This window comes from Paraburkholderia sp. SIMBA_054, assembly GCF_046534875.1.
GTDB lineage: Bacteria > Pseudomonadota > Gammaproteobacteria > Burkholderiales > Burkholderiaceae > Paraburkholderia > Paraburkholderia hospita.
In genome coordinates this window covers 1-99,770 of the sequence record NZ_JAWRXV010000039.1, presented here as the reverse complement: position 1 = coordinate 99,770, position 99,770 = coordinate 1, and the positions used below count along the sequence as shown (strand labels likewise).

The 99,770-nt window shown below is 59.3% G+C and carries 87 protein-coding genes, 1 tRNA gene and 1 pseudogene; 68 read left to right on the top strand and 21 right to left on the bottom strand.

What is annotated here, in order from left to right:
* The 3 genes from SB822_RS36280 to groL all read left to right on the top strand — a co-directional run.
* Positions 1-498, top strand: a 498-nt coding sequence (locus tag SB822_RS36280; RefSeq protein ID WP_410856823.1) for an RNA-guided endonuclease InsQ/TnpB family protein, incomplete at its 5' end; no start/stop codon positions are given.
* Positions 499-1,303: 805 nt separating this feature from the next.
* Positions 1,304-1,594: a co-chaperone GroES gene (locus tag SB822_RS36275; RefSeq protein ID WP_007589096.1), complete on the top strand. Its 291-nt coding sequence runs from the start codon at positions 1,304-1,306 to the stop codon at positions 1,592-1,594.
* Between the two features lie 43 nt (positions 1,595-1,637).
* Positions 1,638-3,278, top strand: a complete 1,641-nt coding sequence (groL, locus tag SB822_RS36270) for a chaperonin GroEL (protein ID WP_410856822.1) — start codon at positions 1,638-1,640, stop codon at positions 3,276-3,278.
* Between the two features lie 133 nt (positions 3,279-3,411).
* Here groL and cysC read toward each other — a convergent pair whose 3' ends face one another.
* Positions 3,412-4,011 (bottom strand): adenylyl-sulfate kinase, encoded by a 600-nt coding sequence (gene cysC, locus SB822_RS36265; RefSeq protein WP_410856827.1) that lies wholly within the window; start codon positions 4,009-4,011, stop codon positions 3,412-3,414.
* A gap of 363 nt (positions 4,012-4,374) precedes the next feature.
* Complete coding sequence (locus SB822_RS36260) at positions 4,375-5,235, bottom strand: hydroxymethylpyrimidine/phosphomethylpyrimidine kinase (RefSeq protein ID WP_007589089.1); 861 nt, start codon at positions 5,233-5,235, stop codon at positions 4,375-4,377.
* Positions 5,236-5,496: 261 nt separating this feature from the next.
* Between SB822_RS36260 and SB822_RS36255 the strand changes: the two genes are divergently transcribed.
* From SB822_RS36255 to SB822_RS36220, 8 genes are all read left to right on the top strand, one after another.
* Positions 5,497-5,667, top strand: coding sequence for a rubredoxin (locus SB822_RS36255; RefSeq protein ID WP_004186709.1), 171 nt, complete (start codon positions 5,497-5,499; stop codon positions 5,665-5,667).
* Between the two features lie 370 nt (positions 5,668-6,037).
* On the top strand, positions 6,038-7,450 hold the full coding sequence (locus SB822_RS36250; RefSeq protein WP_410856821.1) for a hypothetical protein: 1,413 nt from the start codon (positions 6,038-6,040) through the stop codon (positions 7,448-7,450).
* Between the two features lie 246 nt (positions 7,451-7,696).
* The gene (locus tag SB822_RS36245) at positions 7,697-8,272 is read left to right on the top strand and encodes a YqgE/AlgH family protein (RefSeq protein ID WP_410856820.1); all 576 of its coding nucleotides are present in this window, start codon (positions 7,697-7,699) and stop codon (positions 8,270-8,272) included.
* A complete protein-coding gene (ruvX, locus tag SB822_RS36240; RefSeq protein ID WP_410856819.1) occupies positions 8,269-8,703 on the top strand; it encodes a Holliday junction resolvase RuvX in 435 nt (144 codons plus the stop codon). The genes SB822_RS36245 and ruvX overlap by 4 nt, the downstream gene beginning before the upstream one ends.
* The gene (gene pyrR, locus SB822_RS36235; protein ID WP_410856818.1) at positions 8,690-9,202 is read left to right on the top strand and encodes a bifunctional pyr operon transcriptional regulator/uracil phosphoribosyltransferase PyrR; all 513 of its coding nucleotides are present in this window, start codon (positions 8,690-8,692) and stop codon (positions 9,200-9,202) included. The genes ruvX and pyrR overlap by 14 nt, the downstream gene beginning before the upstream one ends.
* A gap of 83 nt (positions 9,203-9,285) precedes the next feature.
* Positions 9,286-10,326 carry an aspartate carbamoyltransferase catalytic subunit gene (locus SB822_RS36230; protein WP_042307408.1) on the top strand — a complete coding sequence of 347 codons (1,041 nt, stop codon included), beginning with the start codon at positions 9,286-9,288 and terminating at the stop codon, positions 10,324-10,326.
* 55 nt (positions 10,327-10,381) lie between these two features.
* Positions 10,382-11,659, top strand: a complete 1,278-nt coding sequence (locus SB822_RS36225) for a dihydroorotase (protein ID WP_410856817.1) — start codon at positions 10,382-10,384, stop codon at positions 11,657-11,659.
* Between the two features lie 49 nt (positions 11,660-11,708).
* A complete protein-coding gene (locus SB822_RS36220; RefSeq protein ID WP_410856816.1) occupies positions 11,709-12,566 on the top strand; it encodes a lysophospholipid acyltransferase family protein in 858 nt (285 codons plus the stop codon).
* Between the two features lie 28 nt (positions 12,567-12,594).
* Here the strand turns inward: SB822_RS36220 and SB822_RS36215 are convergent, their stop codons facing one another.
* On the bottom strand, positions 12,595-13,440 hold the full coding sequence (locus SB822_RS36215; RefSeq protein WP_410856815.1) for a symmetrical bis(5'-nucleosyl)-tetraphosphatase: 846 nt from the start codon (positions 13,438-13,440) through the stop codon (positions 12,595-12,597).
* A 347-nt stretch (positions 13,441-13,787) separates the two neighbouring features.
* On the opposite strand from SB822_RS36215, the gene SB822_RS36210 reads away from it, so the two are divergent.
* The 24 genes from SB822_RS36210 (at position 13,788) to SB822_RS36095 (ending at position 38,855) form a co-directional block, all read left to right on the top strand.
* Positions 13,788-14,690: an NAD-dependent epimerase/dehydratase family protein gene (locus SB822_RS36210; RefSeq protein WP_410856814.1), complete on the top strand. Its 903-nt coding sequence runs from the start codon at positions 13,788-13,790 to the stop codon at positions 14,688-14,690.
* A gap of 191 nt (positions 14,691-14,881) precedes the next feature.
* The gene (gene rfbB, locus SB822_RS36205; RefSeq protein WP_410856813.1) at positions 14,882-15,943 is read left to right on the top strand and encodes a dTDP-glucose 4,6-dehydratase; all 1,062 of its coding nucleotides are present in this window, start codon (positions 14,882-14,884) and stop codon (positions 15,941-15,943) included.
* Between the two features lie 10 nt (positions 15,944-15,953).
* Positions 15,954-16,847 carry a glucose-1-phosphate thymidylyltransferase RfbA gene (gene rfbA / locus SB822_RS36200; RefSeq protein WP_410856812.1) on the top strand — a complete coding sequence of 298 codons (894 nt, stop codon included), beginning with the start codon at positions 15,954-15,956 and terminating at the stop codon, positions 16,845-16,847.
* Positions 16,832-17,383, top strand: coding sequence for a dTDP-4-dehydrorhamnose 3,5-epimerase (rfbC, locus tag SB822_RS36195; RefSeq protein ID WP_410856811.1), 552 nt, complete (start codon positions 16,832-16,834; stop codon positions 17,381-17,383). Before rfbA ends, rfbC begins: the two co-directional genes overlap by 16 nt.
* The gene (gene rfbD / locus SB822_RS36190; protein ID WP_410856810.1) at positions 17,380-18,273 is read left to right on the top strand and encodes a dTDP-4-dehydrorhamnose reductase; all 894 of its coding nucleotides are present in this window, start codon (positions 17,380-17,382) and stop codon (positions 18,271-18,273) included. The genes rfbC and rfbD overlap by 4 nt, the downstream gene beginning before the upstream one ends.
* 19 nt (positions 18,274-18,292) lie before the next feature.
* Positions 18,293-19,129, top strand: coding sequence for an ABC transporter permease (locus tag SB822_RS36185; RefSeq protein WP_410856809.1), 837 nt, complete (start codon positions 18,293-18,295; stop codon positions 19,127-19,129).
* A complete protein-coding gene (locus SB822_RS36180) occupies positions 19,119-20,501 on the top strand; it encodes an ABC transporter ATP-binding protein (protein ID WP_410856808.1) in 1,383 nt (460 codons plus the stop codon). Before SB822_RS36185 ends, SB822_RS36180 begins: the two co-directional genes overlap by 11 nt.
* Positions 20,501-23,764 (top strand): methyltransferase domain-containing protein, encoded by a 3,264-nt coding sequence (locus SB822_RS36175; RefSeq protein WP_410856807.1) that lies wholly within the window; start codon positions 20,501-20,503, stop codon positions 23,762-23,764. Before SB822_RS36180 ends, SB822_RS36175 begins: the two co-directional genes overlap by 1 nt.
* Positions 23,757-24,803, top strand: a complete 1,047-nt coding sequence (locus tag SB822_RS36170; RefSeq protein WP_410856806.1) for a dehydrogenase — start codon at positions 23,757-23,759, stop codon at positions 24,801-24,803. Before SB822_RS36175 ends, SB822_RS36170 begins: the two co-directional genes overlap by 8 nt.
* Positions 24,800-25,381: an SIS domain-containing protein gene (locus tag SB822_RS36165; protein WP_410856805.1), complete on the top strand. Its 582-nt coding sequence runs from the start codon at positions 24,800-24,802 to the stop codon at positions 25,379-25,381. Before SB822_RS36170 ends, SB822_RS36165 begins: the two co-directional genes overlap by 4 nt.
* Entirely contained in the window at positions 25,378-26,082 is a 705-nt protein-coding gene (locus tag SB822_RS36160) for a nucleotidyltransferase family protein (protein ID WP_410856804.1), read from the top strand. Before SB822_RS36165 ends, SB822_RS36160 begins: the two co-directional genes overlap by 4 nt.
* Before the next feature lie 2 nt (positions 26,083-26,084).
* A complete protein-coding gene (gene gmhB / locus SB822_RS36155; RefSeq protein WP_410856803.1) occupies positions 26,085-26,636 on the top strand; it encodes a D-glycero-beta-D-manno-heptose 1,7-bisphosphate 7-phosphatase in 552 nt (183 codons plus the stop codon).
* 66 nt (positions 26,637-26,702) lie between these two features.
* Positions 26,703-27,386 (top strand): class I SAM-dependent methyltransferase, encoded by a 684-nt coding sequence (locus SB822_RS36150; protein ID WP_410856802.1) that lies wholly within the window; start codon positions 26,703-26,705, stop codon positions 27,384-27,386.
* Positions 27,387-27,884: 498 nt separating this feature from the next.
* Positions 27,885-28,658 carry a glucose-1-phosphate cytidylyltransferase gene (rfbF, locus tag SB822_RS36145; protein WP_410856801.1) on the top strand — a complete coding sequence of 258 codons (774 nt, stop codon included), beginning with the start codon at positions 27,885-27,887 and terminating at the stop codon, positions 28,656-28,658.
* Positions 28,655-29,722, top strand: coding sequence for a CDP-glucose 4,6-dehydratase (gene rfbG / locus SB822_RS36140; protein WP_410856826.1), 1,068 nt, complete (start codon positions 28,655-28,657; stop codon positions 29,720-29,722). Before rfbF ends, rfbG begins: the two co-directional genes overlap by 4 nt.
* 12 nt (positions 29,723-29,734) lie before the next feature.
* Complete coding sequence (gene rfbH / locus SB822_RS36135) at positions 29,735-31,048, top strand: lipopolysaccharide biosynthesis protein RfbH (RefSeq protein WP_410856800.1); 1,314 nt, start codon at positions 29,735-29,737, stop codon at positions 31,046-31,048.
* A gap of 8 nt (positions 31,049-31,056) precedes the next feature.
* Positions 31,057-32,103 carry an NAD-dependent epimerase/dehydratase family protein gene (locus SB822_RS36130; RefSeq protein ID WP_410856799.1) on the top strand — a complete coding sequence of 349 codons (1,047 nt, stop codon included), beginning with the start codon at positions 31,057-31,059 and terminating at the stop codon, positions 32,101-32,103.
* On the top strand, positions 32,100-32,906 hold the full coding sequence (locus tag SB822_RS36125) for a transketolase (protein WP_410856798.1): 807 nt from the start codon (positions 32,100-32,102) through the stop codon (positions 32,904-32,906). The genes SB822_RS36130 and SB822_RS36125 overlap by 4 nt, the downstream gene beginning before the upstream one ends.
* Positions 32,903-33,820 carry a transketolase family protein gene (locus tag SB822_RS36120; RefSeq protein ID WP_410856797.1) on the top strand — a complete coding sequence of 306 codons (918 nt, stop codon included), beginning with the start codon at positions 32,903-32,905 and terminating at the stop codon, positions 33,818-33,820. Before SB822_RS36125 ends, SB822_RS36120 begins: the two co-directional genes overlap by 4 nt.
* Positions 33,807-34,262, top strand: coding sequence for a GtrA family protein (locus SB822_RS36115; protein WP_244144583.1), 456 nt, complete (start codon positions 33,807-33,809; stop codon positions 34,260-34,262). The genes SB822_RS36120 and SB822_RS36115 overlap by 14 nt, the downstream gene beginning before the upstream one ends.
* Positions 34,259-35,248, top strand: a complete 990-nt coding sequence (locus tag SB822_RS36110) for a glycosyltransferase family 2 protein (protein WP_410856796.1) — start codon at positions 34,259-34,261, stop codon at positions 35,246-35,248. Before SB822_RS36115 ends, SB822_RS36110 begins: the two co-directional genes overlap by 4 nt.
* Before the next feature lie 158 nt (positions 35,249-35,406).
* Positions 35,407-37,245, top strand: a complete 1,839-nt coding sequence (locus tag SB822_RS36105; RefSeq protein WP_410856795.1) for a tetratricopeptide repeat protein — start codon at positions 35,407-35,409, stop codon at positions 37,243-37,245.
* 45 nt (positions 37,246-37,290) lie between these two features.
* A complete protein-coding gene (locus SB822_RS36100) occupies positions 37,291-37,950 on the top strand; it encodes a hypothetical protein (protein WP_410856794.1) in 660 nt (219 codons plus the stop codon).
* Positions 37,951-37,952: 2 nt separating this feature from the next.
* Positions 37,953-38,855, top strand: coding sequence for a hypothetical protein (locus SB822_RS36095; protein WP_410856793.1), 903 nt, complete (start codon positions 37,953-37,955; stop codon positions 38,853-38,855).
* Positions 38,856-39,217: 362 nt separating this feature from the next.
* Here the strand turns inward: SB822_RS36095 and SB822_RS36090 are convergent, their stop codons facing one another.
* The 3 genes from SB822_RS36090 to SB822_RS36080 all read right to left on the bottom strand — a co-directional run bounded on the left by SB822_RS36090 (position 39,218) and on the right by SB822_RS36080 (position 42,614).
* Positions 39,218-40,147, bottom strand: a complete 930-nt coding sequence (locus SB822_RS36090; RefSeq protein ID WP_410856792.1) for a glycosyltransferase — start codon at positions 40,145-40,147, stop codon at positions 39,218-39,220.
* Between the two features lie 318 nt (positions 40,148-40,465).
* Positions 40,466-41,530, bottom strand: a complete 1,065-nt coding sequence (locus SB822_RS36085) for a methyltransferase domain-containing protein (protein ID WP_410856791.1) — start codon at positions 41,528-41,530, stop codon at positions 40,466-40,468.
* Positions 41,531-41,729: 199 nt separating this feature from the next.
* A complete protein-coding gene (locus SB822_RS36080; RefSeq protein ID WP_410856790.1) occupies positions 41,730-42,614 on the bottom strand; it encodes a sulfotransferase family 2 domain-containing protein in 885 nt (294 codons plus the stop codon).
* 568 nt (positions 42,615-43,182) lie between these two features.
* Between SB822_RS36080 and SB822_RS36075 the strand changes: the two genes are divergently transcribed.
* From SB822_RS36075 to SB822_RS36045, 7 genes are all read left to right on the top strand, one after another.
* Positions 43,183-44,592 carry a hypothetical protein gene (locus tag SB822_RS36075; protein ID WP_410856789.1) on the top strand — a complete coding sequence of 470 codons (1,410 nt, stop codon included), beginning with the start codon at positions 43,183-43,185 and terminating at the stop codon, positions 44,590-44,592.
* A gap of 163 nt (positions 44,593-44,755) precedes the next feature.
* Positions 44,756-45,601, top strand: a complete 846-nt coding sequence (locus SB822_RS36070; RefSeq protein ID WP_410856788.1) for a glycosyltransferase family 2 protein — start codon at positions 44,756-44,758, stop codon at positions 45,599-45,601.
* Positions 45,598-46,554 carry a UDP-glucose 4-epimerase family protein gene (locus tag SB822_RS36065; RefSeq protein WP_410856787.1) on the top strand — a complete coding sequence of 319 codons (957 nt, stop codon included), beginning with the start codon at positions 45,598-45,600 and terminating at the stop codon, positions 46,552-46,554. The genes SB822_RS36070 and SB822_RS36065 overlap by 4 nt, the downstream gene beginning before the upstream one ends.
* 29 nt (positions 46,555-46,583) lie before the next feature.
* On the top strand, positions 46,584-47,591 hold the full coding sequence (locus tag SB822_RS36060) for an MraY family glycosyltransferase (protein ID WP_410856786.1): 1,008 nt from the start codon (positions 46,584-46,586) through the stop codon (positions 47,589-47,591).
* Positions 47,592-47,596: 5 nt separating this feature from the next.
* Positions 47,597-49,486 (top strand): polysaccharide biosynthesis protein, encoded by a 1,890-nt coding sequence (locus SB822_RS36055; protein ID WP_410856785.1) that lies wholly within the window; start codon positions 47,597-47,599, stop codon positions 49,484-49,486.
* A 221-nt stretch (positions 49,487-49,707) separates the two neighbouring features.
* Positions 49,708-50,097: a GtrA family protein gene (locus SB822_RS36050; protein ID WP_090836338.1), complete on the top strand. Its 390-nt coding sequence runs from the start codon at positions 49,708-49,710 to the stop codon at positions 50,095-50,097.
* Positions 50,094-51,962 carry a hypothetical protein gene (locus SB822_RS36045; RefSeq protein WP_410856784.1) on the top strand — a complete coding sequence of 623 codons (1,869 nt, stop codon included), beginning with the start codon at positions 50,094-50,096 and terminating at the stop codon, positions 51,960-51,962. Before SB822_RS36050 ends, SB822_RS36045 begins: the two co-directional genes overlap by 4 nt.
* A gap of 173 nt (positions 51,963-52,135) precedes the next feature.
* On the opposite strand, the pseudogene SB822_RS36040 reads toward SB822_RS36045, so the two are convergent.
* Positions 52,136-52,570: pseudogene (locus tag SB822_RS36040) on the bottom strand (glycosyl transferase); the annotation flags it as partial.
* A 1,015-nt stretch (positions 52,571-53,585) separates the two neighbouring features.
* On the opposite strand from SB822_RS36040, the gene SB822_RS36035 reads away from it, so the two are divergent.
* On the top strand, positions 53,586-54,227 hold the full coding sequence (locus tag SB822_RS36035; RefSeq protein WP_410856783.1) for a hypothetical protein: 642 nt from the start codon (positions 53,586-53,588) through the stop codon (positions 54,225-54,227).
* Positions 54,228-54,693: 466 nt separating this feature from the next.
* Here SB822_RS36035 and SB822_RS36030 read toward each other — a convergent pair whose 3' ends face one another.
* Positions 54,694-55,635: an IS5 family transposase gene (locus tag SB822_RS36030; protein ID WP_094296768.1), complete on the bottom strand. Its 942-nt coding sequence runs from the start codon at positions 55,633-55,635 to the stop codon at positions 54,694-54,696.
* Between the two features lie 294 nt (positions 55,636-55,929).
* On the opposite strand from SB822_RS36030, the gene SB822_RS36025 reads away from it, so the two are divergent.
* Positions 55,930-56,487 carry a hypothetical protein gene (locus tag SB822_RS36025; protein ID WP_410856782.1) on the top strand — a complete coding sequence of 186 codons (558 nt, stop codon included), beginning with the start codon at positions 55,930-55,932 and terminating at the stop codon, positions 56,485-56,487.
* Positions 56,488-59,095: 2,608 nt separating this feature from the next.
* On the opposite strand, the gene SB822_RS36020 is transcribed toward SB822_RS36025, so the two are convergent.
* Positions 59,096-60,190, bottom strand: coding sequence for an MraY family glycosyltransferase (locus SB822_RS36020; protein WP_090836332.1), 1,095 nt, complete (start codon positions 60,188-60,190; stop codon positions 59,096-59,098).
* A gap of 39 nt (positions 60,191-60,229) precedes the next feature.
* On the opposite strand from SB822_RS36020, the gene SB822_RS36015 reads away from it, so the two are divergent.
* The 3 genes from SB822_RS36015 (at position 60,230) to SB822_RS36005 (ending at position 65,672) form a co-directional block, all read left to right on the top strand.
* The gene (locus SB822_RS36015) at positions 60,230-60,760 is read left to right on the top strand and encodes a hypothetical protein (protein ID WP_410856781.1); all 531 of its coding nucleotides are present in this window, start codon (positions 60,230-60,232) and stop codon (positions 60,758-60,760) included.
* A gap of 155 nt (positions 60,761-60,915) precedes the next feature.
* The gene (locus SB822_RS36010; RefSeq protein WP_410856780.1) at positions 60,916-62,490 is read left to right on the top strand and encodes a methyl-accepting chemotaxis protein; all 1,575 of its coding nucleotides are present in this window, start codon (positions 60,916-60,918) and stop codon (positions 62,488-62,490) included.
* A gap of 1,979 nt (positions 62,491-64,469) precedes the next feature.
* Positions 64,470-65,672 (top strand): glycosyltransferase family 87 protein, encoded by a 1,203-nt coding sequence (locus tag SB822_RS36005; protein ID WP_410856779.1) that lies wholly within the window; start codon positions 64,470-64,472, stop codon positions 65,670-65,672.
* 631 nt (positions 65,673-66,303) lie between these two features.
* Here the strand turns inward: SB822_RS36005 and SB822_RS36000 are convergent.
* The 5 genes from SB822_RS36000 to SB822_RS35980 form a co-directional block, all read right to left on the bottom strand.
* Positions 66,304-67,560 (bottom strand): glycosyltransferase family 87 protein, encoded by a 1,257-nt coding sequence (locus tag SB822_RS36000; RefSeq protein WP_410856778.1) that lies wholly within the window; start codon positions 67,558-67,560, stop codon positions 66,304-66,306.
* Positions 67,561-67,677: 117 nt separating this feature from the next.
* Complete coding sequence (locus SB822_RS35995; RefSeq protein WP_410856777.1) at positions 67,678-68,430, bottom strand: class I SAM-dependent methyltransferase; 753 nt, start codon at positions 68,428-68,430, stop codon at positions 67,678-67,680.
* An 18-nt stretch (positions 68,431-68,448) separates the two neighbouring features.
* Positions 68,449-69,510 (bottom strand): glycosyltransferase, encoded by a 1,062-nt coding sequence (locus SB822_RS35990; protein ID WP_410856776.1) that lies wholly within the window; start codon positions 69,508-69,510, stop codon positions 68,449-68,451.
* Positions 69,511-69,568: 58 nt separating this feature from the next.
* The gene (locus SB822_RS35985) at positions 69,569-70,858 is read right to left on the bottom strand and encodes a glycosyltransferase family 87 protein (protein ID WP_410856775.1); all 1,290 of its coding nucleotides are present in this window, start codon (positions 70,856-70,858) and stop codon (positions 69,569-69,571) included.
* The gene (locus SB822_RS35980; protein WP_410856774.1) at positions 70,855-72,099 is read right to left on the bottom strand and encodes a glycosyltransferase family 87 protein; all 1,245 of its coding nucleotides are present in this window, start codon (positions 72,097-72,099) and stop codon (positions 70,855-70,857) included. Before SB822_RS35980 ends, SB822_RS35985 begins: the two co-directional genes overlap by 4 nt.
* A 1,254-nt stretch (positions 72,100-73,353) precedes the next feature.
* Here SB822_RS35980 and SB822_RS35975 point away from each other — a divergent pair.
* The 16 genes from SB822_RS35975 (at position 73,354) to SB822_RS35900 (ending at position 86,897) form a co-directional block, all read left to right on the top strand.
* A complete protein-coding gene (locus SB822_RS35975) occupies positions 73,354-73,524 on the top strand; it encodes a Flp family type IVb pilin (protein WP_410856773.1) in 171 nt (56 codons plus the stop codon).
* A 48-nt stretch (positions 73,525-73,572) separates the two neighbouring features.
* The gene (locus SB822_RS35970) at positions 73,573-73,743 is read left to right on the top strand and encodes a Flp family type IVb pilin (RefSeq protein WP_410856772.1); all 171 of its coding nucleotides are present in this window, start codon (positions 73,573-73,575) and stop codon (positions 73,741-73,743) included.
* Positions 73,744-73,834: 91 nt separating this feature from the next.
* Entirely contained in the window at positions 73,835-74,020 is a 186-nt protein-coding gene (locus tag SB822_RS35965; RefSeq protein ID WP_410856771.1) for a Flp family type IVb pilin, read from the top strand.
* A 30-nt stretch (positions 74,021-74,050) separates the two neighbouring features.
* Positions 74,051-74,593 carry a prepilin peptidase gene (locus tag SB822_RS35960; RefSeq protein WP_410856770.1) on the top strand — a complete coding sequence of 181 codons (543 nt, stop codon included), beginning with the start codon at positions 74,051-74,053 and terminating at the stop codon, positions 74,591-74,593.
* 77 nt (positions 74,594-74,670) lie between these two features.
* Complete coding sequence (locus SB822_RS35955) at positions 74,671-76,071, top strand: ATP-binding protein (protein WP_410856825.1); 1,401 nt, start codon at positions 74,671-74,673, stop codon at positions 76,069-76,071.
* A gap of 36 nt (positions 76,072-76,107) precedes the next feature.
* Positions 76,108-76,938: a Flp pilus assembly protein CpaB gene (cpaB, locus tag SB822_RS35950; RefSeq protein WP_410856769.1), complete on the top strand. Its 831-nt coding sequence runs from the start codon at positions 76,108-76,110 to the stop codon at positions 76,936-76,938.
* A gap of 103 nt (positions 76,939-77,041) precedes the next feature.
* Positions 77,042-79,030 (top strand): pilus assembly protein N-terminal domain-containing protein, encoded by a 1,989-nt coding sequence (locus tag SB822_RS35945; RefSeq protein ID WP_410856768.1) that lies wholly within the window; start codon positions 77,042-77,044, stop codon positions 79,028-79,030.
* Between the two features lie 22 nt (positions 79,031-79,052).
* Positions 79,053-79,358 carry a hypothetical protein gene (locus SB822_RS35940; RefSeq protein ID WP_410856767.1) on the top strand — a complete coding sequence of 102 codons (306 nt, stop codon included), beginning with the start codon at positions 79,053-79,055 and terminating at the stop codon, positions 79,356-79,358.
* 39 nt (positions 79,359-79,397) lie between these two features.
* Positions 79,398-80,672: a TadE/TadG family type IV pilus assembly protein gene (locus SB822_RS35935; protein WP_410856766.1), complete on the top strand. Its 1,275-nt coding sequence runs from the start codon at positions 79,398-79,400 to the stop codon at positions 80,670-80,672.
* Between the two features lie 11 nt (positions 80,673-80,683).
* Entirely contained in the window at positions 80,684-81,223 is a 540-nt protein-coding gene (locus SB822_RS35930; RefSeq protein ID WP_410856765.1) for a TadE/TadG family type IV pilus assembly protein, read from the top strand.
* Entirely contained in the window at positions 81,220-81,684 is a 465-nt protein-coding gene (locus SB822_RS35925) for a TadE/TadG family type IV pilus assembly protein (protein WP_410856764.1), read from the top strand. Before SB822_RS35930 ends, SB822_RS35925 begins: the two co-directional genes overlap by 4 nt.
* Before the next feature lie 26 nt (positions 81,685-81,710).
* Positions 81,711-82,922 carry a CpaE family protein gene (locus SB822_RS35920; RefSeq protein ID WP_410856763.1) on the top strand — a complete coding sequence of 404 codons (1,212 nt, stop codon included), beginning with the start codon at positions 81,711-81,713 and terminating at the stop codon, positions 82,920-82,922.
* Between the two features lie 20 nt (positions 82,923-82,942).
* Positions 82,943-84,310 (top strand): CpaF family protein, encoded by a 1,368-nt coding sequence (locus SB822_RS35915; RefSeq protein WP_410856762.1) that lies wholly within the window; start codon positions 82,943-82,945, stop codon positions 84,308-84,310.
* Between the two features lie 50 nt (positions 84,311-84,360).
* Positions 84,361-85,338, top strand: a complete 978-nt coding sequence (locus SB822_RS35910) for a type II secretion system F family protein (RefSeq protein WP_410856761.1) — start codon at positions 84,361-84,363, stop codon at positions 85,336-85,338.
* A 47-nt stretch (positions 85,339-85,385) separates the two neighbouring features.
* Positions 85,386-86,351 (top strand): type II secretion system F family protein, encoded by a 966-nt coding sequence (locus SB822_RS35905; RefSeq protein ID WP_410856824.1) that lies wholly within the window; start codon positions 85,386-85,388, stop codon positions 86,349-86,351.
* A gap of 147 nt (positions 86,352-86,498) precedes the next feature.
* Entirely contained in the window at positions 86,499-86,897 is a 399-nt protein-coding gene (locus SB822_RS35900) for a hypothetical protein (protein WP_410856760.1), read from the top strand.
* A 72-nt stretch (positions 86,898-86,969) separates the two neighbouring features.
* Here the strand turns inward: SB822_RS35900 and SB822_RS35895 are convergent, their stop codons facing one another.
* Positions 86,970-87,248 (bottom strand): hypothetical protein, encoded by a 279-nt coding sequence (locus tag SB822_RS35895; protein WP_410856759.1) that lies wholly within the window; start codon positions 87,246-87,248, stop codon positions 86,970-86,972.
* Positions 87,249-88,441: 1,193 nt separating this feature from the next.
* Here SB822_RS35895 and SB822_RS35890 point away from each other — a divergent pair.
* Together SB822_RS35890 and SB822_RS35885 are read left to right on the top strand one after the other, a co-directional pair.
* Positions 88,442-88,795, top strand: coding sequence for a hypothetical protein (locus SB822_RS35890; RefSeq protein WP_410856758.1), 354 nt, complete (start codon positions 88,442-88,444; stop codon positions 88,793-88,795).
* Entirely contained in the window at positions 88,792-88,983 is a 192-nt protein-coding gene (locus tag SB822_RS35885; RefSeq protein ID WP_090839181.1) for a hypothetical protein, read from the top strand. Before SB822_RS35890 ends, SB822_RS35885 begins: the two co-directional genes overlap by 4 nt.
* A gap of 93 nt (positions 88,984-89,076) precedes the next feature.
* On the opposite strand, the gene SB822_RS35880 is transcribed toward SB822_RS35885, so the two are convergent.
* From SB822_RS35880 to SB822_RS35860, 5 genes are all read right to left on the bottom strand, one after another.
* Positions 89,077-90,213, bottom strand: coding sequence for a GNAT family N-acetyltransferase (locus SB822_RS35880; protein ID WP_410856757.1), 1,137 nt, complete (start codon positions 90,211-90,213; stop codon positions 89,077-89,079).
* A 555-nt stretch (positions 90,214-90,768) separates the two neighbouring features.
* Positions 90,769-90,855: transfer RNA gene (locus SB822_RS35875), tRNA-Tyr, on the bottom strand.
* A 290-nt stretch (positions 90,856-91,145) separates the two neighbouring features.
* A complete protein-coding gene (locus SB822_RS35870) occupies positions 91,146-92,378 on the bottom strand; it encodes a glycosyltransferase (protein ID WP_410856756.1) in 1,233 nt (410 codons plus the stop codon).
* 114 nt (positions 92,379-92,492) lie between these two features.
* Positions 92,493-93,674 carry a glycosyltransferase family 4 protein gene (locus tag SB822_RS35865; protein WP_410856755.1) on the bottom strand — a complete coding sequence of 394 codons (1,182 nt, stop codon included), beginning with the start codon at positions 93,672-93,674 and terminating at the stop codon, positions 92,493-92,495.
* A 47-nt stretch (positions 93,675-93,721) separates the two neighbouring features.
* Positions 93,722-94,144: a hypothetical protein gene (locus tag SB822_RS35860; protein ID WP_410856754.1), complete on the bottom strand. Its 423-nt coding sequence runs from the start codon at positions 94,142-94,144 to the stop codon at positions 93,722-93,724.
* Between SB822_RS35860 and SB822_RS35855 the strand changes: the two genes are divergently transcribed.
* Complete coding sequence (locus SB822_RS35855) at positions 94,143-95,045, top strand: ATP-grasp fold amidoligase family protein (RefSeq protein ID WP_410856753.1); 903 nt, start codon at positions 94,143-94,145, stop codon at positions 95,043-95,045. The two genes, SB822_RS35860 and SB822_RS35855, sit on opposite strands and share 2 nt — an antisense overlap.
* Before the next feature lie 581 nt (positions 95,046-95,626).
* On the opposite strand, the gene SB822_RS35850 is transcribed toward SB822_RS35855, so the two are convergent.
* On the bottom strand, positions 95,627-95,956 hold the full coding sequence (locus SB822_RS35850) for a lysozyme (RefSeq protein WP_143055849.1): 330 nt from the start codon (positions 95,954-95,956) through the stop codon (positions 95,627-95,629).
* Between the two features lie 1,679 nt (positions 95,957-97,635).
* Between SB822_RS35850 and SB822_RS35845 the strand changes: the two genes are divergently transcribed.
* Positions 97,636-98,844: a hypothetical protein gene (locus SB822_RS35845; protein WP_103153697.1), complete on the top strand. Its 1,209-nt coding sequence runs from the start codon at positions 97,636-97,638 to the stop codon at positions 98,842-98,844.
* A gap of 402 nt (positions 98,845-99,246) precedes the next feature.
* Entirely contained in the window at positions 99,247-99,597 is a 351-nt protein-coding gene (locus tag SB822_RS35840; protein WP_410856752.1) for a hypothetical protein, read from the top strand.
* Positions 99,598-99,770 lie beyond the last annotated feature (173 nt).

The following is a 99,770-nucleotide window of genomic DNA, read 5'->3' as shown; positions in this document are numbered from 1 at the left end:
GCGAAAGCCAAGCTTGCCCGGCTGCACTTGCGTATCGCAAACGTCCGCAAGGATGCTTTGCACAAGCTGACGACGACACTCGCGACGAACTACTCAACGATCGGCATTGAGGATTTGAACGTGTCGGGAATGCTGCGCAATGGCTCTCTGGCGCGCTCGATCGCCGATGCCGGGTTCTCCGAATTCCGTCGTCAACTGGAATACAAGGCCGCAATGACCGGCGCACAGGTGATCGTGATCGACCGCTTTTATCCGAGCAGCAAGACGTGTTCGGGATGCGGGACGATTCACGAAATCACGCTGCGCGACCGCGTGCTGTCGTGCAGCTGCGGTTTAAAGATGAACCACGACCTGAACGCGGCCATCAACATTCGGCGCCAAGCTCTGGCGTTGCAGTCTGTGGAGAGGAAGGCTCTGGCTGGCGCCTCGGCATCAGTGAAACCGGTCTCGGTGAAGCAGAAAAAGCGAGATGTGCACAGAAATGTGCAGACAGCTTAGAGCGGGCATGTGCAAGGTAGCGGGCAAATTCGAGGTTTCTTGAAGGCAGGCGACCGATGAAGCTCTGCGCTGAAGCGTGGTTTGCCGAACCGGTCGCACGAACGATGTCGTCGAGACGGTCACGAACAAACTGCTCGAGCTCCGGATAGCGTATCGTCAGCTCTCGGCAAAGCGCGTCGGAATCTGCCTCGTGCTGTGGCCCCAGTTTGCACCTCGAGCGGCCACGTGTGAGCTCCCCAGATATCCATCAGGACCCGTACTGTGCGTGTCTCGATGCCGCGATCAAGGCGCTCGATGATCCGATACGCAGTGGGGCGCGTGCGATCGGGGCCGTAGCCAAGGTCCCGACGCGGGTAGTGCGAAACGTTGCGTGGGCAAGAAAATGTCGACAACGGGCCAATGCTCGCGCCGGACGTGGGTGCTATTTGCGTAGCCAGTCCGTTTGCCAGGGATTCCCCTAATGCAACGATTGTCTGAGTTGCCCGACGCACTTGGGCGGTGAGAGGCGGGATTGCGAGCGGGCGAAGGTCAACTCGAAGTCGGCCCGTGATGTAGGTAGGTTGATGTTTTAAAAGGAGATTATTCCGATTCGTCGGAGTTCTGCTGCGGTGCAAGGTTCAAACTTAAGTGAACAAAGTTCAAAGTTAAGCGGATCTCGACTCTTCCAACGTCTCTTCTTGAATTTGTAATCCCTCGTCCATATAATTAGCACTCACCGCACGAGAGTGCTAACAACTCCGCTGGTTGGCGGCGCCAGCCGGCATACCTCAGCGTTCTTCAGTCCCAATCAAGAGAGGATCTATCCATGAACCTTCGTCCTTTGCATGATCGCGTGATCGTCAAGCGTCTGGATCAGGAAACCAAGACCGCGTCGGGCATCGTGATCCCCGAAGCCGCAGCAGAAAAGCCGGATCAAGGCGAAATCCTGGCTGTCGGCCCGGGCAAGCGTGACGACAAGGGCGCCCTGATCGCGCTCGACGTCAAGGTCGGCGATCGCGTCCTGTTCGGCAAGTACGCAGGCCAGACCGTCAAGGTCGACGGCAACGAACTGCTGGTGATGCGCGAAGAAGACATCATGGCCGTTGTCAACAAGTAATCACTTGTCCCGGTTCATTCTCAAGAATTCAAGGAGTTAGAAGATGGCAGCTAAAGACGTCGTGTTCGGCGATTCCGCCCGTGCCAAGATGGTTGAAGGCGTGAACATTCTCGCCAACGCAGTGAAGGTCACGCTGGGTCCCAAGGGCCGTAACGTTGTTCTCGAACGCAGCTTCGGCGGCCCGACGGTCACGAAGGACGGTGTTTCCGTCGCGAAGGAAATCGAGCTGAAGGACAAGCTCCAGAACATGGGCGCGCAAATGGTCAAGGAAGTTGCTTCCAAGACCAGCGACAACGCCGGTGACGGCACGACGACGGCAACGGTTCTGGCCCAGTCGATCGTTCGTGAAGGCATGAAGTACGTCGCATCGGGCATGAACCCGATGGACCTGAAGCGCGGCATCGACAAGGCCGTCGCAGCAGCAATCGAAGAGCTGCGCAAGATCAGCAAGCCCTGCACGACCAACAAGGAAATCGCACAGGTCGGCGCGATCTCGGCGAACAGCGACACGTCGATCGGCGATCGCATCGCTGAAGCGATGGACAAGGTCGGCAAGGAAGGCGTCATCACCGTCGAAGACGGCAAGTCGCTGCAAGACGAGCTGGACGTTGTCGAAGGTATGCAATTCGACCGCGGCTACCTGTCGCCGTACTTCATCAACAACCCGGACAAGCAGGTCGCCGTTCTCGAAAACCCGTTCGTGCTGCTGCATGACAAGAAGGTGTCGAACATCCGTGATCTGCTGCCGATTCTGGAACAGGTCGCGAAGGCTGGCCGTCCGCTGCTGATCATCGCTGAAGACGTCGAAGGCGAAGCACTGGCTACGCTGGTCGTCAATAACATCCGCGGCATCCTGAAGACGGTGGCTGTCAAGGCTCCGGGCTTCGGCGACCGTCGCAAGGCGATGCTGGAAGACATCGCGATCCTGACGGGTGGTCAGGTCATCGCTGAAGAAACCGGCCTGACGCTCGAAAAGGCTACGCTGAACGAACTCGGTCAAGCGAAGCGTATCGAAGTGGGCAAGGAAAACACGACGATCATCGACGGCGCTGGCGAAGCAGCAAGCATCGAAGCGCGCGTGAAGCAGGTTCGCACGCAAATCGAAGAAGCGACGTCGGACTACGACCGTGAAAAGCTGCAAGAGCGCGTGGCCAAGCTGGCTGGCGGTGTTGCAGTGATCAAGGTTGGCGCAGCGACCGAAGTTGAAATGAAGGAAAAGAAGGCACGTGTCGAAGACGCACTGCACGCAACGCGCGCAGCTGTGGAAGAAGGCATCGTGGCTGGCGGCGGCGTCGCGCTGATCCGCGCACGCAGCGCAATCGGTAGCGTGAAGGGTGACAACCCTGATCAGGACGCAGGTATCAAGATCGTTCTGCGCGCAATGGAAGAGCCGCTGCGCCAGATCGTCACGAACGGCGGCGAAGAAGCCAGCGTCGTGGTGGCAGCAGTTGCAGCAGGCACGGGCAACTACGGCTACAACGCAGCAACGGGCGAGTACGGTGACCTGGTGGAAGCCGGTGTTGTCGACCCGACCAAGGTGACGCGTACGGCACTGCAGAACGCAGCTTCCGTTGCTGGCCTGCTGCTGACGACGGACGCAGCTGTCTGCGAACTGCCGAAGGAAGACGCACCGATGGGTGGTGGCATGCCCGGTGGCATGGGCGGCATGGGCATGGACATGTAATTTCCGGGTAACTGGAATGCATGTGAGAGGCGCGCCGTGAGGTGCGCTTCTCATGCCAAAAGAAAAACCCGCAGAAATGCGGGTTTTTCTTTTGGTCCTTCAGTTTTAGCTAGCAGGCATGCATGCGAAGCGTTCAGCGTTGCAGCAGAAAGTGTTGGCGCAAATGATCGAGCACGCGTGACACGCTATCCGCTTCTGTCAGCGTGGTCGTGTCGATGAGCAGTTCGGGATTCGGCGGTGGTTCATAGGGCGCGGACACGCCCGTGAATGAAGTGATGGTTCCCGCCTGGGCCTTCGCATACAGCCCTTTGGGATCACGCTTCGCGCAATCGTTTGCTGAAGCGGACACATAAGTCTCGACAAAACTGTCGGTTCCGATGATGCCGCGGGCCATTGCTCTGTCATCACCCATCGGCGAAATCAGCGCGGCGATTACGATCAGCCCCGCGTCGTTCATCAATTGCGCGACGTGCGCGACCCGGCGGATGTTCTCTCGCCGGTCTTCTTTCGAAAAGCTGAGATCGCTTGTCAGGCCGTGGCGGACGTTGTCGCCGTCGAGCACGTAGCACGCGTGTCCCATCGACATCAGTTCGCGCTCCAGTCGGAACGCGATCGTCGATTTGCCGGCGCCCGACAAGCCCGTGAGCCATACGGTAACGGGCCTGTGCCCGAGCATCAATGCGCGGTCGCGGCCGGTGATGGTGCCGTTCAAGCGTTGTACAAACGGCTGAATGCGCTCGACGGACGGGCGGCCGTCCTGCTCATCACGAGCGGCGCGACCATTTGGCGCGCTGGTTTGGGCGCAGTGGGCACGCGGCTCGGAAGCGACGGCCGCGGCGCTGGGATGAAGTTCGTCCAATTCGGATTGTCCGTATGTTTCCGTCAGGGGCTCGACGGTCTGCCGTTGGGCCGCCTTGGCGACTGGCGTCGAACGAGGCTTCAACAGACAGCGGAAATAATTACAATCCGTAATTGTAGTATCTAAGAAATAGGACTGCTGTAACAGATAATTACTGCTGTAATACGTGATTTGCGAATTAACGCTTGACTGGAACGATTCTCACGGCGCTGCGTAACGTCGCGTGCGCCGCAGGATTTAGTGCCGCGCTTCACCCGGCGACGCGTCCGACCCGCCGCCCAGCGGCACCTCATCATCGCTGCTTCTCGCCCAGAAAAAACGATCCGGAAGATAAGCCCCCATCCCCGGTCGAAACGCAGCCTGCATCGCCTGGAACAGATACTCCTGTGCTTCACGGACCGCCTCGGCCGGTTCCTGGCCGTTAGCCAGCAGCGCGGCAATCGCGGCGCCGAGCGTATCGGTGATGCCCATGATCCGCTGCTGCCCACGGTCCCACATGTCCTGCCGCAACTGGCCGTCTTCGCTGAACAGCGTGTTGACGAGCCGATGCGTGCCCGTTTCCGTCGACAGGATGTATTCGCAACCTTGCGACAGCAGATGTGAGATCGCGGCGTCGAGGCTCGGCGCTTCGGCGTCGCCGTCCGGCTGCGCGAGCGCGAGCAGGGCGGTCGTGTCCGCGACGAGCAGCGTGGTTTGCGGCGCGAGCAGATCGGCGATGGCTTCACGCAGCTCGTCGGCGGCGAGCACATGCTCGTCGTCGAGCGTGAAGTCAGGCGCGAGGATAAGCGGGATGTCGTCGTAATCGGCGACCACTTCGGCGATCGCGCTGACCACTTCCGCGCGCGTGGCGGCGCCGACCTTGAAGGCGGCGATGGGCATATCCTCGAGCAGCATCCTCGCCTGGGTCGCCACGACTTCGGGGTCAAGCCCGGTGACCTCGTCGCAGCTCGCCGAGTCGCGCACCGTGTAGCCGGTCAGCACGGACACGCCGTGGCAACCCATGCTGGCAAGTGTCATCAGGTCGGCTTGCAATCCGGCGCCGCCCGTCGGGTCGGACAGGCCGAAGGTGAGAACGATCGGAGGGGTGTTGCTGGCCATGAAATTTTTGTGGTCGATGAGCGAAATGTTCGTGGGTCACAGCCGGCGCGCGATGCGCCCGAGAGCCCACACAGACGGCTCAATTATGCGGCCTTATACGCGTGCGAGGCATTTTTTCGCATCTGTCCGCGGGTCCGGTCACACATAACGCCGCAAAGTGTCGCGGACGACCGCTCGGACCCCGCATCCGCTAGGCATCGGGGCGGCAACACGGTACCATCATGGCTCCCGTTTCCCCGGACTTTTCGACGCGACTCAAGAATGGAATATAAGAGCTGGATGTGCCTGATCTGCGGCTGGATTTATGACGAAGAAGCTGGTCTGCCAGAGGAAGGAATCGCGCCGGGCACGCGCTGGGAAGATGTTCCCATCAATTGGACCTGTCCCGAGTGCGGCGCGCGCAAGGAAGACTTCGAGATGGTGCAGATCTGATCGATCCACCTTGGCGGTGGCGGCTATCCTTGCCCGCCACGCAAGGTCGATCGATTCGAAATGAATCGATTGCGCGCGCGTTGGAACATCGGCGCGCATGCGCTGTCGCAAGATAACGCGTCACAGAGCTTTGCTCGCGATTTATCACGGTGGTCTGGCAGGTGCTGTTTCGTGAGCATGGCGCTTTCAGTATCGCGAGGTTGCGAACTTGAGCGGTACCGCCGGCGTCATGTCGTAAGCTGAGAAAGCGGCACCGTTTCGGGGCTATGCGGTCGGTGGCCCGGCAATTGCACTACTTTCGCCATAGCGGCAGTTCCGGTGGCGCAGTATCGATGCCGCCTGACCACGCCGGCGTTCCTGCAGCCTGCTCATGACCCTTCGATCCGCATCGCCCGATACGCTCGACGCTTTACCGAATCCCCGCGGCGGCGCCGTCCGTCCCGCGGAGCAGGCCATTGCCGACGCGCTCGACGCGTTCGAGCAGCGGCGCGACATGACTGCGCAACTGCTGATCGCCGGGCGCGCGTTACGCGACGCAGGCTGGCTCGCCGCGCACCGTTTCACCGATGCATTGCTGCTCGTCTCGCCGATGGCTGCAAGCGGTCTCGCCGAAGAGGCGGCTGCGCGCGCTACTTTCGGCGCGGCGTTGCGTGCGTTTCGTGCGGCGCTAGAACGACGCAATCTACGCGAGCTTGGCTGCTCGGGCTCGCTTTTCGCGCATTACTGCGCGCTCAGCACGCATATCGCGCAGCACACGCCTGGCTACAGCATCACGTTCGAAGACATCGCGCTCGCCGGCCGGCCCGTTCCGCCCGTTTCGCTGCGTTCGCAATCGGCTGCGCGCCTGGCGCACCTGCGGGCGCGCTACGAGCAGGCGCTGCTGCCTGTGCTGCGCTCGAAGGGCCATGTCAGCACGAGCGCAGTGGCGGGCGCAGTCAATGCAGCGCTCGACGATCTCGACGCATGTCTCGTCGACCTGTCAGGTCCCGATCCCTACGATTTCTGGCGTCTCGCATTGGCGTGTTCGCGCGCGTTGCGCGCGACCGGCCGTTCTGTCGAAGACGTCGACACGCGGCGCTTCTATGCGCGTTGCAACATGGCGCTCGCCGATGAAGAACTCGGCATTCCGCTTGCGCCGCGCTCGCTGGTGCGCGCGACGCTCGCGCTGTTGTGGCGCGATTACGCGCTATTCGGCGCAGCCGCGGAAGATACCGAGCACGTCGAACTGCTGCGCGACTACGGTCTGACGGTCGACTGGCATATCGCTGGCACGCAGGCATCGGAAGCGCTGTGGGAAGCGGGCGCGCACCAGGCCGAGACGCTGGCGGCGCATGTCGCGATGACGCGCGAACTCGGCGTGCTGACGGTCAATGCCAACGCGTACGAAGACTTTTTGCAAACCGCCGACGCCGCGATCGCTGCGCTCAGGGATTACGCGCGCGCCGCCGACAATCCGCAGAAAGCCGACCCCAGCGCCGCGCTGCAGGCGGGCGATGCGGCATATCGTCTGGGCGCCGCTGCGTCGGCGCTCGGCCTCGGCCAGGTCGCGCTGCTCGCCGATGCATTGGGTCTCGCGTGGCGCCGCCGGGCGCATGCCGGCGTGTCGACACCTGCCGTGCGCGCGCATATCGTGGTCGAAGCGCCCGACGCGCGTTCACTCGAAACCGCTGCCGAGGCGTTGCGGGCGATGCTGCACAAGGTGGCGGCGGGCGTCGCGCCTCAGTCGGCGACGAACGTGCTGGCCGCGCTCACACGCGCCATCGAACAGGGCGGCGGCGCATAGCGAACCGTCCAGGTGGGCGAGGCGGCGCGGCGCCTTCGAGCTATGTCAATCGCTGCGCGATAGCGCACGCTCGTCGTTCCCGGCAAGGCCGGAGCGCGTGATAGAGTGCAGTTTCATGGACTGCGATCTCGTCGGCCGCGCGCTTGCAGACAGCTTGGCCGCAAAGACCGGCGAACAGCCCGCTGCACGATTCTGGCGCAACGCACGGGCCCCGCAGTCGCGCACCGTCTTTGCTAAAATCCGACTATGTCCAAGAGTAACGATCGCATCAATCTGACCAACCAGTTCCTGATCGCCATGCCCAACATGGCGGACCCCACGTTTTCAGGAACGGTGGTCTACGTTTGCGATCACAGCGAGCGCGGCGCGCTCGGTCTCGTCATCAACCGGCCGACCGATATCGACCTCGAGGCGCTCTTCAACCGTATCGATCTCAAGCTTGAGATCGAGCCTCTGCTGCATGTCCCCGTGTATTTCGGCGGCCCGGTGCAAACCGAGCGCGGCTTCGTGCTGCACGACGCTACGGAAAGCACCTATACATCGTCGATGCAAGTGCCGGGCGGACTCGAAATGACCACGTCAAAAGACGTGCTCGAAGCTGTCGCGAGCGGCAAGGGCCCGCAGCGTTTTCTGCTGACGCTCGGCCATGCAGGCTGGGGCGCGGGCCAGCTCGAGGACGAAATTTCGAAGAACGGCTGGCTCACGGTTCAGGCCGACCCGAAAATCGTGTTCGACGTGCCCGCCGAGGAGCGCTTCGAAGCAGCGCTCGCGCTGCTCGGCATTTCTTCTTCGATGCTCTCCGGCGAAGCAGGCCACGCATGAGCGGTGTAGCCGGACGTGAAGCGACGCTGCTTGCGTTCGACTATGGCGAAAAACGTATCGGTGTTGCCGTCGGCAATTCGCTTACCCGAAGCGCGCGGCCGCTCGTCGTGCTGCAAAACCGCAATCGGGAATATCGCTTCGAAGCCGTCGGCAAGCTGATCGACGAGTGGAAACCCGACGCGCTCGTCGTCGGCCTGCCGATGCATCCCGATGGCACTCCGCACGAAAGAACCCAGCTCGCCAAGCGCTTCGGCAACCAGCTGAACGGGCGCTTCAATCTGCCTGTTACGTGGGTCGACGAACGCTATTCGTCGGTCGAGGCGGAAGCGGGTATTCGTAGCGGAACGAGACAAGCGGGCATGCTCGACGCCGAAGCCGCGTGCATCATTCTTCAGCAATATCTGGACGGACTTTCCGATGAGCTCCATTGATGCCGAGGCGCTCTATCGCGCTTTGCTCGAACAGATTCGCGCCGTCTATGGCGACGCGCTGGGTGGTCCGGACGGTGCAGTGCTCGCCGGCATCTACAGCGGCGGCGTGTGGCTGGCCGAGCGTCTCGCCAAAGACCTGAACGTGCCGATCTTCGGCGTCATCAACGTCGCGCTGCACCGTGACGACTACGCGAAGAAAGGCTTGCATGCGCAGGCCAGCCCGACCTCGTTGCCGTTCGAAGTCGACAACCGCCGCATCGTGCTCGTCGACGACGTGCTGTACACGGGCCGCACGGTGCGCGCCGCGTTAAACGAACTGTACGACTATGGGCGTCCCGCGTCGGTCGAACTCGCGGTGCTCGCCGATCGCGGCGGGCGCGAGTTGCCGGTGGCGGCGCGCTTCGTCGGCGGCACGATCGAGGTGCCGGCGAATTCGACACTCGTGCTGTCGCGCGACGGCGATCGCCTCGCGTTTCACACCGAGCCACGCGCGGATTGAGCGGGTACGCAACGCTCGCTCAGCCCCGCAACGCTGTAACGACCAGCAGCACACGCAGTCCCCAGTCTGATTCAGGAACACCCATGAACACGCCCAACCCGGTTTCCCAAGGTTCCACCGTTTCGACCGACAATGCCGCGTCAGCGGACCGTTTTCGCTACGGTTTCCTGAAGGGCAATCCGCAGCTCACGAAGAACGGCGAGCTGAAGCATCTGCTGACAATCGAAGGCCTGCCGCGCGCGATCGTCAATCACATTCTCGACACCGCCGAGCAGTTCGTCAGCGTGACCGACCGCGAGGTGAAGAAGGTGCCGCTGTTGCGCGGCAAGTCGGTGTTCAACCTGTTCTTCGAAAACTCGACGCGCACGCGCACCACGTTCGAGATCGCCGCGAAACGGCTGTCAGCGGACGTGATCAATCTGAACATCAACGCGTCGTCGACGAGCAAGGGCGAGTCGCTGCTCGACACGATCAACAACCTGTCGGCGATGCATGCCGACATGTTCGTCGTGCGCCATGCTTCGAGCGGCGCGCCGTATCTGATCGCCGAGCATTGCGCGCCGCACGTGCATGTGATCAACGCGGGCGACGGCCGTCACGCACACCCGACGCAGGGTTTGCTCGACATGTACACGATCCGTCACTACAAGAAGGATTTCACGAATCTGCGCGTGGCGATCGTCGGCGACATTCTGCATTCGCGCGTTGCGCGCTCCGACATTCACGCGCTCACCACGCTCGGCGTTCCCGAAGTGCGCGCGATCGGCCCGCGCACGCTGCTGCCGGGAGGTCTCGAGCAGATGGGTGTGCGCGTGTTCCACAACCTCGACGAAGGGCTGAAGGACGTCGACGTCATCATCATGCTGCGTCTGCAGAACGAGCGGATGAGCGGCGCGTTGCTGCCGTCGGCGCAGGAGTACTTCAAGAGCTGGGGGCTGACACCCGAGCGTCTCGCGCTCGCGAAGCCCGATGCGATCGTGATGCATCCGGGCCCGATGAATCGCGGCGTCGAAATCGACTCGCAGGTGGCGGACGGGCCGCAATCGGTGATTCTCAATCAGGTGACGTTCGGCATCGCGGTGCGCATGGCGGTGATGGGCATCGTCGCGGGCAACAACGATTGATCAACGCCCGGCTCACGCAACCACATCAGGCACAGGCAGGCAAAAAAGGTAGCGCATGAAGATACATATTCAAGGTGGCACGTTGATCGACCCGGCGGCGGGCACCGAACGGCAGCAGGACGTGTTCATCGCGGCGGGCAAGATCGCTGCTGTCGGCAGCGCGCCGGCCGATTTCAACGCGGCCAGGACGATCGACGCGAAGGGTTTGTACGTGGCGCCGGGTTTCGTCGATCTGTCCGCGCGGCTGCGCGAACCTGGCTTCGAGCACAAGGCAACACTCGAATCGGAAACGGCCGCCGCGCTCGCAGGCGGCGTGACGAGCCTCGTGTGTCCGCCCGACACCGATCCCGTGCTCGACGAGCCGGGCCTCGTCGAAATGCTCAAGTTCCGCGCGCGCAATCTGAACCGCGCGCACGTGTATCCGCTGGGCGCGCTGACGGTCGGGCTCAAGGGGCAGGTGATCACCGAGATGGTCGCGCTGACGGAATCCGGTTGCATCGGCTTCTCGCAGGCTGATACGCCGATCGTCGATACTCAGGTGCTGCTGCGCGCGCTGCAGTACGCGAACACTTACGGCTATACGGTATGGCTGCGTCCGCAGGACGCGTATCTCGCGAAGGGCGGCGTCGCGGCGAGCGGTCCGCTCGCGTCGCGTCTCGGTCTGTCGGGCGTGCCAGTGTCGGCGGAAACGATCGCGCTGCACACGATCTTCGAACTCGTGCGCGTGACGGGCGCGCGCGTACATCTGTCGCATGTGTCGTCGGCGGCGGGCGTCGAGCTCATGCGCGCGGCGAAGGCAGAAGGCCTGCCTGTGACCTGCGACGTCACGATCAACCATGTGCATCTGATCGATATCGACATTGGCTACTTCGATGCGCAGTTCCGGCTCGATCCGCCGCTGCGTTCCCAGCGTGACCGCGAGGCCATTCGCGCGGGTCTGGTCGACGGCTCCATCGACGCGATCTGCTCGGACCACACGCCCGTCGACGACGACGAGAAGCTGTTGCCGTTCGCCGAGGCGACGCCGGGCGCGACGGGCTTGGAGTTGCTGCTGTCGCTGACGCTCAAGTGGGCCGACGAAGCGGGCGTGTCGCTCGCGAAGGCGCTGAACCGCATCACGGCCGCGCCCGCTGGCGTGCTGAAGCTGCCTGCTGGCTGTATCGAGGCCGGCGGGACGGCCGACCTGTGCGTGTTCGACCGCGACGCTCATTGGCGCGTCGAGCCACGCGCACTGAAGAGCCAGGGGCACAACACGCCCTTCCTCGGCTATGAGCTGCCGGCCCGCGTGCGCGCGACAGTCGTGTCGGGGCAGGTGGCGTTCGAGCAGCGCTGAGCGCGTCGCACATCGGCAAGAATGAAAAGATAAGCGGAAGACTTGCAACATGAAGCTCGCGTTTCGCAAGATTCGACTGGTTGTGCATCTGCTTCACGGTATGTGGGTCATCTGGACGCGCTTTCCGCGCGCAAGCGCGCAGCAGCGTCTGGAACTGAACCGTGCGTGGTCGCTACGCATGCTGCAGTTGTGCGGCATGCGCCTTGTCGTGCATAACGACGGCGCGCGGCTCGACGAAGGCGTGCTGGTCGTGGCGAACCACATTTCGTGGATCGATATTTACGTGATCAACGCCTGGCGTCCGACGCCGTTCGTGTCGAAGGCCGAGATCCGCAAGTGGCCGGTGGTCGGCTGGCTTGCGCAGCAGCTGGGTACCGTGTTCATTCAGCGTGAGAAGCGCAGCGACGCGAAACGCATCATGCATGAACTCGCCGAGCGGCTGAACGCGGGCGAACTGATGTGCGTATTTCCGGAGGGCACGACGTCCGACGGCGTTCAACTGCTGCCGTTTCACGCGAATATGTTTCAGGCGGCGGTGTCGGCTTCACGGCCGGTGCAGCCCGTGTGCATGATGTACGAGGATGCGCAGGGCCGGCAGTCGACGGCGCCGGCGTATATCGACGAGCTGTCACTTGGCGAGTCGCTCGATGCGCTGTTGCGCGCAGGTCCGCTGACGGCGCATGTGTATGTCGGCGCGCCGCTCGCGCCGGGCGCCGATCGGCGTTTGCTGGCGGCCGAGGCGCAGGCTTCCGTGGGCGCGGCGCTCGCCGCGCTGCAGGATCCCGAGGCGCGCCGCTCCGGCCAGATCGCGGACCGGACTCAGCAGTTCATCGACGCCGCTGCAGCAGCGAAAAATCCGCAAGAGCCGCTGGCCGATCCGGACGTTGACATGACGCGCCACGCGTAGCGCATCAGTTAGCATTCATTCTTCGCGTTTATGCGACGGCGCGGCAGCCTTTGCATTCCACCTGCGTGACCGTGCGTTCGGCGGGCGACTGCGCCAGTCGGACGGCCGACAACTGCTCGCCCCACACGCAGCCCGAATCGAGTCCGATCAGATTGTCGCGGACCATCAGGCCGAGCGCGGCCCAATGTCCGAAGACGACGGTAATGTCTTCGGTTTTGCGCCCCGGCACGTCGAACCAAGGCATGAAACCCGACGGCGCAGAATTGACGCCGCCGCTCGATGAGAAGTCCATCACGCCATCGGCATTGCAAAAGCGCATCCGCGTGAGTGCGGTGCACGTCAGGCGCAACCGGTCGATGCCCTTGAGACTCGGCTTCCAGCGGTTCGGCTCGTTGCCGTACAGGCCTGCGAGCGTCTCTTTCCAGTTCGGCGCGCGCAACGCACGTTGCAGCTCGTCGGCGAGTTCCAGCGTCAGATCCACGTCCCATTGAGGCAGTACGCCCGCGTGCACGAGCAGCATGCCGTTCTCGTAATGAACGAGCGGGCGGTGGCGGATCCAGTGCAGCAGATCTTTGGCGTCGGGCGCGGCGAGGATCTCATCGATCGTGTCGCCTTTCTTGGACTTTCTGATTCCCGCCGACACCGACAGCAGATGCAGGTCGTGATTGCCCAGCACGGGCACCGCGCGATTGCCGAGCGCGATGATGTCGCGCAGCGTCGCAAGCGACTCGCCGCCGCGATTGATCAGATCGCCCGCGAACCAGAGCGGCGCGTCGGCGGGCGGCGCAGCTTTCGCGAGAAGTTGCTGGAACTGGGTACGGCAGCCCTGCAGATCGCCGAAAGCGAGGGGAGGGGAGCTGGTGGAAACGGTCATCGGTAAGAAATGGTGGTCCGAAGGGGGCGGTGGCGCGCGTATATGGCTGCACCGCGATTCGCCCGGAATGGAGTTCGGCGCTAGCTGCATTGCACAACGCGACATGATAGCGCGCGATGCCCCGTCCGTCCGACATTGGCGGCAGGTTGATGGCGGTGCTGGGCCGTCCTGTCCGAAAACGCAGCGCAAGCGCTGAATTATTTTGATTTTTTTCAGATTTTTGGACGATTTTCTGACCGCCAAACTAACTTCCCACGACCCTGGGCGAACGAACGGGGCCGATTCATTCGTCCGATATAATCGGCCGCTGCCAGCGCCACAGGCGCTCAGATCAGGGAGGAAGGGATTTGCGGCATCCGTCTCAGCCAGTCATCCACCGCGTTCTCATCACGGGAGCGAGCGGTTTCACTGGTGCCTACGTGCGCGAAGAACTCGCCGACGCGGGCTATGAGGTCATCGGCACGACGGCGAGCGATCCGCAAGCCGGCGAGCGCACGCTCGACATCACGTCGCTGCCGGATTGCCGCCGCCTGATCGGCGAGCTAAAGCCTGAATTCATCGTGCATCTGGCGGCGATCAGCTTCGTCGCGCATGACGATCCGTTGGAAATGTACAACGTCAACGTGATCGGCACGACCAACCTGCTGCAGGCGTGCGTCGACGTCGGGCACGAGCCGCGCAAGATCCTGATTGCGAGCAGCGCGAACATCTACGGCAACGCGGAAGGCGTCGTCGACGAAGATGCGCCGGCTGCGCCTGTGAATCACTACGCGGCGAGCAAGCTGGCGATGGAGCATCTGGTGCGGACGTGGTTCGACCGGCTGCCAATCGTTGTCACGCGGCCTTTCAACTACACGGGGCGCGGGCAGTCCGAGCGTTTCCTGGTTCCGAAAATCGTTTCCCATTTTGTGCGGCGTCGACCGTTTATCGAGTTGGGAAATATCAACGTTGCGCGCGATTTTTCGGACGTGCGGATGGTCTCGCGGGCGTATCGGGCGCTGCTTGAAGCCCCTTTCGCGGGCGAAACGCTCAATGTGTGCAGCGGCAGTCCGCGGACCCTCACCGACATCATCGATATCGTGCGCGAGGCGTCCGGCCACGATCTGGAAGTGCGCGTAAATCCCGCCTTCGTCCGTCAAAATGAGGTCAAGGTGCTGGTTGGTTCGGCGAAAAGGCTGAATCGCGTCGTCCCCGACATGCCGGCCATCGGCATTGAAGACACCATCGACTGGATGCTTTCTCTCGCCTGATTTACAAACTGTCTCAGTTCGCTGGTGTTTCTCATCGACACCTTTATAATGGCCGGTTACGTGCCTACGTGCGCCCGTGTGACGCCCGGTTAGCTTTGCCGGTTGTTCCGACCGGTCAGGCAATAATTGCCAGGTCGCTGCCGCTCCGGCACGCGGTCCACTCGGCCAAGAAAATCTCAAGAAGGAATCCCATGATCCTGGTAACGGGCGGTGCCGGCTTTATCGGCGCCAATTTCGTGCTTGAATGGTTGAATGCTTCGAATGAGCCCGTCCTGAACCTGGACAAGCTCACGTACGCCGGCAACCTTGGCACGTTGAGATCGCAACAGGACAACCCTCGTCATGTCTTCGTGCGCGCCGACATCTGCGATCGTGCCACGCTGGACAAACTCTTCGCCGAACACAAGCCGCGCGCGGTGCTGCACTTTGCTGCAGAAAGTCATGTCGACCGCTCGATCCACGGGCCGGCGGACTTCGTGCAGACCAATGTGGTGGGCACGTTCACGTTGCTCGAAGCAGCAAGATCGTACTGGAACACGCTAAACGACGCAGACAAAGCGGCATTCCGCTTCCTGCACGTATCGACGGATGAAGTGTTCGGTTCGCTGTCGGCGACCGATCCGCAATTTTCCGAAACGACGCCTTACGCGCCGAACAGCCCGTATTCGGCCACCAAGGCAGGTTCCGACCATCTCGTGCGTGCCTATCACCACACGTACGGTCTGCCCGTGTTGACGACCAACTGCTCGAACAACTACGGCCCTTACCAGTTCCCCGAAAAGCTCATCCCGCTGATGATCGCCAACGCGCTCGCGGGCAAGCCGCTGCCCGTGTACGGCGACGGTCAGAACGTGCGCGACTGGCTCTATGTCGGCGACCATTGCAGCGCGATCCGCGAAGTGCTCGCGCGCGGCGTGCCCGGCGAGACATACAACGTCGGCGGCTGGAACGAGAAGAAGAACCTCGAAGTCGTGCACACGCTGTGCGATCTTCTCGACGAAAAGCGTGCGAAGGCGCAAGGCTCGTATCGCGACCAGATCACGTATGTGACGGACCGTCCGGGTCACGACCGCCGTTATGCGATCGATGCCCGCAAGCTCGAGCGCGAGCTTGGCTGGAAGCCGGCCGAAACGTTCGAAACGGGTCTCGCGAAGACGGTGCAGTGGTATCTCGACAACCAGGAGTGGGCCGACGAGGTCGCTTCGGGCGAGTACCGCAAGTGGGTCGAAACGAACTACGCGCAACGCGCGTAAGGGCGGAACGATGGCGCGCAAAGGCATTATTCTCGCGGGCGGATCGGGCACGCGGCTTTATCCGATCACGCACGTCGTGTCGAAGCAACTGCTTCCCGTGTACGACAAGCCGATGATCTATTACCCGCTGTCGACGCTGATGATCGCGGGCATTCGTGACGTGTTGGTCATTTCAACGCCGGAAGACACGCCGCGCTTTGAAACCATGCTCGGCGACGGCAGCCAGTGGGGCATGAACATCCAGTACGCGGTGCAGCCGTCGCCGGATGGCCTTGCGCAGGCTTTCATCATTGGCCGCGAGTTCGTCGGCAACGATCCATCCGCGCTGATTCTCGGCGACAACATCTTCTACGGTCACGATCTCGCGAAGCAGCTGGAGCGCGCCAACGCGCGCACCGACGGCGCGACCGTGTTCGCGTATCACGTGCACGATCCCGAGCGTTATGGCGTGGTTGAGTTCGACAAGCAATTCCACGCATTGTCGATCGAAGAAAAGCCCGTGAAACCGCGTTCGAACTATGCAGTGACGGGCCTGTACTTCTACGACAATCAAGTTTGCAATATTGCTGCCGACATCAAGCCTTCGGCTCGCGGCGAGCTTGAAATCACCGACGTGAACTCGCGCTATCTGTCCCAGCAAAAGCTGGACGTCGAGATCATGGGCCGCGGCTACGCCTGGCTCGACACGGGCACGCACGATTCGCTGATCGAGGCGGCCACCTTCATCGCGACGCTGCAAAAGCGCCAGGGGCTGGTGGTGGCGTGTCCGGAAGAGATCGCGTACCGCCGCCGATGGATCGACGACGAGCAGTTGCAGAAGCTGGCGAAGCCGCTTGCCAAGAACGCGTACGGCCAATATTTGCTGAATCTTTCGAAGGACCAAGTTGCATGGCCATCACGGTAACCGCCACGGCGCTCCCTGAAGTCAAGATCATCGAGCCGAAAGTATTCGGCGATGCGCGCGGCTTCTTCTACGAAAGTTTCAATGCGCGGGAGTTCGCGCAATTCGTTGCGACCGATGTCGAATTCGTGCAGGACAACCATTCGCGCTCGGCAAAGGGCGTACTGCGCGGCCTGCATTATCAGATCGAGCATGCTCAGGGCAAACTCGTGCGCGTGGTTGAAGGCGAAGTGTTCGATGTCGCCGTCGATCTGCGCAAGAGTTCGCCGAACTTCGGCAAGTGGGTGGGCGTGGTGCTGTCGGCGGAGAATCAACGGCAAATGTGGGTGCCGCCGGGTTTCGCGCATGGCTTCTGCGTGACCTCGGAAAGCGCCGATTTCCTCTACAAGACGACCGACTACTGGTTCCCCGAGCACGAGCGCAGCCTGCTGTGGAACGATCCGGCGCTTGGCATCGAATGGCCCGTCGTCGGCACGCCTCAGGTCGCGACGAAAGATGCGGCCGGGCGCCCGCTGAGTGAAGCCGAGGTGTACGCGTGAGAATTCTTTTGACGGGTCGCAACGGACAGGTCGGTTGGGAACTGCGCCGCGCGCTGTCGTCGCTGGGCGAAGTGATTGCGTGCGACCGCGAGCGCGCCGATCTGTCGAAGCCCGAAACGCTGGCGCAGCTCGTCGCGGACGTGCAACCGCACGTGGTGGTGAACGCAGCGGCTTACACGGCAGTCGATAACGCGGAGACGGACGAGGCGCTTGCGCATCGCGTGAACGCGGAATCGGTCGGCGTGCTGGCCGAAGCGGCGCGCAAGCATGGCGCGCTGTTCCTGCATTACTCGACCGATTATGTGTTCGACGGCACGGCCCGCGAGCCGTATCGCGAAGATGCGGCGGTTGCGCCGTTGAATGCTTACGGCCGTACCAAGCTCGCCGGCGAGCAGGCCATCGCGGCCGCGGGCGGCGACTGGCTGACGCTGCGTACCACGTGGGTCTACGCAACACGTGGCCGCAACTTCCTGCGCACGATGCTGCGTCTCGCCGCCGAGCGGGAAACGCTGCGCGTGGTCGCGGACCAGATTGGCACGCCGGCACCAGCGCGCATGATTGCCGATCTGACGGCGCATGTCGTTGCGCAGGCTCAGCGTGAGCGCGCGGCGGGCAGTTTCAGTTCTGGTATTTATCACATGACGGCAGCGGGCGAGACGTCCTGGCATGGCTTTGCCAGCGCGATCATCGATACCGCCCGAACCTCCGGCAAAGTGCCCGTGCAAACGACGAGCGTGGAGCCGATTTCTTCCGACGCTTATCCGACGCCGGCTCGTCGGCCCCAGTACTCGGTGCTCGACAACAGCGCCTTCGATCGGCGGTTCGGTTTGACCCGGGCCGGCTGGCAAGATGGCCTCGCCTTGGCACTCGACGATCTCTTCTCGCTTTAATCCGGCGTCACATTCGAATATGGACACCCCACTGGGAACAACAAAACGGCTGGCGCATCCGCTCGCAGTCGTTTATTCGCTCACCAACAACTGGCCGCTGATCGTTCAGTTCGTCAAGCGCGAGGTGGCGGGCCGCTACAAGGGCTCGTTCCTCGGCCTGTTCTGGTCTTTCATCACGCCACTGTTGATGTTGAGCATCTATACGTTCGTGTTCGGCTTCGTGTTCAAGTCGCGCTGGCGTGCGGAATCGACTTCGCATATCGAGTTCGCGGTCGTGATGTTCGTGGGCGTGCTGTCGCACAACCTCATCTCGGAATGCCTGACGCGCGCGCCAATGCTCGTCGTCGGTAATCCGAACTATGTGAAGAAGGTCGTTTTCCCGCTCGAAACGCTACCGTGGATCGCGATTGGAACGGCGCTGTTTCACATGCTCGTGGCGTTCGTCATTCTGCTGGTGGCGATTTTCCTGTGGCAGGGACATGTGCCCTGGACCGTAGTGTTCGTGCCGTTGATCCTCCTTCCTTATGTCGTGCTGATTGCGGGTCTCGTGTGGTTCCTCGCGTCGTTCGGCGTGTTCATGCGCGACCTGGGGCAGGTGATGGGTATCGTTTCTTCGCTGCTGATGTTCATGGCGCCGGTCTTCTATCCGCTGAGCTCGGTGCCGCCGAAGCTGCAAGCCGTGATCATGCTCAATCCGCTGACTTTCGTGATCGACCAGTTTCGCACCGTCGCAATCTGGGGCGGTCAGCTCAACTGGATCGGATTGCTGATCTACGCTGTCGTTGCCTACGTGATCGCGTCGCTGGGGCTGCTGTGGTTCCAGAAAACACGTAAGGGGTTCGCCGATGTGCTCTGACAGCGTCAAGCAAACAGCTGTCGAGGTACACGGCCTCGGCAAGCGTTACGAGATCTACGGGAAGCCGCAAGACCGTCTGAAGCAGATGGTCTTACCGCGTCTTTCGCGGCTCGTCGGTCGCCAGCCGAAAGAGTATTTTCGTGAGTTCTGGGCGCTGCGCGATGTCAATCTGACGGTTGGCGTCGGCGAGACGGTGGCGATCATCGGTCAGAACGGATCGGGTAAGTCGACGTTTCTGCAGCTGGTGTGCGGGACGTTGTCGCCGACACAGGGTGAAGTTCTGCGTCGTGGGCGCGTTGCCGCGCTGCTCGAACTGGGTGCGGGCTTCAACCCCGAGTTTACGGGCGAGGAGAATGTATTCCTGAGCGGGATGCTCTACGGGCTGACGGAAGCGCAACTAAAAGAGCGCTACAAGTCGATCATCGAATTCGCCGAGATCGGCGATTTCGTGTCGCAGCCCGTCAAGACGTATTCGAGCGGGATGTATGTGCGTCTCGCGTTTGCGATTGCCGCGCACGTCGATGCCGATGTGCTGGTCGTCGACGAGGCGCTGTCTGTCGGTGACGTACGCTTTACGCAGAAGTGCATGCGCTTTTTGCGAGAGTTCCAGAAGAACGGCACGCTGCTGTTTGTCAGCCACGATGTCGGCGCGGTGACGAGCCTGTGCTCGCGCGCGGTCTGGCTCGATCGTGGTTCCGTGCGGCTGGACGGGCCGGCGAAAGAAGTCGTCGAGGCTTATCTGGCCGAGCAGCATGTGCTGGATCGAAAAGCGCAGGGCGTGACGGTGACGGCAGCCAAGGCAGAGCGTGCGCGGGCGAAGATGGTTCAACTTGATGTGATCGACCAGCGGGCCGAACAGTTAAAAGGCAGTAATTCGATCAAGCTGTTCGAGTTCGACGCGGATGCTCACTCGGGTTCGTTCGGTGCAGGCGGAGCCACTATTTCGAACGTCGCGATGATTGATGAAGACGGGCACGCTCTGCAGATGGTCCAGGGCGGCGAACTCGTGACCTTGGATATCGCGGTGGACATTCACTCCGCGCTATCAGGCCTCATTGTTGGTTTCTATCTGAAGGATAGACTGGGTCAGAGACTGTTCGGCGCAAACACGCACCTAAGCCACGAGAATTCGATTGAAGGCGAAGCGAGCGATCAGATTCACGCTTCGTTTCAGTTCCGTATGCCTTATTTGCCGATTGGGGCTTATTCGTTCGATGCGGCGGTGGCGTCAGGAACGCAACACGATCATACGCAGCAACAATGGGTGCATGACGCTCTGCAGTTCCGCGCTATTGAAAGTCCATTTAGTCATGGGCTGATCGGTATCCCAATGCTCAAGATCAGCGTAGAGAAAGAGAGGTCAATCGTCTGATGGAATTCACTGGTGAACGCTATATACCGACGGAAGCCGGCGACATCCGATACGAGCATTGGCACCGCTATGGATGGGCCGCGCAGGCGCTGAAGGGCCTGAAGGTACTCGATATCGCGTGCGGCGAAGGGTACGGCTCGAACATCCTGTCGAAGTACGCTGAATCGGTAACGGGCGTCGATATCTCCGACGAGGCCGTCGAACACGCGACGGACCGCTACGGCCACGTTGCGAATCTGTCTTTCCGGCAAGGCAGCGCCGCGGAAATTCCGCTGCCGGACGCGACGTTCGACGCCGTGGTGTCGTTCGAGACGCTGGAGCATCTGACGCTGCATGAAGAAATGTTGTCGGAGATTCACCGCGTTCTGAAGCCGGGTGGAGTCCTGATTCTGTCGTCGCCAAATAAGAAGGTTTATTCCGACGACCGCAATTTCCACAACGAATTTCACGTCAAGGAACTGTACTTCGACGAACTGGATGCGCTCGTCAAGCGCCATTTCGCTGCCGTCAAGTATTACGGGCAGCGGCTGGCGACGAGTTCGATCATCCTGCCGACGGAAGGCTCCGATCCGAACTATTCCGCGCTGACGCTCGAAGGCGATGTCGTTGATGGGCGCACGCCTCATCTCGATGGGGTGATGTACTTTCTGGCGGTGTGTTTCAAGGAAGGCGGCGCGCTGCCGCAACTGCATTCGTCTGTGTTCTTCGAACAGGGCAGCGATCTTTATGCGCGCCAGGAAGAGATCATTGCATGGGCGACACGGCAAACTGTAGAAATCGAAGCGCGCGACGAAGTCATCCGCAAGCAGCAGGCCGAATTCGAGGAGCGCACGCAGTGGGCGCTTTCTCTCGACGCCGAATTGCAGAGTCTAAAAGAGGCGATGGCCAGCCGCGTGCCTGGTCAGGTTCATGCCATTCTGAACCGCCGATACGAAGGCGTGCGCCACGAACTCGACGAACTTCAGGAGGCCATCGGCATACTGCAGGCCGAACTGATGGCGATGCACAATTCGACTTCATGGCGAATCACGCGTCCGCTGCGTGGCGCCATCCGCGTTGCGCGCGGCGACATTGGCCCGTATGTGCAGAAGCTGCGCCCATACGCCAAGCGCTGGGGTTACACGGCATATCGCACGCTGCCGTTCAGTCCGCGTGTCAAGGCGCGCCTCGCCGAAATGGTGTTCCGCGTCGCCGGTCCGCTGTTCGAAGGCGTCGTCTATTACGAAACATGGAAGCGCAAGGGCCAGCCCTTGCCGCAGATTCTTGGCCGCGGCCCCATCGCGATCGAGAAGGCCGACGAAGTCATCGCCGGTTTGAGCTTGCCCGAAGTCGAGAATCCACGCGTATCGGTGATCATCCCGACGTACGGAAACCTGCCTCACACGCTGTCGTGCGTGCGTTCGATTGCCGAGCATATGCCGGCCGTGCCAATCGAAGTGATCGTTGCCGAAGACGTGTCGGGCGACGCGAACATCCTGCGCATGAAGGAGATTCCGGGTCTTCGCTTCATCGAAAATCCGAAGAACCTTGGGTTCGTGCGCTGCTGCAACTCCGCGGCGACGCATGCGCGCGGCGAGTACGTCTACTTCCTTAACAACGACACGGAAGTGACGCCCGGCTGGCTCGACACGCTGCTCGCGGTCTTCGAATCGCGCAAGGACTGCGGGATGGTCGGCTCGAAGCTGGTCTATCCGGATGGGCGGCTGCAGGAGGCGGGCGGCATCCTGTGGAAGGATGCGTCCGCGTGGAATTACGGACGTCTTGATGACGCGTCGAAGAGCCGCTACAACTACGTGCGCGAAACCGACTATGCGTCGGGCGCCTCGCTGCTGATCAAGCGCGATTTCTTCGACAAGCTGGGCGGCTTCGACGAACTGTACGTGCCCGCATATTGCGAAGATTCGGACCTTGCGTTCAAGGTGCGTCAGGCGGGCAAGAAGCTCTATTACCAGCCAGCGTCCGTCATCGTTCATTACGAAGGCATCTCTAACGGCACCGACACGGCTTCGGGTGTGAAGGCGTATCAGGTCGAGAACCAGAAGAAGTTCCACGAACGCTGGCGCAGCGTGCTGGAATCGCAGCATTTCGATAACGGCACGAATGTCGCAGCCGCATCGGAGCGCTCGGCAGACCGGCAGACGGTTCTGATCGTCGATCACTACGTGCCGCAGCCGGACCGCGATGCCGGTTCGCGCTCAGTGGTCTGCTTCATCCGCGTGTTGCTGGAAATGGGTCTGAACGTAAAGTTCTGGCCGCAGAACCTGTGGTACGACGAGGACTACGTGCGACCGCTGCAGCAGATGGGCGTCGAAGTTTTCTACGGCCCGGAGTTCCTCGACGGCTTTGATGCGTGGCTGGAAAAAACCGATCTCACGCTCGACTACGTGCTGCTGAACCGTCCGCATGTGAGCGAATCGTTTATCAAGCCGCTGCGCAAATTCCGGCCTGAGGCCAAGCTGCTCTATTACGGCCACGATTTGCATTTTGCACGCCTGCAAAAAGAGTTCGAGGTGTCCGGCAATCAGAAGCTGCTGCGCCAGGCCGAGACCGAAAAGTCGCGAGAAATGGCTGTGTGGAATGCGGTGGACGTCGTCTATTACCCGTCTCAAGCGGAGACTGACACGGTGCGGCAGATGGCGCCGAAGGTCGACGCGCGCACCTTGCCGCCGTATTTCTTCGAACGTCGTCCAAAGCAGGATACGGCAGAGACGCTAGGCGAGCGCAGCCATATCATCTTCGTTGCTGGCTTCGGCCATCCGCCGAATGTGGACGCTGCGAAGTGGCTGGTCGGCGAGATCCTGCCGCGCATCCGGGAGGCTGTGCCGCATATCCACCTGATGCTGGTTGGCTCCAATCCCACCGATGAAGTGAAGGCGCTCGCCGGTCCATCCGTCAACGTGACGGGCTACGTTAGCGACGAACGTCTCGCGGAACTGTACGATCTTGCGCGCGTGGCGATCGTGCCGTTGCGCTTCGGCGCGGGCGTGAAGAACAAGGTGGTTGAAGCGATGAACTTCGGCACGCCGCTCGTGACGACATCGGTCGGCGTGCAAGGCATGCCTGGCCTCGACGCGTTCCTGCCGATCTCCGACGATCCCGCCGCGCTGGCCGATTACGTGATCGAACTGCTGCGCAATGACGAGCGCTGGTTCGCGGTGTCAGACGCGGGGCGCGAGTACGTCGCGGCCAACTTCTCGAGCGACGCGATCCGCGCAGTCTTCGCACAGGACATGGACAGAAAGGTTGAATCAACACATGGCTAACACTTACACACCCGGCACCGTGCGCGCCCGCGCGCCGTTGCGATTGGGCCTCGCTGGCGGCGGCACCGATGTGTCGCCGTATTCCGACGATTTCGGTGGTCTCGTTCTGAACGCCACGATCGACAAGTTTGCCTACGCGACCATCATGCCGCGCGACGACGAAACGATCGAACTCGTTGCCGCAGACAATTCGATCCAGTGGTCGGGCGCTTCCAGCGCGAAGCTCGAACTCGTCAAGGGACTGGAATTGCACGTTGGCGTTTATAACCGCATCGTGCGCGATTACAACGAGGGCCGTCCGCTCGCCGTCACGGTGACGACGCATTCTGAAGCGCCGCCGGGATCGGGTTTGGGTTCGTCGTCGACGATGGTTGTCGCGCTCGTGCATGCGTTCGCCGAATTTCTGCAGATTCCGCTGGGCGAATACGATATCGCGCAACTGGCGTATGACATCGAACGTGTCGATCTTGCCTTTGCGGGCGGTAAGCAGGATCAGTACGCGGCAGCTTTCGGCGGCTTCAATTTCATGGAGTTCTACGGCGATCGCGTGATCGTGAATCCGTTGCGTATCAAGCAATCGATTCGCGCGGAACTCGAATCGTCGCTGGTGCTGTTCTATACGGGTGTGTCGCGCGAGTCCGCGAAGATCATCCAGCAACAGACGGATAGCGTGAAGAGCGGCAACAACACGTCGCTCGACGCGTTGCACCGCGTGAAGCAGGAAGCGACTCGCATGAAAGAAGCGGTGCTGAAGGGCGATTTCGCCAGCTTTGCCGAGTCGATGCGATTGTCGTGGGCATCGAAGAAATTGATGGCGACGAGCATCAGCAACTCGAGCATCGACGCGATCTATGACGCCGCGATTGCGGCGGGCGCGCTGGCGGGCAAGGTATCCGGCGCTGGCGGTGGCGGCTTCATGATGTTCGTCGTCGATCCGACGAAGCGCCCGAGCGTGATTCGCGCGCTGGAAAAATTCAATGGCCAGGTATTTACCTGCAATTTCACCGAGCACGGCGCATATTCCTGGAGGACGCAATGAAGGACACTATTCGCACGGAAATCTCGAAGGCAATCGAAATCTTCAACGCGATTCACGCCGACGACGCACTGCTCGACAAGGTTGCCGGGTTTGCACAAACGATCGTTGACGCACTCAACGCGGGCAACAAGGTGCTGATCGCCGGTAACGGCGGCAGCGCGGCCGACGCCCAGCACATCGCGGGCGAATTCGTGAGCCGTTTCAACTACGATCGTCCGGGCCTGCCGGCATTTGCATTGACGACGGATACGTCGGTTATGACGGCGATCGGCAACGACTACGGCTATGAGAAGCTGTTCTCGCGCCAGGTCCAGGCAGTCGGCAGGAAGGGCGACATTTTCTGGGGCATTTCGACCTCGGGCAAGTCGCCGAACGTGCTCGCCGCGATGCACGAAGCGCGTAATAACGGCCTTTACGTGGCCGGCTTCACGGGTGCGAGCGGCAACGCAATGGCTGAACTGGCTGACGTTTGCATTGAAGTGCCGTCGCGCGAGACGCCGAAGATCCAGGAAGGTCACATCCTGCTCGGCCATATCGTCTGCGCGCTCGTCGAATCCAGCATTTTCCCGCGCACATGATTCCGGCAATCGTTCTGGCGGGCGGCCTCGGCACGCGTCTGCGTTCGGTCGTGCCCGATCTGCCCAAGCCGATGGCGGAAGTGGCGGGCAAGCCGTTTCTGTGGTGGGTGCTGCGCCGTCTCGAGGCGCAGGGTATCGGCGACGTGTATCTGTCCGTCGGCTACAAGCGCGAGACGATCGAAGCGTACTTCGGCGCGAAGTTCGGCGCGTTGAACGTGCATTACGTGGTCGAAGACGAACCGCTCGGCACGGGCGGCGCGATCGCCAAGGCGTTCGATGCGATCGGCGGCGAAGAGGCGTTCGTCCTCAACGGAGACACGATGACGATCGTCGAGTTTGCCGAACTGCGCTCGGCGGCTGCGTCCGATGTCGATCTCGCAATGGCGGTTGCCAAGCTCGACGACGTCGCACGGTATGGCGCAGTTGATTTCGACGCCACGTCGATGCGCCGCGTGACGGCTTTTCGCGAGAAGGGGCAGACGGGCGCCGGCTTCATTAATGCGGGTGTATATCTCGTGAAGCGGGAGGCGCTGAAGCGCTATCCGTTGCCCGAGAAGTTCTCGTTCGAGCAGGATTTCCTGCATGCGCATCTCGCCGATTTACGCGTCAGTGCCGTGCCGGCGGTGAGCCAACTGATCGATATCGGTGTGCCGGATGATTACGCGCTAGCGCAAACGCTCGTGCCGAAAATGGTGGCGTGACGATGAGCGCGAAGAAGCGTGCGCTGTTCCTGGATCGCGATGGGGTGATCAATGTCGATATTGGTTATCTGCATCGCAAGGAAGATTGTGTTTTCTTGCCGGGGATTTTTGAGCTGGTGCGTCGCGCGCGCCGCGCAGGGTTTGATGTGTTCGTCGTGACGAACCAGGCGGGGATTGCTCGTGGGTATTACACCGAGGAGACGTTTGCCGGGTTCACCGACTGGATGATGGGTCAGTTCGCGGATGAGGGGGCGCCGATTACGCAGGTTTATTACTGTCCGCACCATCCGGATGCTGGAGTCCGCAGCTACAGGATTTCATGCGAGTGCAGGAAGCCGCAGCCGGGGATGTTGCTCAGAGCTGCGGCAGAACATGGCATTGACCTCGCGGCCTCTGCGATGGTCGGTGATTCGGTCACCGACATGGAGGCTGCAAAGGCGGCCGGTATAAGGTATCGATTTCTTATCGGCGAAGCGCGTCAAACTTCCGATCACGACGACTACTTGCCCATCGTCGAATTAAGCGAAGTGGCGACCCGTCTTCACTGGCTGTAAAGATAGTTGGATTACTGAACTGCGAAGTTTAAGCGCGGCGCAAGTGCGACGCGACAAGGGGTTACGATGAAATGCAGCGTTTGCGGCGGCGAGAGTTTTAGTTCCAAGACTGTTCTGTGGGGCGAACTCGTCAATGATTGGCAATTGTCGAGCGCCGAGGCGGCTTATGTGAACCGCCAACAGGGAGAGACATGTAACGGCTGTGGCGCTAACCTGCGCTCGATCGCGCTTTCCAACGCCCTTCGCGCGGCGATGGGTACCGACTCGCTACTGAACGATTTGCCAACGCTCACGCAAGGCCGGAACGTCGCGATTCTGGAGATCAACGAGGCGGGTAGTCTTAGCCCAGTGCTGCGCAATTTTCCCGGCTATGTATTCGGTGCCTATCCAGAGGTCGACATGCACGCGATGCCATATGCCGACGCCTCGTTCGATATCGTTGTGCATTCAGACACCCTCGAACATGTGGAAAATCCCGTGCACGCGCTGGCTGAATGTCGACGCGTGCTGAAGCCGGGCGGTGCGCTGTGTATGACGGTGCCCGTCATCGTTGGCCGAATGACCCGAAACCGGCAAGGACTGAAGCACAGCTACCATGGTAATCCGGCGACTTCCGGATACGACTTCGTCGTGCAAAGCGAGTTTGGTGCGGACGCCTGGACGTATCTGATGGAAGCCGGATTCGATAACGTAAAAATCTTCGCAGTTGAATATCCGGCTGCGACCGCGTTTCTCGCGCAGAAAAATTGATTGTTCGGGCTTTGCCGTGATGCGCGATGTGATGAGGCGACGGGACACGTTGCCTTATCGAATTCGAGGCATATGGGCGTTCGTTTTTTGGAAGCTTCAAACCAGACGAGTGTAATGGAAGCGCCTAGGCTGCCTATGGCGATCGTGGAAAAATCGGTCCTATTTCGCAGCGTCGGCTTGCTATGGTGGCGGCGCTAACCATGTTGGTGACGCTGATTCCGGTGCGGGGTGTGCCCGTTCAATCCCCAGTCGACCTGTTCTATCACCAAACCGGATTTGCTCGGTCTCATTACCCGAGCATTATATAATCGCGTTTTGTGGCGACTGGTGAGATTTGCACGTTTTTTGCTTCCTGCCATATGGGCAATGGCTTCGGCATACGGAACATGCAGCGGTTCGTGCTGCGATACGCAACACAATTCATCATCGCGCTCGATCGTGGTGGTGAACGAAACGACTCTTGCATGCCAGGCATGCGGTAAGCACAAAGGGGCTTTGATGAAAGCAGTCATTCTTGCCGGCGGGCTTGGCACCCGCATTTCGGAGGACACGATCAATCGACCGAAGCCGATGATCGAGATCGGAGGCAAGCCGATCCTGTGGCACATTATGAAAATTTATTCGACGTACGGGATTAACGATTTCGTGATCTGCTGCGGTTATAAGGGCTACGTCATCAAAGAGTACTTTGCGAACTATTTTCTGCACTTGTCGGATGTGACATTCGACATGAGTTCCAATTCGATGGAAGTTCACCAGCGCTATGCGGAGCCGTGGCGCGTGACACTTATCGATACCGGCGATAACACAATGACGGGCGGCCGACTGCGCCGTGTGCGCGATTTCGTCAAGGACGAAGAGACGTTCTGTTTCACTTATGGCGATGGCGTTAGCGACATCAACATCGCGAATCTTATCGAGCATCATAAACGCAGTCGGACACTCGCGACGTTGACGGCCACGTACCCGCCCGGCCGCTTTGGCGCGCTCGACATTCGTGACCAGAAGGTGCATTCGTTCCGTGAAAAGCCCAAAGGCGATGGCGGAATGATCAACGGTGGCTTCTTCGTCCTTTCTCCGAAAGTCATCGACCTAATTGAGGATGATTCGACGGTCTGGGAACAGGGACCGTTGGAAAAACTGGCGAGCGACAACGAATTGTCGGCCTATGAACACAGCGGCTTCTGGCAGCCGATGGACACGCTACGCGACAAAAATCTGCTCGAGTCGCTCTGGCAGAGCGGGAAGGCACCTTGGAAAACCTGGTCATGACTGCGTCTTTCTGGCGCGGCAAACGCGTCTTCCTGACCGGTCATACCGGTTTTAAGGGCGGGTGGCTCACGCTGTGGCTGCAATCGATGGGCGCTCACGTGACAGGTTATGCGCTCGCACCGGACTCGGAGCCAAATTTGTACACGTGCGCGCGTATCGGCGAGGACATGGATTCGCTGATCGGCGATATTCGCGATGCTGCTGGTTTGCATCATGCATTGAAGGATAGCGCCGCTGAGATCGTGATTCATATGGCTGCACAGCCGCTTGTTCGTCAATCGTACGTTACACCCGTCGAAACGTACGAAACGAACGTGATGGGCACCGTCAACCTGCTTGAAGCCATTCGGCAGTCCGACAAGGTCCGCGCGACCGTGATTGTGACCACGGATAAGTGCTACGAGAATCGTGAATGGGAGTGGGGCTACCGCGAAAACGAAGCGATGGGGGGATACGACCCATATAGCAGCAGTAAGGCCTGTGCAGAACTGGTCACTTCGGCTTATCGCAACTCGTTCTTCAACCCCGCCCAGTTTGAGCGACATCGCGTGGCTATTGGGAGTGCGCGCGCGGGCAACGTGATCGGTGGCGGGGACTGGGCTGCCGACAGACTCATTCCGGATATTATTCGCGCCATCCGTCGAGGCGAGCCCGTTAAGGTGCGCAGTCCGCACGCGGTTCGGCCTTGGCAGCATGTACTCGAGCCATTGGCGGGATACCTGTTGCTGGCGGAGCGTTTGTTCGTCGACGGGCCGCGATTTGATGGCGCATGGAATTTCGGGCCATTCGATTCCGACGCCCGCCCCGTCGAGTTCATTGTTGATGAGTTGGTGCGACATTGGGGCGACGGTGCGAGCTGGACGCTCGACACCGATTTGCACCCGCACGAGGCAACCTACCTGAAGCTGGACTGTTCAAAGGCGCGCACCCGTCTGGGCTGGCAGCCCCGCTGGAACCTCAGTCTTGCACTCGAACACATTGTTAGCTGGTACAAGTCGGAAGCGCGCGCGGAAGACATGCGCGCTTATTCTCTCAGTCAGATTGACCGCTTCGTACAGCATTGAAAGATAGAGATTATGGATAAAGATCAGATTCGCCAACAAATCATCACCCTCGTGCGCCAATACGGTGAACTGGCAAGCGTTCCCGCTGCGTTCGAGCCGGGAAGCTCGGTTGTGCCGCCGTCGGGCAAGGTCGTCGGCGCGCACGAAATGGAACTGATGGTCGAGGCGTCGCTGGATGCCTGGCTAACGACAGGTCGATTCAACGAAGAGTTTGAGCGGCGTCTTGCCAAATACATCGGCGTCGATTTCCTTTTGACGGTCAACTCGGGTTCGTCCGCGAACCTCGTCGCGTTCTCGGCGTTGACGTCTTCGAAGCTAGGCGATCGGGCGATCAAGAAGGGCGACGAAGTGATCGGCGTTGCCGCAGGTTTCCCGACCACCGTGAACCCGATCATTCAATTCGGCGCGATACCCGTGTTCGTCGATGTCGAACTCGGCACGTACAACATCGACGCGACCAAGATCGAAGCGGCCATCTCGCCGAAGACGAAAGCGATCATGCTCGCCCATACGCTCGGCAACCCGTACAACCTCGAAGTGATCACGGCGCTGTGCAAGAAGTACAACCTGTGGCTGATCGAGGATTGCTGTGATGCGCTTGGATCGACCTACAACGGCCAACGCGTCGGCACGTTCGGCGACATTGGCACGCTGAGCTTCTATCCGGCACATCACATCACGATGGGCGAAGGCGGCGCGGTATTCACGAATAATCCTGAGCTGAAGGTGATCGCCGAGTCGTTCCGCGATTGGGGGCGCGACTGCTACTGCGCACCGGGCAAGGATAATACCTGCGGCAAGCGCTTCTGCTGGAAGTTGGGGAGTCTTCCCGAAGGCTACGACCACAAGTACACCTATTCGCACCTGGGCTACAACCTCAAGATCACCGACATGCAAGCGGCGTGTGGTCTCGCGCAGATGGAGCGGCTTGACGGGTTCGTGCAGGCTCGCAAGGACAATTTCCAGTTCCTGCACCAGCGTTTGCAGTCGTGCAGTGAGTTCCTTATTCTGCCGCACGCGACACCCAATTCCGACCCTTCCTGGTTCGGCTTCCCTGTCACGCTGAAGGAAAACGCCGGCGTGCGTCGCGTGGATCTGCTCGGCTATCTCGATCAAAACAAGGTTGGCACGCGCCTGTTGTTTGCCGGCAACCTTACGCGGCAGCCGTACATGATCGGGCGCGAGTACCGCGTCAGCGGATCGCTCGAGAATACCGACATCGTCATGAATCAGACGTTCTGGATCGGCGTTTATCCGGGCTTGAGCGAGGCAATGCTCGAGCACGCCGCATCGACGATCGAAACGTTCCTCGGCGTCAACTTCTAAGTCCTCGTATGCGCCCGGCGTTTCCACAGGAGGATCTTGATCGCATCGTCGCCGAAACCGGCGACCTGTGGCGCGATTTGCGCGGCAGCCGCTGGTTCATCACGGGCGGGACGGGTTTCATCGGATCGTGGCTTCTCGAGTCCATTCACCATGCAAACCTGAGTGTGGGCGCGAATATCGAGGCCGTTGTCCTCAGTCGTTCGGTGCAGAAGGCAGTCGATGCTGCGCCGCACCTCTTCACGTCTGGGGATATCTCGTTCGTAGAGGGCGATGTCACCAGCTTCGATATGAATGTAGGCGCGCTGGACGTGTGCATTCATGCTGCGACCGACGTCGCGGACCCCGTTCGAGCGGCTGATTACGCGCGCATTTTCGATGTCGGCGTGACAGGGACTCGGCGCGTTCTGGACACCGCGCAAAAAAACAGCGCGAGCCGCTTCTTGTTGACGTCCAGTGGTGCTGTCTATGGTCCTCAGCCGGCTGATCTCGAGCGTATTCCGGAGTCGTACAACGGAGCGCCTGACCCGCTCGACTATCGTACTGCCTATGGACAGGGAAAGCGAGCGTCCGAGTGGTTAGCGGCGAGTTACAGCGAGCGTTACGCGATGAACGTTTCCATCGCGCGCATTTTTGCGTTAATCGGGCCTGGGTTGCCGCTCGATGGCCCGTTCGCTGCAGGCAATTTTATTCGCGATGCTTGTCGTGGCAACCGCATTCAGGTTCGTGACGGTCGACCGTTTCGAAGCTACCTGTACGCTGTGGACGCATGTATCTGGCTCTTGCGGATCATGCAGGACGGCGCGAATCAAGGCGCATATAACGTCGGGGCCGAGCGTGCTGTTTCGATTGCACAACTGGCGCGGATGATTGAACAAGCAAGCGACCTCGATCAGTGCTCCACCGAAGCTGACGCCCAGGTGCCGGACGCACATCCGTCGAGATACATTCCAGATACGTCCAAAGCGCGTCGCGAACTCGGGCTTGTCGAGCGCACATCTCTCGAAAGCGGTTTGAGTAGCACAATCAACTGGAGCCGTATGGCGGCCATGCTATGAAGCAATTTGATCCCATCCGCATCCGCAAGACCATCCTCCAGATGGCGTACAGCGGCTCTACAGTTCACATCGGTTGTGCGTTCTCGATCGTCGAACTTCTCGCCGTGCTCTATCGGAATCACCTGCACCTTGATCGCAATAACCCGGACTGGCCGGCGCGCGATTACATGGTGTTGAGCAAGGGGCACGGCGTGATGGCGCAGTACGCCTGTCTCAACGAACTCGGGTGGATCTCAGATGACGAGCTTGCGTGCTATTTTGGAAATGGCACGCGTCTCAAAGGTCTCGCGGATGTGCACGTCCCCGGTGTCGAAGTCACGTCAGGCACCTTGGGGCATGGTTTATCAGTGGGCGTTGGTCTTGCCCTGGCCGCCAAACGGAATCGCACCGACCAACTCTGCTACGCGCTCGTCGGCGACGGCGAACTGAATGAAGGCACGATTTGGGAGGCGGCGCTATTCGCGCGTCAGTTCAAGCTTGATAACCTGATCGTGATCATCGATGTCAACGGCTTCCAGGCAATGGGCCGTACGGATGAAGTCATGGCACTGGACGATATCAGCGCCAAGTTCGACGCTTTCGGGTTCGAGACGATATCGATCGATGGTCACGATGAAGAAGCGATCGACGCTGCCTATAACCAGTTTCGCCACGCGAAGAACGGCAGACCTAAGGCCATCGTTGCACGCACCATAAAGGGCAAAGGCGTGTCCTTTATGGAAAACGACAACGTGTGGCACTACACCCGGCTCAATGCCGAGACATTCGCTTTGGCGACTTCCGAACTAAAAGGCAAGGAATGAGAGCAGCTTTTTCAGACGCACTCGTTGCGCTTGCACAGCGTGATCCGAAGGTTCTGCTGTTGACGGGAGACCATGGCTACGCGCTATTCGATCCCTTTATCAGGGCATGTCCGGATCAGTATTTGAACTGCGGTATTGCCGAGCAGAACATGGTTGGCGTGGCTGCGGGTCTTGCAAGGGCAGGCTATCGTCCATTTGTCTATGGACTCAGTGCGTTCGTACCGATTCGGGTACTGGAGCAGATCAAGATCGATATCTGCTACGAGAATCTGCCTGTTACCCTGGTAGGGGACGGTGCGGGGCTCGTATATGCACAACTCGGAACCAGCCATCAGTCGACAGAAGACATCGCCGCGCTTAGAGCGGTGCCGGGTATCAGCATTTACTCACCAGCAGATCGGTTCGAACTCACGGCCTGCATGAACAGGGCTTACGAAGAGCGTTTGCCCGCGTACTTGCGCATGGGCAAAGCCGATCTTGGTGATGTTCACCCGTCGCTCGCCGACGCAGGTTCTGCCGTCGAACTCTTCCGCGTCGGGACGCAGCGAGCGCCATATCTATTTCTCGGCACAGGTTCAGGTGTCAAACTTGCCGAGCAGGTAGCGAAAATTGTCGGCAACGCCGACGTCGTATCGTGTCCGCGCCTGAAGCCATTTCCCACCGAGCCCCTTCTCGCGCTGGCGCGCGAACGCGCGGGTATTGTGACTTTCGAAGAACACGCAATCGACGGCGGCCTGGGTAGCATCGTCGCTGAGCGTTTGCTCGGATCATACGGCGGCCGCTTTCTGCGCATAGGTATCGATGACCGGTTTAGCACGGAATGTGGCAATTACGCGTTCCTGATGAAATGGCACGGGTTGACGCCGGAGGCCGTTGCGGATCGCGTGAAGAAGGTTCTTGATGGCGCTACCTGACGCGAACCGTCGAGCCGTCAATGCCCGCCAGGTGACGTTAGCGATGCGGCTCCTCAACCCGATAATCGGACTTGTGCTTCGGCACATGCAACTGATCCGCTTTCTGATTGTCGGCGGTATCAATACGCTGTTTGGTTATTCGGTCTTCTTCGTTCTGACGTGGATGGGCCTGCATTATCCGCTGGCTATCGCCTTGGCCACGATTGCTGGCGTCACCTTCAATTTCCAGAGTGTCGGCAGGCTGGTTTTTGGAGGTGCACCTCGCTCGCGATTCTGGCGCTTTGTTGGAGTGTACTGTCTGATCTACCTGCTGAATCTGGGTGGCGTACGGGCGTTGCTGGAGATCGGTGCCAACGTTTACGTCGCCAATGCGATTGTGTTGTTGCCACTGAGTTTGTTGGCGTTCCTATTGAATCGCCGTTTGGTATTTTCTAACTTATGAAACATATTACGGTTGTCACGCCCTGCTATAACGAAGAAGAAAATGTCGAGGGCATTCACGAAGAGGTGCGTCGGATATTCGCGTCTATTCCGACCGTCACGTATGACCACCTTTTCATTGACAACTGCTCGACCGATTCGACGGTCAGCAAGTTGCGTGCGATAGCCGCCAAAGACGAGTCGGTGAGCGTCATCGTTAATGCGCGCAACTTCGGCCATATCCGTTCGCCGATGCATGGCCTTCTCCAGGCTCGTGGCGACGCGGTGATCTTGCTGGTCGCTGACTTCCAGGATCCGCCCGAACTGATCGTTACTTTCGTTGAAAAATGGCTGGCAGGGGCGCCGATTGTCGTCGGTGTCAAACCGGAGGCGAAAGAGTCCGCCGTGTTCTTCGCATTGCGTCGCGCGTACTACAGAATGGTCACGCGTATTGCCAACGTCCGACTTATTCAAAACTTTACTGGTTTTGGGCTTTATGACCGCAAGGTGATCGAGATTCTGCGCAAGATCGATGATCCTTATCCGTATTTCCGAGGACTGATCTGCGAAATCGGGTTTGAGGTGGTGCAGATTCCCTATGTCCAACCTCGGCGCAAACGGGGCATTTCGAAGAATAATTTCTACACGCTCTTCGATATCGCGATGCTGGGCATCACGTCGCACTCCAAGGTGCCGTTGCGGCTCGCGACGATCGCAGGGTTCGCGATGGGGACGCTCAGCCTGCTGGTGTCGATTGCGTATCTCATTCTGAAATTGCTGTTCTGGAACAAGTTCACTTTCGGTAGTGCACCATTGCTGATTGGTTTGTTCTTTTTCGCGTCCGTGCAGTTGTTCTTTACTGGCTTGCTGGGCGAATACGTCGGTGCAATCCTCACGTACGTGATGAAGCGGCCGCTCGTGATCGAGCGGGAGCGGATCGGGGGCGTCATCCCAACCGCTGAAGAACGCGACGTGCCGCAATGCGAGAGACAGGGCGAAGCGAACTAGCTTGGACTGCATATCTCCGGCATACAACCGCCGCGCGAGCGGCTGGCGTTTCGGTAGACGCGGCGTGATTTCCGGGGCTGGGTGTCAGTGCAGGAAGCTGCGGTCAGTTTGAGTAAATCTATCGGTGACATTTGCACCAAAACATGTAAAGGTGTCCGATGAAATTGGCGTTGCAGCGAGCAGAGGTGAGTAGTAGCGCCGAGCGTAGGCAATCGTTGGCGTGGTTTCTCCAAGCTGCTTTGTTAGCCATCCTGTTTCTTTTCGTAGACGCTTGCGTTCTCAAGTTTATTTTTCCAGGATATCTCGATCCATTTTGGCCGCATCACTCTGATTATTACCTCCCTGCGGCGATTGCCTATTCGCCGGCTAGTATTTGGGACTTGTTGACTTATCCGCGTCCAGTCGGTCAGATATTTTTTTGGGTGATCGGGCACTTGAGGACGCGCGGTGCCATGGTCGCCGTGCTTTGTGTAGTGGCGGCGAACTTCGCTCTGCTGCTCATGGTGGTAAAGCGCGTCTTTCGAATCTCGTTTGATTTCAGACTGATTCTGAGTGCGACACTTTTCGCATTTCTGCTGGCCGTACATCCCTATCAGTATCAGTTCTCGACTTGGGACGCATTTACTCAGCTCTCGCTTCTGCTTCTGCTGCTCAGTTTGTTTTCGATGATAGGGGCGACACCTTGGTGGGTTTCCGGTCTACTCGTTTTGTTAGCCTTTCTTGCGAAAGAGACGTTCATCGTCTCGGCGGGATTTCTAGCGTTTGTCTGGTGGGTCTCGAACAGGTGTAGGTTGAGATACGTCAGGCCCATGGTGATTATCGGTATTGCAGGAGTATTGGCGATTCTCGCTGAACATTTTGCATCCTCTCCGTTCACTAGTGGTGGTCAGGTTGGCGGGCCTTATCAGATTGTGGTGAGTGTCGAGTCGATTTCGCATGAATGGATGCGATACGCGGCAGAAGGGATGAACGCGTTGAGTCTTGCTGTTGTCCTGTTGACCGCGATTGCTTTGGGCGTTTTTCGCGGAATCAAGAGCAACGAACTGTTGTGGGCCGTTGCGCTGCCGGTCGCGGGGACGCTCGCGTGGTTGCCAAACTCGTTGCTTCCGTACCACCACTTCGAAGCGTATTCCTTCAGCGGTGCTTATCTAATCTATCTCCCCGTCACATTTCTGGCGCTATTGCTGGCGGGGTGGCTGCGGATTGCGTGTGCGTTCGTCATTGCTGCTGTGGCGACCGGCAGCCCTTTGTTTTCGGCAAAGGCATTTGCAGACCAGAATTGGATTGTGATGAACCAAGCCCGTCAAAAATTGTTTCTCCGTACGTTTGGTGGCCTCATTAAGACGCTGCCAGGGAACGGGAAAACGGTCTTGGTGTCGGGCATGAGTTTTCCCTACTCGATGTTTTCCTATCGATACGCCGTGCGTTCTTTAAGCATGCCGACAGGTACTCATTTTGTTGTGGTGCAATATGACAACAAACCTGTCGAATCCATCACGAAGAAGCTGAATGGAGCCCAAGATAAGGTCGTGAGATTCATCAGCCCAAGCGAAGTCGACAAGGAAACATTCGACGAAGCATGGCTCTTCCGCGACAATGGTGGTCTTGTCGTCAGGATGAGGAATCTCTCAACGCGTCCCCACTGGAGCGAGGGCGGTATTACGGACCTAGACGTTCTCAAGTATCCGCTGCTTGCGGACTCGTTTGGTCCACCGCATCAAAAGCGAGCAAATTCCGAGAGCGGGCCAGACGGATACGCCTATTTGTCGTGCGGCGTTCATATGATCGACTACAACAATCTGGTGCTAGCCGGGACTTGTCTGGAAAAGGCGGTCTCTATGCTGCCCGATAATCCTTATAGCTCGTATTGGCTTGGCGTTGCGTTCGAAAAGCAGGGAAAAGTGAATTTGGCTCGCGAAGCCTACCAAAATTCTATCAGGGTACAGGCGAACTCGCCAAATCCTGCCTTCCAGCAGGCATTGGATCGATTGCACTAACCTTTACGTCGGCACAATACCCGAAGCTCGGTAACGGACAAACGAATGGCAAGAAATACGTTAGCTTCTGTCAAAACGCTATCTAAAGACAGAATGGCGGTGACGAAGCATAACTCAAGCGCGCGCATTTCGACCATCGGCACGTTGGGGGTCTTGGCGACCTACGCGATAGTGATCTGGCTTCGTTTTCGATCATGGGCGCCACAACTGTTTTATGGTGACGACCTGTTCAACTATATGTTGTACCACGGCGATCGTTTTCAAAGTAAATGGGCAGACTTGTTCTTTTCGGAAAGCGGGCAGAAATTTCGTTTCGTATTCAGTAGTTTGATGCACGTGGAGATTGCGCTCTTCGGGAAGAGTACCGCCGCATACTTCATTGTCAACGTCGCTATTCATGCCGCAAGTAGCACTGTGCTGGCGGTGTTGATGTATAGGTGTTGCGAAAACTGGTTTGTGGCGTTCATTCTCGGTGTGATTGCAGCGACATCTCACCTTGGATTGTATGAGGTCACGCAGGCGACCGGCCAAGTGGAGTCACTTGGGCTGTTTTTCTGCACGCTCACGATGTTGTCCGTTTTCGAGTGGAATGTCGCTGGCAAGAAGGATGCTTCGTCACAACGCGCGTATAAATGGTCCGCACTGCTGTGGGCGTTTTTAGCTTTTAATTCGCATGAACGCTATACGTTCTATTGCCATGGCTAGGATTGTTCTTTGTTAGCGGTAAGCAGGCAGGGGCGTGGAAAGAGCGACTCATATTTATTGGAATATGCCTTCTGCTTGTCGACACGAATTTCCTGATCAAGCGGTTGGTGTTCCATTCAAATTTTTTTCAGGGAACGGGCGGTCAGCCGCTTGGTGTCAACTTTGGGTCAATCGGCGCGTTGTCATCGGAGGCGTTCTTATCGGTGATCGGTGTTAATCACGGACCACAATACCTTACAGGCGCCGAGTGGTCGGACTTTTCGATGCTCGTCAAGATAATGACGATGCTGTTCACCGGGACGTGCCTATTGTTGATCACAACGGGTATGGTGAGGCGGCGGAAAGTAGCATGTTCCGAGGCGGCGCCTGCTGGGTGGAGTTTGTACTGTGCTGCGTTGATTGTTTTACTGCTGCTACCCGCCGTACTCACGATCCGCATGGAGCAGCGATGGGAATTGGGGCCGTTTTTCCTTTTTCTGACGATGGTAGCCTGTGGATTCGGCGTTTTACACGATCAGGGAAATCGGCTGCTCGCAACGTATGCGTTTTCGCTGATTGCCGCAGGCTCAGTTGTGATTGAATCGCGCATCTCTCGATCGTTCGATGAGGTTGCCTATCTGTCCGTCGACCGTTTTGCCAGCGAAGTGAAGCATACTTTGGTGGACCCGCAGGGTGCTTTGCGAGATGGAGAAATTGTAATTGTCGCCGATCCGGGATACTGCGTTGGAACTTTGCTCGACGGAGGATTCTTTCTTGTGTACGGCGGTAACTATCGACCTGTCTCATGTGCGAAAGATATCGCGCAGGCCCGCCTGGAAGCCTGTCGCTCTGGTGCGAGGCTGTTCAATTGGACGGCGTCCAAGACCTTAGTCGAATTGCGCAACGCTTGCGACGCAAATCAATAAGATCATTGATGTGCCGCCCTTCGGCTTGCAACCGCGGTTTTGGGGGGTTGCCAACGTCACTTTGCACGACAACGCCTTAAACAATCGGAGGGTGTTCTTGCCGCCTGTTATTCGACACGGCCCAAAAATGCAGACGCTGTGGGCACGCTTGCGCTCGGGCAACTACGGCCGCTGCTCCGGCGTTGGAGCAGGCAACATGAAATAACGCCGGCTCAGCGGATTCGACGGGCTGGAGGGTCTCCTTGTTACTCGAACAGTCCGACGATGCCAGTCTGGAGATTTGGGCAAGCAGCCATTTGCCGCGCAGGCGGCTGACATGTGCCACGGCCAATATCGAAACCGGCTTGCGGAGCCGGCTCACGTCACGATCGCGGGCCAGGGCCGGGGATCGTTAGGTACGCGAGCCGTTTCGCTTCCAGCCGGCCTTTAGTGACCGTGTCCAGAATCAGCCCGCAAACCAGGAACAAAAAGCCCACGACGCTCAATGCGACGCACAGCAGGGCGGTCGGCACGCGTGGCACCAGTCCCGTTTCGATATATGTTTCCAGCAGCGGCACAGCAAGTCCGACAGCAAGCAACATGCTGAGGACGAAGCAGATACCGAAGAACGCGAATGGCCGTTCGAGCTTGAACAGCCGCAGGATTGTCACAAGGATGCGAATGCCGTCACGGTACGTGTTCAGCTTGCTCTCCGACCCTTCCGGACGGCTGCCATACCGCGTTTCAATTTCGGCGACGGGCATGCGCAATTCGAGGGCATGGACTGCGAGTTCTGTTTCGGTTTCGAAGCCTTGCGCGTGCGCTGGGAACGATTTGACATAGCGCCGCGAGAAAATCCGATAACCCGACAGCATGTCTTTGAAGGTTCTGCCGAAAATAGCGGCGGCAAACCCAGTGAGCATAACGTTGCCGAACCGGTGACCCGACCGGTATGCGGTGACTTCGTCGGACACACGGCTGCCGACGACCATATCGAGTCCCTCGTCGAGCATCGCTTCGATCAGACGGGGCGCGGCACCGGCGTCGTACGTGCCGTCGCCATCTACCATGACGTACACATCGGCCTCGACGTCCGCAAACATCCGACGAATGACGTTGCCTTTGCCTTGCAAAGGAACGCGGCGAACGTGGGCTCCAACGGAGTGCGCGACCTCTGACGTGCCATCCGTCGAATTGTTGTCGAAGACGTAGATTTCGGCTTCCGGGAGATGGCGCCGGAAATCCTCGACCACGCCCGAGATGGTTTTCGCTTCGTTGTAGCATGGCACGATGACAGCAACTTTTTGACCCACGTTCCCCTCGTATGTGAAATTTTATGGCGCATGTCATCGCCGCAACGCGGCGAATTTGGCCAATAGATAAGCTTTTTTGAGGCTCGCGATTTTACCTTTTGCGGCTGTAAAGCTCCACGAGTTCCCTGTCGCTGTGGACATTATGGAAGTGTCCACTTGACTGAACCTTTATTTATGGTTAGGGCTGTGCGCGAAATGGAACGGGTTGGCCGCAGTTAAGGGTTGCGGTCGCATCGGGCAGAAGAGGTGGGGACATGGTTGAAGAAAAGAGTTGCGCCGGATCGTGCCCGCGATCCGGCGATGCGGACGACTCCCTCGCTATGCTGTATGTGTTCGCAACCAGTCGCGTGCGCGGCCCAGCAAGCTCGGATGATTCTGCTGTACATCGAAATTCGCGCCGGCGTCCTTGGAGCCGCGCCGTACTTCTTCGATTTGCTTGACTTGCTTGGCCGTCAGTGCCTGCAGTCGCTCGACTTCCGCCTGAAGGCTTTGCGCCCACGCTGTGCGTTCGATGACCGTGGCGTATTCCAGGTAGCTGCGTGCGGCATCTCGTCCAGCGTGATACATCAGCGAGCCGGCGTTGCCATCCCGAAGCACAGCGACATTTTCAGGAAGTGGGGACCAAAGCCGCTTTTCCAGCAACTCCTGTGGAGACTGCCTAGTCTTCTCTGACTGAAACTCAAGCAAAAATGCCCAATGGCGACCGGGTAGCGGAATGACCTCAAAACCATACGGCTCGAAGATTCGTTGGGCGCCCGCGATCGAGTATGCAACGACGTGCCCACGTCCTATCGGATCGAGATAGCCTGGATCTTCGTTTTTGACAAACGTCGGTTGGCCGGAATTGATCAGGTAGAGCGCTCCCGGAGTGGATACCTGGGCCATCTGTTTCGCGAGGCCATTCAGCATCGACGGCGTGAGATGCTCGATGACTTCCACGCACACGCCCGCGTCGAAACGCTCGCCCGAGTCGCCGATCGAGCACACCTTATAGTTGGGGTGGCGCGTTCGAAGAGACTCGTCAGGTGGAAATAACTCTACGCCGTAGAACATGTCGGCAGCGTCGGGCAGTGCACTGGACGCAGCATCGAGCAGGTAGCCCGGGCCCGAACCAATATCGACGAACCGCCGAACGGGAATTCTGCAATAGAGAAACGTTTCCGCTATGCGCTGGAGCGATGAGCCGTACGAGCGCTCTCGCGCTGCGTGTAATTCCGATTCCCAATACGAATGCTGATAGTTGGAGACGCGGCCAGCTTCCAGATCACTCAGAAAAGCCGGATCGGCAAACAGCGACCCGCATGCTTCACATTCGAAATAATCGACCTTGTCGATCGTGCGAAATGGCACTGCTTTCGAGGAGCATACGACGCAATAGGTCACAGAATTCTCCAGAGAATACGGTTCGGTTAGACCATATCCCGCATCTTACAAAAGATGCAACCCTGGAAGGATTTGAAAAATGTATCAGGGCGTAACGACAACTGTCATGGTTCAGTTCCGCAAACGAACAGGGACAACGGTGCGATGCAATGCAGGGCATCCACTCGCCGAAAGCGCGCCTTCTCATCAAATCCGGACGTCAGGCACGAATCTGGGTATTGGACGACCCGCGGAAGGTCCGCGTCAATCGATCCCAAAAGCGGTTATGTATTGGACGAGCATCCTCGGTGGTCGATGCCGTCTCGCGAGCCGCCGCAAACATCCTTTTGGCCTGCGTATAAAGCAGAAGATCTAATGCATTGCACTCGAGTAAATTGCGATACAGTGTCTGGCCGAGATGTGTCTCAATGTGGTTCAGACGCTCGGATAACGTCGGGTGACGCCCCGGCGTGACGTTCTGATTGAGGTGGTCGATCTCTATCTCGCCAACATGCGGCGTAAGTTGCTGCTTGATTCTGACGAGCGACTCGTCGAATTCTTCGACGATGCCGAAGAACGGCAGCGCCGTCAGCCGTGCCAGCGCGTTTTCATAGTCTTCATGCGTCGCGCGAGCGGTGCGCATGTCGGTTTGCGCGTTTGCTAGGTGAATCACATGGAAGTTGCGACATACAGCGGTAGCATCACCGCTGATTACCCAGCGTGCAAACTCGGCGATGCCGCCATTGCGTGCGATCGCCACGCTCGGGCTCATGCTGTCCTCCGGCTGCCGGCGCTCGAACTCATAGACTGAGGCGAAGCGGTCGATCGGATGTCGGATGAACAGGATCGGGAAAAACTTGATCGACTGATGCTGCGGCAATGGCAGGCGTGCGTGATGGCTGGAAATGGCTCGCACCGACGGATTGTTTGCGGCGAATTCAAGAACCTGTTCCGGCTGAAGGGTCGACCATGGCAGCGGGCCTTCGACGTGTCCATGCTGGTCGCCGGTGAAGTTCCGCTCTAGGATGCTGTCAACCGTTGTGCCGGCGTTCTTGAAGAGGTGGTAATGGACAATGACCGTCCGCATGCTGTTGATGTCTTTCATATCGTGCTTTAACTGGCCGAGAAATTGCGGAAGTGGTCGGCCCGGATTATAACGAACCGCGGAAATCTGGCGTGAGACCGGCGCGACCGCCTATATGCTCAATTAGGAGAGTCAAGGCAATGCAGTAATTTAGCCGATTTAAAAAGGACAGATCGTGCGTTTGTACTTGCGCGTATTGCGGCTCCTTACTTTGGAAATTTTCCATTCGACTCGTGCCAAGATGAGAGCCTCAGTGTCCCAACACGCTCGACGGGCGGCGTGTGGTTTTCGTGCTGAAGCCTGTTGGTTTCCCGCCGATGGTGTTCTCGGGGGCCTGCTGGACGGGTAACATAGCGGGCCTCGCGCTGTAAGGCGGGGCTTGCGGCGGTTCTCCGGGAACCGGGCGCGGCATTCAAACTGAAGGGCGGAGCGGGTTTATGGTTGGGCAGCCGGGGACCAACACGCCGAGCTCGATATTTAAAATTGTCCTGAGATGAAACAAAGAATCCCAAATGTCGCTGCTGTCATTGTTCTCATGCTCATTTTTTGGGCGGGAATCTGTTATCGCATTACCCTCCCGGGAATATATATGGATGCGGTCAATCCCGACTATATTGCCGCGCGCGTCCTGTTTCCCGCGCTGAAAAATCCGATCTGGGTGTTCCCAACAGTGGCCTTCCCGATTTTGGGAAATTTGTACCACGGTGTCCAAAATCTTTACGTCGATATTGCGGTTTTTAAAGTATTCGGAATAAGCGTCGAGACTCTTCGCTGCGCGCAGGCGCTTTTTGGTGCGGGAATCATAATATTCTCCTTCGGTGTTGGTGTAAGGGCTACCGGCAACCGGATCGTATCGTTTGCATTTTCGGCGCTTCTTGCGCTCGACATCGCCTTCATCAGTTCGTTCCGCACGCAGTTCTATATCATTCTTGGCGGAGAGATGTGGCTGTTTGCCAGCCTCTACGTGCTGTGGGGCAACACGAAGAGCGGCTTGTTCTGGTCGGGCGTGTTTTATGGATTGGCCATATACGGATACTTCGTGTTGGGCTTTTTTGCTCCCGCGATGGCAGTGCTGGTTCTCACTAGATCCGATTCGCGGCCGTCCCGCTGGATCGCGGGGTTTGCCTTGGGGATGCTGCCGTATCTGATTGGATACGCGTTCCTTGCCCTTCGCTTAGGCGGTCTTCACGAGACTCTGAAGTGGATGGCTGCGAAGACGCAAGGGTTAGCCCCCTTATCGTCAAAGCTTTCCATGATCGACAGCGTTCGATATACGCTTCACATGGCCTTTCTGGCGTTGTCCAATATCGGAAACGGACTCATGACGCTTGGCGCCGGCAGTGAGGACTGGTGGGTCAAAGCCAAGGTGGCTTTCTTTGTTGCTGTCGCGATCGTCGCGCTAATAAGGCTGCGCCGTTCCAGAGCCATGCTCTTGGTGCTGCTTCCGATTTCATACGTAGCCGTTGCAGTGCTGCTGGGGAACAGACTTTGGGTGCATCATTTCGGTGTCCTTGCGCCGGTCTTCTACTTGCTATGCGCTGCAGTTTTGGGCGACATGGCCCGCAGCGGCGTTTCGCGTGGAGTGGTGATTGGCGTGTGTGTCCTGTTTGCCGCAGGAAATATCTCGCAGAGCAGCGGTTTTTTCCGCGAACTCGAAATTACGGGCGGAGCAAATCGGGCGACGAGTGCACTTAATGATTTGGCCGCCGATGCCGTTAATCGTTCTGACACGTTGTATGTCTTTCCGGACTGGGGCTTCTTCATGTCGTTCGCGCTTCTGACAAAAAATCAGATTCCATACGTCATTGACGTCGATCAGATTCAAACCAGAAAGGCTAATTCCCGGCATATTGAAGTTGCGTTCTGGTCGAAAGACGACACGGGAAGATATATAGATGTGCTTGCTCAAAATGGCGCGGTGAATATTCGCAGCGCCCGATATTTGACCCGGAACGGAAAGGACGCGTTCTTTACCGTAACCGGGGATCTGCAACCCTAACAAAGTGGGCGTGGGATCGACGCGCCTCGCCCGCCCCATTCTGGTGCGTAACATTTCGAAACCCCGGTTGCCGAATGCCCATTTTTTTAGCAAACTTCTGGCTTCGATGTGACCCCCATCCCAAAAACTAAAGTGTCGCGACAAGACACGTTGCATTTTCCACATGAATACTACGCGTGAGCCAGGTAATGAGATCGAGGGTCTCTCAGTGTCTGTGGTCGTCTACCGGCCGGACATACAGCAACTCGCGCAGACGCTGAAAAGCCTTGCCGCCGCTTACGATGCGCTCAGAGAGATGCATCCCGCGTTCACACTCGACGTCTGTCTCGTCGACAACGGTGGACTGCCTGACATGACCGCTGCCTTGGGCGCCCTGAACGCGCATGGCGCAACCTGCTCGGTCATTGCCGGGCAGGGCAACGTCGGCTACGGCCGCGGCCACAATCTGGCGATCGAGCGCGCGGCGACCCGCTATCACCTCGTACTGAACCCGGATATCGACCTCGACCGGCAGGCGCTTGTACGCGCGGTGGAGTTCTTCGAAAGCCACCCTGACGTCGGCCTGTTGACACCCCGCATCGGCGACGAAGCAGGGCACATCCAGTACCTCTGCCGCCGCTACCCGACGCTCCTCGACCTGTTCGTACGCGGCTTCCTGCCCGCGAGCGTACGGCGGTTCTTCGCCCGCCGCCTGGCGCGCTACGAAATGCAGGACGTGATCAACGAACGGGACATCGTCTGGGACCCGCCCATCGTCAGCGGCTGCTTCATGCTGTTCAGAACGAGCGTGCTGAAAAAGCTCGCTGGCTTCGACCCACGCTATTTCCTCTATTTCGAGGATTACGACCTGAGCCTGCGCACGCACGAAATCACGCGCATCGCCTATCTGCCCGCCGTGCGCGTGCTGCACCACGGCGGCGGCGCGGCCCGCAAAGGCTCCGTGCACATCCGCATGTTCGCCGCGTCCGCGGTCAAGTTTTTTAACCGCTTCGGCTGGAAGTGGCTATGAGTCATGTCGTCGTGAGCGGGGCGAACGGTTTCGTCGGACGCGTGCTGTGCCGCGCGCTGCTCGAAGCGGGACATCGCGTGACGGGGCTCGTGCGCCGTGGCGGCGGCTGCTTCGATGGCGTGACGGAATGGATCGACGCGAGCACGGACTACAGCGGCATCGCGCACAAATGGCCCGCCGGACTGAACGCTGACTGTGTCGTGCATCTGGCCGCACGCGTGCACGTGATGCACGACACAGCCGCCGACTCCGACGCCGCGTTCCGCGCGACCAACGTCGACGGCACGTTGCGCCTCGCGGCGGCGGCGCGGCAGCATGGCGTGTCGCGCTTCGTGTTCGTGAGCAGCATCAAGGCGGTCGCTGAGGGCGATGATGGACAAGCGTTGCGCGAGAACGATACACCGCGCCCCGAAGACGCCTACGGCCGCTCCAAGCGCGCTGCTGAAGACGCACTCGTGCGTCTGAGCGGCGAGACGGGTCTGGAGATCGTGATCGTCAGGCCGCCGCTCGTGTACGGACCGCAAGTGCGCGCTAACTTCCTACGTCTGATGGACGCCATCTGGCGCGGCGTGCCGATGCCGCTGGGCGGCGCGAATGCGCGGCGCAGCATGGTGTATGTCGGCAACCTCGCGGATGCGCTCGTGCGTTGCGCGGTCGATCCGCGCGCGGCGGGCCAGTGTTTCCACGTCGCGGACAGCGATGCGCCGACCGTCGCGGAACTGGTGCGCGCGCTCGGGCGCCATCTTGGCAAGCCGGCGCGGCTGTTACCCGTGCCGGCCGCATGGTTGCGCGTGGCAGGCCGGCTGATGGGCCGCTCGGCTCAGGTCGACCGTCTGATCGGCAGCCTGCAGGTCGATACGTCGCACATTCGCGACGTGCTCGGCTGGCAACCCCCCTTCTCAGCCGACGAAGGTCTGGCGGCAACCGCCGACTGGTATCGTTCGATTCATTGAGCCCGCTCCCGCAGATGCAAGATTCACTGATGACCCCATGGACACTTCCGCTCGTCGCCGGCGTGGCTGTCTGCGTGTGCGCGGCGATCCTGTTTCTGTTGCTGAGGACAGGCCTTGCCTGGCGCCTCGCAACCGATATCCCGAATGACCGCTCGCTCCACGTACGTCCGACGCCCCGCGTCGGCGGCTGGGGCATCGTGCCCGTGGCCGTCGTGGCGATGCTGCTAGTCGCGCCGTCGCTGTGGTTCGCCGCGCTGGCGATGGCGTTCCTCGCCGCCGTCTCGCAGGTCGACGACCGCCGCGGATTGCCCGCGCGCGTGCGCTTCGCCGCGCATCTGATCGCCGTCGCCGCGCTCGTCGCGCTGTTTCCTGCAGCCGCGCCATGGTGGGCGCTGTGTGCGCTGGCATTTTTGATGATCTGGCTGGTCAATCTCTATAATTTCATGGATGGTGCGGATGGCCTCGCGGGCGGCATGGCGCTGTTCGGCTTCGCGGGCTACGCGGCTGCGGCGCTCCTCTCCGACCATCCGATGCCTGAACTGGCCCTGGCATCGCTGGCGATTGCGGGCGCCGCGCTTGGCTTTCTGTTCTTTAATTTTCATCCGGCCCGTATTTTTCTTGGCGACGCGGGCTCGATCTCGCTAGGCTATCTGGCGGGCGCGCTCGGTTACTGGGGCTGGCGCGGCGGCGCGTGGCCCGTGTGGTTTCCGGCGCTCGTGTTCGCGCCGTTCATCGGCGATGCGTCGGTTACCCTTGCGCGGCGTCTGATGCGCGGCGAAAAGTTCTGGCAAGCGCACCGCGAGCATTACTATCAGCGGATGGTACGTTCGGGCGTCGGTCATGCCGGCACCGCGTGGGCCTGGTACGCGGTCATGATTGTCGGCATAACGCTTGCATTACTTGTACTCGGCCGTTCCCCGGCCGTTCAGTGGGGCACCGTCGCAGGGTGGGCCGCCGTGCTGGTCGTCATCGGATTCATCGTCGACCTGCGCTGGCGCCGGTTCCAGTCAACACTGTCCCAACAATCCGAGGTATGACGCTGATGCTCAGATCCAAAGCCACCTGGCTATCCTTCAGCGCTTTCCTTTTCGACCTGGCCGCCGTCTCCGGCGCGTGGCTGATCGCCTACGTGATCCGCTTCAACGGCGCCGTGCCCGCCGATTTCCGCGACGGCGCGCTACACGCGCTCATCTGGGTGCTGCCCGTCTACGGCGTGATGTTCCGCATCTTCGGCCTGTACCGGGGCATGTGGGTATTCGCGAGCCTGCCCGACCTGATGCGCATTTCGAAGGCGGTCGCGACGGGCGCCTTGCTGTCGATGATCCTCGCGGTGATGATCCAGCCCGTGCCGATCGTTCCGCGCTCCGTGCTGCTCGTGTCTCCGCTGTTCCTGTTCCTCGCGATGGGCGGTTCGCGCGCGCTGTACCGCGCGGCGAAGGAGTTCTACCTGTACGGCGGCCTCGTCGCGCAGGGCAAGCCGGTCATTGTTATCGGCGCAGGCACGGCCGGCGCGATGCTCGCGCGCGAGCTGTCGCGCTCGAGCGAATGGCGGCTGATCGGCCTGCTCGACGACGACGTCTCGAAGCAGGGCCGCGAGATATACGGCTACAAGGTGCTTGGCTCGATCAACAAGCTGCCCGAAATCGCCGAGGCGACAAAGACCGAATACGCAATCATCGCGATTCCGTCGGCGCCCGTCGAGCAGCAGCGGCGCGCGGCCACGCTGTGCGTGCGCGCCGGCGTGCGCGCGATGGTGTTGCCGGCGCTGACTGATGTCGGGGAAGGCCAGGCGTCGCTGTCCCGCGTGCGCCACATCGACCTCGAAGACCTGCTCGGCCGCGAGCCGGTACATATCGACACGCCGCACGTCGAAGCGCTGCTGCATGCGCGCGTTGTGATGGTGACAGGCGCTGGTGGCTCGATCGGCTCGGAACTCTGCCGTCAGATCCTGCGTTTCGAGCCGGCGCAGCTGATTGCCTTCGATATCTCCGAGTACGCGATGTACCGGCTCGTGGAGGAGCTTCACGAACGCTTCCTGGGGCTGTCGATCGTGCCCGTGATCGGCGACGCGAAGGATTCTCTGCTGCTCGATCAGGTGATGGCCCGCTATACGCCGCACATCGTCTACCACGCAGCGGCCTACAAGCACGTGCCGCTGATGGAAGAGCAGAACGCGTGGCAGGCAGTGCGCAACAACGTGCTCGGCACGTACCGCGTGGCGCGGGCCGCGATTCGCCATGACGTGAAGCGCTTCGTGCTGATTTCGACCGACAAGGCCGTCAATCCGACCAACGTGATGGGCGCGAGCAAGCGGCTCGCCGAGATGGCCTGCCAGGCGCTGCAACAGACAAGCGCGCGCACGCAGTTCGAAACCGTGCGCTTCGGCAACGTGCTTGGCAGCGCGGGCAGCGTGATCCCGAAGTTTCAGCAGCAGATCGCGAAGGGCGGCCCCGTCACCGTCACGCACCCGGAGATCACGCGCTTCTTCATGACGATTCCCGAAGCCTCGCAGCTCGTTCTGCAGGCGTCGAGCATGGGCCATGGCGGCGAGATCTTCATTCTCGACATGGGCCAGCCAATAAAGATCGTCGACCTCGCGCGCGACCTGATCCGGCTCTACGGCTTCACCGAAGACCAGATCCGCATCGAGTTCACGGGCCTGCGTCCCGGCGAGAAGCTGTACGAAGAACTGCTCGCCGACGAGGAAACGACCACGCGCACGCCGCATGCAAAGCTACGTATCGCACTGGCGCGCGGCGTCCCCGACAATCTGCTCGACGAGCTGCTGCCGTGGTTGATGCAGCATCGCGTGCTGGCGGACGACGAAGTGCGCCGCGATTTGCGTCGTTGGGTCGCCGAATATCAGCCGAGCTTAGCCGCGCCGCCGCTGCGCAGCGTGCCGCCGCTTCCGGGTAAGCGGGCTTCGATGTAATGAAAAAGGCGCCGAGGCGCCCTTTTCGTCTTCGTCGTGCAATCGGGTGCCGCGACATGTGTGCGATAAAATAGCCGCGCTTCGCGCAGTCCGCCGTCGCGCGCGAAGCCCGTCATTATCATCATCCATCACCCTGCCGATGTCCCCTTTATGATTGGCTTTGTCTACTTTCCGGCAGCGACGACAGCAGCGACTACGACACTCGCAGGACGGGCCGTCGAATGAAGCGCGAACTACTCCGCTTCGCCATTGCCGGCGTAATCGGCCTCGTCGTCGACGCAGGCGTGCTGTACGGGATGCTCGCGCTCGGCGCGGGCTATTTCGTCGGTCGCGCAGTCTCGTTTGTCGCGGCTGTCTGGTCAACGTGGCAGTTCAATCGACGCTTCACGTTCGTCCAGGGCAGCAACAAATCCGCGTGGGCCGAGTGGTGGCACTACCTGTTCGCGATGCTGGGCGGCGGCGTTGTCAACTACGCTGCCTATAGCGCGACGGTCCTGATGCTGCCGAAGACCGCGCTGCTGCCGCTCATCGCCGTTGCCGTCGGTTCGCTCGCAGGCATGACGGTCAACTTCGTCAGCGCGAAGCTGTGGGTGTTCAAGGCCCGCCCGTGACGCCCCGTCCCGTGACGCCGCATCTTCAAACGAGGGCCGCGTTGCCCACCGTGCGCCGGCGCATCGTCGATCTCCGCTCGCGTCGCGCGATGACGGCCGCATGCGTGATCGTTCCGCTGCTGTTCGGGCTGTACTCGCTGCTGCTCGGCGCCGACGCGAACTGGGACCTCTACAACTATCACCTGTACAACCCGTTCGCGTGGCTGCACGGCAAGCTGCAGACCGACCTCGCTCCGGCAGGCATGCAATCGTATTTCAACCCGCTGCTCGACACGGCGCTGTATCTGTTGAATACGCATCTGCCGTCGCGAGTCGTCGGGTTTCTGCTCGGCGTGTTGCATGGCTCGACGTTCGTGCTGATCGTCGCGATCGTACGCGAAGTATGGCCGTCCGCGTCCAGCGACGATCGCTACCGTCTTCCCGTTCTGATCGCCGGGGCCGGCTGCCTCACCGCGAACTTTCTGTCCGGCCTCGGCAATTCGATGGGCGACGACACGACGGCGCTCCTCGTGCTCGGCGGCCTGCTGGTGGCGCTCTCGAACTGGCGGCGGCTCGGCGAGCACACGGCGGGCGCGTTCGCGGCGTCGATCCTGAGCGGCCTGCTCGTCGGTTGCGCGACGGGCCTGAAGCTGACCAACGCGGTCTTCGCCGTCGCGCTGTGCGTGAGCCTTCTGAGCTACCCGGGCACGCTGGGCGCGCGCGTGCGAATCGCGTTTCTGTTCGGTGTGGGTGTGCTGCTCGGCATGGCCGCGACGACGGGCTTCTGGATGCTGCATCTGTGGCAGCAGTTCGGCAACCCGCTCTATCCGCAGTTCGGCAAGTTCTTTCCCAATCCGCTGACGGCATCCGCCGCGCAAGGCGACGTGCGCTGGCTGCCGCGCGATCTCGTCGAGACGCTGCTGTGGCCATTCATCATCGCGGCGGATTCGAAGCGCGTCGGCGAAACCCCAATCCGTCAGATCATCTGGCCGATCGTCTATGTCGTGCTCGCGTGGTGGGTGTTCGCGCGCATTGCGCAGCGCTTCAAGAGCCAGCTGCGCGCCGCCCTGGAACCGAAACAGCGGCTCGTGGTGCTGTTCGTCGCGCTCGGTTTCGTCGTGTGGATGAAGCTGTTCAGCATCTACCGTTACATCGTGCCCATCGAAATGCTCGCGCCGATGGTGCTCGTGCTGTTGCTCGACCGGTTGCTGCCCGCCCACATCGCGCGGCGCGCGGCGGCGTGGCTGCTTGTCGCCGCCACGGCTGTCGTCGCGACGGGCGGTGCCCGCACGTGGGGACACGAAGGCTGGGCCGATCCGCTCTACCACGCGCAGCTTCCGCCGCTCGCTCAGCCAGAGCGCACGACGGTCGTCATCAGGAGCGCCACGGCGGGCTGGGCGTGGATCGCGACGCGCTTTCCCGACACGGTTGCGTTCACGCAGATCGACAGCAGTTTTCCCGCCAGCGACGCGTTTCGCGCCCGCATCGTGGCGCTCGCGCGCGAACGCGGCGGCCCGACGTTTGCGTTGATCGACGGCGCACACAACTGGCGCGAGGACAATGTCAGCGGCGTGAACGACGTTGCCTCCACGCTCGGGCTGACGCGCTCGGCGCGCGGCTGCAGTACGTTGCGTTGGGCGGTGTCGAAACTGCGTCTGCATGCGGCCGTCGAAGGCCCGCGCGACGCGTCCGAACAGTGCCGGCTCGGCCTGCGCGCCGACGACCGGTTCGATCTCGCGGCCCGCAACCGCCAGCTCGCCGCCGATGCCGCTGGCGCTTTCCAGCGCGCCGGCTTCAGCTTCGACGTGGCCGCCTGCACGCCATATGAAGCCGGGATCGGCAAAGGCGTGCTCGCGTGGCAGTGGTGCCGCATCAGTCCGCGCTGAAGTTCACGCTAAGGTTCGCGCCATGGGTGCGCCGCCCGTCGACGATCCTCGGCATACTTCTGAAAGGGTACCGTCTCGTCTGAACGCTGCAGCGCGTGAATTTATTCACGTTAGACTTCACGTGCACACCGTTGCTGATTTCATCAACTATGCCGTCTCTTCCACACCGCTGGTCATTTCGGCGACGTGAACCGGACGATGCTGATATAGAGCCAGATATAAGTCAGCGCGAACACCATGACAAAGCAGACAAGATGCAACGTGTGCCGCCAAAACAGCGTAGCGGGAACGACCGCGATCAGGTATAGCAGCCACAGATACGGCGACGTCAGCGAATTGCGCCGCGTTAGTTCACGCGTCTTCCTTGCGCCAACGGAACACCTCACCAGCCGCTGAGAGACGAGCATATGCAGATGCACGCCATCGGGAATCCCACGCGACATCCCGCGAATGAAGTTCTTCCGGTAGATCGAGAAGCACGTCTCGAAGATCGGATACATGAAGAGCAGCACGGGATACCACGCCGACACATCCCGATTGCGCATCACGAGCACGATCGGCAGTTCGCCAAGCATGAAGCCGGTGAAGTCCGCGCCCACGTCGCCGAGACGGCGCCGTAGCGGCCGTTGTTGCCGCAACGGAAACAAGTCAGAGGCAGGCCGCCTGAAAATCTCGCGGCAGGCTCTTTGCAGGATACTGGCAAAGGGCCACGGTCGTTCGTCCGCATCACTCGCTTCTCCTGCGCCGTCCACTCGATGGAAGCTAACCGTTCCTAGCAGGCGCAGGCGGGTCTGGCGTCACTGAGTCATTGGACGTGCCACTGTCGCGCCCCGAGGAGTATTTCCTCCCGCTCGAGTAGGAGTGACGGGCGGCGGTGCACTCGTCAATTTCCACAACGAACCTGGTTGTACCTGGTCGATGGCGTCAATTACGGTGACCGCCGGAGTGAACAATTGTCGCGCGTAGCAGGTGCTGCGAAGCATGAGCGATGTGGCGGGATGACGGAGCGGCAATAGCGCGACAAACGGACCGGTTGCGCACTCTCGCGTCGATGTGCGCTAAGGCGCAGGATTTCGTCGTGAGCAATGCTACGACGCACGGATTTTGTCTGCGACTCGGACGCACCTTGAGCGCGATGTGCGCCCGCCTTGGTAGCCGACCCGACAGACGTCAACCGGTTGACGCCGTTATCCGAGAAAGGCGCAGGAAAAAGGTAGCTTTTGAATCGATCAAGAGTGTCGGGAACATGGAGCGGTTCCATTCACTAATCGAAAAGCGCGAAGGCCCCGAGCCGGGGTCCCGTACCACAGATTTAGCGCTGCGCCGGACCAAAAGCTACGTGATCTTATGTTGCTTTTCGGGTTAAGACCGTGAGCCGGCTCGTCCGAGCGTTGGTTCGTGGAATCGATTTCCGCTTACCGGCATCGAGGGTGGCCCGTATTACCAGGACCGTTCCGGTTAAAAGGTCTATCAAAATTGTCATCATAGTGAACTGTCATTGTCCTGAGCAGCGCTACGATCGTCTTTGCTGACGCGGCCGGACACTCGGGGCGCGGAGCCAAAACACGAACGGGATTGAAAGGAGAGTTCACGATGACCAAACGATGTCCTACGTGCGGACGTATGCGCCTGGATTTCTTCATGCCGACTCAGGCAATCCTCGGATATCCGAACCGGTTCGCGAAGAAGCCCGCAGTCGCGGATCACCGCCGGAAATATATCGACTCCTCGCGGAGACTGCATGAAGTACTCGCGCCTTTGCTTGGCGAACGCTACTCGTTGCACGAGGAGCTGACCGTCCTGACTTCGGATGGTCTCGCGGGCCATAGCGTTCGGGCCGACTGTTTAGCAGTTACCGATATCGGCGTATTCGTCGTCAGCCGTATCGAATGGGCGGGAAAGGTGACACAGAGCCTTGAAGAGGACAAGCTGTACGTTCAGTCCGCACCAGGGATGACGGGGATCTATCCGTGTCCCCTTCGGTACACCGCACCCGCCGTTCACTTTCTCGGTGCCTTGCTGGATGGATTTAACTGCCCGATTGAAAACATCGCTGTGTTCGAAGACGATACATGCGAGTTCGGAACGGGTTTGCCGACCTCATACCTCAAGCTGGGCGAATTGCATCATTTCTTCCGGGTAAGGCGCGAACAGGTGTATCGCAAGATAGCACCTCGCATCAACGTCGACGCAATAGACGAGCGACTACGCATTGGTTGTAAATTGATTGCGGGACCCAGGCCGAGCCAGCTCGACCACGTTTGACATCCGCCTCGCCCTCAGCGGCTGGCGCAATAGACGCGGATGGGGGCGGATTTCTCCAGCGTGACGGTCATGTCCGACCGCGAGAATGTTTCAGGCAGTAGCAGGCTAGAAGGCTTAAGCTGGAATGACGAAGATTTGGTATAGCTTTAAGGCCAACGAATACAAGCGGAAACGGACGGGATCTCGATTTGTTACATGGTTTACATGGAATCGACCAGTCACGTCATTGATTTAAAGCGAGAAATCACATACTTGCCCGTTAGCCGGCTAACGGTCTTAAGCCGAAATGAAGGGGATTTTTGGGTAGGGAAGGTCTGAATAACCCGTTTTTTGCGTTGGACTTCTAACCGAACACCTAGAGTGAAGATCGCGTCGTCATTCACACGTTGGCAAGTCGCTACCAGTCGCATCTTTGCTGGCCAGCGCTGCGCTCATGCGGTGCATTTTCTTCCTTCGTTGCACCGCTTCACATCATCTTGCGCGCCATCCAGAGATTGGCCAGCGCAAACTGCGTTTCGATGTGCGCTGTGTTCTTGGCCAGTCCCCGATATCGCGCCTTCAGATATCCAAACTGGCATTTCAGTACGCGAAACGGGTGCTCCACCTTCGCTCGCACGCCCGCCTTGAGCCGCTCGATCTTGTTGTAGATCCGGTCCAGCCGCTTTTTCTTGTCCAGCTTGTTTCGCTTGCCCGGTCTCATCGCGACGTACCACTGGACCGAACCCGTTTCGCCTCGCTTCTCAATGCCCACATAGCCCGCATCGGCAAACGCAACCTTCTCTTTGCCATGCAACAGTTCATGCGCCACCGTGATGTCATGAACGTTCGCCGGCGTGCACTTCACGGTGTGCACCAGTCCCGACTCCACATCGACTCCGATATGTGCCTTCATGCCGAAGTACCAGCTGCCGCCTTTTTGCGTCTGACGCATCTCCGGGTCTCGCGTGCCGGGCTTCTTCGTCGAATTGGGTGCCGGAATCAACGTCGCATCGACCGCTGAGCCCGCCTTGAGCATCAGGCCTTTCGCCTGCAGGATCTCGTTGACCGTCGCCAGCATTCTGGTTGACAGTTCATGGGCCTCAAGCAGGTGGCGGAATCGTAGGATCGTGCTTTCGTCTGGCAGCCGCGTCATGCCTGTGTCCAGCAGCGCGAATTCCCGATACAACGGGATGTCGTGTAGCGCCTCCTCCATGGCCGGGTCCGAGAGACTGAACCACTGCTGCAGGAAGTGAATGCGCAGCATCGTCTGGATGGGAAACGGAGGGCGCCCAGTCTTGCCTTTGGGATAGTGTGGCTCGATGAGAGCGATCAGTTTCTGCCACGGCACCACGCGAGTCATCTCGTCGAGAAACTCGCGTTTGCGGGTACGCTTCGTTGACAGATCCAGACCAAGACCAAGCTGTGTCATCACACCACTCCTTTAACTATCCTGCTTCCAGGATAGTCGACCCTCGCGGCAATGCCAGGGCCTTTTGCAGAGATTCCGTAGCTTTTAGGCCACTGAATACAAGCGGAAACGGATAGGATCTCAGGTTGTTACATGGTTTGCATGGAATCGCCCGATCACGATGTCTCATTTTTTGCGTCAGACGGCTGACGAAAATTGCGGCAACATCGCGTCATCATGTTAAGCCTTTCGAAATGGGACGCGTCAGCACTTCTCGGTGCGCTAGATTCTGCGCCCCCACTCAGGCGACTGATTTTGGAAAAACCTTTGAAAATAGATCCGCACACGTTACGTCAGCAAGAAGCCCTCGCGCAGTACAACAAGCTTCGCCAGCGGAAGACGTCGATCATCATATTGGGTCGACTCTGCGCTTCCTTCTTGACCGGGCAAATTTGGCAATCGCAGTCGGAAATGGCCTTAGCATTGGGCGTTTCGAAACCGCACGTTACTCGGATGCTGCATGCCGCGAAGATTCCAGACGAAGTTATTCATACTTTTGGCGACGTATATCGAATTTCTTTCGCAATCGCGGAAAAACTCGTGAAGCTTGAAAAGCGAACCGGACGTCGGCGTTTGAGAGATTCCGCGGCTATCCTTGGCGCGCGTCCTGACCTCGATGTGCGCACGATACTTGCGGCTCTTGCCACCGGCTTGCCGGTGCCGACCGATAGAACGGTCGTGAGACTCACACGCCACAACGAAGAAAATTACATCAGGCTGTATTCGCCGCAGTTGAGCCGCATTTCTTCGGATGTCCCACGCCTTGAGAAGGCGATCAACGCCGTCCTGGGTGCAGTGTTGCAATTGATTTGAGTCGCAGGGAAGTTGGATCTTCCTCGCTGTTAACCAGCTGACGCTCTGATTAAAATCATTGAAGCTGGGCTCATACGGGTGTTCACCGACATTACGAATGCCAGCAGTCATCCGTGCCCTCTTGGGATAGGCAGTAGGGGGTGGGGCCGGTTGCAGTGGGTTCTATCGCACGCAGCTACCGTATGATGCCTGATGTCTTTGAGGGCCGACCTGACGTTTGATGTGCGCCCAAAATGCTCGCGATCGAACGAGAGCTATGCACCCGAAAGCTGCGTGCGCACGCGACTATCATCGGCGACCTGGCGCACGAATATGCGTCCAGTAACTGTCGCACGAGTTCAACAATAACGTCCCGCTTGGGGGAGGCGTCTCGTGTACGCATCAACAGGCGATGGAAAAGCGAGACTACTCACCACCGTCTTCGATCCTCATGGGTCTCTGCTCCGCTATTGCCGTCAAACGGAAAGCGTTGAACAACGCCGGGAGCAAAATCGCCACGGAGCAGGAGACACGATAGTTCAACCGTTCGTGCAGGCGCTGGGCCCTCCCTCGGACGGTTAGGGCGAGCGGTTGTGCTGCGACGTCGCCTCCTGACAGAGCGCCAAAAGATGCATGAGCGGCCTCCATCAATGTTCCATCTCTCCGCATTCTCCGTTAATCCCTGACAGGCTGGCCTCGATCGGCTTGTCAATGTTGAGCGGCGGGACAAGGGCGGACGCGACAACCTTACTCCGGTTGCCGTCCAATACGGCTGGAAAGTCGGTCTGCATTCCATTACCGCCCAGTCTGCCCACGTTGCGGCAGACTGGGCGCCTGTTCTTCGCTGTCCCCGATTTGAAGACTGCGTTCGCGCTGATAGGCACTGAACTCGTTCGTTGATCAGCCTGTGCCGCAGTGGGCACCGGACTACGGCGAGCGTGCTGCCAAGCATGCGCCGCTCTGCCCGCCGCAGCTTCCTTGACTTTCGCGTGGCGTGGGCATGATGAATTAACGAAAGTTACTTCAGCGTGCCATGCAATGTATAACGCGGCTTCACTGCCATGTGGTCAAAAGAAAACCAGCTATCGCGTTCATCGCGCTGGCCTGGTTCCTCTCGCGCACCTCGCAACGAACGGGTTTTGCAACCCAATGCTGGGACGTCGCTGCCCCGTCAGGGGGCGCGCAATGAAGCCCAGGTCATCAGCGATTCCGGTAAGCGAGGCGCCAAAATCACCGGCGGCATTAGCTGACCCCGAACTGGCGCATCTTGAAGCGGTATACGCCATCTCAGCAATACGGACATCCTTGATACCGGCTTTAGTCTCGGTGTGTCCTACTGGCTTACCAGGATTGCCGAGATCGAGCAAAGATTCTATTTGGTCCCGCTGCAGATCCGACGGCTCGCGCTGCTGCGAAAGATACTCACGGATCTTGGATGAATGGGACGTTGGAGCCGGGCCGGCGCTCAGTGCGTCCACGCGAATCAGGATAACGAACCTCTGGGTAGTAGTCACCCATGGCTTCGGAGGTTCCATCACGAATTGAATGATGTTGAAATGCAGTTAGGCCCCTCCGTTCTGACTGAAGTCACTAAAGCGTCACTGCATTCGGGAGCAATGCTACGAGCCCCGAAAAGCCGGAACTGTCGATTGCGACGATGATGAATAACGTGCGTAGGGGAATTGAGAAAGATGGGAGTCTATGCCGTCGGCTAGTTGTGGCGCAGCGGCGTGCATGGCTCACCACGACACGGCATCGCCTTCTGACAAGACCCCGAGCTTTCACCGTTGTGGTACGCTTTCTGCAATCTAGGCATCCGATGAGCGGAGATCAATCATGAATCTCGGTTTGTTCGTCCTATCTCTCCTAGCGCCGATTCTGGGTTACGGTGCTTACATGAGCAGTCGCGGTCGCAAGCGCGAACGACAGCGACGGCGGCGTATCTTGCGCTGATCGTCCAATTCAATTGCATAGCCCGTTTTCTGTTTTTGTAGAGGGGAACATCGTCGGCATGCTTCCTTTTCTGAGCCATGCACGAAGAGGCGGTAATGGGCCGCCAGCAGGCTTATGCCGGGCCTGACTTCAAGACGAGGTTCGATCGAGAGTTTCGTGCTAACTTGTATGCAAGGAGCGACTCCGAGCGAGGAGAACGAGCAATGGATATCAGCATTCTGGCGTTCGGCGCCGCAGTCGTCATGTGTGGACTTGGCGCGCTGATGGAGCACAATGCAAACAAGGTCAAGCGTCAGCGACGTCTTCCGCGCAGTTCACGTTAAGCTTCCACGAAACGGAGAATCGTATGGGCTTCAGTTTCTTTGCGCTTGGCGTGGCTGTCGCTTTGTCTGTACTCGGTCTGGTCATGGACCGAAACGGCCGAAAGGCTGACCGCGCTCGTCGGCGCATGTCATAGCGCCGGTGTAGGGTTAAGGACGGACAACAATCGAAGCAAGGCTGCGTCTTTCGGGCGCGGCCTTTTTCATTTTTTGAAATCCTGTGTCGCACCTTTTGGTCTGAAGCGTCACTTGACGGCAACGTTGATTGACATTGCCCGACGTCTATCGCGTCGCATGACCGTGCGGGCTGGTGGCTTCACAGAAAAAGCCACGCCAGTCTCCCTGCCGCGGGCGCTTCACCGGTGCCTGCGGACCACCAGCCAGCGCGGCACCTTGAATCGCACGATGCTCACGTAGAGCCAAACATACGTCGCTGCAAACACAATCACGAAGCAGAACAGATGCAGCGTATGCCGCCAGAACAGCGTCGCGGGAACCACGGCGATCAGGCAGAGCAGCCACAGATACGGCGAGGTCAGCGAATTGCGTCGCGTCAGCTCTCGCGCCGTGCGTGCACCAACCGCCCAGCGCATCAGCCGCTTGTAGACGAGCATGTGCAGATGAACGCCGTCGGGAATCCCGGGCGAGATGCCGCGGATGAACTTCTTCCGGTAGATCGAGAAGCAGGTCTCGAAGATTGGGTACATGAACAGCAGTACGGGGTACCACGCCGACACGTCGCGGTTGCGCATCACGAGCATGATCGACAGTTCGCCGAGCATGAAGCCGATAAAGTAGGCGCCGCCGTCGCCGAGAAAGATCAGACCCGCCGGGAAGTTCCAGATGAAGAAGCCCATCACCGCGCCCATCATGATCAGCGATGCCGACAGCACAATGGGGTCGTGCACCTGGAATGCGACATACGCGAGCGACGCGAACATCATGAAGGCGACCATCGACGCGAGCCCGTTGAAGCCGTCGATGATATTGATTGCATTGGCGAGCGCCGCGACGGCCAGCACGGTCACCGCGCAGGAAATGGCCGCGTAGGAGAGCAGAAAATCGAGCGGCGGCACGCTAATGCGTGTGACGGCGATTCCCAGCACGAAGTAAGCGAGCGCTGCGGCGACCATCGTGCAGATCAGCCGGGCGAGGGGCGATACCTTCTTCGTCAGGTCTTCGACCAGTCCCGAAGCGAAAGCCGGAAGACCGCAGGCGACAATGCCGAGAATGCCCGCCGAAACGGCCGGATACGCGCCATACAGCTGGATCGCCGAAACGACCAGCCCGACCAGAATCCCCGTTCCGCCGATGCGCGGCACCGGCCGCGCGTGGAATTTCTGCACGCCGGCCAGATCGGTGTCCGCAAACGTTTCATGCAGATGCGCATATCGCACGATCACGAGCGTGATCAGTAGTGAAACCAGGAAACCGAGCGCGAAACTGAGCATGAAAGTGGGGGCCGGAAAAGCAAACGGTGGATTATACAAATGAAACGCAGCGGGCACGGACGGGTTGACTGCGCGGCGGCAGGCGGCGCAGTTTTCGCTCATAATGCGCAGGATATTCAAGCCGTCCGTTCGAAGATGCGTATTTCCCTTCTTGCATGCCTGAGCGCGGCGCTATTCGCGCTGCCGCTGGTATCCATCGCAGTCCCCTCATCGGTTCCCGTATCGATGACGGGTAGCGCCGACAGCGGCGACACAGTCGAGCTTCGCTTCGACAGTCCTCCTTCGAAGACTGCCACGCTTCTGATAAAGGGCGACAGGACAGGATCCGCTCCAAAAACCGTTCCCTGTACATACGAACTCGAACCCATCCAGAAGGGCGCGCTCGAGAGCCCGGTCGTCAAGATCACGTTCAACGACAAACAGACTATGACGATCGCTTGCGATCCACTGTCGGACAACTGTCACGCTGACGGCTACCCGATGGTCGGCGGCACCAGCTTCTCCGTCCTCTGGCACATCACGCGAGCTGACGTGCAGTCCGCCCATAAAAAAACTCGGCTCCCACAGTAGTCGCGCGAGCAGACCGCGTCTGCGGGAGCTACGCGCAAGCTCACCATCCCACATGCTACGTCATGGATTCCCCCTATTCGGCGTTTGTCCCGCGGTGCCGATAGCCATCGATGGGGCTGCCATCCCGGGTGGCCGACAGCACGTCACGGACACTCATGCTCAAGAACATCACCATCCGGCAAGGACTGACGCTCGTCATCGGCATCTTCGCGGCCTTTCTCCTGATCGTGATCGGCGTCGGTTGGGGCGCGCTGAAATTCACCAACGATGGCCTGCAGAACGTGCAGCAGTCGTCGGCGGCGATGAACGCGTTGACGTCGAGCTCGGAAAAACTCCTGCAGGTGCGTCTGTCGCTCGGCAGCTACGAGACGCTCTTCAGCGTCGGCAAGGACACGGACGGGCTGCTCGCCGCCGCACACAAGCTGCTCGAGTCGTCGAACGAGGATTTCCGCGTCTACATGGCCGGACCGTTCGGCAGCGATGAAGAGGGCAAGCTCGCGCAAACCGTTGCGCAGGCGCGCGCTGCACTCGTCGATCAGGCGATCGAGCCGGAGCACAAGGCGCTCGTCGACAACGACTTCAACACGTTCCGCACGATCCAGGGCGAGACGGCAGACCGCTTTTACGGCGTCTACGCAAAGGCGATCGACGCGCTCAAGCGCGCGCAGGCCGACAACCGGCAGCGCGAGGCCGGCCAGTTGAGCCGGCGCTTCAACATCTCGACGGGCCTGTTCATCGCGATCGGCGTGGCCGCCGTCGTAGTCGGCGCGCTGGCCCGCGCGGGGCTGTCGTCCGCTGTTGTGAAGCCGGTGAATCAGACGATCCGCCACTTTCGGAGCATGGCCGAAGGCGACCTGACGACATCCGTCAAGGTGCGCTCGCGCAACGAGATGGGCCAGTTGCTGCAGGCGCTTTCGCAGATGCGCGACGGCCTTGTCGACACGGTGTCGAAAGTGCGCGGCAGCACACATTCGATCACGCTCGGCGCGAACGAAATCGCCGCCGGTAACGCGGATCTGTCGAGCCGTACCGAACAGCAGGCAGCCGCGCTTCAGGAGACGGCGGCGAGCATGGAAGAACTGTCGGCGACCGTCAAGCAGAACACCGACAACGCGAAGCTTGCGAGCCGTCTTGCGCAAGGCGCGCTGGACACGGTCGTGCGCGGCAGCGATGTGGTTGCGCGCGTGACGCAGACGATGGACGGCATCACCGCGTCGTCGCGCAAGGTCGGGGAGATCATCGGCATCATCGAAGGCATCGCGTTTCAGACCAACATCCTCGCGCTGAACGCGGCCGTCGAGGCGGCGCGGGCGGGCGAGCAGGGGCGCGGCTTTGCCGTCGTCGCTTCTGAAGTGCGCGCGCTCGCGCAGCGTTCGGGCGCGGCGGCGAAGGAAATCCGCGAGCTGATCGGCGATTCGACAGCACAGGTCGCGCAGGGCGCAACGCTCGTTGCCGACGCGCGCAAGACGATGCAGGAAGCGATGACCTCCGTCGAGCGGGTAACGGGCATCATGTCGGAGATCGAAGGCGCCGCGCATGAACAGAGCGACGGCATCGAGCAGATCAACAAGGCGATCGGCCAGATCGACGAGGTGACACAGCAGAACGCGGCGCTCGTCGAGCAGGCCGCGGCCGCCGCGAAAACGCTCGAAGCGCAGGCCGTCGTTCTGCGCGAGGCGGTGGCCGTGTTCCGATTGGAGGACACACGGGTTGCAGTTGATGCCGGATAGGCATCGAGCGGAAGAAGCCATGTGCTCAGAAGATGCGGCCAACCATGCTACAGAAGAGGCGACAGGTTCACGCTGAATTGGATAGTGAATGGGTCGGTATATGATGCTATGGAAGGATACGCAGTCGCTTTAGGTCCCCCAAAGGACGCACAAACTCGTGGCCCGCAAAGACACACGGGGATCGCTTGCTTGGCTGCCACGCAGGCCACCGGCGGGGGCGTCGATGAACGGTCTCTTCGGACCGCTACCATCGCGGCAGCAGGCAACCGACCTATCGAGATTCATGCTGCGCTGGAACTCGGTAGGTCGCAAGGATTTGACTCCCCTCAAAAGATGGTTTGCCATTGGCACGTGGGGGGCAATCGTATCGGTTTTGAACTGACGAGTGCTCAGCGTCCAGGTGCAAGTGTGATGAGTGGCGCGATGGGCGGATGAACGCCCCCCGGTGCAGGATCACGAGGAGGTTGAGGAGAACGCGTGGGTACGGTTTCCTCCGTCCGCATCGACGACCACAGTAACGCCGGTTGCCGCCTACCGGATAGAAGTTCGGTATGCGCTTCCCGACGATCAAAACATCGATACCGTAGGATTGCATCAGGCACAGCGAAGCCTCCGTCGGTGGAGGGACAGCGTGCAGAGAGGGGCTGCCGGTCACCAAGCTTGGTCGAAGATCGGGGTGAACGGTTTGGCTCATTAGGTGACTCCGAACATTTCATCTGAACGCCTGACGGACGATTTGCGTCGGCAAGAACCCGCGCAAAGATCAGGCTGGCCGCAACACCAAATTCATGCGGCGAGCGTGCGGGCCAGATCGCGCACTGTGTGATTGAAGGCAGTTGCCCCATTGCAATTGACCGGGACCACATCAGTCCGGGTTGCAGGTCTTCACACACCCACGCAATCACCTCATGGATCTTTTATGAAGCCCTCAATTTTCCGGTGCGCCTTGGCCGACGTAGTTGCCATTACCCGCACTGACGATTTGCCGAACCCGCCGGTGCAGTCCTCGCCGAGATTCAGTACCGTTTATTCCTCGCCTATCACAGGCCCGGTCGGCGTGCGTGTTGGTTGAATCTACGCAAGCTAGCGCGTTTTGTAACGGAGCCATATCGCTAAAAGTGACGAGCGGCACGTCGAGAAAAAGATGTCGAAAGAAGCGGGCGCTCTGTGCTCTTCCACAGTTTCTGGCGTCATTCACAAAAGGCCACACATGAAATTCAGTGGGTTCGTCGCCAACAATCGCGAGATCGTATGCCTCAGCAACGGGAACGCGAAACTCCTGATTCCCATGGAAGTTCCTTTAGCGGCGCTCGAACACTTCAGACGTCGCCTGCGGGACCGGGTTAGGCGCCCTCTCGCGTGGAAGCGCCGCGATTCGTGTGAGGCGCTTCGGGAACTGACAAGGCATCGACAAAGGCGCCAGCCTGTTGAACGTCACATCCCTGTGCGTGCTCCGCAGTTCCGTCATCGCAGTGTGCACGGCCTTGTTCGCCGTCGGGGCATCACGGAATGGACGCTTCGCATGTGATGACTGGGTCAGAATTCGGTGGAAGTCAACAATTTCGCCCTCATCGTCGAGGGGCTCAGGTAGTGTGAATACACTCTAGAGTAGCGAAATTGTCGGCGGCGCTGCCCAGCTCCTTTTCCCGCGTCGGCGTCGACCTCGAGGCGGAACCGGTGGAGTTGACGAGCGCGATCAGCATTGCGACAGTTGCGGGTCCATCACCAGACGGCAGACAGGGGGCATGAGCCGTCCGAACTGCTGACGTTGGTCTTTGGTGGACGATTTCTGCATTTTCGCAGGTCTTGCTCATGGGTCGTCCCTGTCCCGTCGCACGAGACAATGCACGGAACGTTCTGGGTCATCGCCGACTACTGCGTGGGCGAGGGACCGTCAGGGAAAACACCCCCTCATCGGGCGATGCCCGCACGGCATTTGAAGAAGTAGACTCCGCGAAAAGCCATTTACGAGTGAACCCATGTCGTCAATGCATGAAAAGCGTCCGGTCGTGCACCGCCTGACGGTTTACGCCTTAGCAGCACTCACAGTCCAGCTGCTGGCCTTGGTGGTATGGATCGTCCGTTTCTACATCCAGCAAGACCACTCATCCCCGATGGTTGGCTTCGACTTCGCGATTTTCTGGTCTGCGGCAAGGGTGGCCATGGAGCACGGGGCCGCCTCGGTCTTCTCACCCCAGTGGATGCTGCCGACGGAGCTCGCGTTGGGGCTTGACGACTACTCGCTATGGCCGTACCCGCCGACATTCCTGCTGGCCGTCTTGCCATTAGGACGGCTGCCCTTTGGGGTTGCGCTAGTTCTCTACTCCGTGCTCGGTTTGCTGGTCTATTGCGCCGTGCTGGCCCGCTTCTGTCGCAGACTCGACCGTGCATATCTGCCTCTGCTGCTGGCGTTCCCTGGTGTCGCCATTGCCATCGGACTTGGGCAAAACTCCTTGTTCACGATTGCGGCTGCCGGGGCTGCGCTGGCAATGATCGAAGTTGAGGCCGGTCTGGCAGGGGTATGCATCGCCATGCTCGCTATCAAGCCGCAATTGGGCGTTCTGTTCCCCCTGGCACTCGTTTGCGGGAGGCAATGGAAGGTGATCGGCGTTTCCTCACTGTGCACCCTCGCCTTCGCCGGGGCGAGCGTGTTGGTGCTCGGACAGGATTCATGGCATGCATTTGTCACGTTTCTACCCAAATTCAGCCGGATGGCGGTGGAGCAGGGTGGCAGGATGATGTGGCCAGGCATGCCAACCATCTTCGCGCTTGGCCGAAGCATTGGCTTGTCCGTCAATGCCTCTTACATGTTGCACGGCGTTGTTGCAGTGCCAGCGGCCTTTGCGATGGCTTTCCTGTGGGCGCAGCGCGCCAGATTCGAACTGCGGGCGGCCTCGCTCATTGTCGCCACGTTGCTGATGCAGCCTTACATCATGTTCTACGATCTGGCGTGGCTTATCTTGCCGATTGTCCTGCTCATGCGCGACGACAGGATGTCGGCGCTGGGGCGCATTGAATGGGTTGTCGTCGCCGCAGCATGGATCGCGCCTGCACAAGCACTCCTCTGCGCGTATCTTCATCGGTACTTCAACGTTGTCCCCGCTGTGATGATTGCATTGCTTGTCATCGTGGTGCGGCGGCATGTGGCGACGACAGCAGTTGTGCCGGCTTACCAGTCGTAGCAGCGCGCGAGCCCAGGCGTTTCGGAAACCATGCCTGACCCGCACCGCGTTAGCCAGTACGCAGATTTTTTGCAAGCTGGTTGCTGCCTGAGTGTGCCCTTGCGGGTACGCGTGCCGCGCGTCCGGATGAAAGTCCACGGGGAGCCATCCACGGGCGGCGAACGAAGGCCAAAGACGACCGATATGCCGAAGGATGAATTGCTTAACTTGCACACTGCTCGCCAAGCTCGCGCTGTATGCGCGACATATCACAAAGCGGCTCAGGAATCATCGGGTACGTTGCGCGGCGCAGTGGTGCTCGACAGATTGCAGGCGACGAATACGAGTTCCGAAGTGGCGCTTATGACGGTGCACGCGGACACATCGCGCGAACAACCGTCGCACCGACCAAACTAAAGAAGTTTGTTATCGAAGAACGTCATTGACATACCACAACCGTTGTCATCTGGCGGAGTCGAGACCGACAATGGATTGCCTGCAGTCAACGCCGCAGTCCACGCTTCGAGGTGCGCGAACGAAACAAATGTGTCGTCGCCCCTGACATTGGCCACAGCGACAAAGCGTCAAGATAACTGACGAGCATGACGATGACCGACGGCGAGAGCGGTGCACGCTGCGGTGCGAACTGGAATCAGGTGTAGCTTTCGCTACAGGCTTCTGCCACTGCAACGGGATATGCCGCTTCGGCGGTCCTGCTGCGCATGACGATGACCGCGAGAAGCGCCAGCATGACGACGGGCATGACGTTGCCCGCCGGCCATCGAGTCGGCAGGAAGAACACTATCGGCGAGAGCCATGCAACGATCACCACAGCCAACTCAGGCGGTCGCCATCCGTGGCGCGCGCCGTCCTGCCATAGGAGCAGGAGCGGAAGTCCCATCCATATGAAGTCATAGGACAACAGGTACGGCTGACACAGCATGCTCGCGATCACCAGTGCCGCTGCGCGTAGATTGTCTCGCGCATGCCGAATCCACAAGATAGACATGCTGGTCACGGCGATCGCCGCCACGGCACCGTGAATCACGCACGCAATGCCTACGCTCAAACCCATGCGATGCGCCGCCCCGAACACCGTGGGCATACCGGTAGGCCAATACGGTATCCTTTCGACGATATATTCCCTGAAGACCGATGCTGTGTCGAAGAACCTCACATATACGTCGACGCCCAGCACCGCGCCTGCCGCGAGGCAAAGCAAGGATGCCGTGTACGCTGCGGCCGCGAGCGTACGCCACCGTCGGCCGACTACCAGTGCGATCGGGATCAAAACACCGAGTTGTGGCTTGATGACAAGTAGCCCGAAGCACACTCCCGCCAGTCGGGGCCGGCGATCCAGCAAGGCCAGACCGAGCGCCATCAGTCCAGCCGTCAGGAATGAATTTTGTCCGGCCACGCTTGCGATCCAGACTGGCGGGAACGCAGCCGCTGCAAGCCAGAACGCAGAGGGCAGTTTGTTTCGGACCAGTTGGGTGCAGGCAAACGCTGCAAAGAGCAGTCCAGCTAGTACAAATGCGAGATAGGAGAACAGGAAGGACGCGTATGCGAACGGCCAAACAACGAGCAGGAAGGTCGGCGGATACGCCCATGGCGTGCGGCTGTCGGCGAAAGTCAGCCCTTGCAGCGGCCGCGCGAGTTGCTCGATCTGCACCCAGTCGAAAGCGCTCGCCGCCTCACCGTGAATCGTCAGATATGACGCGCTCCAGAACACCGCAAAGTCCCAGCCTGGATTCGCGATATGGGTGTTGTGCAGCGAATAACGGCCGTACAAATGGATGAATGGCAAGCTGAGATCGATCAGCAGCAAGACGCAGGAATAGAAGACCACTCTATCCCTTGTCAGCCAGCGGCCACAAGTGCGCAGTTCAGGTCCGGGCGATGTCACCATCGGTATGCCTCTAGTCTGCAATCGAAGTTTCTATAGCGAAGGCGAATAGGCATAAGCACATGCCTACCTCCTGGATCTATCATTGCTCATCTCGGCACGCGCGTTCCGAGCGTATCGCTATTGCGAAGCTTTCTCTGCTTTCAATACGACGAGCAGCGACACACCGCAAGGCAGCGCGCCACGGGAAATCCAGTGGCGCTCCGCACTGAAAATCCGGTATAGCGACTCATTCAACGCACTGCTGGGAACCGCATTACCAGTCGATCTGTTGCGTCGAAGCTGCCGGTCCATCATTCGTACGGCGATGAGGAGCGGAAGCAGCAGCGCGTTGAAGTATGTGATGCTTTCGACGCGATATCCCGCGGCTTTGACGGACGCGATCAGCGACTTGCGGCTATAGCGCCTGTGGTGATGGAGAAACACATCGTGCGCGCTCCACAGCCATTGATAGGCGGGCACTGTCGCGACGACCGTGCCGCCGGGCGCGAGGATATCGCGCATGCGGGCAAGCGAGCCGACATCATCGGCAATATGTTCGAGACTATCGAAAAAGCAGATAAGATCGAAGCGCTCGCGATCGAAAGGCAGGTCGTCCGGACAACGACCTGCGCGAACGTCGAAGCGTCCGCCCGTCTTCTTAGCGGCGAGGTCGCGCGCGGTTTTGTCCATTTCGACGCCGCTCACGCAGCCGAACTCGGTCAGCATATCGAAGTTACCGCCCGTGCCTGAGCCGATTTCGAGCACGCGCGTGCAAGCGCGGGGCGGCAACGTGAGCCGGCGCAGCACCGTACGCACCACGTCGCGTCGACCGCGAAACCACCAGTGTTGCGCTTCGGTTTCCGCCATTTCCAGGTACGCTTCGGGGGACATGATTCGTGCCTCCACGTCTCAACGGCCAGCGACTCTGACGCGCGGCGCAGTACGCCTGCGGGCCGTCTCAGGTGGCAAGGTGTCCCATAGGCGCGCGTTGCCGCGCTCGACGGGCAGTGGGCTGATCTCGGTCTTGGTCTGGTAGCGGCGCCGCACCAGATAAACCGGCCGGCCCTTCGATTCGTGATAGATGCGGCCGATATACTCGCCCACCACACCGATGCCAATCAATTCGATACCGCCCATGAAAAGTACGACCGCGAGCAGCGACGCGTAGCCGGGTACCGGGTTACCGAACCATAGCGTGCGAACGATGATGAACCCGGCGTAGGCAAAGGCTAGCGTAGCGATCGCAAGTCCGATGTAGGTCCAGCTTCGAAGCGGTACCGTACTAAAGCTGGTGATGCCTTCGAGCGCGAAGTTCCACAACCGCCATCCGGAGAACTTCGATTTCCCGGCGCTGCGTGGCTCTCGCTGATATTCGACGATCACCGTTCGATAGCCAACCCAGGCGAATAGCCCTTTCATGAAGCGATGGCGTTCGGGTAAGCTGCGCAACGCGTTGACGACCTGGCGGTCCATCAACCGGAAGTCCCCGACATTTTCAGGCAGTTTCACCTCCGAAAGCGCATTGTGGACCCGATAGTAGATGGCAGCCGCGGTGCGTTTTGCAAATGTGTCGCACGCGCGGTTGGATCGTTTGGCCGCGACCACCTCGGCGCCGTTGCGCCAGTGTTCAACCATCACGGGAATCAGGCTGGGCGGATCTTGCAGGTCGGCATCGAGCGGAATGACGGCGTCGCCGAACGCCTCGTCGATGCCGGCCGTCAGCGCGGCTTCCTTGCCAAAATTGCGTGTGAGGTCAATCACGCGGACCCGCGTGTCCTGATCGCGCGCGGCAATCAGTTTGTCGAGCGTGCCGTCGGCGCTGCCGTCGTTGACACATACGATCTCGAAGCGCGCGTCTTCAATCGACTCGAGTACGGGGCTGACCTCCGCAAAAAACCGTTCGACGGCGTCGCGTTCATTGTAAAAAGGCACGACTAGCGATATCAACGGCCCGTTTCCTGATGTGCTCATGATGTTTCCCCGTGTATTTGGTCACGTTGTTCGAATAAAGTGAGGTGTACGATTCTTCTCATTGGTTGACGTCGCGCTGGATGACAGGCGCACTGCGCCGTTCAAGCGCAATTCGGCGCGTCACCATCGCCAGGGTCCCCGCGGATACTAACGGCAATAGCTGAAGTGAAAGATGGACCATCACGAACAGGCCCGCCAGCGGCGCCAGCCATAACACCACCATCCATTCCCGCTCCCAGCGCTGCCAGCCGCGATGGGTGGCAAACCGGCAATACCATGCGATGACCACGCCGTACCAGGCGAGGTCATAGTCATACAGATACGGACTCACGAGCAGGCTGGCGCAGACCAGTGCAGCGGCACGCAACGGGTACGAGCAGTCGTCGCGCCACGCATAGACAACAGCTGCGGCAGCAAGCAAGGCACTGATGCCTTGGGATGCGGCGGCGAGTGATGTCGGTGCATGCGCAAGCTTGAACAACGCGAACACGGTGGGTATGCGACCCAGCCCCATCACGGCGTGTCCCGACTCGACAATACCCGCAGCCGCGACGGTGTTATGCAGGAACGCTGTATATGTTTGTGTGCCGAACACAAGTGCGGCCAGCACGAGGGTCATGGCTGCAGTAAGTGCGAATGCGACCAGGGCGCGCCACGAACGGGAGCACAGCAAGGCGAGAGGGAACAGCAATACCAGGTGCGGCTTCATGCACAGCAAGCCAAAACATAAGCCTGCGACAAGCGGACGGCGGGGAAGCGCCAATAGTCCGAAAGCGGCAAGTGCAGCGGTCAGCAAGCCGTTTTGCCCCACCATGATGACGAGCGCAGCGCCCGGAAACGCAAGCGCGATCAGAACCGTGTCCCTGCCCGGCATAATCTTGTGGACGGCATGGACGAACAGCGCGAGCGATCCTCCCGCGAATGCCACTGCCGCCGCCTTGTAAGGCAGTAGCGATAGCGGGGCCACAAACAGCAAGGTATTGGGAGGATAAAGCCACGGCAAAATGCCGCCTATCGTGCTGGAGTACGGCACGGTGTTGAATTCGACCACACTCAACGCATGCAGGTTATAGGCGTCGGGCGCATGCCCATGCATCGCGAGGAAAGACGCGCTCCAGATCGGCAGGAAATCCATCGCAAGCGGGCCAACGTCAGCGCGCTGCAACCACACGGCCCGATACACATAAATCACAAGGAATATCAGGTAACAGGTTAGTGCCACCATTGGATAAAGGCGTAGCCGCGTAGCGTTGATCCAGTGTGGCCGTCGCGCCGCCTGAGCAACAGGCAGCTCGAGACTTATCGGCCTGCCTCTCGCGGATGGCTTGTGCGAAAAGATCGAGTTCATGCGTTCAGCTCTGAGGTGATCCGCACTCGCTGCAGGATGATCAGCAGCGTCAGCAGCAGGATGATGGGGCCGACTTGCGGTAACACCGCCAGGCGGTTGAAGAATTCGTAGGCCGGCAAAAGCCATGCGAGTACGATGACCAGTTGTTCGCCACGCAGCCATCGCTTTTCAAGGCCGATCGAAGTCAGGCATGCAAGCGCTACGCCCAGCCATGCCAGCTCGTAATGCCACACATAAGGATTGACGAGCAACGTCGCGACACAGAACGTTGCGCCGCGCACGCGAACGTCGCGCGCGTTCTTCCATACGCGATACGCGGCGACCGTGGCGAGCAACGCGACACAGGCCTGGGCTGCGTATGCAAAATCGAGCGGTATCCCGTTGACACGCAACGCGGCAAGCGTAGTAGGTGAGGCGAGCCAGTAGTGCATGCTGTGGTCCATCAGCGTTTCTCGCGCTATGCGTGAGTTGATCAGAAAAGCATGCAACGACTGCGTGCCGTAAATGAGCGTGCTGAGTCCACAGAACAGCGGCGCACAAATTGCCGCCACCACGAATGGGCGCCACGCCCGTGCGGCGATCAGCAGGACGGGAAACAGCAACGCCATTTGCGGCTTGATGGCAAGTAATCCGATACACAAGCCCGCGCGCACCGGATTCCTGTCGATCCAGTAGATGGCGAGTGCGGCCAGTGCCGCCGTCAGGAGCGAGTTCTGGCCGAAAATCGCGGGCACGAATACGCACGGGCTAGCCGCGACGAGCAGCCAGCTCAGACGTGATCCATGGAGGACGCGATTCAGTCCGGACAGGCGCAGTGCACCCAAGGTAAAGGCGAATACGCTGGCGCCAACAAACAGAAAATAAGTGGCGACAAGGGGTAGCAAAGCGAACGGCACAACGAGCAGCAGAAACGTAGGCGGATAGAGCCATGGCGTAAAGCTATCATGCCCCGCCTTGCCGAAGAGTGTCTGCTGAAGGTGCTCGAACGACAACTGGTCGTATATCTGTGATGCCGGGATACCATGTAGCACGGCATACGACGCTGACCAGAAGATCTCGAAATCAAACCCAGGTCTGGTAAATCCCGAATCGGTGAAGCCGTGACTTGCCCGCGCCCACACGGCCAGAAAGATCACATACAGCACGATCATCGTGCCGCTATAAAGGACTAGCCGGTCAACAGTCAGCCAATCGCGAGCGCGGTTTTCGCCGCGACGCTCGCGCCGGATTGGAAAGTGCATACAACCCCCGTGTTGCGTGGTAGCCGGATGTGGTCCCGTGGGGCATCCGGTCAATTTGCTTCTTCTTTATTTCGATTCCTAACGTTTCGCATGAAACGTCATCCTTGGCGCAGTGTCCGTGCGCTACCGGCCATTTCATTGTTGGAAGAAACGGGCATCACTTCAACTTAGCGTTTTCCTTGAGGCCGCTGGACGGCGCTTTCAATGCCCGGAAAGCGGCAAATTCCTGGATTTTTACGCTCGCCCAAGCGGCCGTGTTGCAGGACTGAAACAATTTGCGGTGGTGCGACTGGCGACCCGTACTCTTCCCGGAACGGACATGGGAGGAGGGCTGACGTCAATCAATTCCACCGCTTTGTTCGTTGCAGTACCGCCTCGGCCTGGCACTGGAAGAGGCGAGAAACGTCTGACGAGAGATCGGAACATGTAACGTGGTTGTTACATTTTTAGGTGATTTGGCTCGGCACTTTTTTCCAGTCTGGTCGAGCAATTTTAACTAGGGTAAATCCTTGGAGAATCAGCGCAAGGCCCGCCAGATGGGCATTCCGAGGCGGATCTAAGATCCGATGAAAGCCGGACGAATGTAACGAGAGTGTTACATTCCGCGGAAAACCGGTCGGACAAGCTTATGGCCACCCTGGCCCGGAGCCCCGTCTTTCCTGCATTTCCCGATCGCTGGCCCACCTCTTGCGATATGAGTTGCGCGGAAGCCGACGACGTGACCAGGACGATTCGAAGCCAGAGAGCGAACAAATGAATCGCAACGGTGCAGCCCTCGGGGACATTTCTTCCTGCTCGATGTTGCTCACATAAGAGCGCACCGAACATGGACGGAACGGTGGGTAGTCGTCGGCTTACACGCACACACCGGCAATGCCGGATTTCAAGATGTATGTAGATGTCGGGGGAGCTATGAAACTCGAAACAGAACAGCGGAATGACCGCTACGATAACTACGACAGTGGCCGGGAACGCGCGTACAGGACGCCTCAACGGCGGATAGGGACGGCGCGCGCGCCAACACTATGGCTAAGGCGTGCTCTCGATGTGTCAGAGATCACGCATACCTCACACATCTTTCACCAGTCAGACTCACTGACCGCTCCTCGCGAGCAACTGTACGCTTGTGCGCTGATGCCGGTCCTGCACACCTAGAGCTGCATCTTCGTTTTCTCTGTAGTAACTGTAGTACCCATCCACCCGAAGCCATCCAGGTTAAGGGATTTTACTTAGGTATCCGAAAAGGAGTGTGTTATGAAAAACTTCATTGCCAAAGCAAACCGTTTCGTTCGCGACGAAGAAGGCGTGACCGCCATCGAATACGGGCTCATCGCTGCGTTGATCGCGGTGGTCATCATCGCGGCGGTGAAAGCGGTTGGTACCAACCTGAGTACAACCTTCAGCGGCATTGCGGCGTCACTTTAAACCTCGCGGCGAACCGGAATGCCGGTTCGCCAAAAAATGGAGGGTGTCGTGCAAGTTCTAATCAAGAAACTCAGGCAGTTCGTTCAGGAAGACAAAGGCGTCACTGCCATCGAGTACGGACTGATTGCTGCGCTGATCGCGGTCGTCATCATCGCGTCCGTTCAGTTGGTCGGTACGAACCTCAGTTCAGTCTTCAGCAGCATTGCTGCAGCACTGTGAGCCACGCGCGGATGGGCGCGCCCGATCCTTCGGGGCGCCCGTCATTTCCCGCGCATTCAATAGTGTGGTGACAAGGATGAAGGAGTTTTCCATGCACGCATTGACCGATATAACGAAGGCGTTGATCAGGGGAGACGACGGTGTCACCGCGATCGAGTACGCGCTGCTGGGGGCGCTGATCGCGATAGCCATTGTTGCATCGGTGTTGGAGCTTGGGAACTCTGTGAGCGATCTCTACCAGCGCATTGAGGACGGGGTTGTATCTGCACTGTCTTGAAGATCCACGAAACGAATAACGAGGTACCTCATGATTTTGCCTCCTCTGCCGCCGCATCCGGTGCCGTTGTGCACCGTCCTTCTGGTGGTCATTGCGGCCTCCACGGACATTACGTGCCGCCGCATCCCCAATCGCATCATTGCGATTGGGCTCGCTGCGGCACTTCTCGTGCAGGGGTGGCTTCATGGCCCGCTGACGGGTGGGCTCGTATGGCTGATGGGTGCCGCGTGTGGCTTCGCGCTGCTGTTGCCCTTCTATCTAATGCGCGGCATGGCAGCTGGCGACGTCAAACTGCTGATGTTGATCGGTGCATGGGTGGGACCGGAGATGACCTTCTATATCGCGTTGGCGACCTTCCTCGCCGGCGGCATCTGGTCGATCGGGATTGTGCTGTATCGCCGTCGCACGCGGCAGATGCTGGCCAATCTCGCGCACCTGACGGGTGCGTGGCAAGACTCGACGCGGGAACCAGCATCGATAGATCGCATGCCGGTCGAATCAGTCGGAGCGCTGCCTTATGGGGTGGCGATAGCGGCGGGAACGTTGGGCGTGTTGTTCGCGTCGGCAGCGTAGCCGCGCGGAACCGGGAGCCCGCAGCAGGGTAGTCGAAACCGTATAGCGCCGGTTGTCACCGGCTCGGAGATGACATGATGGACGCGTCGAACTTTGAACCTGGACCGGGCGCACAGGTATGTCGCTTGCCCGATCACGTATCGTCTCGGGAGCGTCACTCGGGGCAGTCGACGGTGTCGTTGCGGGCGCCGCGTTCACTCGCCGAGACAGGTCTGCCCGCCGTCTTTCTCGCGCGGCTGGTCCTGAAGTCGACGCTCATGCATGGCAAGTCGGACTTTGCAATGCTCTCGGAGCGCCATCGGCTGGCGGTGTCAGTGCTCGACGACGTGCTGGGCTTTCTCGTACGTGAACATCTCGCAGAGATTACTCATCGTGGCGCGAGCGACATCGATGTGCATTTCCGCCTCACCGAGGCTGGCCGCACGCTCGCGCTGGAAGAGATGGCGCGCTGCAGCTACTGCGGCCCGGCGCCCGTGACATTCGACAGTTACAAGGAGGTTGTGCGAACGCACTCGGTCCGCATGATCCGTATCGCGCAAGCCGACGTATACGCCGCCTTCCAGCACATTCTTGTCGAGCCGGCGTTGCTTGATGCCGCTGCCACTGCGGTCGCGTCCGGACGTCCGTTGCTGCTTTACGGTCCTGCGGGCAGCGGCAAGACGTTCCTGGCCGAGCGGCTTGGCCGGCTGTTGCGCGGCAACGTGCCGATTCCTTACGCCATCTACGTTGGCGGGGAAATCGTTCAGTTGCTGGACCCGCTGGTACATGAGGCTGTCCCCGAAGAGGAAGAGGCACCCGGTAATGACAAACGCTGGCGTAGCTGCCGCAGGCCTGTCGTAATCTCAGGAGGCGAGCTGACGCTTGACGCACTCGACCTCAGGTTCGACGCCGCGGCCGGCTTTTATCAGGCGCCGCCTCACATGAAAGCCAATATGGGGCTTTATATCGTCGACGACCTTGGCCGTCAGCGGATTGCTCCCAAAGATCTGCTTAACCGTTGGCTGATGCCGCTCGATCGTGGCGTCGACCAGCTCACACTGCAGTCGGGCAGCCGCTTCCTGGTGCCGTTCGACGTGTGGCCGGTATTCTCCAGCAATCTGGATCCGACCCGTCTCGGAGACGAAGCGTTTTTGCGCCGACTCGGCTCCAAACTCTATGTTGGGCCGCTATCGCTTGACGAATATCGCACGATATTCGACAGGCGCTGCGCCGCACTCGGGCTTACCGCCTCGCGTATCGTCTTCGACTACCTGGTGCACCACCTGCATCTGCCGTCCGGCAAGCCGTTTCTTGCGTGCTATCCAGGCGATCTGCTCGATCTGGTGCGGGCGGCTATGCACTATAGCGGCGCCAGCAATGAGGTCACCGAAGAAGGTCTGCTTCAGGCGTGGTGCAACTATTTTGGTGTCCTGCCGGAACAGGGGAGTTTTCACCCACCTGCTGCAGATCGACCCGCCCGCAAGCTAGCCGCCGGCTGATCGGCGCATTTCAATAAACCCTACTGGAGCATCGCCATGAAAAACGGTCGCGCTTTTGTCATGTTGGGGGTTGCCGGGCTTGCGGGCCTCGCCGCCGTCGTATTCGCATCACGCTGGTTGGTGCAGACCTCGTCGAGTGCCGTCACGCCCGTCGTGGTGGCTGCCGGCGACGTTAGTCTCGGTGAGCCCCTTAACACGAACCTCATCCACACGGTCAGCTGGCCGACGGGCAGCATTCCGCCAGGCACCTTCACTGATGCCAAATCGCTCGAAGGACGCGTCGTGCTGACGAGCCTCGCACGCGGGGAGCCGGTGCTCGAAGCGAAGCTGGCGCCCGTGGGTACGAAGGGCGGGTTGTCGGCCGTGATTGGCGCGGGCAATCGGGCCATCACGGTTCGCGTGAACGACGTGGTCGGCGTCGCGGGCTTCGCGTTGCCGGGCAATTACGTGGACGTGATCGTGAATACCCAGGAACCAGGGAAGAGCGACGCCCAGCAAAGTATCTCGAAGATCGTCCTCGAAAAGATCCTGGTGCTCGCGGTAGCCCAGCAGGTGAGTCGTGACGATACGCAGCCCAAGGTCGTCAACGCGGTCACGCTGGAAGTGACGCCCGATCAGGCCGAGAAGCTCGATCTCGCGCGCAGCGTCGGAACCTTGTCGCTCGTACTGCGCAACCAGGTCGACAAGAAGACCACAGATACCGGCGGTGCAACGAAGACGACGCTGCTGGGAACCCCGGCGGCGGCTTCGGCTCCCGCGGCTGCGCCGGCGCGTCCCGTGCGCGTGCATTACGCCGCGCGTCCGGCGCCGCGGCGCGACTGCGTTGGAGTGTTGTCCGGGGTCCTGGGTAGCGTTGAATGTTTCTAGGGCGGTGCGTGGGCATCTGCGAAGACAGATCGCCGCCACTGCAGACAGGTGAGCAATAACGAAAGTCTCGGCACATGGATATCGAGGCAACGGGGGTTAGGAAATGAAAGCAAAACTGGGATTCTCATCCGGCTGCGAAGTGCGTTGCCGCTCGCTGGGCGGCACGGTGCTCGCCGCGACGCTGTGCGCTGGGTTGCTTGCGGCTCAAAGCGGCATGGCACAGGAAGCGGTCGAAGCTCCGGGGCTTGCGAAAGGTGTATCGGGTGCGCCGTTGCCAATGGCCCGAACGGCCAGACCCATGATGGTCAGCATGGCGCCCATACCTGCTGGCGCGGCCGCCGCTGCCGCCGGTGCGGCGGCCGCCGCACCGCTGCGCGGTCCGAGCTGCACAGGCGACATCCGTGAGCAATCCAGCGTCGTCGTGCCCGTCGGCAAGTCTGCACTGGTACCACTCGTGGAACCAGCACGCGCCCGCACACTCGGCAACCCGACGATCGTGCAAGCCACGCTCGTGTCGCCGCGCACGCTCTACCTCGTCGGCATGGCGGTGGGCACTACCAACATGATCGTTCAAGGACGCAGCGGCGCATGCCAGATGATCGACGTAATCGTCAATATTGACGCCAACGGACTGCAGAATTCGCTCGCGCAACTGATGCCAGAAGAGCGCGGCATCAGGGTGTCGACGGCTGCGGGCAACCTCGTGCTCGCTGGCCACGTTTCGAGCGCGCCGGCTGCGCAACAAGCGATGGCGATCGCCCAGGCCTTCGCGAGTGCGCAGCCCACCCAGCAAGCCCAGTCGGGAAACGGCATCCTGGGCGGCGGCACGCCTGTAAACCAGCAGAGCTCGAGCACGAGCAAGTCCGCTGAAGTGATCAACATGATGACGGTCGACGCGCCGCAGCAGGTGATGCTCGAAGTCAAGGTTGCCGAGGTGTCCAAGACGCTCATCAACCAGATGGGCGCGGCGCTCAACATTCAAGGCGGCTTCGGCTCCTGGTCGGGCGCGCTGGTCAGCAACCTGCTGGCGGGTGTCTCGAGCATCCTGGCGGCCAGCAAGGCGAACAACCGTCCGCTCAACTTCGCCCTCGATGCCCAGAATACCGACAATCTGGTGAAGATCCTCGCTGAACCGAATCTCGTGACGATCAGCGGGCAGGAGGCGTCGTTTCTCGCGGGCGGCAAGATCTATATTCCGGTCCCGCAAAGTAGCAGCACGGGTGCGACGAGCATCACGTTGCAGCAAGAGGAATTCGGCGTCGCGCTGAAGTTCACACCGACCGTGCTCGCCAATGGCCACATCAACCTCAGGGTCGCGCCCGAGGTGTCCGAGCTGTCGCCGACGGGTGTCACGCTCAGCGCGACCAACGTGAGCGGCGTGTCGATCCTGCCGCTGATCAACACGCGCCGCGCATCGACGACCGTGCAGATGGCAGATGGCGAAACCTTCGCGATCGGCGGCCTGATGACGAACAACATCACCGGTGCGCTGAAGGCGTTTCCGGGCGCGGGTGAAATTCCTGTGCTTGGCGCACTCATGCGCAGTACGTCGTTCCAGCAGGACAGGACGGAACTGGTCTTCATCATTACGCCTCACCTCGTGAAGCCGCTGCAGACCGCGAGTGTGCCGCTGCCGACGGATAGCTTCACGCCAACCAATGAAGCTGATGTCTATGCGACAGGGAACATGGAAGGTCGCGGCGCCCACAAGTCCGGTACGAAGCCGGCGGCCAACCCTTCGGAGATGCCGCAAACGCCTTCGCCGGTACCGGCACCCGCACAGCAGCCGGCGGTGCCCTCTGCGGCCGCTCCCGGGTCGCGCGACTCGCAGTCGGACCAGCCTGTAACCACGCTGCCGGTGCCGACGCCCGTGTCCGTCGCCAAGCCGACCCCGCCGACTTCACCAGATGCGCGAGCAGCGAGCCATGAGGAGAGTGGAGCACTCAATGCGCGAATCGCGCGTATCGAAGGCGACGCTGCCCGGATCGCCGCGGCGCGGGCGACAGCGGCAGGTCTCACTTCAAGCGCAACGCACGACCGCACGCAAGAAATTGCGAAGAACGGCCCGACCAACGCATCGTTCGATCGTTGACGCCAAGTTCAAGGGGAACCTCATGAAAATCGCACAAATTGTCCTCGCACGTCGAGCCATGCTGCTCGCGCCGATGCTGGCCGCGCTGGGCGGCTGCATGACCAGTACGCCAATATGGGACGCGCACTTTGGCGAAGCCGTGCGCGCCGTCAAGCAGGCCCAGATCATCGATCCGCACGCGGCGGAGCACGCACCGTCTGTGAGCGGCGTCGATGGTAAAGCGGCTGCATCTGCAATGGATAGCTACGACAAGTCGTTTCGACAGCCTGCACCAGTCACGAACCCGTACGTGATCGGTGTAAGCGGCGGCGGGTCCAGCGGTCAATAACGTCAACAAGTTTGGGAGAGCGCCATGAATCGCGGATCCATGTCAACCATGCGAAGCATCGGGAGGCGGCGAGAGCAGGGAGCTACTGCCATCATCGTCGCTTTGATGATGGCCGTGCTGATCGGATTTGTCGGGCTGGCGCTCGACCTCGGCAAGCTGTATGTCGCAAAGAGCGAACTGCAGAATTCGGCAGATGCATGCGCGCTTGCAGCCGCACGTGATCTTACGGGTGCGATCAACCTGTCTGTTTCCGAGGCGGCTGGCATCACGGCCGGCCACCTCAATTATGCGGTCTTTCAGGGCACGGCAGTGCAACTCGCGACGAACAACAACGTCACTTTCAGCGACTCGCTCACCAATCCGTTTCTGCCGAAAAACTCGGTCACCACGCCTGGAAATATCAAGTACACCAAGTGCACGACCTCTGTTACGAACATCCCCAACTGGTTCATGCAGGTGCTCAACCTGATGCCTGGCGTCAGTATTGCAAATGCGTCGGTGTCAGCGACGGCCGTCGCGACAGTCGGATCGGCCCAAACGACCTGCGCGATTCCCGTTTTCATCTGCAAGGCGGGTACCCAGGTCTCTCCTGCAATCAGCGGCGCGAGCTACAACATAGGCGACTGGATCGAGTCGAAAGCGGGCTCACCCCCCTCGTTCGGCGCCGGCAACTTTGGCTGGGCGGCACTGGACGGCAGCAACAGCGCGAACGAGGTAAAGAACGAACTGACGGGAAACTACTGCACGCTGCCGGCGACGGGCGCGAGCGTCGGCTCGCCCGGCAACATGACGTCGGCAACGGATGCATGGAACACGCGCTTTGGTATCTATGCCAACCCGTATTCGCAGACAGGCGGGAATGGTAACGGCAATAAGAGTGCGACACCCGATTTCACCGGCTATGCGTACACGTCCCAGAACTGGACCGCAGGGCGTGACGCATACGCAAACTTCGTGAGTCAACGCCAGAGGTTCTCTCCGTATCAGGGCGACTCGGCTATTTTCCCCAACGGTTCCAACACGAGTGGTTCGTCCTCAGGAACCAACTATGCGGCTGGCGCGGATCGGCGTCTTGCGCTCGCGCCCGAAGTCGACTGTAGCCAGTTGCTGGCGACCAGCGGCAGTCACTCTGCCGCCGTACTCGCCTGGGATTGCGTACTGATGCTCGATCCGATGCAATCGGGGGGGAGTCCTGGCCCCGTGCATCTCGAGTATCGAGGATCGTCGACGGCAGCGGGCAGTCCGTGCGCGACCCAGGGCGTTCCGGGCAGTGGCTCCTCAATCGGGCCTCAGGTGCCCATGCTGTTGCAATAGGGGAGACGACCATGAAACGGCGTGCTGTCCATCTGAAGCGCATGCGCGGCGTTGCCGCGATCGAGTTCGCCATCATGCTGATTCCGCTCGTTTTGCTGGGGGCGGGCGTGGCCGAATTCGGCCATGCAATCTATCAGTACGAGGCGCTGACGAAGGGGACCCGCGACGCGGCTCGCTATTTGTCCACCTATCTGCCGAACGATCCGGCGTACCCGCTTGCGCAGGCTCAATGCCTGGTCGTCTATGGCACTCCGACCTGCCCGGCCAACAACTCCGGTACGCCGCTTGTGCCGGGGCTGACGACGTCCATGGTGGTGGTATGCGACGCGTTGAACACGGCGGGCTGCTCCGATGCTTCCGATCCGCCAATGTTCGCCAACGTGCAGACCTACGACACCGACAACGGTGTAATCAATTCCGGCAGCGCGGCGGGCAGCATCAATCTGGTCGAGGTGAAGGTTACTGGCTATCCCTATCAGCCGATCACGCCGTACTTCAACCTCAACTTTACGTTCGGCAACATCATCAGCGTCATGAGGCAGGTGTCATGAATCCACGCCCATTCGCGGCCGCGCGCCGCACGAGCCGACAACGTGGCACGACAAGCGTTGAGTTTTCGATGATCGCCGGCATGCTTTGCATGCTGCTCGTGGGCATCTGCGAGTTCGGGCGCGTGCTCTACTACTGGAATACGGCGAGCGAAGCGGTGCGTCTCGGGGCGCGTACCGCTGTGGTGTGCGATGCCAACGCTTCCGCCATCAAGACCCGGATAAGGGGGCTTTTGCCCTTGCTGGGCTCATCGAATGTCGCCGTCGCATATACCCCCTCCGGGTGCGATTCGGACGCGGCAACGGCCCGCAATACCTGCACATTTGTCACCGTGAGCGTCACCAACGTGAGCGTCAGGACAATGATTCCGTTCCTGCCCGTGACCCTGACGATGCCGCCCCTGACCACCACGTTGCCGCGCGAAAGCCTCGCGACTTCCACTGGCGGCACCGTCTGTCAATAACCTTCGTCAGCCATGCCGAGAACATCATGATCAACATTCTCACCCTTTCCGAAGACGGCACCCGGCTCGCCCAGATCATGCGTCTGATCAGCGAATGCGGCAACTACCGGACAACTCGCGCGAGCGGAAATCCGTCATTGCTCATCGAACGAGGAGACAGTCTTGATGCGTTCGACGTCCTGATCGTCGATGCCGCGTCAATTGACCAGGCCCAGTTGCCGGTGATCACGCAACTCTGCGACAGGCATTCGCGGCTGACCTGCATCCTGCTGGTACCGGAAACGTCCGAGCAAACGCTGATCGCGGCAATGCGCGCAGGTATTCGCGACGTGCTCGGCTGGCCGCTCGAAAAACGTACATTCGCAGAAGCGCTGCTGCGGGTGGAAGCGCAGCGCACGCAGCGCGGGGCGCGTGAGACTCAGGTTGTGTCATTCATCTCGTGCAAAGGAGGGGCGGGGACAAGCTTCATCGCAAGCAATGTCGCTCACACGATTGCGACTCTGCAGCAAAAACGCGTGCTGCTGATCGACCTCGATCAACTGTTTGGCGACGCCGCGTTTCTCGTCACCGATCAGACACCACCCACCACTCTGCCACAGATGTGCTCGCAGGTTGCGCGAATGGACGCAGCGTTTTTTGACGCATGTCTGACGCACGTTAGCGATAACTTTCACATTCTTGCAGGCGCGGGGGATCCAACCAAGGCAGTCGAGATTAAGGAAGAACGACTGGAGTGGATTCTGGGTGTCGCGGTACCCCGCTACGACTTCGTTATTTGCGACATCGGGCAATGCATCAATCAACTGTCGATCCTCACGCTCGATCGCAGCGACCAGATTCATCTTGTCTTGCAGGCAAGCATGCCGCACGTGCGCGCCGGGCGACGGTTGCAGGAAATTCTCCTGTCGCTTGGCTACCCAACCGATCAGATGCGACTGTTGCTCAACCGGTATGCGCGTCATGGCGAACGTGCGCGCGCCGCCCTGGAGGAGGTGCTGGGCATGCGGCCGTTCCAGGTTATCCCGGAGGACACCAAGGTTGTATCGGACGCAATGGATCAGGGGCTGCCTGTCATCAAGACGGCGCGCAGCAGCGGCGTTTCACGCAACCTGCAGACGCTGGCGGAAAACATTGTCTGCCGGACGTCGATCGGCAGCGGCCGGGCGCGTGCGCGGAGCGATTCGCTGTTTGCCCGCATGCTAGGACGCGGTGCCACGCCGAAACTTGAAGCCCTGTAAGACCCGACAAGGAGATTGACATGTCACTGCGTGAACAGATTTCCGCTCAACGCATTCAGCCGCTTGGCGAGCGCCGCGATACGACACATCCGTCCGGCAACGGCGTACGTGCCGCCTATCAGAAGTTAAAGCAGGACGTACACCAGATTGTGATCGAGCGCGTCGAACTGGAGCGGCTGTCGCGTCTGCCGACGGATCAGGTGAAGCAGGAGATCGGCGGCCTGATCGGGCGCATTCTCGAGGAAGAAAAGCTTCCCGTCAACGATATCGAACGCAGGCAGCTTTCGATCGACGTGTACGACGAAATGTTCGGCTTCGGTCCGCTGGAGTCGCTGATGCGTGATCCAACAATTTCGGACATCCTCGTGAATACGCATCGGCAGACCTTCGTGGAACGCCGTGGTCGACTGGAACTGACCGACGTGACGTTTCATGATAATGCGCATCTGATGAAGGTGATCGAAAAGATCGTCTCGCGGGTTGGACGACGCATCGACGAATCGAGCCCGATGGTCGACGCACGGATGCCGGACGGCTCACGCGTCAACGCGATCATCCCGCCGTCTGCTGTAGACGGTCCGCTGCTGTCAATCCGGCGTTTTTCGGTGAATCCGCTGCAGGTCTCCGACCTCGTGCAGTTGCAAAGCCTGACGCCGCCAATGGCTGAACTGCTTGACGCATTGGCCAAGGCGAAGGTGAACATCCTGGTGTCCGGGGGCACCGGCAGCGGCAAGACGACCTTGCTGAACATCCTGTCTGGTTTCATTCCTGAGTCGGAGCGCATTGTTACGATCGAAGACGCTGCGGAGCTGCAGTTGCGCCAGCAACATGTGCTCAGACTCGAAACACGCCCGCCGAATATCGAAGGACGCGGCGAGATCACGCAGCGCACGCTGGTGCGCAATGCGCTGCGGATGCGTCCCGATCGCATCATTCTTGGCGAAGTGCGCGGTGCTGAAGCGCTCGATATGCTGAATGCGATGAATACCGGTCACGAGGGATCGCTTGCGACCATCCACGCGAACACCCCTCGCGATGCGCTCACACGCCTCGAAAACATGATCAGCATGTCTGGCTTCTCGCTGCCGCCAAAAACGATGCGTCAGCAGATCGCATCGGCTATCACGGTGGTCGTGCAGGCGACGCGGATGACCGACGGCAGGCGCAAGATCATCAGCATCCAGGAATTGACGGGCATGGAAGGGGACGTAATCAACATGCAGGAGATCTTCACGTTCAAGCGCAGTGGTGTTGACGCGAACGGCAACATACGCGGATGGTTCTGCGCGACGGGCGTACGGCCGAAGTTCGCCGAGCGGCTTCAGGCATTCGGCGTCGGCTTGCCGGAGCAGCTCTACGATCCTAACCGGCGCTTCGAAACCACCTGATTCGCAGGCACGACAAAGCGACTGATTCATCGCAATTTAAGGAGACGCTTATGTCCCCGATGTTCTACGCCTTCATCATTTTGCTGTTCGCTGCCGTGGTTCTCGCTTTCGAAGGCGCATATGAATGGTGGAACAACCGTCACGGACCAACGGCACGCCGGCTCGAATCGCGTATCCGCGCGATGTCAGCGGGCGGCCAGGTCCAGAAGGAACGCCTGACGATCCTGAAAGAGCGGATGTTGAGCGAATCGGAAGTGCTCGACAAGATGCTCCTGCGTGTGCCGCGCGTACACGCCATTGATCTGCTACTGCAGCAATCCGGGCTGAACTGGTCGGTGGCCAAGCTGGTCGGCACGAGCCTCGCATTGCCGGTGCTTGTGCTGGCTGCCGGGATGTTCGCGCCTGTGCTCATGATGTATGTTGCGATCGCGGCGGTTGTATCTGCCGCGCTCCCGTTTCTTTATGTGCGGCGCCGTCGCAACAAGCGTATTTGCCAGCTGGAGAGGCAACTCCCGGATGTGTGCGACATGCTGGGCCGCGCGCTGCGCTCGGGCCATGCGTTCGCCGGCGCAATTGGCATGGTGAGTTCCGATTTCGCCGAGCCGATGAGCGGAGAATTCCGCATTACGTTCGACGAGATCAATTACGGTGTGTCAACGCACGACGCGTTGATGAACCTCGCAGCGCGTGTGCCGATCCGGGACCTGCGATATTTCGTCATTGCCGTGCTGATTCAGCGTGAGACGGGGGGCAATCTCGCCGAATTGCTCGATGGCATCGGCCTGTTGATCCGCGAGCGATTCAAACTCTTTGACAAGATTCGCGTACTTTCGGCGGAGGGCAAGATGTCCGCGTGGGTGCTGGGACTGCTGCCATTCGGAACTGCCGGGGTGATGATGGTGATGAACCGGTCGTTTCTTGAAGTGCTGTGGCAGGACCCTGCAGGCCTGAAGATGGTGGGGGCGATTTGCGTGTCCATGCTGTTCGGCGTCCTATGGATGCGGCGGATCGTGCGCATCCGGGTATAGATACCGGCTTCGTCGAAGCGATCGATGCGTACCAGTACGGAGATACTATGGAAAACTTTGATCCGATGCACATGCTGCTGCTGTTTGGCCTGTTTGCTCTGGTGTTTGCTGCGGCGTTTGGCATGATGCTCGTTTTCTCGCCGCGGGACATGAGCAGGCGCATTGAGCAGGCAGGCGGGGCAACAGTCGCGCCTGCGTCGATGCCTGAAGCAGGGTCGCAAGCTGGCGCGTGGCTGGAAAAGCTGGCGGAGGTATCGGAGCCGATTTCCAGGCTGTCAATTCCGAAAGAGGGTTGGGAAAACTCTGCATTGCGTGTGCGGCTGATGAACGCCGGCTGGCGTTCACCGGGAGCGGCAGCGCTCTATTTCGCTGCGAAGACCGTACTGGCGGTGGTACTTCCGCTGCTCGCAATGATCTGGCTCGTCGGTACCTCGCTTTCAACCACACCATTCGAATTGTCGGCAATATTGATTGGGCTCGGTGCATTCGGGTATTACCTGCCCAATATTGTGCTGGCACGGCGTGTCGCCTGGCGCAAGCGTGCACTCTTCGAAGACTTCCCGGATGCGATTGATCTGCTGACTGTGTGTGTCGAAGCTGGCCTGGGCCTCGACGCAGCGTTGATGAAGGTCGCGGACGAAATCCGGTTGCGCAGCCCGGTTGTCGCGAGCGAACTGGAGCTGATGCTCCTCGAAATGCGTTCGGGATTTACGAAGGAAAAGGCGTTGCGAAATTTTTCACTACGCACGGGAGTCGAAGACATCGACTCGTTCTGCGCGATGCTGATCCAGGCCGATCGATTCGGTACGGGCATCGGTGCTTCGTTGCGCGTGCTATCCGACATGCTGCGCACCCGTCGTCGGATGCGAGCTGAAGAGAGCGCGGCGAAGATCGCGTTGAAACTGCTTTTCCCGCTCATCTTCTGCATCTTTCCAGCCCTGTTGGTTGTTTTGCTTGGGCCAGCGTTCATTCATATCTACCGGGTGCTTTTGCCCACGATGAGCGGTTCTTGAGGGCAACGGGTTTTGCTTTGTTGCGCGAGCTTGACGTGGCCCGGATTTGCCCTACATAGATTTGTGACCGCAGTACCCGACGTCTCGAGTGGGATAGCTGGTCCGTGTTACAAGTCATAGTTATTAGTAGGCTCAGTGGAGGGCGCGTTGCAGATAAGCAGACGTAGTCGCGCACGTCGCGAGGCGAAGCGGGCTTTCGCGATTGAGAGCGAACTTGCAGAGTTCGAGCATGCGCTATTGAATCTGATGCTTCATATGAGTGCGCGACATATCAGGGAGGCCCTTGCTATCCGGAGCGGCTATCGGATTTCGCGGGCGTGCTGGACAATCCTTGAGCATCTGAAGGCGCATGGCTCGATGCGCGCGAAAACCTTCGCGAACATGCTCGGCGTGGGAGCTCCAGCCCTCTCACAACATCTCAAGATGATGGGCTGGCCCGTGAGCCTGTTCACGCGCGACTCGGGGCAAGACATTGGTCGCCCGGATCATCAAACGAAACTGGCCGGCTTTTTGACGACGGGTTGGGTGAGAGAAATCAGACGATGATGTTCAGGATGCGCGACAGAAACATCTCATTCGCGAACGGTCCGCGATGGATTCCGGATGCGACTGAACGCGTCACCTGATGGCGTCCGCGTCGGACAGATCCGCGCCACCCATACCCGGTGCGGCGGGCAAAGTCCCGCTGCTACGCAGCGCCGAAATGACCTCCTCGACGGTTGCGTCCTCAAGCAGACGGCGGCCGGCGACCTTGCGCTGCATGTTGGTGGCATCAATACCGCGTTGAAGAGCAGCAGTCTGGGCAGCAATGTACACAGCCATCCCATATCCGTAGCCCCGGGCGAGGTCGACGTTAAAGAAATTCTTCATAATTGGATTTTTGGTGCCATCAGGCAATTTCTACCGCGCCGGGCGCCGCGGTCGCGATCGATAACCGCATATTTTATAAGACCTGCGAACTGGACTTGGGCGTAATGCCAGTCGTGTCCGGCTTCTCGGCAATTGCGCGTGAAACTTTAGGGGGAGGTAAGGGCGGCATGCAACGGCAGGGCTCGATTTCGTTGCACGTTTATCTGGGTTTGCGCGTGCTGCTCTGGGTGCGCGGGGCACGTTGTGCAAGCGCGTAGCGCCCGTTTGCTATGCCATCACGATTCTCGCTCTGCTTCTGTGGTTCGGGGTTTGCCGGTCACCAGGGCGGCGATGGCGGCGGACGTCCCCGACAGCAGCAGTCTGATCGGAAAACCCCTGCTGTGACGGCACACGCCCGGATGAAACGATGAAACGACAAGAACATCCTTACTTTCGGGAACGGCAGGTTGCACCTTCATGCCGTGATATCGCGCGGGAACATCTGATCAATCAAATCATGTTGTACGAAACGGTATATTTGCGTACACGTACGGTTAGTGACCAGGCTGCCAGGTCGGATCCATCTGGATACCGGGCCGCGTGACCGGCCGCGTCCGCCTGGTTGCGTGGGGCGCAGGCGCCGTCTTTGCGCGGTGGAAGCGGCGCTCCGTGACTCGCGTTGCAGGACTGAAACGATCGGTACACACAAGCGCCGCTTCGTGAATGCCTGTTTGCCGGTACCTTGGTTGCAAAGTCGCCTCATCGGCGGTTCATGCCGCGTAGAGTTCTTCGCGAGACCCGATAGGCTTCCGGTCCGGACGTGGATTGCGGCGGGCGGGAATCGTGTTTCAGAAGTGAATCACGGAATTGAAGGTCGCTCTTTATCTGGCCGAAGCCTCGTGGCATTTGCGAATCAGGATCGGCGCGGGTCACTTTCCACACTGTTGGGAATTCGCTGGGCGGTTCACACGTTTCGCAAATGAAACGATTTAAACGGAAAAGCTGGCGTTCGCACCTAATCTGCGGCCTGCCCCACAGAAAATCGCAATTTGGCACAGTCTGTGCTTTTTCGATCGACCGAGCTCGGCTTTAGGTTAATAACAGATAGTTTGCGGTCTGATTCTTGTTCTAATTGCTGAGCATCGCTGAATACAAAGAAGCTCGATGAAGAGGCTTTAAGCACAATTCAATCAACGAGAAAACGCTGAACGCGTGCTACGCCGCGCGTCGGGGGACAAGCAATGTTCGGTGTCAAAGGTGTGTCAGTGCAGTCCTTCTATTCGCAAACGCCCGAGACGTTCAAGGCTATGCAGCACCTGGTCGCGGTGATGGACGATCTCTCAAGACCCATGCAGTTGCTGGAGAACCTGGCGGACCATATCGGAAGAACAATAGCGGCGATGCGGTCAGATGGGATCATCACGCCGCAATCGTCCGCCGCCGATATTCACTTCGTGCTACAGGAAAGGTTTACCAGGTTCTTCGAGGCGTTCGCCACCCGGGTGGGCGCTCAGGCCGCTGCGGCAGTAATTTTCAATGACGAGGTGTCGAAAGGCATTGTCGAGACATACGTCCTTTGCGGGGTGGAAAAATGACAGGACTAAAGAAGCTGTTCAATGTCGCGGTGCTACTGTTCATGGTCTGCTGGAGCCTCGCCTTGCTGGTGCCGGACCAGACGACCTTAGAGCATGACACGCATGCGAACCGCGGCGGCGAGACGATTGAACGGCAGCCAGCGTATGGGCAGACTGGCGCAACTCGTGTGAGCGTTGGTACGCCGTAGGATGGCGCCAAGGAGCGTTACGCGTTCGCACTACCTCAGGGAGACTTCCGGGCCCGAAGGTACACATCAAGATCATCTGTGACATGGTGGCCATCATGTCGACGGTGCATTCACGGGCCCTTGCGCCGGCGTCTGCCTGCCGGTGATCTGTGCGAAGATGGCTCGCATATGCCGGATGCCATGCTTCGCGAAATAGCCAGCGCGTCCCCACCAGGTTGGAAAGACGAGGCATGACGATGTCGCGTATGAGTTGCCGCCACTCCACGACGACTTGTACTGCTGCTCGCCCGGCCCGAAGTCGAAATCCAGCCCTCGGTCGAATGCCCATTTGACACATTCATCGACGAGCACGGTTCCCGGTGACAGGTTCGCATGCTTCAGGTCGTATGTCGTCGTCAATAGATACGCGCGCGTGGCGCCTACCGCAACGACGTTCGCGGCAAGCGGTTTTCCCTGGAGTGTCAGTACAAACAGGTGAAACACGCCGTGCTGATAAGCAGCGTTCGTTAGAAGACCGTTCCAGAACCTGCTGCTGGATTCGGAATAGACCCACGGACTATCGATGCCGTTGTGCTGTGCCCATTCGCGCTTTCGCAAAGCAGACCACTCGACTAGCGACGGGATGCGCGGATCATTCGAGTCGAGCATCTCGACATTGAATTCGCCATGCGCGGCCAGCCGCCGTTTCAGATAGTTCGGGCGGGTTTTCGAGCGGCCCGGTCGCGAGCGGCAATACGCTTCCCAATCATGCTGGCCTCTCAATTGGGCATAGGGCGTGCGTTCCTCGGTCGCACGGCGCGTCACGGCATCGCGCGTCAGGCAGCGTTGCAGTGGCGAACTCGAGTTAATGCGCCAGAACTCGAAAACGTCGGCCTGCGTCGATTTGCGGGCTACTCGCCATGCACCCATCGCTACCTGATGGACGTCGCAATCGGGCGCGACAAGGATGTCGCTTGGTGATCTGTTGGGCGGCGTAAGCGGAGTGGCGTATTTCCAGCAGTTTCTCCACGACGTGACGAGCGGCCAGAGCGCGACGAGCCGACCTTCACGCCGTGCAGTGATGCAGTGGAGTTGACGTCGACGTGCAGCCTCCGCTATGAGACTGCCATGGCAGTACGCGTACGACTGAAAGTACTCGCCTCCGGCACGAGACCACAAATCGTCCCACTCGGGCTGCATGGCACAAAAGCTGTCGATATCGCGAACGACTTCGAACGTCAAGGTGTGCATCGCGAGTTGCTCCCGAAGACTTGTAATCTTCTGCTAAAGGCGAGAGTCTTTATCTGAAGCCACTGAGGCCGAATAATGGCCATGGCTAAGAAAGGTACCTTTCTTTTTGCTTGATGTCTACAAACGAGAGCCCGCGGCTCGTATCACGCGAGGGCCTGTTTCGGTAAAGGAAGAGGGTAGGCATTGCTAGCGGTGCATTATCGACAAATTCGCAAAGATGTCTCAGGTCCGTAGTCTCGTCAATCACTTGCGCCCCGCTGCATTGAATTTTGGGCTCGTATCCGCGCTCGAACGGCTTGCCACGGGTTTCAGCCGTCGTGCGATCCGACTCAACTGTCTCTACAGCGCGGCAATCGCGCCGATGCGCGGCTTTTTTAGCAGTAGTGTCGCCTGTCAAGGCAATTGAAGCGTCGCAGTGTGACGTCGCCGATGATCGACGAGCGACAAACGTCAGTTTGGCAGGAGAGAGGATGACCAACGATTCGACGTTGCTCCAACGCCGCCTGCCGCCCCAAGTCTGGTTAACCACGGTACCGCCATGGCCGCCGTGGGATCTGGTGGAGGGGGCTGGATTCGAACCAACGTAGGCGTTAAGCCAGCAGATTTACAGTCTGCCCCCTTTAGCCAGTCGGGCACCCCTCCGTAATTGATGATTGTGGGGCGCGAGAAAATCTAGTCAATGCTCTTACAACCTGGCGTGTTCCCTCCCGCACAGTTTCTGCAAAGCAACTGCTGCGGATCAGAGCGCCAAAGCAAAGCTCGAGCGACCGGAATAGGGCACAGGTCAGACCAGGAAATGGCTAACCGTGGTCGCGCGAATGGCGCGTGAATGCCGGTTCCGCTGCGGAGTTACCTGCGCCCGTCCGATGCATGGGCAAGCGTCCACGACCGTTTGCGCAGGGAGGTTTTGCCCGGGTTTTCAGTGCCTCGTTTTAAAAATTTTCGTCCAGTTCAAGCTGCGACTCGGCAGCCACACGTGTTGAGCCCTGTTGCACCGTGTAGATGGCAAGCGCGTCGAGCAAGGATTGCATGGACCGAGCGATATGAAACCGGGAAATGAAGCACTGTCTGGCGTGCGTGCGCATGTCAGCCCACTCGCGTCGCGAAGCGCCCAGCCAGCGGTGCAACAAGCAGACTGCCCCTGCCAGGTCGTCCTTGTCCACGAATCCTGCGCCAGACTGCCCGATCTCACGCCAGATGTTGACCTTGTCAGTAATCAGCGTCGGGAGCCCCGCAGACAACGCTTCCGCCACAGCAACCCCAAAATTCTCCTGATGCGAGTTGAGCACAAATGCGTCCGATGCAAGTAATGCACCCCACTTGAGGTCGTTGTCGAGCAATCCCGTCCATGTCACCCTTTCTGTCAACTCCAACTCGTTGCACAGGGCTTTGGCCGCACTCGCGTACTCGCTGTCATCGGGGCCCGCTATGATCAGTCGCACATCGTTGATTTTGTCTTCGGGTGTGTCTTGTATGCATTGAGCCAGTGCCCTCAGCGTAAGGTCGATTCCCTTCTTTTCATGGATTCTCCCAAGAAAGAGGAGATTTCTTTTGCCGCGCAAATGCGGAAACCTCGAAAGGAACAGTTCGCGTTGCATGTCCGGATTGCCAACGGCACCTGCTGTGCCGTAGCTGATGACATGCTCGTTGCAGTGGTATGGGCGAAACGATTGGCGGGCCAATAGACGTTCTTCCTCGCACGTAAAGAACACGGCATTGGCATCGCGAAGAACCCGGTAGTCTGCCCATGGCCAATAGAGCATCTTCTTGAAGTGCTTTAACGGGTAGCGCTGCTTGAAATACGGGTCCAGCATCCCGTGCGTGAATACGAAATAAGGTATCCCGGAATCGCGTAGCGCACGCCAGACGCCAAACGATATGTAGTTCCAGATTCCGTTGACAATCACAAGGTCGTATTTCGGCGCGTTGGCCCGCAGCCACGGGACCAGCCTCGGAGCATATCTGTACTTGCCGAACCCCGGGCCGACGGGATGACAGATGACTTCACACTGAGCGAGTGAGCGCTCGTCGGGTCCATCGAGCGTAACGATCTCGATCGAATTTCCCATGCGCCGATGCTCACGAGACGCCTGAATGATCCCCTCAATAGGCCCTCCATATGCCGGATTGACGGTGATGATGGCATGAAGAATTCGCAAACCCATAGAAACGTATCCTTGAAATCGCAATCAATCGTGGCACTGTGACTTGCACCTGCGTTAGAAAAACGAATGGAATTGCTGGTGGTATGGAGTAGACAATCCTTGTTTAATTTTCAGCTATCCGCCTGCGTAGGGGTCGTTGCGCTTCAGGATCACGTTTGTGAGGGCGAGCACGTTTTGGGCGAAAAGCTCGGGGGTCCAGTCACGGATCGTTGATTCCGCATTGCGGGCGAGATCTTCGCGAAGCGCATGGTCTTCGGCGAGCTGCTTCATTCTCATTGCAAGCTGCTCGCGGTCGTCAGGCCGAACAATGAAACCGTTGATGCCGTCATGCACAACTTCGTTCGCGCAGCCACAGGTCCGCGACACGATCGCTGGCCGCCCGGCAGCCATAGCCTCGTTGACACACAGCCCCCACTGGTCGAATGCGCTAGCGAGCACGATGAAGTCTGCGAGCGCATACAAGGCTGGCATGTCGCAGTTCAGAATCGCGCTGAAGATCAGGACTCGCTCGCTTAGCCCGAGCGCGGCAATCTTTTCACGAATCGTCTGTTCCAGCGGACCCTGACCGACGAGGACGAGGGACACCCCCTGTTGCGCAAGCTCTGAGCACGCGAACGCCTCCAGAACGAGCGGCACGTTCTTGCGCTCGACAAAGCGGCTCACGCATAGCACGTATCGTGACGGCAGGGCGAAGCGGTGTCGCGCGCTGTCGGCGTGTGCGCGTACGGCTTTTGCGGCGTCGCGAAAGTAGGCAACGTCGATGACATCAAATCCGATACGTGATCGGTGCAAGGGAATGCCGAGCGATTCGGCGTATCGACGATGTTTCTCACCGGCCACGAGTGCACCATCGAAGCGTGAGACGAGGATTCTTTTCAAGGCTTCCTTGAGTCGGTGCCGTTTTCCGTCGTCAGCCTTCGAGTCCGACATGTAGACCAGCTTGAATCGACGCGTCAGCGTCCTGAGCAGACACAGGTAAATCGAATAGCTGGTGTTGTAGCCGAGCGTGATGACAAAGTCGGGGCGTGTGGCACGCACGATTACGCGGAGCCGGGCCGCCACCGTCAGCCAATGCTTGGTGCCTGCAGCGGTACCCTTGAAGACTGTAACCATGTCGGACTGCGCATCCTGAAGGAACGCCGTGCGATTGCTCTGCGGATAGTCATAAAAGCTCGTGAATTCGAATAGCTCTACGAGGGATACCTTGCATCCATGTCGCAGCGCGAGCTGCACGAGCGCGCGGTAGCGTGGTATGTGATAGTCGCTCAGATTGCCGATAACGAATTGAACGTGCATAGAGTCGATCTCACCCGGTGCCCTATATCGCATTCCGCTGCTGCGCTTCAAGGCGCGGGACGAGATCGTGCCTCATCAGGCTTACAGCCTCGAAAAACAGCGGAATAACTCCCGGCTGCCGCGGATATCTGCGGACGCCGCCCCCCTTCTTTTACATTTGGGCGCGTGTCGTTCTGCGCCAGAATCTCGGTTATTTTCGCCACTGGCAACACATAGGAAGATTGGTCGGAAAGAGTGTCAGACATGGCGCGTGCCGGGTGTAACCTGTTCAACATCGAATTTCCAAAAAGCAGGCCGGTGCGCTTCCCCCGACATGGCCACCAGGCCATGAAGCGTTGAGCAGAAAATCTGGTCTTGTGTTCGGGGCGTTTGCTGCGCTGAACAATAAGCAGGCGAAGTGCTGGTGGAGACATCCGGGATTTTCTGTTGCCCGGGAAAAGAGTTGATGCATAGGGGAGACATGAAGCCATGAACAAACTCTTTTTCAGAAGCACGCGTCGGGTGCTCAAAGGCGCAGCGTCGCTTATGCCCGATGACCTGTATCTGGCCTTTTCCCATCGTCGAAGAATCGGGCGGTTTCCGAACATGAAGCGTCCGAAGGCGTTCAACGAAATGATCCTGATGCGATGCCTGCAACCGGATCCGCGCTGGAGCAGCCTGGCCGACAAGTTGAGGGTCCGCGAATACGTAAGGGAACGCATCGGGGAGAAGTACCTTATTCCGTTGCTCGCGGCGCCCGATGTTTTTACGAAAGACGTTTTCGACTCGCTACCATCATCGTTTGTGATGAAAGCGAATCACGGCTCCAACTTCGTTGAAGTAGTTTGGGACAAGTCGAAAAGATCGTTTGAAGAACTCCGTCGGATCGCCGGCAGATGGTTGAGCATTGACTACTATCGGGTGGCGCGTGAACAGCACTACAAGGGCATTCAACCCCGGATCTTCTTTGAAACCCTGCTCCTCGACCAGGCGGGCACCGTTCCGTCTGATTACAAGATGCACATGTTCGGCCGCGGTCCAGACGGTCCGGTCATTTACACGGGCATCATTTCCGATCGTTTCGGCACGCCTCGCGCCGATGTCTACGACGCCCGGTGGAACAGACTTGATCTGGCCTGGGGCGACTACGCGCGCAGCGAACGCGCAGTGCCCAGACCGTCGAATTGGGAAGAGCTCAGCAGCGTAGCCATGGCGCTGGCCGATGGGCTTGGTTACGTGCGTGTAGATTTCTATTCGTGTGACGATCAGATATTTTTCGGGGAGCTGACTTTTACGCCCGGGGGCGGGACGATGCCCTATACGCCTGATCGCTGCGATTATGACTGGGGGCGTATCCTGCAAAATGCCAACTACTCCGTTACTCGGGGATAAGGCAAAAGCCACGGAGGGATGCCTGGCCTGGAGCATTGCGAGCATCATAGCGGAGCATGGCGGATGGGGTGCGCGCGTTCTCGCATGCGCGGGCATGCCCGCTGGCAATTCGGCGCTTTTGAGCTATCCGCATGCTGGCTCGCCACCCGATCCTGTCTGACAGGCGCTATCGACGCTATCGTTCGGTTGAGGTAGCGAGGTGTTCCGTCCCGAGGCGAAGCAACGTGTCGGGCGATCCGCAGTTCGGTGAGCTTACTGTAATCAACGCTTGCGCCGGTTGTGCATCACCTGGAATGCGTTGTTTTCAGCACCGGTTTGAGGTGCGCCGGCCGACCAGAGACCCGCCGGAGAACCGTCCAGTGTGTTCTGATGAATCCATGAGCCGCAAACGTTACAGCGGTATTGGACATAGCGGGTGACCGTGTGCGCAGGTGGGCCAACGACCTCTGCCCGGATCCGCTGTAGCGACGCATGCGGGGTGACTGTCGAAGGCATGCCTACCAGGGTGTCACATGCAAAGCACCGGTTCATAGTCACCTCCGTTGTCACATCGATACGGTCAACGCATAGAGCATGGGCGATCACTGATCAAGATGCCGCGGACGGATTGTCTTTTTGCTGGATAGATCGCAGGGACTGAGCGTTTGCTCAGAGCGACCGTCCTGACGGCCCCAGTGCCGCCGCAGCCGTCCGTCAACGTACGAACACGTGATGATTGTTTTGACTTGATCCAGACCGGCGTTTCCTCGAACGAAACGACCATCGGGAGAAATCGCATGTCCCCGGCCTATGGTCCATATTCCGACCGGGTCCAGATGAGGATGGATGTTTGCAACGGCGAGCTCGGGCAAGCCTTCGAACTGGTGAACAAGGTTGATCGTGTCGTCATCGACAGCACGCGGTTGTGCCATGATGCCCTTCCGTCGTTGCCCCGTCCTTACTTACCTGTTGCAACAGGCGTCGGCCCCTCGTGCAGGCCGATGTCGAATAAATCTGTCATGGAGTCTCCATATTCAATGTTCGCTGCCCCACACAACATTGAATCGAGCATTCGTTCGATGAATAGGCAGCCTTTCTGGAAATCCTCTATTTCATGAATTTCGATACCCGAGCCTGGCTATCTTTGAAATCATGCACGCAAGAGGTCTCTTGAATTAATTTTAGAGTTTTCCGGTTTCGGATAGCTGAGCCCATCTCGAACGCTGGCGTCTGCCTCTTATACCGGCATCAGCAATCGAAGCAGTGCGGCATTGTCTAGATCGCAGATCGCTTTGCGGGTAGGGAAGATACGCTTTTGGTCAAGAAATAAGGAGTACAAATACATCGATTGTTCATTGACACGCGATTTGCTGTGCGCTCAATCAAAAAGCATACGGTACTCGTGCGCATTGCTCAAGGAAAAGAGGGGCAACTCGATTCGCAAGGCGAACCGCTCGCCAGGGAACTCTCTTCATTAGGCTGTCGATCTTTCACAACCCTGGGAAGTGGCCGGCTCGACCTGTTCAAGCCGCGTGCACCTCTCGAGAGTGCGCGATGGTGGGACGTGGCGTTGCTTACGCTCATCGATAGAACCGCGCGAGGCGAGGATTGTGCACAGAGCAGAAGAACGTCGCCAGATCCCGCGAGAGGGCACGTCGTGTCCAGAGGGGTGGATTTCGTCTGATCTTTCGGTACAATCCCTATTTGAATGGACATACTTATTCGTTGGCGAGGACTTCGGGGCGGGGTCCAAATCTCTGTCCGCGCGATTGATTTCAGTCGGGGTCGGAACCAACGTTCGATCGTCTGCAAACAGGCGCTCCAAAGCCGAATCTTAAGTTGTCAAGCGTCCCTCCCAGATTGTAAAAAAAGATTTCCCCAATTCACCTAGGGTTCGCGAACGAAAACCTTATTTTTCCCGAGCGAATAGGTGAGTATCGACCAAGTTGGCGAATCATCTTCGGGTTAGTCCTTAACCGATATGATTGCCGTCAGCGTTTCAACAATGAAACGTTTATACTTCGGTTTCTTTCAAGCCACACGCAAATTATACCTAGAGGTTCAAAAGGGTTCGGTAATTGTTGCATTGCCGCTCTCTTGTACGCGGTTCGACCGCTGTGTGGGCCGATCAGGCACCTGGCGATATCGTATGGCTAAGCGGATGCTTAGCTGCGGGAGAAACCAGAGCTTATGCCGGCCCCGTCGATTGAACATTCGCGCGAGCCGAAGGTGAAAGATAAAAGAAAGCAGTATCAATCTTTTAGTATGCCTAAATGTAAGGGTCGAATTAGAAGGTTGATTGTCTGTCAGCAGTGTGCCCGGGTGTGTGCCGTCGCTCTTTCCCGCACTGCATCCGGTTGATGCAACCCATGGCTTTTTCGTTAAACGGAACTTCATTGAGGGGGTGTTTGTGTACGCGCGTTGAGGACTACTAAGTTGAAAGTTCAGTAAGGTTGGCGGGTCTGCCTGGCTGGCTCAACATGCGACGGTCCTTGGGGCTAAGTATCTGGGGGTGTCGACCTGCGGATATTCACATCATCAGCGTCGAGCGTGCTCGATGGGTTCTTCCTTTTCATCCGTAAAGAGTTTCAGATCTATTGGAACGAAATCAATGAGACAAATTAAGTACTTCTTATTTCTACTTTTTTCGCTGACCTTCTTTTCCGCAGCGCATGCAGCGGGCAATCCGGCTTCGGTTACCGTCAACGGCGTCACGTGGACGAAATGTGCCGACGAACACGGCACCTGCAGTTTCTCGGGCACGCAAAGCGTGCTCTATGGTGCATGGCCTCCGAACTCGCCATCGGCCATGTACGCAGTGAATGGCTCCTACACCCGCAGCGTGCCGTGTGACAACAGCGCGATGGCTGATCCCGCTACTGGTTACATCAAGGCGTGCTATGTGAAGTCCACCACGACCACGTCGTCGGCTACCCAATACACGCCGCCGGCACTGGTGAATCCGGTGAACCCGATCACTTATGGCGCAAAGTGCAATGGCTCGACCGATGATACGGCTGCGTTCCAGAAGGCGATCAATGCGGGCGACGTGCTGGTTCCTGCCGGCACCTGCGTGATCAATGGCACGCTCAATGTGCGGGTGAGCAACCGCCACATCCAGTGCCAGGGCACCATCCTGAAGCGGACCACGGGCTACAACATGCAGATGTTCGTCATCGGCGACTACAAGAACGCCTATACGAATGACAGTATCGTTGAGTGCAATTTCGTGGGCGCAAACACCGCGGCCCCGCAGTACTACAACAACGACAACCGCCATTGGGATATTCCGGTTGAAACAACCGGTCCGGTAAGCAACTTCTTCCTGGCGGGCAACAGCTTCAAGCAGTTCTTCGGCCAGTCGATGTTCCAGACCTACGGCGCGCCCAATGGCGGCAGTGGCGACAAGATCATCTACAACACGTTTGCAAGCTGCGGCTACTATGGTCCGGTGTTCGTTGCTCACACCAATGGCTACATCGGCCATAACACGGTGACCGACTGCGCGGTGGGTATCGAGAACGACAACACGACCCAGGCGACTGGCAACAACGTGATCGAGTACAACACGATCAAGGCTGTGTACGGCTATGGCGCACCTGACATGACTTCGTCGGTGATGCTCACGGGCGGCGTGGCGGCGAGCGCCGACTACTCGACCAACATCGTGCGTAACAACACGGTGTCGGGCACGAGCAATGCGCAGGGTTTCCGTGGCGCCAATATCCCCAGCCGTACCATCATCGGCAAGAACTGGGGCATCAAGGCGGCGCAGTACTCGAACAACACCTGCGTGACGGGTTGCTCGGTTACGCCGTAATCAATCGATAGTGACCCGCGCCTGCGAAGGTCAACAGGCCGGGCTGTAAACTACACCTCAAAGTTGGATACCGATCCGACTTTGGGGTGTTTTTGCGTGGAGCGCTTGCGTTTCCGGATGACCTTGACTTTTGCGTAACGTGTGCCAAGAACGTGAGCATCGACTGACCGATGCTTGCGATGCGTTACCGAAGATAAGGGACAGTGACACTCATTCGGTCCAGTCGCATTACAGGCCCTTCAACCCTCCGACGGACGTCGCCGCCCCTGTGTCCCGCATCGGTACTCTCATTCTTGCGAAGGCCTTCCGCCTGGATTTCTCCCTTCGCATCGGGACGACAGGTTCTCAAGCTCCCCACCAAAGGCTGAGTCAAAGACACGCCGCCTTCATGCCGGATGCCGAATGGGCCGTCAGCAGGCATCGTCAAAACTTGTCCAGGAGCACCCGATTCCCCCGGTTTTGACATCGCTTATGATTTTTTTCATCAGCGGTCCACTGACGTTCGTCTTCATGACTCCCACCTGCCGGGTCAAACGCCGACTTTTCCAAAAACGCTCACCGTATGCTGGACGTCAGGCTGGCGGCCTTCGACAGTTTGTGGCGAGTCAACTGGGGCTCAACGTTACCAACCTGGAATGCCTTGACGTTGCCTATTCCGACGAAGTGCAACCGGTCACGCCGAGCAGGCTGTCAAAACTGATGGGACTATCGCCAGGCAGTGACTATCGCCAGGCAGTGTCACGACATCCCTGAAGAGCCTCGAAAGAGCGGGGCTGATTACCTGCGAGTCCAATCCGACCCATGGGCGACGCATCCTGTTGCGGTTTATTCCGGGAAGTCGTGCTGCGATTAAGTGTTCACGAAAAATTAACTTGGAATTTCGAACCATATCCGTTGAGCAGAATTTCCAGCTCCGCATCGATGGT

Bases quoted from the DNA above. Each gene is read 5' to 3' on its own strand.
- SB822_RS36275 (WP_007589096.1), top strand. From the start codon at position 1,304: ATGAACCTTCGTCCTTTGCATGATCGCGTGATCGTCAAGCGTCTGGAT.
- groL (WP_410856822.1), top strand. From the start codon at position 1,638: ATGGCAGCTAAAGACGTCGTGTTCGGCGATTCCGCCCGTGCCAAGATG.
- SB822_RS36260 (WP_007589089.1), bottom strand. From the start codon at position 5,235: ATGGCCAGCAACACCCCTCCGATCGTTCTCACCTTCGGCCTGTCCGAC.
- SB822_RS36255 (WP_004186709.1), top strand. From the start codon at position 5,497: ATGGAATATAAGAGCTGGATGTGCCTGATCTGCGGCTGGATTTATGAC.
- SB822_RS36250 (WP_410856821.1), top strand. From the start codon at position 6,038: ATGACCCTTCGATCCGCATCGCCCGATACGCTCGACGCTTTACCGAAT.
- SB822_RS36245 (WP_410856820.1), top strand. From the start codon at position 7,697: ATGTCCAAGAGTAACGATCGCATCAATCTGACCAACCAGTTCCTGATC.
- ruvX (WP_410856819.1), top strand. From the start codon at position 8,269: ATGAGCGGTGTAGCCGGACGTGAAGCGACGCTGCTTGCGTTCGACTAT.
- pyrR (WP_410856818.1), top strand. From the start codon at position 8,690: ATGAGCTCCATTGATGCCGAGGCGCTCTATCGCGCTTTGCTCGAACAG.
- SB822_RS36230 (WP_042307408.1), top strand. From the start codon at position 9,286: ATGAACACGCCCAACCCGGTTTCCCAAGGTTCCACCGTTTCGACCGAC.
- SB822_RS36225 (WP_410856817.1), top strand. From the start codon at position 10,382: ATGAAGATACATATTCAAGGTGGCACGTTGATCGACCCGGCGGCGGGC.
- SB822_RS36220 (WP_410856816.1), top strand. From the start codon at position 11,709: ATGAAGCTCGCGTTTCGCAAGATTCGACTGGTTGTGCATCTGCTTCAC.
- SB822_RS36215 (WP_410856815.1), bottom strand. From the start codon at position 13,440: ATGACCGTTTCCACCAGCTCCCCTCCCCTCGCTTTCGGCGATCTGCAG.
- rfbB (WP_410856813.1), top strand. From the start codon at position 14,882: ATGATCCTGGTAACGGGCGGTGCCGGCTTTATCGGCGCCAATTTCGTG.
- rfbA (WP_410856812.1), top strand. From the start codon at position 15,954: ATGGCGCGCAAAGGCATTATTCTCGCGGGCGGATCGGGCACGCGGCTT.
- rfbC (WP_410856811.1), top strand. From the start codon at position 16,832: ATGGCCATCACGGTAACCGCCACGGCGCTCCCTGAAGTCAAGATCATC.
- SB822_RS36185 (WP_410856809.1), top strand. From the start codon at position 18,293: ATGGACACCCCACTGGGAACAACAAAACGGCTGGCGCATCCGCTCGCA.
- SB822_RS36180 (WP_410856808.1), top strand. From the start codon at position 19,119: ATGTGCTCTGACAGCGTCAAGCAAACAGCTGTCGAGGTACACGGCCTC.
- SB822_RS36175 (WP_410856807.1), top strand. From the start codon at position 20,501: ATGGAATTCACTGGTGAACGCTATATACCGACGGAAGCCGGCGACATC.
- SB822_RS36170 (WP_410856806.1), top strand. From the start codon at position 23,757: ATGGCTAACACTTACACACCCGGCACCGTGCGCGCCCGCGCGCCGTTG.
- SB822_RS36165 (WP_410856805.1), top strand. From the start codon at position 24,800: ATGAAGGACACTATTCGCACGGAAATCTCGAAGGCAATCGAAATCTTC.
- SB822_RS36160 (WP_410856804.1), top strand. From the start codon at position 25,378: ATGATTCCGGCAATCGTTCTGGCGGGCGGCCTCGGCACGCGTCTGCGT.
- gmhB (WP_410856803.1), top strand. From the start codon at position 26,085: ATGAGCGCGAAGAAGCGTGCGCTGTTCCTGGATCGCGATGGGGTGATC.
- SB822_RS36150 (WP_410856802.1), top strand. From the start codon at position 26,703: ATGAAATGCAGCGTTTGCGGCGGCGAGAGTTTTAGTTCCAAGACTGTT.
- rfbF (WP_410856801.1), top strand. From the start codon at position 27,885: ATGAAAGCAGTCATTCTTGCCGGCGGGCTTGGCACCCGCATTTCGGAG.
- rfbG (WP_410856826.1), top strand. From the start codon at position 28,655: ATGACTGCGTCTTTCTGGCGCGGCAAACGCGTCTTCCTGACCGGTCAT.
- rfbH (WP_410856800.1), top strand. From the start codon at position 29,735: ATGGATAAAGATCAGATTCGCCAACAAATCATCACCCTCGTGCGCCAA.
- SB822_RS36130 (WP_410856799.1), top strand. From the start codon at position 31,057: ATGCGCCCGGCGTTTCCACAGGAGGATCTTGATCGCATCGTCGCCGAA.
- SB822_RS36125 (WP_410856798.1), top strand. From the start codon at position 32,100: ATGAAGCAATTTGATCCCATCCGCATCCGCAAGACCATCCTCCAGATG.
- SB822_RS36120 (WP_410856797.1), top strand. From the start codon at position 32,903: ATGAGAGCAGCTTTTTCAGACGCACTCGTTGCGCTTGCACAGCGTGAT.
- SB822_RS36115 (WP_244144583.1), top strand. From the start codon at position 33,807: ATGGCGCTACCTGACGCGAACCGTCGAGCCGTCAATGCCCGCCAGGTG.
- SB822_RS36110 (WP_410856796.1), top strand. From the start codon at position 34,259: ATGAAACATATTACGGTTGTCACGCCCTGCTATAACGAAGAAGAAAAT.
- SB822_RS36105 (WP_410856795.1), top strand. From the start codon at position 35,407: ATGAAATTGGCGTTGCAGCGAGCAGAGGTGAGTAGTAGCGCCGAGCGT.
- SB822_RS36100 (WP_410856794.1), top strand. From the start codon at position 37,291: ATGGCAAGAAATACGTTAGCTTCTGTCAAAACGCTATCTAAAGACAGA.
- SB822_RS36080 (WP_410856790.1), bottom strand. From the start codon at position 42,614: ATGAAAGACATCAACAGCATGCGGACGGTCATTGTCCATTACCACCTC.
- SB822_RS36075 (WP_410856789.1), top strand. From the start codon at position 43,183: ATGGATGCGGTCAATCCCGACTATATTGCCGCGCGCGTCCTGTTTCCC.
- SB822_RS36070 (WP_410856788.1), top strand. From the start codon at position 44,756: ATGAATACTACGCGTGAGCCAGGTAATGAGATCGAGGGTCTCTCAGTG.
- SB822_RS36065 (WP_410856787.1), top strand. From the start codon at position 45,598: ATGAGTCATGTCGTCGTGAGCGGGGCGAACGGTTTCGTCGGACGCGTG.
- SB822_RS36060 (WP_410856786.1), top strand. From the start codon at position 46,584: ATGACCCCATGGACACTTCCGCTCGTCGCCGGCGTGGCTGTCTGCGTG.
- SB822_RS36055 (WP_410856785.1), top strand. From the start codon at position 47,597: ATGCTCAGATCCAAAGCCACCTGGCTATCCTTCAGCGCTTTCCTTTTC.
- SB822_RS36050 (WP_090836338.1), top strand. From the start codon at position 49,708: ATGAAGCGCGAACTACTCCGCTTCGCCATTGCCGGCGTAATCGGCCTC.
- SB822_RS36035 (WP_410856783.1), top strand. From the start codon at position 53,586: ATGCGCCTGGATTTCTTCATGCCGACTCAGGCAATCCTCGGATATCCG.
- SB822_RS36030 (WP_094296768.1), bottom strand. From the start codon at position 55,635: ATGACACAGCTTGGTCTTGGTCTGGATCTGTCAACGAAGCGTACCCGC.
- SB822_RS36020 (WP_090836332.1), bottom strand. From the start codon at position 60,190: ATGCTCAGTTTCGCGCTCGGTTTCCTGGTTTCACTACTGATCACGCTC.
- SB822_RS36015 (WP_410856781.1), top strand. From the start codon at position 60,230: ATGAAACGCAGCGGGCACGGACGGGTTGACTGCGCGGCGGCAGGCGGC.
- SB822_RS36010 (WP_410856780.1), top strand. From the start codon at position 60,916: ATGCTCAAGAACATCACCATCCGGCAAGGACTGACGCTCGTCATCGGC.
- SB822_RS36005 (WP_410856779.1), top strand. From the start codon at position 64,470: ATGTCGTCAATGCATGAAAAGCGTCCGGTCGTGCACCGCCTGACGGTT.
- SB822_RS36000 (WP_410856778.1), bottom strand. From the start codon at position 67,560: ATGGTGACATCGCCCGGACCTGAACTGCGCACTTGTGGCCGCTGGCTG.
- SB822_RS35995 (WP_410856777.1), bottom strand. From the start codon at position 68,430: ATGTCCCCCGAAGCGTACCTGGAAATGGCGGAAACCGAAGCGCAACAC.
- SB822_RS35990 (WP_410856776.1), bottom strand. From the start codon at position 69,510: ATGAGCACATCAGGAAACGGGCCGTTGATATCGCTAGTCGTGCCTTTT.
- SB822_RS35985 (WP_410856775.1), bottom strand. From the start codon at position 70,858: ATGAACTCGATCTTTTCGCACAAGCCATCCGCGAGAGGCAGGCCGATA.
- SB822_RS35980 (WP_410856774.1), bottom strand. From the start codon at position 72,099: ATGCACTTTCCAATCCGGCGCGAGCGTCGCGGCGAAAACCGCGCTCGC.
- SB822_RS35975 (WP_410856773.1), top strand. From the start codon at position 73,354: ATGAAAAACTTCATTGCCAAAGCAAACCGTTTCGTTCGCGACGAAGAA.
- SB822_RS35965 (WP_410856771.1), top strand. From the start codon at position 73,835: ATGCACGCATTGACCGATATAACGAAGGCGTTGATCAGGGGAGACGAC.
- SB822_RS35960 (WP_410856770.1), top strand. From the start codon at position 74,051: ATGATTTTGCCTCCTCTGCCGCCGCATCCGGTGCCGTTGTGCACCGTC.
- SB822_RS35955 (WP_410856825.1), top strand. From the start codon at position 74,671: ATGGACGCGTCGAACTTTGAACCTGGACCGGGCGCACAGGTATGTCGC.
- cpaB (WP_410856769.1), top strand. From the start codon at position 76,108: ATGAAAAACGGTCGCGCTTTTGTCATGTTGGGGGTTGCCGGGCTTGCG.
- SB822_RS35945 (WP_410856768.1), top strand. From the start codon at position 77,042: ATGAAAGCAAAACTGGGATTCTCATCCGGCTGCGAAGTGCGTTGCCGC.
- SB822_RS35940 (WP_410856767.1), top strand. From the start codon at position 79,053: ATGAAAATCGCACAAATTGTCCTCGCACGTCGAGCCATGCTGCTCGCG.
- SB822_RS35935 (WP_410856766.1), top strand. From the start codon at position 79,398: ATGTCAACCATGCGAAGCATCGGGAGGCGGCGAGAGCAGGGAGCTACT.
- SB822_RS35930 (WP_410856765.1), top strand. From the start codon at position 80,684: ATGAAACGGCGTGCTGTCCATCTGAAGCGCATGCGCGGCGTTGCCGCG.
- SB822_RS35925 (WP_410856764.1), top strand. From the start codon at position 81,220: ATGAATCCACGCCCATTCGCGGCCGCGCGCCGCACGAGCCGACAACGT.
- SB822_RS35920 (WP_410856763.1), top strand. From the start codon at position 81,711: ATGATCAACATTCTCACCCTTTCCGAAGACGGCACCCGGCTCGCCCAG.
- SB822_RS35915 (WP_410856762.1), top strand. From the start codon at position 82,943: ATGTCACTGCGTGAACAGATTTCCGCTCAACGCATTCAGCCGCTTGGC.
- SB822_RS35910 (WP_410856761.1), top strand. From the start codon at position 84,361: ATGTCCCCGATGTTCTACGCCTTCATCATTTTGCTGTTCGCTGCCGTG.
- SB822_RS35905 (WP_410856824.1), top strand. From the start codon at position 85,386: ATGGAAAACTTTGATCCGATGCACATGCTGCTGCTGTTTGGCCTGTTT.
- SB822_RS35890 (WP_410856758.1), top strand. From the start codon at position 88,442: ATGTTCGGTGTCAAAGGTGTGTCAGTGCAGTCCTTCTATTCGCAAACG.
- SB822_RS35885 (WP_090839181.1), top strand. From the start codon at position 88,792: ATGACAGGACTAAAGAAGCTGTTCAATGTCGCGGTGCTACTGTTCATG.
- SB822_RS35880 (WP_410856757.1), bottom strand. From the start codon at position 90,213: ATGCACACCTTGACGTTCGAAGTCGTTCGCGATATCGACAGCTTTTGT.
- SB822_RS35870 (WP_410856756.1), bottom strand. From the start codon at position 92,378: ATGGGTTTGCGAATTCTTCATGCCATCATCACCGTCAATCCGGCATAT.
- SB822_RS35865 (WP_410856755.1), bottom strand. From the start codon at position 93,674: ATGCACGTTCAATTCGTTATCGGCAATCTGAGCGACTATCACATACCA.
- SB822_RS35855 (WP_410856753.1), top strand. From the start codon at position 94,143: ATGAACAAACTCTTTTTCAGAAGCACGCGTCGGGTGCTCAAAGGCGCA.
- SB822_RS35860 (WP_410856754.1), bottom strand. From the start codon at position 94,144: ATGGCTTCATGTCTCCCCTATGCATCAACTCTTTTCCCGGGCAACAGA.
- SB822_RS35850 (WP_143055849.1), bottom strand. From the start codon at position 95,956: ATGGCACAACCGCGTGCTGTCGATGACGACACGATCAACCTTGTTCAC.
- SB822_RS35845 (WP_103153697.1), top strand. From the start codon at position 97,636: ATGAGACAAATTAAGTACTTCTTATTTCTACTTTTTTCGCTGACCTTC.
- SB822_RS35840 (WP_410856752.1), top strand. From the start codon at position 99,247: ATGGGCCGTCAGCAGGCATCGTCAAAACTTGTCCAGGAGCACCCGATT.